The sequence below is a fragment of the Streptomyces sp. NPDC058198 genome (assembly GCF_042882605.1).
In the GTDB taxonomy this organism is placed as follows: domain Bacteria; phylum Actinomycetota; class Actinomycetes; order Streptomycetales; family Streptomycetaceae; genus Streptomyces.
This window is the reverse complement of the sequence record NZ_JBHVVP010000001.1, coordinates 228,983-329,692: the sequence shown is the minus strand read 5'-3', so window position 1 is coordinate 329,692 and position 100,710 is coordinate 228,983. Positions and strand designations below refer to the sequence as shown.

Sequence of the window (100,710 nt, the reverse complement as noted above, 5' to 3'; positions counted from 1 at the left end):
TGGGGGGGCAGTGCGCGTTCCCGGCGGGCCGCATTGCCTTTGTCCGTGGCCGGGGGGCCGGGCCGCCGGGGGGCCGGCCCCACCCGGGCGGGGGCCCCCCGCGCCCGGGGCGCCGACGGCCTCCGAGGGACAACCGGAGAGAGCCATGACGACTGCCCACGCCCCCCACCCGAACCACACCCACCAGCACGGTGAGGGCTGCGGCCATGTGGCCGTCCCGCACGACGGCCATGTGGACTATGTGCACGACGGCCATCTGCACCAGGTCCACGACGACCACGTGGACGAGTGCGAGCCCCGCGACCACGCCCCGCACAGTGGTCATGCGCACCAGCACGGCGCCGCGTGCGGTCATGTGGCGGTGCCCCACGGGGACCATGTGGACTACGTGCACGAAGGCCACCGGCACGCCGAGCACGACGGTCACTGGGACGACCACTGAGCCACTCCGTTCATGCGGATGGCCCCTGGAATCCCAGGGGCCATCCGGCTACGCGGCGTTGTACCGCGCGGTGCGCGCGGACGCGGGTCAGACCACCGGGGCGGGCGGCGCCGCCTTGGCGTCCTCCTGGGACTGCTTGCTCTCCGCCTGCTTGCTCTCCTCGATGAGGCGCTCCATACCGCTCGTCGTCTTGAGCGGCTTCTCCTTGATGAAGATCACCGCGACCAGCGCGAGAGCGGCGAACGGGGCGGCGACCAGGAAGAGTTCCGCCGTGGCCAGCCCGTAGGCGTTCTCCACGATCTCCCGCATCGGCTCGGGCAGCTTGGACATGTCCGGTACGGAGGTCTCCCCGGAACCGCCGGAGGCGGCCTGGCCGGCCGTGCCCAGGCTCTTGGAGATCTCGGCGGTCACCTTGTTGGCCAGCACCGCGCCCAGCACGCTCACCCCGATCGTGCCGCCCATGGAGCGGAAGAACGACAGGACGGAGGTGGCCGCGCCCAGCTCCGACGCGGGGACATCGTTCTGCGCCGCGAGGACCAGGTTCTGCATCAGCAGGCCGACACCGATGCCGAGGACGGCCATGTAGACGCTGAGCAGACCGAAGCCGGTGTCCGTGTCGATGGTGGCCAGCAGCCCGAGGCCCGCCGTCATGATGACGCCGCCGGCGACCAGATAGACCTTCCACTTGCCGGTGGCGCTGATGATCTGGCCGGCGATGGTGGAGGACACCAGCAGACCGAGGATCAGCGGCAGGCTCATCAGCCCCGCGATGGTCGGGGACTTGCCCAGCGCGATCTGGAAGTACTGCGAGAGGAAGACGGTGCCGCCGAACATGGCCACACCGACCAGCAGGCTGGCGATGGTGGTCAGCGAGACGGTGCGGTTACGGAAGATGGTCAGCGGGATGATCGGCTCGGGTACCCGCGCCTCCACGAACACCGCGGCCACCAGCAGCACCGCACCCGTACCGGTCAGGGCTGCCGTCTGCCAGGACGCCCAGTCGAACTGATTGCCCGCCAGCGAGGTCCAGATGAGCAGCGAGCAGACGCCCGCGACGATCAGGAACGCGCCCAGGAAGTCTATCTTCACCTCACGGCGGACCGTGGGCAGCTTCAGCGTGCGCTGCAGCATCAGGATCGCGGCCAGCGCGAAGGGCACGCCGATGAAGAAGCACCAGCGCCAGCCCAGCCACGAGGTGTCCACCAGCACACCGCCGACCAGCGGTCCTGCGACCGTACCGACGGCGAAGACGGCGCCGAAGATGCCGGCGTACTTGCCCAGCCGCCGGGGCGGGATGACCGCGGCCATGACGACCTGGGCGAGGGCGGTCAGACCGCCGGCGCCGATGCCCTGGACGACACGGCTGAAGATGAGCAGGCCGACGCCCTGCGAGAAGCCGGCGAGCAGGGAGCCGACCACGAACATGGCGAGCGACAGCTGCAGCAGCAGCTTCTTGTTGTAGAGATCGGAGAGCTTGCCCCAGAGCGGGACGGTCGCCGTCATGGCGAGCAGCTCGGAGGTGACGACCCAGGTGTACGACGACTGGGTGGCGCCGAGGTCGGCGATGATGCGGGGCAGCGCGTTGGCCACCACCGTGCCGGCCAGGATGGCGACGAACATGCCGGCCATCAGCCCCGACATGGCCTGCAGTATCTGCCGGTTGGACATGGAAGTCGGCGCCTGCTCAGGCGCCTCTGTTGCACTCAAGGTGTCCTTCTTCAAATCCATGGACTCGGATGCTCAGGAAAGAAAACAAGGGATCAGCAGTCGGAGGGTGACACCGGCGGTGACACGGGCCGGGCCGGCGCCGGCGGTTCGGGAAGTCCGGCCTCGAGATGGGCGAAGACGCGCTGGAACACGTCGGGGAAGGCCTCTGCGGGCGCCTGGGCGCACCAGTGCTCGACACAGACCCGTACGGCGGTCCCCGCGACGGCCGCGAGCAGCCGCGGATAGAGTTCGAGAGCCACCGGATCGGGGCCGTCCGTCCCCCCTGAACCGAGCCGTTCCGCGATGGCGCCGGCGAGGTCGAGTTCCTGGGCCATGTGCGCGCCCAGGCCGCGGACCAGCAGATGCGGAGAACGCTTCAGCACCGTGGCCCGCAGCTTCCAGATCTTCTGGCGCTCCTCCACATCGGCCAGTTCGGTGGCGAGCGCCTCACGCACCACATCGAGCGGGGACAGGGCGGCCGGTGCCTCGCGCACCGCGCGCCGTACCCGCTCCCCGATCTCCGGGTCGATCATGACGAACGCGTCGTCGTGGGTGTCGAAGTAGTTGAAGAACGTACGCGGCGAGACCCCGGCGGCCTCGCTGATCGCCTCGACGGTGACGTTCTCCGCGCCGTGCTCGGCGGCGAGCCGCACCGCGGCCTCCGCCAGGGCCGTACGCGTCGCCTGCTTCTTGCGCTCACGGAGTCCCGGCGCGCCACCTTCGGTTTTCACATCTTGCAGAGTATGCAAAAGTGCAGGATCTGCAAAATTATTGGGGCCCGGCGGGGGACGTAGCATGATCCGTATGGAGCAGCGTGTATTGGGCAGGACAGGAAGAGAAGTCTCCGTTGTAGGACTGGGGACATGGCAGCTCGGCGCCGACTGGGGCGATGTGACCGAATCGGACGCGTTCGCCGTCCTGGACGCGGCGGTCGAGTCGGGGGTCACGTTCTTCGACACGGCCGATGTGTACGGCGACGGGCGCAGCGAGCAGCTCATCGGCCGGTATCTCAAGGACCGTCCGGACGCCGGGGTCTTCGTCGCGACGAAGATGGGCCGGCGCGCCGAGCAGCTGCCCGAGAACTACGTCCTGGACAACTTCCGGGCCTGGAACGACCGTTCGCGGGCCAATCTGGGTGTGGACACCCTCGACCTCGTGCAGTTGCACTGCCCGCCCACGAGCGTCTACACCTCCGACGCGGTCTTCGACGCGCTCGACACCCTGGTCGCGGAGCGGCGGGTCGCCGCCTACGCCGTCAGTGTCGAGACCTGCGCCGAGGCGCTCGCCGCCATCGCCCGTCCCGGCGTCGCCAGTGTGCAGATCATCCTCAACCCGTTCCGGCTGAAGCCGTTGGAAGAGGTGCTCCCGGCCGCCCGTGAGGCGGGCGTCGGCGTCATCGCGCGGGTTCCGCTCGCCTCCGGACTGCTGTCCGGCAAGTACACCAAGGACACGGTCTTCGCCGCCGACGACCACCGTACGTACAACCGGCACGGCGAGGCCTTCGACCAGGGCGAGACGTTCTCCGGCATCGAGTACGGGACGGGCGTCGCGGCGGCCGCCGAGTTCGCCGGGCTGGCTCCCGAAGGGGCCACGTCGGCCGGCACCGCGCTGCGCTGGATCATTCAGCAGCCCGGCGTCAGCAGTGTCATCCCCGGCGCCCGCTCCGTCGAGCAGGCCCGCGCCAACGGTGCGGCCGCCGCGCTCCCGGCGCTGGAACAGCCGGTTCTCGACGGAGTGCGGGAGCTCTACGACCGCCGCCTGCGAGCCTCGATCCATCACCGCTGGTAGGAAGCGGGGCACGGGCGGTGCGGCGGAGATATCACGATTGTCGTCGTTCGGGTCGACTGAACAGATTGCCTGAAAATGGGAACAGGCGATGATGAGACAATTGCGGCCCGAGGGGCGGCACAGACGCAAGAGTTGCCGGTTTCTGTGGCTGTATCGCGCCGCGCACTGTAGCGTCTTGATCAGCTGTCGTGGTTCCGAAGTACCGCTCGCCCGTGACGTGCAGTCACGGGCGTTTGTGCTGTTCAGCGTCTCTGCGGACCAGGGCGATCACCTCCGGTTCCCGCGCCGTGCGGGAACCACGCGTCCCTCTAAAACGGAGACTGAACATGGCCAGTGGAACAGTGAAGTGGTTCAACTCGGAAAAGGGCTTCGGCTTCATCGCGCAGGACGGCGGTGGCCCCGACGTGTTCGCGCACTACTCGAACATCGCGACGTCCGGCTTCCGTGAGCTGCAGGAGGGTCAGAAGGTGACCTTCGAGGTCACGCAGGGCCAGAAGGGCCCGCAGGCGGAGAACATCCTCCCCGCGTAACACAGCCGTCCGCCGAGCCTGCGAAGGCATGGACGACAGGGCGCCGGTCCGGTGGAATTCCCTTCCACCGGACCGGCGCCCGCCGCGTTGTCCGGCCGGTGCGGCTGGTGCGGTCAGAGGGCCGAGGAACCCGCCGTGTCCCCGTCCTTGGCCCCACGGGCCGACAGCGGCGTGGCGATGTCCTCGAGCGACTTGCCCTCGGCGGCGACGGCGAAGAACACCGCCACCAGACCCGCGAGCACCATCAGCGACGCGCCGACGCAGAACGCGATGACGGCGTCGGCGACGACTCCGCTCTCGGTCAGACCCGCGAACAGCAGCGGTCCCGAGATACCGCCCGCCGCCGTACCGATGGCGTAGAAGAAGGCGATCGACATGGCCCGGGTCTCCATCGGGAAGATCTCGCTGACCGTGAGGTACGCGGAGCTGGCACCGGCCGAGGCGAAGAAGAGGACCACGCCCCAGCACACGGTCATGGTCGTCGCGGTGAGCCAGCCGTTGCTGAAGAACCACGCGGTGACGAAGAGCAGGAGCCCGGAGAGGATATAGGTGCCCGCGATCATGGGCCTGCGGCCCACCGTGTCGAACAGGCGCCCGAGCAGCAGCGGGCCGAGGAAGTTGCCGAACGCGATGGCGGCGAAGAAGTAGCCGGTCGATCCGCTGGAGACGTCGAAGAAGGTCACCAGGATCGAACCGAAGCCGAAGGTGATGGCGTTGTAGAGGAACGCCTGCCCGACGAAGAGCGAGAAGCCGAGAATCGCGCGCTTGGGGTAGTCGCGGAACAGCGTCCTGGCGATCTCTATGAAGCCGATGGAGCCCCGCTGTTCGATGGTGATGGCGCCCGCGGGCTCGGGCAGCTTCCGGCCGGTCTCCGCCTCGATCTCCCGTTCCGCGCCGGCGACGAGCCGGTCCGCTTCTTCCGCCTGCCCGTGGATGTACATCCACCGCGGGCTCTCCGGTACATGACGGCGGACCAGCAGGATGACCAGCCCCAGGACCACGCCCAGGGCGAAGGTGAGCCGCCAGCCGACGTCCTTGGGGAAGATGTCGGTGTTGAGGGCCAGGACCGACAGCAGCGCGCCACCCATGGCGCCGAGCCAGAAGCTGCCGTTGATGATGAGGTCCACGCGGCCGCGGTACTTACTGGGGATCAGTTCGTCGATGGCCGAGTTGATGGCCGCGTACTCGCCGCCGATACCGAAACCGGTCAGGAAGCGGAAGAGGAAGAACCACCAGACCGAGAAGGACAGGGCCGTCGCCGCGGTCGCCGCGAGATAGACCGCGAGCGTGATGAGGAAGAGCTTCTTGCGGCCGTACCGGTCGGTGAGCCAGCCGAAGAACAGCGCGCCGGAGCAGGAGCCGGCCACATAGAGCGCGGCGGCCACGCCGGTGACCTGCGTGTCCGAGATCGGCAGCCCGCTGCCGTCCTCCGAGAGACGGCTCGCGATATTGCCGACGACCGTCACTTCCAGGCCGTCGAGGATCCATACGGTTCCCAGGCCGATCACGATCATCCAATGCCATCGTGACCAGGGAAGACGGTCGAGTCTGGCGGGGACCTTGGTGGTGACGGTCGCGATCCCCGTACCTCCGGACTGGCTCATGGTGTGCCTCCTGCCTGGCGACGACTCCTACGGCGTCGAAGGTGCTGGCTGCGAGTACCCCATGATCAAACTTCATAAACAGGCGCTTTGCCTCCGCTGCCGGGCGCGCCCCCGTTCCTGACCGAGCCGCACATCGCGCAGCATCTGGATCCTTACCGGACGGCACTTCCGCAAGGGGCCGCGCTCCCGGGCCGGCGCCCGTCGCCGTCGGCGCGGTCAGGCCGCGGTTTCCTTCTCCCGCGGCGTGGCGCGCAGAAGGCTCTCGGGAAGCGCGAGATTCCAGGCCGTGACGACCGGTCGGTCATGCTCCGTGCCGAGGCGCGAGACGGTCCCGGTGGCGAGCGTGAAGAGGGATCCCGCGGCGGGCGCCAGCCCGAGGTAGCGCGCGGTGAGCACGCGCAGGAAGTGGGAGTGCGAGACCAGGGCGACATCGTCGTCACCCGCGCGCAGGGTGTCCAGAGCCTCGGCGAGTACCCGGTCGGCGCGGTGCCCGACCTCCGCGGGGCTCTCCCCGGGATGGCCGTCCGGGCCGGGGACCACGCCGTCCGTCCACAGGTTCCAGTCGGCGCGCGTGCGGTGGATCTCCGTGGTCGCGATGCCCTCGTAGCCGCCGTAGTCCCACTCGCGCAGTTCCTCGGTGACGCGGGCGTCACCGAGGCCGGCCAGCTCGGCCGTACGCCGCGCGCGCGTCATGGGGCTGACCAGCGTGAGCCCGATGGTGCGGTCGGCGAGCAGGGGCGCGAGGGTGCGGGCCTGGCCCTCGCCGCGCTCGGTCATCGGAAGGTCGGTGTAACTGGTGTGCTGCCCGGACCGGGACCAGGTGGTCTCTCCGTGCCGTACCAGGATCAACTCACCCATGACCGCCGCCCACTTCCCGCTCTCCGCGCTCTGTCACCGGAGCGGACCCTATGTGGTCCGCCAAGCCCAGTGTCCCCTGTCCCGGCGTCCCTGACCTGGCGGGAATGCCTCCGGGGGCCGTCGCGTTACACCGACGTACCACTTGATGGGAACGACATCCACCCCCAGTTCGACCAGGGGACGGTGTCGAGGAACAGCGTCTGGAGGACTTCATGGCACGCAGCGATGCCCGCCCGATCGTCACTCTCCGGTCCACGGCCGGCACCGGCCACACGTATGTGACGCGCAAGAGCCGTCGGAACGATCCCGACCGCCTCTACCTGCGCAAGTACGACCCCGCGCTCGGCGAGCACGTCATGTTCCGCGAGGAGCGCTGACCCGGCCCGCCCGTGCGATGAGCATCCGTCCAGCCCCCTCGTACCGAGGAAGGAATCCCGCATGAAGCCTCGTATCCACCCCGAATCCCGTCCGGTCGTCTTCCGGGACCGCGCCGCGGGAACCGCCTTCCTGACACGTTCCACCGCGGACTCGGCGCGGAGCGTGGAGTGGGAGGACGGCCATACGTACCCCGTCGTCGACGTGGAGATCTCCTCCGCGAGCCACCCCTTCTACACCGGAGCCACCCGCGTGGTGGACACCGCAGGACGGGTGGAGCGCTTCGAGCGCCGCTACGGCGCGCGCGGGAAGGCGCCGCGGAGCTGATCCGCGGAGCTGACCCGTACGGCCGTCTCATGCGGCAGAACCGCCGGTCTGTGTGTGAGAGCCGGGCAGGAACCCCGATCAGGGTTCCTGCCCGGCTCTCGCCATGAGCGGCTGACCGGAGCCCGCACTCCCAGGGCAGGCGCGGATAGCGCGCTCCTGCAATAAGGCGCGCTTGCAACTAGTCGGCGCCTGCAAGTATTGTGTTCGCTCGTAAGGCGCACGTGCAATCTCCTGGGAAGGTTCTACCCATGCCACTCGCGCTCCTCGCGCTGGCCATCGGGGCATTCGGTATCGGCACCACCGAGTTCGTGATCATGGGGCTGCTCCCCGAGGTCGCCGCCGAGTACGGGGTCGGGATCCCCACCGCCGGGCTGCTGGTCACCGGCTACGCCCTCGGTGTGGTGCTCGGCGCCCCGGTGATGACCGTCCTCGGTACCCGGATCTCCCGCAAGCGCATGCTGATGCTGCTGATGGGGCTGTTCGTCGCGGGCAATGTGCTCTCCGCGCTCGCCCCCACCTTCGGGGTGATGCTCACCGGGCGTGTCGTCGCCTCGCTCGCCCATGGGGCGTTCTTCGGTATCGGCTCCGTCGTCGCCGCCGGTCTGGTCGCGCCGCAGAAGAAGGCCGGGGCCATCGCCCTGATGTTCACCGGTCTGACGGTCGCCAATGTCGTCGGCGTACCGCTCGGCACCTTCATCGGCCAGTCGGCCGGCTGGCGGGCCACGTTCCTCGTCGTCGCCGGACTCGGTGTCCTGGGCCTTGTGGGCATCGCCAAACTGATACCGGAGCAGCCCCGTCCCGAGGGCGTACGGCTCCGCCACGAGCTGGCCGCCTTCCGCAATGTGCAGGTGCTCCTCGCCATGGCGATGACCGTGCTGGGCTTCGGGGGTGTGTTCGCGGCGATCACCTACATCAGCCCGATGATGACCGGGACCGCCGGTTTCGCGGACTCCTCGGTGACCTGGCTGCTGGTGCTCTTCGGCCTCGGCATGGTCGGCGGCAATCTCATCGGCGGCAGGTTCGCCGACCGGCGTCTGATGCCGATGCTGTATGTGTCCCTCGGCGCTCTCGCCGTGGTCCTGGCGCTGTTCACCGTCACCGCTCACCACAAGGTCGCGGCAGCCGTCACGATCGCGCTGATCGGCGCGCTGGGCTTCGCGACCGTACCGCCGCTGCAGAAGCGGGTCCTCGACCAGGCGTCCGCCGCCCCCACCCTGGCCTCCGCCGTCAACATCGGCGCCTTCAACCTGGGCAACGCGCTGGCCGCCTGGCTCGGCGGCATGGTCATCGCCGCGGGGCTCGGGTACACCGCGCCCAACTGGGTGGGCGCCGCACTGGCCGGCTCCGCACTCGTCCTCGCGGTCGTCTCCGGCGCCCTGGAGCGCCGTACCCGGGCCACCGGACGCCGGGGCGCCGAAGCCCAAGCCGACGGCGAAGCCGGGGTCGCGGCCGAGGCCGTGGACGCTCCCGAGCCGGGCCGGGCCACCGCGGCCCACGGCTGAGGCGCGCACCCCGGCCTGCCACAGCGCGCGTCGTGGATGACGTCGTTACGTTGGTAGTCGGTGTGTCCCTGTCCTCCCCGCGCCGCCCCCTTCCCCCGGCGCACCCGCAAAGAAAAGGAACACCATGACTTCCGTCCCCCATGTCGTACTCAACAACGGCGTCACGATCCCGCAGCTCGGCTTCGGTGTCTTCCAGGTCGACGACGCGCGGTCCACCGACGCGGTCCTGACCGCCCTGGAGGCGGGCTACCGCAGCATCGACACGGCCGCGGCGTACCGCAACGAGACCGGAGTCGGCCGCGCCATCGCCTCCTCGGGCCTGTCCCGGGACGATCTGTTCATCACCACCAAGCTGTGGAACGACGACCAGGGGTACGAGTCGGCCCTCGCCGCCTTCGACGCCAGCCTGGACCGGCTGGGCCTGGACCATGTGGACCTGTATCTCATCCACTGGCCCACTCCCGCGCGTGGCCTCTACCTCGACACCTGGCGCGCGATGGAGAAGCTGCTCGCCGACGGGCGCGCCCGCTCCATCGGCGTGTCCAACTTCCAGCCCGCCCATCTCCAGCGTGTCCTGGACGAGACCGGCGTGGCCCCGGCCGTGAACCAGATCGAGCTGCACCCCGCTCTCCAGCAGGCGGAGCTACGGGACTTCCATGCCCAGCACGGCATCGCGACCGAGGCATGGAGCCCGCTGGCGCAGGGCGCGGTGCTCGAAGAGGAGGCGATCACTGAGATCGCGGGGCGGCACGAGAAGACGCCCGCCCAGGTGGTGCTGCGCTGGCACCTCCAGCTCGGGAACGTCGTGATCCCCAAGTCCGTCACCCCCGCGCGCATCCGCGAGAACATCGACATCTTCGACTTCGAGCTCTCGGCCGGGGACATGGACGCGCTGGCCACGCTCGACCGCGGGCTGCGCACGGGCCCGGACCCCGACGCCTTCAACTGACGGTGGCGCAGTTCACACGGTGCGGTGGCCCGGGGGCGGAACAGCCGACTGTGGTTGAGCGTTCATCCATATGTGATCGCGGGGGGACCGCGCCCCCGGGCCGCGATCACATGTGATCGGCCCCGGCTGGGATCCCCCGAACCAGCCGGGGCTCCCTCCTGTCGGGGCTCCGTTGGTGCCCTACGGTGTGTCGTCCGGGTTCCAGTCCAGCAGGCGCACCTTCGCCACGGTCCGCACATGGCGCCGCATCGCGGCGGCCGCCGCCTTGCCGCGGCGGGTTTCGATCGCTTCGAGAATCGCTCGGTGCTGGGTCAACGACCGCTTGGGGCGGCCGGGTTGACGCAGGGATTCATTGCGGCTCTCGGTGATCTGCTCGGCGATGGAGCGCATGAACTCCGCGAGCAGGGTGCTGTGGGCGGCGGCGGTCACCGCCGCGTGGAAGCGCCGGTCGCCCTCCACGCCGTGCCCGCCCGCGCCAATCTCCTCGGCCATGTGGTGGAGTGCGTCGTGCAGCGCCGCGAGATCCTCCTCCGTGCGCCGCTCCGCGGCGAGTTCGGCGAGCTTGGTCTCCAGCGCCTCGCGCGCCTCCAGCACATCCGGCAGCCGGCGCTTGCGCTCCACCAGCCGTTCGACCGGCTCCGGATCGAGGCTGTCCTTCGCCAGATACGTGCCGCCGCCATGCCGCACCTCGACCAGGCCCTGCACTTCGAGGACGACGATCGCCTGCTTGACCGAGGCGCGGCTGACCCCGAGCCGCTGGGCCAACTCCCGCTCGGGCGGCAGCCGGTCGCCCGCGCCGAGATCTCCTTCGGCGACGTAGCTGCGCAGCCGGTCGAGCACCTGCTCGTACAGCCGTGGCCGGGTCATCGGCCGTAGTGCGTCGGACATCCGGACCCCCCATCCCTGCCCAATATCTCCCGATCCCTGTGCCCTCAGCCTACCTCGGGCGGTCAAGTGGCTGAGCCAATTTCTGCGCAATCCCTTGACGCTCTCCGCGGTTGATGGTCAATGTGGTCCAGCCACTTGGCCAGTTGCCCAATCAGCCAGTTGGCCAGTTGGCCAATTCCCCCTGCACCAGGGAGACCCAGGAACGGGAGCCCCCGCCATGTCCGCCGAACTGATCTCGATCCTCGCTCTGGTGGTGGTCTTCGTGATCGCCACCACGCGCTCCATCAATATGGGCGCGCTCGCCTTCGCGGCCGCCTTCGCCGTCGGTGAGCTGGTCGCCGGCCTCGACGCCGCCGGCATTTTCGCCGGTTTCCCCGGTGACCTGTTCGTGGTACTCGTCGGTGTCACCTATCTGTTCGCGATAGCCCGCGCCAACGGGACGACGGACTGGCTGGTCCATGCCGCGATCCGGCTGGTCCGCGGCCGGCTCGCGCTGATCCCCTGGGTGATGTTCGCGATCACCGCCGCGCTGACCGCCATCGGCGCCGTCTCCCCGGCGGCCGTGGCGATCGTCGCGCCGATCGCGCTGAGCTTCGCCGCGCGGTATGGGATCAGCCCCCTGCTGATGGGCGCCATGGTCGTGCACGGCGCCCAGGGCGGCGGGTTCTCACCCATCAGCATCTACGGTTCGATCGTCAACGGCATCGTGGAGCGCGAGAAGCTCCCCGGAAGCGAACTCACCCTCTTCTTCGCCTCCCTTGTGGCCAACCTCGTCATCGCCGGGATCGTCTTCGTGCTCTTCGGCGGGCTCAAGCTCTCCGGGAAGCAGGAGGAACCGGGGCTGGAGCAGGACCGGTCCGCGGGTAAGGCCGGTGAGCCCGGTGAGGCCGGTGAGAAGGGGCAGCAGGAGCCGGAGCACGCGGCCTCCCGCCTCACCCCCGCCCGTATCGCCACCCTCGCCGCCCTGGTCGCGCTCGTCGTCGCCGTCCTCGCCTTCGACCTCGACGCCGGACTCTCCTCCGTCACCCTCGCCGTACTGCTCAGCGCCTTCTGGCCGGAGACCAGCCGCAGGGCGGTCGGCGAAATAGCCTGGCCGACCGTGCTGCTGATCTGCGGTGTCCTCACCTATGTCGGCGTCCTGGAGGAGATGGGCACGATCGACTACGCGGGCCACGCCGTCGGCGACATCGGCATCCCGCTCCTCGCCGCCGTACTGCTCTGCTACATCGGCGCGATCGTCTCCGCCTTCGCCTCCTCCGTCGGCATCATGGGCGCGCTCATCCCGCTCGCCGTACCGTTCCTCGCCCAGGGCGAGATCGGCGCGATCGGCATGATCACGGCCCTCGCGATCTCCGCGACGGTCGTCGACGTCAGCCCCTTCTCCACCAATGGCGCCCTCGTGCTGGCCGCCGCTCCCGAGGTGGACCGTGAGCGTTTCTTCCGGCAGCTCATGGTGTACGGAGGGATCGTGGTGGCGGTGGTACCCGCCGCCGTCTGGCTTGTGCTGGTGGTGCCAGGCTTCGGATGACCGGTCAGACTCGTCGACAGCAAGGAGAACGACGCGTGTCCCCTCTCTTCCCGGCCCTCGCCGCCCGCTCGGACCGGCCCGCCCTCCGGTTCGGTGACCGGACCCTCACCCACGCCGAACTGGCCGACGCGGCCGGTGCCCTGACCGGCCGGATCGCCGGCGCGCGACGGATCGCGGTCTGGGCCACCCCCACGCTGGGGACGGCGGTGGGCGTCGTGGCCGCACTGCTCGCCGGAGTGCCCGTCGTGCCGGTCAACCCCAAGAGCGGCGAACGGGAACTGGCCCATATCGTCGCGGACAGCGAGCCCGCACTCGTCGTGGCGGAACCGGGCGTCGTGCTCCCGCCGGCGCTGGCCGCGCTGGAGCGCGTGGACGCGGTGGCCGACGGCCCGCCGGCGCGGCCCGCGGCCGGATCAGTGACGGGGGAGTGGCCCGAGCCTGCCCCGGAGTCTCCCGCGCTGATCGTCTACACCTCCGGCACCACCGGGCCGCCGAAGGGCGCCGTCCTGCCGCGCCGCGCCGTCGCCGCCACCCTGGACGCGCTGGAGGACGCCTGGCAGTGGACCGCCGACGACGTACTCGTCCACGCCCTGCCCCTCTTCCATGTCCATGGACTGATCCTCGGCATCCTCGGCCCGCTGCGCCGCGGCGGCTCCGTGCGCCATCTGGGCCGGTTCGACACCGAGGGCGTCGCCCGCGAACTGTCCTCGGGCGCCACGATGCTCTTCGGCGTACCGACGATGTACCACCGCATCGCCGAGGCGCTCTCCGACGACCCCGCTCTGGCGAAGGCCCTGGCCGGGGCGCGGCTGCTGGTGTCCGGGTCCGCCGCGCTGCCCGTCCACGACCATCAGCGGATCGCCGCCGCGACCGGCCGCCGGGTCATCGAGCGCTACGGCATGACGGAAACCCTGATGAACACCAGCGTGCGCGCCGACGGCGAACCGCGCGCCGGGACGGTCGGAGTACCGCTGCGGGGTGTGGAACTGCGCCTCGTAGACGAGGCGGGCGGCGCGATCGAGGCGCACGACGGTGAGACGGTCGGCGAGATCCAGGTCCGCGGCCCGAACCTCTTCACGGAGTATCTGAACCGGCCCGACGCGACCGAGGCGGCCTTCACCGACGGCTGGTTCCGCACGGGGGACATGGCGATCCGCGACCCCGACGGTTATGTACGCATCGTCGGCCGCAAGGCCACCGATCTGATCAAGAGCGGGGGTTACAAGATCGGCGCGGGCGAGATCGAGAACGTACTGCTGGAACATCCAGGGGTACGGGAAGCCGCCGTGACCGGAGAGCCCGACGCCGACCTCGGCGAGCGGATCGTCGCCTGGATCGTCCCGGCACACGCCGAGGACCCGCCGTCCGCCGAGGAGTTGGCGGACCACGTGGCGGCGCAGCTCGCCGCGCACAAGCGGCCGCGCACGGTGCGCTATCTGGACGCGCTGCCCCGCAACGACATGGGCAAGATCATGAAGCGGGCCCTTCATGCCTGAGCGGATGACCGCGCGCGAGGCCGTCGCGGCCGTGGCCGACGCGGGCACGTTCACCGAACTGCCCGCGCCCCGGGGCACATCGGCGCCGGACGGCCCGCTCGCCTGGGAGGGGTACGACGCCGCCCGCGCCCGCGCCCGGGACCGCACCGGTGAGGACGAGTCCGTCGTGTGCGGCACCGGGCGGGTCGGCGCCACCGACGCCGTGCTGATCTCCTTCGAGTTCGGTTTCCTCGGGGGATCGCTGGGCGAGCGTACGGGCGACCGCCTCGAAGCCGCGTACACCCGGGCCCGCGAGCAGGGCCTGCCCGTCGTCTCGTTGATCGCGACCGGCGGCAGCCGTATGCAGGAAGGCATGCGCGCGCTGCTCCAACTCCAGCGGGTGGCACGGCAGTCCGCGCTGACCCGCGCGGCCGGCCTGCCCCAGCTGGCCGTGGTGCGTGACCCGACGACGGGCGGCGGCTGGGCGACCCTGGGCGCGGGCGCGGATGTCGTACTGGCCCTGCCGGGCGCCCAGATCGGCTTCGCGGGCTCGCGGGTGCGCCCCGCGGACGCCGATCCGTACGCCTACACGGCGGAGGCGCAGTTGGCCGCGGGCCATATCGACGCGGTGGTACGCCAGGAGGAGCTGCGCGCCGCCGTCGACCGATGGCTGACGCTGCTCACCGGAGGGGTACGGGACGCCGGGGCCGCCGCGCCGCCCCCCGACGGCCTCGGCCGCGGCGGGCTCCCCGCCACCGGCTGGGACGCGGTGCTCCGGGCCCGTTCCCCGCGCCGCCCGCGCGCCGAGTCCTATCTGGACACGTACTTCACCCGGCGCGAGGCCATCGGCGGCGACCGCTGCGGTGGCACGGACCCCGGGATGCTGTGCGGCTTCGGGCTGCGTGAGGGCCGTACGATCGCGTACGCGGCCCAGCGCGGCACCGCCACCCTCCCGGCGGGTTACCGCACGGCGTCCCGGCTGATCCGCCTCGCCGACCGGCTGGGCATCCCCGTGCTGACCCTCGTCGACACCCCCGGCGCAGCGAGCGACGCCGAGGCCGAACGCGCGGGAGCGGGCAGCGCCATCGCCGACCTCTTCGCGGCCGTGGCCACCGCCCGGGTGCCCCTCACCACGCTGCTGATCGGCGAGGGCGGTTCCGGTGGGGCGCTGGCGCTGTCGGCGCCCGGCAACACCTGGGCCACGAGCGACAGTTACTTCTCCGTCATCGCACCCGAGCTGGCCGCCGCCATCCTCAAGCGCCCCCCGGACGAAGCCCGTTCGACGGCCGGCCAGCTCCGGCTGCGCCCGCAGGACCTGGTTTCCCTCGGAGCCGTACGGGGCATCGTGCCGGACGCGGCCTCGTAGGCCATGCCCGGACGGACGTGCGAACGTACGGACCTACGGACCCCACAGAACAGGCGCCCGCCGCGCGGGCCCGGCCGGCCCGCGCCGTGGATTCTCATGGGCCTCTCACCAGCTTTTCAGACAGTGTGCTTAGAGTGAGAGCCGTGACGTATACGACTCCGCCCGGCTGGTATCCCGATCCAGGGCACACAGGTGACGGTCCCCGCCCGGAACGGTGGTGGGACGGGTCCGCCTGGACCGATGAAGTCCGCGCCACCTCTCCCGCGGCGTGGGGCCCGCCGACCGCGCCGCCCTACCCCGGGACGCCACCGCCCGGGCCACGGAACCGCGGACGGCGGATCGCCGTCGGCGCCACCGCCCTGGTCGTGGTGGCGGCCATCGCGGGCGGCTTCTATCTGCTCGGGCGCGACGGCGGAAGCGGCGGCACGGCGAGCCGCCCCGGTGTGTCCGAGGCCCCCTCGCGGCCAGGACAGCAGAGCCCGGCCCCCGACGAGCAGCGGGAGCGGGGCGGCCCCGGCGGCGGGGAGAGCGGCGCGCCCCGGCAGCCACAGACCGAGGACGGCTACGCCACCGACGCGGCCAGCGGCATCGCCATTCCCGTACCGGACGGCTGGACCGGCGAGTCCGGGCCCATCGGCGCCGGGGTGACGACCGGGAAATATTCCTGTCCCGGGGATTCGTCCGAGACCTGTGTCCGGGGCGGGGTGTTCTCCGCTCCCGCCGTCGCGCTGAAGATCGAGGCCACCACGGCCAAGGCGTCCGCCGAGAAGGACATCGAGACCAACGCCAAGGAGTCCTACGGCGGCGCGATCTACGGTGACATCTCCTCGCACCAGCAGCTGAAGTCCGAGGCGGTCACCGTCGCCGGCCAGAAGGGCTATCTGGTGCGGTGGAAGGTCGTCACGAGCAAGGGCGACGACGGCTACGTGCAGTCGCTCGCCTTCCCCTCGCCCTCCTCCCCGGAGCTGCTCGTCGTCGTGCGCTCCGGGTTCGACATCAACGACAAGGCGCCCGAACTGTCCGTCATGGACGAGATCACCAAGGGCATCAAGGCGGCCGCGGGCTCGGGCTCCGGTTCCGGCCAGGGAGTCTGACGACAGCCGTTCCCACCCCTTCAAGGGCGGGCCGCACCGCGCGGCCCGCCCTTCGCCGCGCCCGGGAGCGCCCCACCGGCCGTACACTCCACTCATGGGTTGTACACGTGCTGTGAGGGAGTGCCTGCGACAGGCCCCCTGCGCGCTGTGCTCGGCCGCCGCGGGCGCCCTCGTCGCGGGCCCGGTATCCGCACCGGAAGCCGGCTGCCGCGCTCTGCACGGTCACGGCTAGCACCCCCTTCGCCGCACGCCCGGCCCGTTCTCCGGCCGCCCGTGGAGTTCTCCCGCGGCCCGCTCCCTCCGGTAGCACCGTAGAAGCCTGCCCGCCGAGCCGTCCCCGGCGTCCGCCCCCCACCACTCACCGCGACGCTACGGCGTGCCGTCGGCGCCTCCTCGGCGACCGCCGGAGACCGCCGCGCGCCGCACCTTCGAGAGGATCCCTGTGAAGTTGAGCGACTTGCTCATCGGGCACGACCACGAGATTCTGCGGGGCGATCCGGAGACGGCGATCACCGCGGGCACCTGCTTCGACGCCCACCGGGTCGTACCCGGTTCGCTGTTCATCGCGGTGCCGGGCCATCGCGAGGGCGGCCCCGGGTCCATCGGCCCCGCCCTCGCGCGCGGCGCGGTGGCGGTGCTGGTCGACGCCGCGGAACCGGACGTTCCCCCCTCGGTGTGGGCGGGCACGGAGGTGTGTGTGATCCGGGTCCGGGACACCCGTACGACCGCCGCGGTCGCCGCCTCCCGCTACTACGGTGAGCCGGGCCGGGGGATGGACATGGTGGCCGTCACCGGCACCAACGGGAAGACCTCGGTGTCGTACATGGTCGAGTCCGTGCTGCGGCTCGCCGAGGGGGCCACGGTCGGGGTCATCGGGACCGCGGGCAGCCGGATCGGCGACGAACTGATCCCCATGCCGAGGTCGGTGCTGACCACACCCGAGTCGCCGGACTTCCAGTATCTGCTGGGACGCATGCGGGACCGCGAGGTGGGCACCGTGGTCCTGGAGGCCACGTCCATGGGCCTGTTGACGCACCGCGTCGACCACTCGTTCATCGACGTCGGGATCTTCACCAACCTGACGCAGGATCATCTGGACGACCACGGCACCATGGAGAACTACCGGGACGCCAAACTCCGGCTCTTCCAGGGCCTGTGCAAGCGCGCGGTGGTCAACGCCGACGATCCGGTGGGCGCCGGGATCGGTGCGCTGATGCCCGGGGCCGTCACGACATACGCTCTCGACGCCGAGGCGGACTACCGGGCGACCGACCTGACCATGGACGCGCACGGGACGCGGTTCACCCTCCACCACGAGGGACGCAAATACCCGGCGGCGATCCCGCTGCCCGGCCGCTTCTCGGTCGCCAACGCCCTGGCCACCGTGGCCGCCTGCCATCTGCTGGGACACGATCTGCGCGGACTGGTCGGCGCGCTCGACCGGATGCCCCCGATCCCGGGCCGGTTCGAGCGCTTCCAGACCCCGCGCGGCACGTCCGTCATCGTCGACTACGCGCACTCTCCCGACTCGCTGGACAAGGTGCTGTCCACCATCCGCGACTTCGCCCGGGGCCGGATCATCACCGTCTTCGGCTGCGGCGGCGACCGGGACATCACCAAGCGCGCCCGGATGGGGGAGATCGCCGGGACGCATTCCGATCTCTGTGTCCTCACCTCGGACAATCCGCGCAACGAGGACCCCGAGACGATCCTGGACCAGATCACCCCCGGGCTCACGGCCACCTCCACCCGGTTCGAGCGGTTCGCCGACCGCCGCCGGGCGATCGGCTTCGCGCTGTCCGAGGCCGGCCCCGACGACATCGTGCTGATCGCGGGGAAGGGCAGCGAGCCGTACCAGATCGTCGGTGAACAGCTGATCCCGTTCAGCGACATGGCGACCGTGCGTGAACTCGCCCAGTAGGACGGCGTGGTGGAGGGCCGACGCGGGCCGCGCCGTCGGCCCGTCGGCCATTCGGCCGTCCATGACTCCATCCTCCGGCCCCTCGCCGGGGGAGTTCTCTGCGATGCTGGCCGGGTGTCGCCCACCCCCAGCTCACCGGAACCGGTCACCCCCGGTCCGCCCCGGCACGAGCCGAAGCCGCTGCTCACCCAGTCATGGCTGGATCTGGCTTTTCTGCACTGGGCGGTCGATCCCGCGGAGGTGGCGCCGCTGCTGCCGTCCGGGACACGCCCGGACACCCTTGACGGGGTGACCTATGTGGGTCTGGTGGCCTTCCGTATGCACCGGATCGGCTGGCTCCGGCTCCCCGGTCTCCCGTATCTGGGCACCTTTCCCGAGACCAATGTCCGGCTCTACTCGGTGGACGGGCAGGGGCGCCGTGGTGTGGTCTTCCGTTCGCTGGACGCCTCCCGCCTCCTTCCGGTGGTGGTCGGCCGCACCGCCTTCCGGCTGCCGTACGTGTGGTCCCGTATGACGATCGACCGCGACGGCGGCTCTCTCACGTACACCAGCCGGCGGCGCTGGCCGGGGCCGCGGGGCGCGTACAGCAGGATCGGGCTGCGGATCGGGGAGCGTGTCGAGGAGCCCAGCGCGCTGGAGCACTTCGTGACCGCGCGCTGGGGGATGCACAGCACGGTTTTCGGCCACCCGACGTACCTTCCGAACACCCACCCGCGCTGGCCGCTGCACCGCGCGGAACTGATCGAGTGCACCGAGGATCTGCTGACGGCGGCGGGGCTGTCCGCCCCGGCCGGGGATCCGGTGAGCGTGCTCTACTCGCCCGGTGTGCCGGTCCGCTTCGGGCGGCCCGCCCGCGCCGGCGGGAACCCGCCCGGCTGACCGCCGGAGACGTCGGTCCGGGTGGATCCCGTGCCGACGGGCAGCGCGCACACTACGGGGGTGGAGAGTATGCCTGAAGAGGGACCGGCCCCGAGGGGGAAAGCGGTCGACGATCTGCTGCCGATGCTGTTCGAACACGCCGCCGCGGGCATGTACGCCGTCGACGGCGCCGGTCTGGTGATCGCCTGTAATCCCTGGGCGGAGCGTGTGCTCGGCTATCAGCCGGGTGGCCTGATAGGACTCGACGCCCATCTCGCGCTGCACCCGGTCCGCGGCGACATGGCGAACGGTCTGTCCGCCCAGCAGCCGGTCCAGAGCGTGGTGGCCGCGGGGCGCAGGGTGAGCGGCGACCAGGGCGTGCTGCTGCGAGCCGACGGCGCTCCGCTCGCCGTCTGGTGGACGGCGGCTCCGCTGCCCCGGGGAGACCATCGGGCCCAGGGCGCGGTGGTGGTCTTCCACGACACCCACGCCGAGCGGGCACGCAGCGAGCGGCGTTCCGACCGCTACGCCCACAGCGAGCTGGCCCGCGAACAGGCCGAATACGATCTCGCAGAAGCCATCTGGCTCAGCGAGCTGACCCTGGCCCTGGTCAGCACGCTGGAAGCCGAAGAAGGTCTGGCGCGGCTGGTCCGGCTCCTGGTACCACGGCTCGCCGACGCCGCGATGATCGATCTGATCGTCGACCGGGGCCGCGTCCGGCGTGCCGCCTGGAGCCATCACGACCCGGACCAGGTTCCCGCCGCGCTGCTGGAGGCCGATCCGCCCGGGTACGGGGAGAGCTCGACCGCCGCCCTGGCGCAGGTCCTGCGGGGCGGCCCCACCCAGCAGCTGACCGGCCCGTTCGACCCCCAGGACGCGCCGCTCACGGCGGCCGCCCCGCCCCCGGCCGCCGTCGACGCGCTCGGGCGAGCCACGACTGCGATGCTGGCCGGTCTGGAGGCCGTCCAGGCGCTGATCGTGCCGCTGCGTCTGCGTTCCAGCACCTTCGGGGCACTCACGCTGACGCGCGGCGCGGCCGGTCCGCCGTTCAACGACGCCGACCGGGTGCTGGCCGAGGAGGTGGCGCGGCGCACCGCGCTCGGGCTCGACAACGCCCGGCTGCACGCCCAGCAGGCCGATATCGCGGCCACCCTGCAGCGTGCCCTGCTCACCGACCTGCCGCCGGTGGAGACGCTGGAGCTGGCGGCCCACTACGAGCCGGCCGAACGTACCGCCGAGGTCGGCGGTGACTGGTACGACGCCTTCCGGCTGCCCGGCGGGGACCTGGCCCTGGTGGTGGGCGACGTCACCGGGCACGACATCCAGGCCGCGGCGCGGATGAGCGAATTGCGCAATATGCTCCGGGCGTTGGCGGTCGACCGCCCCGAGGAGGGTCCTGGCAGCATTCTGCAGCGGCTGGACACCGCACAGGCACATCTCCAACTGGCCGATTCGGCCACCGCCGTCCTGGCCCGGCTGCACGCCAGGGAGGACGGCACGTGGCGGCTCAGCTGGTCCACCGCCGGCCACCCGCCGCCCCTCCTCGTCACCGAGGACGGCGCGGCCCGCTACCTCACCGAGGCACATGCGATGCTGATCGGCCTCCGTCCGCACCTCTCCCGGCCGACGGCCACGATCGAGCTGCCGCCGGGAGCGACCGTCCTGCTGTACACCGACGGGCTGATCGAGTCCCGGACCCAGGACATGGACACGGGCATGACGAGATTGCGCCAGCACACCGCCGCCCAGCGGGCCGAGCCGCTGGACCGGCTGTGCGTCGGCCTCGCCAGGGAGCTCGGCGACACCCGCGATGACATCACCCTCATCGCCGCGCGTATCCCGCCGTCGTCCTGAATCCGGACAGGCGCCCGCGGGCGCCGGCGGACGGCGTGATGATTCGCTTGTCGAAGCAGTGGTACGGCGCGGTGGCGGGAAGCGTTCATCACCTGAAGGTGGGCGAGACTCTTGCATTTCGATGTCGGTACGGTGCGCGGGGTGCTCGGCGAGGGCGGACGGTCCTCACCACGGACCCCGGACGCCTCCTGATGTCACCGGGCTCACCTGGTACGACACCGCTGACCGGTCGCCCGGGCCCACGCCTGCCCACCGGGCGGGGACGCCTCCGCATACGCCTCAATGGGGCGGATATTGCCTCCGCGCCAACAAATTCCTGACGGGCCGTTAGTTCCGGAACTTGACGCGACACCTTGACGCCCCCTGAGGCCAGTTCTAACGTCCGGCACTCAAGGGAGCCCGCTATGGAACTCCCTGACCCCCCACCATCGGAGTCCCGCGCAGCCCGAGCCCCGGCCCCACGCCGGGAGTCGGCCGCGCGCGGAACCCTCAACTCCCTTTGGAGCGCTCATGAGATCACTGCGGTCCAAGAACGGCCGCGGCGTCCGCAGAGGACGCCGGCCGGCCTTTCTCGCCGGCTTAGTGGCGGCCTGTGCCGTCGCCGCTCAGCTCGTCTTCGGCACCACGGGCGCCGTCGCCCAGGTGGACAGCGGCACCACCCGGCAAGCCGCCCCCGCCAAGGCCAAGGCCGGTGCCGATGTCGTACGCGTCGCCGAGTTCCTGGCCGAGTGCAAGTTCAGCCACCGGCTGCCGGACGACCCGATCGTGCTGCCGGGCATGCCCGGTGCCTCGCACTCGCACAGCTTCTTCGGCAGCCACGCCACCGACGCCTACACCAACCTGGGCGATCTGAAGAGCTCCGAGACCACCTGCGACCCCAAGGTCGACCTCTCCTCGTACTGGGTGCCGACCCTGTTCGTGAACGACCAGCCCGTCGAGCCCACCGGCACGACGTTCTACTACCTGGGTGAGGGTGTCTCCGACGAGCTCATCGCCCGTACCCAGCCGCTGCCCGAGGGTCTGAAGATCATCGCGGGTAACGCCAGGGCGACAGGCCCGAACGACGGGGACATACGTGCCCGCTGGTCGTGCCTGCACGCGGGGCAGGTCAACCCGTCGAAGGACTTCGTCAACTGTCCGGCCGGCACGATGCTGGAGTCGTACCTCGACTTCCCGCAGTGCTGGAACGGCAGGGACCTCGACTCGGCCGACCACAAGAGCCACATGTCCTACCCGGTGAACAACGCGTGCCCGGCGACCCACCCGGTCCCGGTGCCCAAGCTGCGTCAGGTCCTGCGGTACCCGGTCAACGGCAACCCGGCCGGCTTCCGGCTCGCCTCGGGGCCCGGATACACGATGCACGGTGACTTCTTCAACGCCTGGCCCGTGGCGGAGATGGAGCGCCGCGTGCGCGACTGCATCAACCCGATCATCAAATGCGGCGCCAACGGGACTCCGTGATGGCGTGGGGCGGCGGCCGGTCGCACGCTGACGGGCCGTCGCCCCGTTCCGGCCGCCGGCCGGACGGGCGGGGCCGGGACCGGGGATTCCGTCCGGGCAGGAGCGTGCTGCCCGCGATGCTGGTGGCGCTGGCCGTGCTCGGGCCGATCGGCTGCGGCAGCGCGGGGACGTCCTCGGGCGACACCCCGCGGCGCACGGCGGCCGCGGACCCGGCGAAGGGCCCGGCGGCGCGTCCCGCGCCGGCCGTCTCCGCGCCCGCCACCGAGGAGGGCGGCTTCAACGCCACCGACCGGGGATGGGCCCAGCTGATGGTGCCCATGAACGAGCGGACGCTGCTGCTGCTCGACCTGATCTCCGACCGCGCGAGCGACTCCGGCCTGTCGGATCTCGCGCGGCGTACGACGGTGACGCACCGGGCCGAGCTGACCCGGCTGCGCGTGGTCCTCAAGGAGGCGGGGGCGGCAGGAACCAACCCGCACGAGGGCCACGACATGAAGGGGATGGTGACCGACCAGGAACTGGGGACGGTCGCCGCGAAGCGGGGCAAGGCCTTCGACGACGCCTCCATGACGTATCTCCGCGAGCACCTGGAGCAGACCATCCTGGTGGCGCGCGGCGAGGAACAGTCGGGGGCCGCTCCGGCCGCCACGGGCCTCGCCGAAGAACTGCGAAAGCGACGCGCCGGGCAGCTGGAAGCACTGGGGCTGCTGGGCGGCTGAGAAAGCGCCGTTCCCGGGCCGGGACCACCCCCAGCCGCCCGGCCCGGGCACGGTCATCTCCGCGGTGCTTCACCTGTTCTGCATGCGCTGTTCGGCTGTCCGACACCCCGCCTGTGCCGGGGCGACCACGCGAGGGTGTGGCGTGAGTCACGGCAACGCAGGACCGGCGTCGGACAGGGACAGGTGTGAACCTTTCACCGCGTGCCCGCATACGAGCCGGAGACCCGGCCGCTTTCGGGCAGCTATTCGAAGATTACGCAGGAGTGGTATACCGCTATGCCCGCCGGGTCGTGGGCGACTGGTCCGCGGCCGAGGACGTGGTGTCGCTGACCTTCCTGGAAGCGTGGCGGCTGCGCGAAAAGGTGCATCCGGACGGTGAGAGCCTGCGCCCGTGGCTGCTGGGAATCGCCACGAACGTCATGCGCAACACGGCACGGACGGCCAAGCGCCACCACCTCGCGCTCGCCCGCCTGCCGGAACCGGAACACGTACCCGACTTCGCGGACAGCCTGGTCGGCCGGCTGGCCGACTCCGAGGAACTGGCCGCCGCGCGCGTGGCGCTGGGCCGGCTCCGCCGCGCGGAGCGGGAGGTCTTCACACTCTGTGTCTGGGAGGACCTCGACCACGCGGCCGCCGCCGAAGCCCTCGGCGTGGCCGTGGGCACCGTGCGCTCCCGGCTGTCCCGCGCCCGGAGCCGGCTGCGGAAACTCACCGAAGCGGAATTGCGCCGCAGCGGAAATAACACGCAACGCTCCGCCCGCCCCGGACAGTTCATGAGTGACCGCACTGCGGCGGTCACGCCGGCTCAGGAAGGAAACCGATGAACGTCTTTTCGCGACGGCTGTCCAGCGCGCGGCACGAGGAACCGACTCCGCTGCCCCCCGCGCCGCGGTACCCGGACCTCTCCTCCGGCCGGCACGGCGTTCTCAAGGAGCGCTTCATGGCGAAGATCACCCAGGAATCCGCCCCCGCGCCGGTGTTCGTTCCCGCGCCGGTCGCGCGTCCTTCCTGGAAGCGGCGTACGGCGCTGGTGGCCCTGCCCGCGCTGCTCGTCGCCGGCGCCGTCACCGTGGCGGGCGTGGGCGGGGTCTTCGGGGAGTCCGCACCGACGGTGAGCGCGGCCGAGCACCGGGAGGCCGTGCGGCTGCTGGACCGTATCGCCCTGGTGGCCGCCGAACGGCCGGCCCTGACGGTCCGCGACGACCAGTACGTCTACACCAAGGTCAAGGGCTCGCGGGAGTTCCTCGGCAAAGGCACGGACGTCTTCGAGCGTGAGGACTGGCAGGCGGTCGACGGCAGGCGGCACGGTCTCGCCCGGGAAGTCTTCGAGCCGGGAAGCCCTTCGATCGACAAGGGGCCCGCGACGCGGAAGACGGTGCTGAACAGGGATCCGAACGCGACCACGTACCGGGAGCTGGCGGCGCTGCCCACCGACCCCGCCGCTCTGCTGGAGAAGATCAAGGCCGATACGAACGGCCAGGGCCCGAGCCGGTACGAGGGGGTCTTCGAGGCCATCGGCGCGATGCTGCCCCAGTCGACCCTGATCCCCGATCTGAACGCCGCCCTGTACCGGGCGACCGCCAGGATCCCCGGTGTCGTCGTGAAGGACGACGCGGTCGACGCCGCCGGACGCGAGGGGGTCGGCCTGACGTTCAGGACCGCGCGGGGCGACAGCGTCACCTGGGTCTTCGACCGGACCGCGCTGACCTACCTCGGTACCGACAAGGTCGCCGCCCTGGGCGTCGGCATCGCCGACAGCACGGACCAGCCGCCCGCGTAGTCGCCCCGCCCGGCGTTTCCCGGGGCACACCCTCGCTGGGGTGAACCTGGCGGGGGCCCGGCCGGTGCGCTTGACTTCGAGCGCGCTCCAATTCGTAGCCTTCGAGGCATGACAACGCCTCAGCACAAGATCGGATCAGGGTTCGGAGCGGACAGCACCGCGGCGGAGGTTCTGCGCGGGATCGACCTCAGCGGAAAACTCGCCATCGTCACCGGTGGCTACTCGGGCCTCGGCCTGGAGACGACACGCGCGCTCGCCGGGGCCGGGGCGCGTGTCGTCGTGCCCGCCCGGCGGCGCGCGACCGCCGAGGAGGCGCTCGACGGCATCGACGGGGCCGAGATCGACGAACTCGACCTCGCCGATCTCGACAGTGTCCGCGGATTCGCCGAGCGCTTCCTCGCCTCGGGCCGGAACGTCGATCTCGTCATCAACAACGCGGGGATCATGGCCTGCCCCGAGACGCGCGTCGGCCCCGGCTGGGAGGCGCAGTTCGCGACCAACCACCTCGGCCACTTCGCGCTCGTGAACCGGCTCTGGCCGGCGATCGTGCCCGGCGGAGCCCGTGTCATCTCGGTGTCCTCGTCCGGCCATCGCCTCTCGGGCATCCGCTGGGACGACATCCAGTTCGAGCACGGTTACGACAAGTGGCAGGCGTACGGCCAGGCGAAGACGGCCAACGCGCTGTTCGCCGTACAGCTCGACGCGCTCGGCCGTGACGCCGGTGTGCGGGCGTTCTCGCTGCACCCCGGCGGCATCCTCACGCCGCTGCAGCGCCACCTCCCGAAGGAGGAGATGGTCGCCGCGGGCTGGATCGACGAGGACGGCAACGCGCTCAACCCCGCGTTCAAGACACCCGAGCAGGGTGCGGCGACCCAGGTGTGGGCGGCGACCTCGCCCCGGCTCGCGGACCTGGGCGGCGTCTTCTGCGAGGACTGCGACATCGCCGAGCCGGCCGCGGCGGAAGGCCCCGCCGGCGGGGTTCGTCCGCACGCGACCGACCCGGAGCAGGCCGCGCGCCTGTGGACGCTCTCGGCCGAGCTGACCGGGGTCAACGCGTTCGCGGCGACCGTCTGACCGGTCCCGGCAGGCCGCCCGCCGCCGGTGATCACGTGGTCCGGCGGTGGACGAGCGTGGTGGGGAGCGTGAGGTGGTGGCGTGCCTGGCCGGGGTCGTTGATCTCGTCCAGGAGGAGCCGGGTGATCGTACGCCCGATGTCCTCGGTCGGCTGGCTGACGCTGGTCAGGGGCGGAACGGTGTGGCGCGCGATGATCGAGTCGTCGAATCCGATGACCGCCACGTCCTCGGGGACGCGCCGCCCGCGCTCACGCAGCTCCGCCATCGCGCCCGCCGCCATGACGTCGGACGCGGCGAAGACGGCGTCGATGTCCGGGCGCCGCTCCAGGAGTTCGCGCATGGCGGCGCGGCCGCCGTCCTCGGTGAAGTCGCCGGGCGCGACCAGCGATTCGTCCGGCTGCCCGCCCCGTTCCGTGTGGGCGTCGCGCCACCCCTGAAGCCGGCTGTGGCCGACGTCCATGTCGAGCGGTCCGGTGATCGTCCCGACGGTGGTACGCCCCTGCCCGAGCAGATACCGCACGGCCTGCGCCGCCCCGCCGGCATTGTCGGAGCGGACATGGCTGAGGGACTCGGCGGGCGTGCGCCGTCCCGCGAGGACGGTCGGAATCTGCAACTTCTCCAGGAGCGCGGGCAGCGGGTCGTCGCGGTGGACCGAGACCAGCAGCACGCCGTCGACCCGGTGCGCCTCCACGAACCGGGTCAGCCGGTCGAGTTCGCGCTCATTGCGTACGAGAATCAAAAGCAACTGCATCTCGGTGTCGGCGAGTTCCGTGCTCACCCCGCGGATGACGGCGGAGAAGTACGGCTCCGAGGCCAGCCGGCTCTCCGACTCGGGGATCACCAGCGCGATGCTGTCGGTCCGGCTGGTGACCAGGCTGCGGGCGGCCGGATTCGGTACGTAGTTGAGTTCCGCGACGGCCGCCTCGACCGCGGCCCTGGCCTTCGCGCTCACACCCGGGGAGCCGTTGACCACCCGGGAAACCGTCCCCCTGCCCACGCCCGCCAGCTGGGCGACGGCTTCAAGGGTTGGCCTCCGGCCTGGGCGTTTACGGCTGCTCATCACGTCTCCTGACTCTCGCTCCCGGTGCTGCCCCGAAGCGCTCACCAGGAGATTGTGCCGCGTGACCGGCATCCAAACGGCAAGGGACCACCGTCCGGACACATTCACGCAACGGAACCGACTTCGGCTCTTGACACGGCCCGGTATCTGCGGAGAGTCTTCCACAACCCGTTGGGAGCGCTCCCAGTTTTGATCGGAACGGGTCTCTCATCCAGTCGACCGTGAGCCGCAGCAGGCGCGCGCCTGAGCGCCGCTGCTAGGAGGAAGCATGGGCACCGCCCGTAATCGCTTCGGTTCCACCCTCGCATCCGTTACCGCGGCTGCAGTGTCCCTCGTCCTCGTCGCCGGCTGCGGAAGCGGCGACGACACGGGCAAGGCGCGCACCAAGGACGGCAAGACCGTCATCAGCATGGGCCTGTTCGGGGTCATGGGCTTCAAGGAGACCGATCTGCTGGACCGCTACATGAAGGAGAACCCCGGCATCCTGATCGAGGCCGATGTGGCCGGTGACGAGCAGACCTACTACACCGCGCTGCAGACCCACCTCGCCGCGGGCAGCGGTCTGAAGGACATTCAGGGCATAGAGATCGGCCGAGCCAAGGAACTGGTGGACACCCGGGCCGACAAGTTCGCCGATCTGTCCAAGACCGGCAACCTCGATCACTTCCTGCCGTGGAAGTCGAACCAGGTCACCACCGGCGACGGCAAGCTGCTGGGCCTGGGCACGGACATCGGTCCGATGGCCGTGTGTTACCGCAAGGACCTCTTCGAGCAGGCCGGTCTGCCGACCGACCGCGCGGAGGTGGCGAAGCTGTGGGAGGGGGACTGGTCGAAGTACGTGGACGTCGGCCGGGACTTCAAGAAGCAGTCCAAGGACACCAAGGTCTCCTTCATGGACAGCTCCAGCGGGCTGTTCAACGCGATGATCTACGGCGATGAGAAGCAGTTCTACGACAAGGACGGCAAGCTCATCTACCAGGACAACCCGGTCGTCAAGGACGCCTGGAGCCTGGCGTCGGACGCCGCGGAGTCCGGACTCACCGCCAAGCTGCGCCAGTTCCAGCCGGGCTGGGATCCGGGACTGTCCAACAGCACCTTCGCCACCACCGTCTGCCCGGCCTGGATGCTCGCCCACATCAGCGAGAAGGCCGGTCCCGCGAACAAGGGCAAGTGGGATGTCGCCAAGGCCCCCAAGGGTGCCAACTGGGGCGGCTCGTTCCTCGGTGTGATGGAGAGCAGCCCGGTCAAGGAAGAGGCCAAGAAGCTCGTCGCCTGGCTGAGCGCGCCCGAGCAGCAGGCGTACATCTTCGAGAAGCTCGGCAACTTCCCGTCCTCGAAGACGGCGCTCGACATGCCCGCCGTCGCCAACGGCACCTCCGCGTACTTCAACAACGCGCCGATCGGCCAGATCTTCGGTGACGCGGCGAAGGAGATCCCGGACGAGCAGATCCTCGGGCGCAAGGACGGCTCGATCAAGGACACCTTCTCGGCGGGCCTGCAGCTGATCGAGGCGCAGGGCAAGAGCCCCGACGAGGCGTGGAAGACCACGGACGAGCGCATCCAGAAGCTGGCGCGCTGACCTGACGTGCGACCGTCCGGCGGCCGGCGTCCCTCAGCCGGCCCGGCCGCCCGGACGGCCACGCGTCCCACTCTCCCGGCCTGCATACGGGTCATCCGCTCACGGATCACGTGCTCACCGCCTCACCGGATCACCGATCACCGCCTCACCGATCACTCCACGGAAGGAAGCCCGCGTGGCCACCTCCACCCCGGCAGCCCCCACGGGCGGGCAGCCGCACCCTGCTTCAGCCGGACTCTCCGGGAAGGGCGGCGCAGGCCGCGGCGGGGATCCCCGGCAGTCGCGGCGCAATATCCTCCACCGCCTGGACCTCGGAGCGGTGCCGTACGCCTTCATCGCCCCGTTCTTCCTCATCTTCGGCGCCTTCGGCTTCTACCCGCTGCTCTACACGTTCTGGATCTCGCTGCACCGCGTCGAACTCTCCTCGATGGACATGATGGAGTGGCGTGGCTTCGCCAACTTCACGGAACTCTTCGAGGACGACCGGTTCTGGAACGCGCTGAGCAACACCTTCACCATCGGCGTCATCTCCACCGTGCCGCAGCTGCTGATGGCCCTCGGGCTGGCGCATCTGCTCAACTACCGGCTTCGCGGTTCGGTCTTCTTCCGGGTTGCCGTCCTGACTCCGTACGCGACCTCCATAGCCGCCGCCGCGCTGGTCTTCACCATGCTCTTCGAGCGCGACTTCGGCATGATCAACTGGGTTCTCGGCTTCTTCGGCGTCGACAGCCTCGACTGGGAGAGCCAGAAGTGGCCCGCCCAGCTCGCCATCTCCTCCATCGTGATCTGGCGCTGGACCGGCTACAACGCCCTGCTCTATCTGGCCGCCATGCAGGCCATCCCGAGGGACCTCTACGAGGCCGCGGCCATCGACGGTGCCTCGCGCTGGCAGCAGTTCCGCACCGTGACCGTCCCCGGTATCAGCGCGACGATCATCTTCACGATCGTGCTGTCCACGATCGGCGCCACCCAGCTCTTCGGTGAGCCGCTGATCTTCGGCCAGGGCCCCAACGGCATCAGCGGCGGCGCCGACAACCAGTACCAGACGCTGGGGCTGCTGCTCTACGAAGAGGGCTGGAAGAACTACCAGATGGGGCGGGCGTCGGCCATCGCCTGGGCCATGTTCCTCATCCTCATCCTCGTCTTCGTCCTGCAGCGCGTCATCGCGCGCTTCACGTCCCGTACGTCCTGACCAGGGAGCAGCAGCCCCATGACCACCGATATCGCACAGGTCCGGGTGGACGCGCGTGACCGGACTCCCCAATCACCGCCGCCCGTCCGGCGCCGCTTCGGCCGCATGCTGCGTCCGGGCGCGGGCCGTCAGCACCACGCGGGCCCCCTCGCCTATCTCCTCCTCGGCTTCGCCGCGCTGGTCTCCCTCTTTCCGCTGTACTGGACGATGGTGGCCGCCTCCACCGACAACACCCGGGTCTCCCAGACCCCGCCGCCGTTCCTGCCGGGCCCGAACCTGTTCAAGAACCTCGCCACGGCGTGGCAGGACGCCGCGATGGGCCGGGCGATGGCCAACAGCCTGATCGTCGCGGGCGTGATCGCACTCTCGACGGTGTTCTTCGCGACCCTCGCCGGCTTCGCCTTCGCCAAACTCCGCTTCAAGGGCCGCAATCTCCTGTTGCTGCTGGTCATCGGCACGATGATGGTGCCGCCGCAGCTCGGGGTGGTCCCGCTGTTCATGATGATGGCCGACCTCGGCTGGGGACAGTCACTGCCCTCCGTCATCTTCCCGACGCTGGTCAGCGCCGTCGGCGTGTTCTTCATGCGCCAGTACCTGAAGGAAGCCCTGCCCGACGAACTCATCGAGGCGGGGCGGCTGGACGGCGCGCACTCCCTGCGGATCTTCTGGAGCATCGTCCTGCCGATAGCCCGGCCCCCGATGGCCGTGCTGTTCATGATCACTTTTGTGCACTCCTGGAACGACTTCTTCTGGCCCTTCATCGCCCTGGACATGACCAACCCGACCGTTCCTGTGGCCCTCACGCAGCTCAGCGCCGGCTATGTACGGGACCAGTCGGTGATCATGGCCGGCGCGCTGCTCGGCACGCTGCCGCTGCTGGCGATGTTCATCGTCTTCGGCCGCCAGATCGTCGGCGGCATCATGCAGGGCGCCGTCAAGGGCTGACGGGCCGACCAGGGCCGACGGGCCGACGGGGCGACGAGAACTGACTCCCCGTCACCATCCCTGCGACACACCGTTGTACGTACACCGTTCGAGATATGCGGAAGGACCCTTGTGGCCACCTCAGCACCCACCACCGGGCGAGCCCTGGACCCTGCGGCACCCCTGAGCTTCCCGCCCGATTTCCTCTGGGGCACCGCGACCGCCGCGTACCAGATCGAAGGCGCCGCCCAGGAGGACGGCCGTACCCCGTCCATCTGGGACGTCTACTCCCACACTCCGGGGCGGGTACGCAACGGCGACACCGGTGACATCGCCACCGACCACTACCACCGCTGGCGCGACGATGTCGAGATCATGTCCGGCCTGGGCGTCGGCGCGTACCGCTTCTCGGTGTCCTGGCCCCGGGTCCAGCCCACCGGGCGCGGTCCCGTCTCCGCCAAGGGCCTGGACTTCTACCGCCGGCTGACGGACGGACTGCTGGAGAAGGGGATCCAGCCGGTCGTCACCCTCTACCACTGGGACCTGCCCCAGCACCTGGAGGACGCCGGGGGCTGGCCCGAGCGCGACACCAGCTACCGCTTCGCCGAGTACGCGGGCCTCGTCGCCGACGCGCTGGGGGACCGGGTGAAGACCTGGACCACCCTCAACGAGCCGTGGTGCAGCGCCTTTCTCGGGTACGGCTCCGGCGTGCACGCGCCCGGCCGTACCGACCCGGCCGACTCCCTGCGGGCGGCCCACCATCTCAACCTCGGCCACGGTCTCGCGGTCCAGGCGCTGCGCGAGCGGCTGCCGGCCACCACGCAGGTCTCCGTCACGCTCAATCTGCATCACGTACGGCCGCTGACCGAGAGCCCGGCGGACGTCGACGCGGCCCGCCGTATCGACGGCACGGCCAACCGGGTCTTCACCGGCCCCATGCTGACCGGCGGCTACCCGGCCGATGTCCTGGAGGACACCGCGGCGATCACCGACTGGTCGTTCGTCCGGGACGGCGACACCGCGCTCATCCACCAGCCGCTCGACTTCCTCGGCGTCAACTACTACTCACCGACGCTCGTCTCCCACCACTCGGGACCGTCCGTCCACGGGTCCGACGGACACGGCGCGAGCGACCACAGCCCCTGGCCGGGGGCGGACCGGGTCGCCTTCCACCAGACGCCCGGCGACCGGACCGCCATGGGCTGGACGATCGACCCGAGCGGGTTCTACGAGCTGCTGATGCGCGTACGGCAGGACCATCCCGACCTGCCCGTGATGATCACCGAGAACGGAGCGGCCTTCGACGACTACGCCGGCCCCGAGGGCGAGGTACGTGACCCGGAGCGGATCGCCTACCTGCGGGAACACCTCGCGGCCGTGCACCGGGCGATCGAGTCGGGGGCGGACATCCGCGGCTACTTCCTGTGGTCGCTGCTGGACAACTTCGAGTGGTCGTACGGCTACGGCAAGCGCTTCGGGACGGTGTACGTGGACTACGCGACCCAGCGCCGCATCCTCAAGTCCAGCGCCCACTGGTACGCGCGCCTGACCCGCAGCGGCAGCCTTCCGCAGGAGTGAGGAACCCCGGGCCGGCGCCCCGGACGCGGTCTCGTTCACGACGGGCGCGTCCGGGGCGCCGGTGCGGTGCGGGGCCGCGGCGGGGGTGGACAGGGGGACGGTGCTGTGCTGTTCTGCTCATGTCAATTACTACCCGGTCAATTCTGCGTTCCGTCCCCCCACCTCCCTCTTCAGCAAGAGGAGTTCGGATGCGAATCACCCACCGGGCCAGACCGGCAGGACGCCGGTCCAGGTCCGCTCTCGTGTGCGCCATGGCCATCGTGGCTTTCGTCCTCACCCTGGTGTCACCCTCGTCCGCCATGGCCGAGTCCAACGGCGGTCTGCGCATCATGCCGCTCGGCGACTCGATCACCGACGGCTTCAACGTTCCCGGCGGCTACCGGACCCGGCTCTGGCAGCGGGCCGCGGCCGATCACCGCGTCGACGACTTCGTCGGATCCCAGTTCAACGGACCGCCCGAGCTGGGCGACCACGACCACGAAGGCCACTCCGGCTGGCGTATCGAGCAGATCGACGCCCAGGCCACCGGCTGGGTCCAGGCCACCAAGCCCCGTACCGTACTGCTGCACATCGGCACCAACGACATCGCCCAGAACTACGACGTGGCGGGGGCGCCCGCGCGGCTGTCCGCGCTGATCGACCACATCACCGCCGCCGCGCCGGACGCCGACCTGTTCGTCACCAACATCATCCCGTTCAGCGACGCCAACCTGGAGGAACGGGCACGGCCGTACAACGCGGCGGTGCCCGGTGTCGTCGCTCAATGGGCGAACCAGGGACGCAAGGTCCACTTCATCGACATGCACAGCGCCCTCGGCGTCGCGGACCTCGCCGACGGCGTCCATCCCAACGCCGGTGGCTACGCCAAGATGGCCGACCGGTGGTACGAGACCCTGCGTACCGGCCCCTGGATCTGACGGCCGGTCCGTGCCCGCGGCGCATTGGACGAGCACGGCGCGCCGCGTGAGCACGGCGCGCCGCCCGAGCCGCGCCCGCCTGACACCATCGCGGAAGGAACCCGTACCGCCCGGCGCACCCAGCGCCGGGCGGTACCGGGCCCACCGCGGGTCGGGAAGCCACTGAGCGAAGGGCTGGGCGCACGTGCCGGACAACCAGGAGCGCGGGGCGGACGTCCTCGTCATCGGAGCCGGCGTGGCGGGCCTGGCCTGTGCCACCGATCTCAGCGGGGCGGGACTGTCGGTACGCGTCCTGGAAGCCTCGGACGCCGTCGGCGGCCGGATGCGGACCGACCGGCACGAAGGCTTCCTGCTGGACCGCGGTTTCCAGGTCTTCAACACCTCCTACCCCCAGGTGAAGCGGCGCCTGAATCTGCGCGCACTGCGCCTGCGGCCCTTCACCCCCGGCGCGCTCGTCCACACCGACCACGGCCGGCTGCGGTTCACGGACCCCACCCGGCGCCCGCGCGCCGCCGCCGCCCTGCTCCCCGGGAAGCTCGCGGGGGGCCGTGATCTGCTGGCGCTCGGGCTGCTGACCGCACGCGACATGCTCGGCCCGGTGGGCGGGCTGAAGCGGCGGGAGGACCGTACGACCCTGACCGCACTCGCCGACGCGGGAATCTCACCCGATCTGGTCGAGACGTTCTTCAGGCCGTTCCTCTCCGGTGTGTTCCTGGAGGACGAGCTGGAGACCTCCTCGCGCTTCTTCCATCTCGTGTGGCGCAGCATGCTGCGCGGCAGCCTCTGTCTGCCCGCGGCCGGCATCGGGGCGGTGCCCGCCCAGCTGGCCGACCGGCTGCCCCCGGGAACGGTCAGCACACGGACGCCCGTTCGCTCGCTCACGGATTCCGGCGTCCTGGCCGTCGACGGTACGCACTGGGAGGCGGGCACCGTCGTGGTGGCGACCGGCCCCCGGGCGGCGGCGGAACTGCTCCCCGGGCTGGACATCCCGGACACCCGCACCGTGACGACGTACTACCACGCGGCCCCCGCCGCGCCGCTGCGCGAGCCGACCATCCTTGTCGACGCCCGCCGCCGGTTCCTGAACACCTGTGTGATCAGCGAGGTCGTGCCCAGCAGCGCGCCGGCCGGCCGGGCTCTTGTCTCCACCTCCGTGCTCGGCCCCGACCGGCCGGGCCGGGAGGCCGCGCTCCGTACCGACCTGGCCGATGCCTACGGCGCCGACACCGGCGGGTGGGAGCCGCTCGCCACGTACACCGTCGAGGACGCCCTGCCCGCCATGCTCCCGCCGTGGCCGCTGTCCAGGCCCACCCGGTTCGCCCCGGGGCGCTATGTGTGCGGCGACCATCGCGCCACCGGCTCCGTGCAGGGAGCGCTCGCTTCGGGGGCCCGCGCCGCCCGCGAGGTCCTGGCGGAGACGGCCCGCCCCGGTGCGGTGTTCTGAGGACCACCGACGGTACGGCTCCCCGGGAGGCAGCCGCGACCGCCTCCCGGGGAACGACGGAACGGTCAGCAGATGCGCGGCAGTTGCTCGCCCAGCGGGACATCCACGACCCGGGTGCCGCCGAGGCCGGTACTCGCCACGACGATGCCGGGATGGTCCGCCGTGCAGGTACCGATCGCCACCGCCCCGATGCCCTGGGGATGCGCGCGCATCGCCGCGAGCACCGCGTCGGCGTGCTGCGGGGGCACGAACGCCACGAGCTTGCCCTCGTTGGCCACGTACAGCGGATCGAGACCGAGCAGGGCGCAGGCGTTGGCGACCGCCTCCGGCACCGGCAGCGCCCGCTCCCGGAGGGTGACGCCGACCCCGGCGGCCGACGCGATCTCGTTCAGCGAGGTCGCCAGGCCGCCGCGGGTCGGATCCCGCAGTACGTGCAGATCGGCGCAGACGCCCAGCATGGCCCGGACGAGCGAGGCCAGCGGCGCCGTGTCGCTCTCGATCTCCACCCCGAACTCCAGGCCCTCGCGGACGCTCATGATGGCCACGCCGTGCACCCCGATCGGGCCGCTCACGATGACCACATCGCCCGGCGCGGCGCGCTGCGGCCGGATGTCGATGCCGTCGGGGATCAGCCCGACGCCCGCGGTGTTGATGAAGATGCCGTCGCCGTGACCGGCGTCCACGACCTTCGTGTCGCCCGTGGCGATGACCACGTCCGCGGCCCTGGCGGCGGCTCCGAGCGCGTCGGCCACCCGGCCGACCGTGGCGAGTTCGATGCCCTCCTCCAGGATGAAACCGCAGGACAGATAGGCGGGACGGGCGCCCATCATCGCCAGGTCGTTCACGGTTCCGTTGACCGCGAGATCGCCGATGCTGCCGCCGGGGAAGAACAGCGGGCGCACGACGTACGAGTCGGTGGAGAAGGCGAGCCGCGCTCCGCCGAGGGTGAAGACCGCGGAGTCGCCGAGCTCCGCCAGGTGCTCGCTGCGGAACGCCGGGGCGAAGAGATGCTCGACGAGTTCGGCGGACAGCTGTCCGCCGCCGCCGTGTCCCATGACGACCCGCTGATGGTCACGGAGCGGGGCGGGACAGGTCCACCCGGAGAAGTCGGGGGCGGCGGGCCGCGTTCCCGGCAGCACGCCGTCCACCTCGCGGATCCCGGTCGACTCAGCCAACGGAGGTCACCTCTTCCTGCGTACCGGCGGTGCCCGCCGTGCCCGGTGTGTCCAGCCTGCGGTACAGGTAGTACGCGGCGCAGGCGCCCTCGCTCGACACCATCGTGGCGCCGAGCGGATTGCGCGGGGTGCAGGACGTGCCGAACGCCTCGCACTCGTGCGGTTTGATCAGCCCCTGGAGCACCTCGCCGCTGCGGCAGACGGTGGACTCCTCCGTACGGATGCCGGTCACCGAGAAGCGGTGCTCCGCGTCGTACCGGCGGTACTTGGGAGACAGCCGCCAGCCGCTGGCCGGGATCATGCCGATGCCGCGCCAGGCCCGGTCGGTGACCTCGAAGACGTCCTCCAGCATGGCCCTGGCCGCCGGGCTTCCCTCCGCCGTGACGGCCCTGGGGTAGGCGTTCTCGACGGTGTGCTCGCCGGCCTCCAGCTGGCGGACGGTGCGACGGATGCCCTCCAGGATGTCCAGCGGTTCGAAGCCGGTCACGACAATGGGCACGCGATGGCGCTCGGCGAGTTCGGGATACTCGCCGATCCCCATCACGGTGCAGACATGGCCGGCGGCAAGGAACGCCTGGACCCGGCAGTCGGGCGCGTTCATGATGGCGTCGATCGCCGGAGGCACGCGTACGTGCGACACCAGCAGGCTGAAGTTCTCGATGCCGAGCTTCCTGGCCTGGTAGACGGTCATCGCGTTGGGCGGGGCCGTCGTCTCGAACCCGATGCCGAAGAAGACCACCTGACGGTCCGGATTCTCCCGGGCGATCTTGAGCGCGTCGAGCGGCGAGTAGACCACCCGTACGTCCGCTCCCTCGCTCTTGACCTTGAACAGATCCCGGCCGCTGCCCGGCACCCGGAGCATGTCGCCGAAGGAGCAGAAGATCACGTCGGGACGGGAGGCGATCTCCAGCGCCTTGTCGATGGTCTCCAGCGGGGTCACGCAGACCGGGCAGCCGGGGCCGTGGATGAGTTCGACGTCGTCAGGGAGCAGTTGGTCGATGCCATGGCGGATGATCGTGTGGGTCTGGCCGCCGCAGACCTCCATCAGGGCCCAAGGACGGGTGACGGTGGCCCGGATGTCGTCGAAGAGCCGCGCGGCCAGATCGGGATCGCTGAATTCGTCGAGATACTTCATCGTCGGTTCTCCTTCGGGATATCGGGCTTCGGGGGCGTGGTGCCGGCGGGACGGTCGGCGCCGGCCTCCTTCGCGGCCCGGCCCCACGCGTCTCCGAACTCCTCCTCCAGGACGCCCAGATTCGCGAACAGCTCCAGCGTCCGCTTCGCGGACTCCTCGTCCAGCCGCTGGAGGGCGAAGCCGACATGCACGATCGCGTAGTCGCCGATCTTCATCTCCGGCACGTACTCCAGACAGACGTCCTTGACGACGCCACCGAAGTCGACGTGTGCCATCCGGGTGCCGTCGCGTTCCTCGATGTCCAGTACTCTGCCGGGCACGGCAAGGCACATGGCTCCTCCTTCACCAGGTCGTTGAGTCGTTGCGTCGTTCAGCGCGTGGTACCGGACGGGGCCGCCGCCCGAGCCGCTAGACCCGGGCGGCCACCATCAACTGGCCCAGCGCCAGGCCGCCGTCGTTCGGTGGCACCCTGCGGTGCCGCAGTACGGTGAACGCGTCGTCCTCCAGCCGCTCCGCGCAGCCGTCGGTCAGCAGGGCGTTGCAGAACACCCCGCCGGTCAGCGCGACCGTGGCCAGGCCCGTACGGTCACGGGCCGCCCGGCACACGTCGTGCACCAGAGCGACTACCGCGCCGTGGAAGCGCGCGGCCACCGTCGCGGCGTCCACGCCCGCCCGTATGTCGTCGACGGCGGCCGCCAGGACCGGCGCCGGGTCGGCCACCAGCGCCGCACGGTCCGCCGGCCCCGCGGGCAGCAGGGCGAACCGGTAGCTCTCCCGCCGCCCGTCGGCCCTTGTCTCCCCGGCCGCCACCGCGGCGCTCTCCAGTTCCATCGCCGCCTGGGCCTCGTACTCCACGCGGTGGCACACGCCGGCGAGCGACGCGACGGCGTCGAACAGCCGCCCCATGCTGGACGTGGGCACGCAGTTGAAGCCCCGCTCGAACTGCCGCTCCAGCAGCCGCCGTTCACCCGGGGCGCAGGCGGCGACGCACGGCAGGTCGTCGGACCAGGGCAGGCCCGCCGCGCGCAGATGGGACAGTGCCATGCGGTAGGGGTTCCGTACGGCGGAGTCGCCACCCGGCAGCGGGACATACGCCAGATGGGCGAACCGCCGGAAACCGTCGTAGTCCGCGAGCAGTACCTCGCCGCCCCAGACCGCGCCGTCGTCGCCGTAGCCGGTGCCGTCGAAAGCCACCCCGATCACGGGGGCCGAGCCGTCCAGGCCGTGCTCGGCCATCGTGGACGCCACATGCGCGTGATGGTGCTGTACGCGGCGCACCGGGCGGCCCGCCGCGTGGCGGCCGGCCCACTGGCCGGAGCGGTAGCCCGGGTGCCGGTCCGCGACCAGCACCCGGGGGGTGACCGAGGCCAGCGCCGACAGATGCGCCACGGCGGTCTCGAAGGCGGTGAGGGTCGCGAGGTCGTCCATGTCGCCGACATGGGCGGACAGCCAGGCGTATCCGCCCTCCGCGACACAGAAGGTGTTCTTGAGGTCCCCGCCGACGGCGAGCGCCGGCTCCACGGGAAGGGGCAGAGCGACCGGCATCGGGGCGTAGCCGCGGGACCGGCGCACCGGAAGCTCCTGCCCGGCACAGATCCGTACCACCGAGTCGTCGCACGGTACGTGCACCGGCCGGTCGTGCGTCAGCCAGGCGTCCGCCAGCCCTTCGAGCCGGCGCAGCGCCTCCTCGTCGTCGGTGACGAGGGGCTCGCCGGAGCGGTTGCCGCTGGTCATCACGAGGACGGGCGGGCCCGCCGGATCGCCGGGCAGGCCCAGCAGCAGGTGATGGACGGGGGTGTACGGCATCAGGACACCGAGATCGGGACTGCCGGGTGCCACGCCGTCCGCGATCAGGGACGCGCCGTGGGACCGGCGCCGCAGCAGTACGACGGGCCGGCGCCGGCCGAGCAGCAGGTCGCGTTCCTCCGGGCCGGTGAAGGCCAGCCGTTCCACCGTCTCCAGCGAGTCGGCCATCACGGCGAACGGCTTCGCGCCACGGTTCTTGCGCGCGCGCAGGGTCCGTACGGCGACGGGGTCGGAGGCGTCACAGGCGAGGTGATAGCCGCCGAGCCCCTTGACCGCGACGACGGCGCCCGCGGCGAGCAGCCGGCGGGCCCCGGTCAGGGCGTCCTCGCCGGTCGGCCGGGCAGCGGCGGCGGGGCCGGACGGGCCGGTGACGAGAGTGAGCCGGGGGCCGCAGGCGTGACAGGCGACCGGCTGGGCATGGAAGCGGCGGTCGGCGGGGTTCTCGTACTCGCGCGCGCAGTCGGCGCAGAGCGGGAAACCGGCCATGGTGGTCCGTGCCCGGTCGTACGGCAGTCCGGTGACGACGGTGAACCGGGGCCCGCAGTGGGTGCAGCTGATGAAGGGATGCCGGTAGCGGCGGTCGGCCGGGTCGGCCAGCTCGTAGAGACAGTCCGCGCAGGTCGCCATGTCGGGGGAGACCAGGGTGCGGCCGGTTCCGCCGGCCGAGGGACGGATGATGAACCCGCTGCCCCCGGTGGCCGGCACCGTGCTGTGGCGGACGGATTCCACGACGGCGAGCGGCGGCGCGCCGGTGGCCAGGCGCGCGCAGAACGCCGCCACGCCGGGGCCAGGTCCCTCCACCTCCGTCTCGACACCGTCGGCGTTGTTGGTGACCCAGCCCGTCAGGCCCAGCTCACGGGCGAGCGTGTAGACGAACGGACGGAAGCCGACGCCCTGGACGACGCCGCGCACCACGACGCGACGGCGCTCGGGCACGGAGCCGGTGACCGGTCGGCTCATGGCGCCTCTGCCGCCCCGCGTACGGCGGACGCGGGGTGTTCGTGGCCGCCGTGGCCCTCTTCGTCGTCGTGATGGTGGTGCAGATACCGCTCGTGCTGACCGGCTAGCACGGGCTGATGGACCGGGACTCCGTCGGCGCACCCGAGGATGAAGGCCAGCAGCTCGTCGACACCGCTGCCGGTGCGCGCCGACGTCTCCAGCACCGGCACCCCCGGATTCACCTGCTGTACGTTCCGGTGGAACGCCTCGCTGTCGAACTCGACGGCCTCCGCGATATCGGTCTTCGTGATGACCACGAGATGGGCGAGGCCGAACGCCGTGGGGTACTTGAGCGGCTTGTCCTCCCCCTCGGTGACCGAGCCCAGCACGATCCGCAGGCTCTCCCCGATGTCGTACGACGCGGGACACACCAGATTGCCGACGTTCTCGACGAAGAGCACCCGGGTGTCCTCGGGGAGCCAGCCGTCCAGATGCCCGCGCAGCATGCCGGCCTCCAGATGGCAGAGCCCGTCGGTGAGCACCTGCTTGACGGGCGCCCCGGCGCGCGCCAGGCGCCGCGCGTCGTTCTCGGTGGCCAGATCGGCGGTCACCGCGGCGACGGACGTTCCCGCCGCGACGAACCGGGCGAGCAGCAGCTCCAGCAGGGCCGTCTTGCCACTGCCAGGACTGGACAGCAGATTCACCTCCGCCGTGCCCCGGGCGGCCAGATGCTCGCGCAGCTGCAGGGCACTGGCGTCGTTCTTGGCCAGGACGGCCTGACGCAGATCAACGACTCGGCACATGGCTTGCCTCCTCGGGCGTACCCCGATCGTCTCCGTTGACCGGACGGGCCGCATCCGAGGGATCCGCGAGGACGACCTCGGCGATCTCCAGTTCCCGTCCCGACAGCAGCTCGTCCAGCGGCCGCGCACAGGCGTCGCACCACAGCAGGGGCGGCATGCCGACGTCACTCTCCCGGCCGCATCCGGCGCAGCGGGCCCGGCCGGGGACGGTGTCCACGTCCAGCCGGGCCCCGGCGAGCACGGTGCCCTCGCTCGCCAGGCCGAAGGAGAACCGGAGCGCTTCGGGTACCACGCCCGCCAGTTCGCCGATCCGCAGCCGCAGGGACGTGACCCGGCCGCCGCCGTTGGTCCGGACGGCTTCCTCCACCTGGGCGACCACAGCGGTGGCGATGGACAGTTCGTGCACGGGACTCACCTCGCTCCGGTGACATACGCGGTACGCGCGCCGCCCCGGCCGCACCCGGCCCGGACGGCGCCCGACGGCTGGCCCGGCCCGGCCGGGGTGGTTAGCGTGGAAAAGGGACGAGCGGCACCGTCGCACGGCCACGTCAGGAGACCGAGGCCATGACGACGAACGACACCGGACCACGCGCGCTGATGACCCCCGTCATCCTGCTGCTGCTCGCCGAGCGGCGAGGACACGGGTACGAGCTGACCCAGCGTCTGGGCGCCTTCGGCTGGGCCGAGGCCGAGTCCGCGCATGTGTACCGGCTGCTGCGCGGTATGGAGAAGTGCGGTCAGATCACCTCCCAGTGGCGGGCTTCGGCGTCCGGACCGGCTCGTCGCGAGTACGAGATCACCCCGGCGGGATCGATGAGTCTCGCGCTGTCGTTCGTCCGGCTGGGTGAGCTGCACAGCACGTTGCATCTGTTCCTGGAGCGCTACATCCAGTTGAACGGCCCTGACCTCGCCGGCAGCGACGCACGACCGCTGTCCGGGCATCCGCCCGCCACGGGATCCGTGTGACCGTGGCGGGTCCTGGCGCGGCGTCATCAGCCGGCCCGTTCCGTATCCGGGTTCGCGTCCGGCGTCGGATCCGTCGTCACATCCGGCGCATCCGCAGATAGCGGCGCAGGTCCGGTACGTTCTTCGCCGACCCGTACGCCACTCCGGCCGCGGCCACTCCGGCGCAGACCCACAGCCATGTCAGGTCCGAGTCCTTCGTGTGGTGGTGGTGCGTTCCCTTCATCAGCGAGTGCATGCGGCTCATCTCCTTCGTCTTCTGTGGTGACCAGGCCGAGGACCAGATCCACCGCCGGTTCGACGGCGGTGGCCACCGGCTCGCTCAGCCCGATGCCCTCCTCCGTGGTGAGCGGCTGGCAGCCCACGACCAGAATGTGTTCGGGGAGAGTGCCGCCCGCCTGGGCGTGCAGTTCCCCGACGAGGCGCAGCACCGCCGCCGGGTCCATGCCGTGCCCGTCCAGCTGGGCGGGCGACACGGGTCCGGTGCCGGCGGCGGGATCGGCGGGGTCGACATCGATCACGTACACGGTGCCGGGGGCGGCGCCGCGGTCGACCGTGTCGACGAGAACGAGCCTGCGGTAGCCGTCGAGCAGCCGGTACGCGAGATGGACGCCCCGGATGCCCGCGTCCATCACGTCGACCCCGGGCGGCAGCGGCCGTCCGGTCAGCCGGCGGACGGCCTCGACGCCGAACCCGTCGTCGCCGAGGAAGATATTGCCGATGCCCGCGACCAGGGTCCTGCCGTACGCGCGGTCCGGTGCGCCGCCGTGGAGCGGGACGGAGTCCATGTCAGGCCCCTCCTTCCGGCTCGGGCGCGGGGGCGTCGGCGGGATCGACCTCGTCGGGGCGGAAGTACAGGAACCGGCCCTGCTGACGGCGGACATCGATGCCCGGATCCCCGTCGACGGTGACCGCGATATGGGTCTCGCCGTCGAAGTCCTGGAGCACCGCCTCGACCGTCGCCGTACGGCCCGCCAGAAAGATGTCCTGGGCGTCGGACCGGCGCAGCCCCGGCCGCAGTACGACCCGGCTGCCCACCCCGAGCAGCTGCCCGTCGACGGACACGGTGTCCTGTCCCGGCGCGCTCATCGCGTCCTGGGCGGGGTCCCACCAGGGCAGCCCGGGACCGGTGGGCAGCCGCAGGCCGGCGGACGGCGCCGCTGCGCCCCGGTCAGGATCCGGGTCCGGCACCGGCTGCCGCCACGGCTCGCCCGTGCTGTCGCTCCCGACGTCGCCGCCGACGCCGCCGCCGGCCTCGCCGGTCACCTCGCGCAGACCGCGGATCGCGCCGTGCAGGCGCTCCATGACCTCGGCCGGCATGCCGTCGACCAGATCGATCACTTCGGCGGCGCGTGCGTCCGTCCCGCGCGCTTCGCGCTTCTCCCGATCGGTGAGCGCGGCGGTCCGCAGCGAGAGGATCTCGTCGATCTCGGTGGCGTCGTAGAGCGGACCCGGGCTCTCCGCGGCGACCGAGGGGTGGTCTTCGAGAATGATCGGGGAGGACAGCAGTACGTCGTCGCGGCCCTCGCCACAGGCCAGCACCGGCCAGGTGTGTTCATTGCGGCAGGTACGCGCGGCGGGCTTCGCCCACTCCGGCGGGTCCGTCATCGACAGGAACCGTCCGCCGGGCAGTCCCAGCAGCAGGTGCGCCCCGATCAGGCTGTGGGGCAGGGCCGCTTCGCGGTCGGCGCTCTCCCGCCGGTCCGGCGCCCAGCCCGACACGTTCCGTACCGTTGCGGTCAGCCGCAGCGCCCCGTACGGTCCCGGCAGCGGCTCGGTGGCCAGCAGGATCTCGCCCGCCAGCGGCCGGGAGCGCCGCACCAGACGTCCGACGACATGTCCCGCGCCGTCGTGGACCGGCTCGTGCTCCACCCCGCCCGGCCGGTCGAACCGTACCGTGTGCCCTTCCCCGGCGAGCCGGTCGAGCGGCACCTCGCACTCGATCCGCTCCTCTCCGCCCTCGTCCCAGGGCACCAGCACCCGGTCGGCGAGTTCGAGTTCCGGTACCTCGCTCCAGCCCTCGCCGTCCCGCGAGGGGCACTCGACCGTACGGCGCCGCACCTGCAGGAAGCGCAGTTCGGCCAGGAGCCGGTCGGCCCGACGGGGTTCCAGGAGGCATTCGGTGCGCTGCTCGGTGTGCTCGCCCTGCGCGTCCTGCCAGGAGGGCGGCACCAACACCCCGAACTGCCAGCGCAGTTGGTTCTTCCGTGCGGAGGCACGGTACGGATACAGCACATAGCCCTCGAAGAGCAGGGCGTCGGCGACCCGGCGGGCCTCGTTGAAGCCCCCCGTCACCCGGTCCGCGGTGTCCTCCGTCATGACCGCCCTCCCTGTCCGGTGCCGCCCGGCGCCGGCACACTGGCGGTACGCAGCAGTTCGTCGAAGGCCCGCTCCCACGAGGGCAGCGCCCGCTCCGAGCGGAAACGGCGCAGGGACTCCAGGGTGTCGTCACGGATCCGCAGCCATCCCGAACCGGGGAAGTACTGCTCGATCAGGTCCTGCCAGACCTTCACGGGCATGCGGAAATTGGCCTCCTTGTGCCAGGCGACGGGCTCCGCCGTGAAGCCACGGTCACCGGAGAAGACCGTGCCGGAGAACAGCAGCAGAAGCGGGATCTCGCCGTCCGCGAGAGCGCGGAAGTACTTGGCCGAGGCCACCTCCATGTCGTACGTGCAGGCCACCGGCAGCTCGATCTCGGTCGAGCCCGTGAACCCCGGTACGGTCACCGAGGCATGGGCGAACTGGAGCGGCTTGAGGGTGGTGCTCCAGCGCTCGGGCTCGCCGAAGAGGTCACCGAGCATCTCCACCTCGGCCGGTGCGTAGCGCCGCTGGACGGGCTCGATCCGGATCTGGCAGCGCAGCGCGACCGCGTGGATCCTCGCGTCGTCGGCCGCCTCGATGCGCAGCCGGAAGAGCAGGGTCGGCCCCGTGCCGAACGGCTCGGGCCGTGCGCCGACGCAGGAGAACGTCAGATCGGTCATCGCCCGCCCTCCTCGCCGCTCTCCCGGGCCTCGTCCCCGGTTTCGTTCCCGGTTTCGTCCCGGGTCTCGTCCCCGGACCGATCCGTCGCCTGCTGATCCGCGGCGGCTTCCCGGAGGTCCGCGTCCTTCGGCGGCCTGGCCTTCGCCCGGACCCGGGCGAAGAAGTCCGCCAGATCCGCACGGGCCTCGGCGCCGCCGTCGAACCCCTGCCAGTGCAGCCGCATCCGGCCCACCAGCTCGTAACAGGTGTCGACCGGCACCAGATAGCATTCACCGCTGCCCTCGCCGGTCCCGCCCGAGGCGCCGTCGGCGCCGCGTTCCCGCCGTACGAGCAGCGCCTCGGTGTCGGGTCGCAGCAGGCCGGCCAGGAGGCTGTGGCCGAGCACGTCCCGCCAGGTGTCCGGGTCCAGCTCGCTCTCCGTGGCACCCGCCGGGCTGGGGTAGAACGCGGCCAGCCGGTCCAGCTCGGAGTTACGGAAGAAGAACGCGAGCCCGACGGGGATCTGCAGCCGGTTCCAGCTCTCCTCGTCCAGGGTGAAGTCCGGGTCGGCCAGGTACCGGTCGGGCACCGCCCTGAAGTGGCCAGCGCCCGCGCCGGGACGGGTGAAGAGCAGATAGCAGCCGGTGCAGGCGCACATCAGCGACCGCTTCCGGGTGTCCACCAGATGCCGGTGTTCCTCGGTCAGGGGCTCCGCGCACAGCTCGCACCGCTCCTGAGCGGGCGGCGGGCGGCGGGTGAATCCGCGCAGCCCCGCCGGCGCGGACACGGCGGCCGGGCCCCCGGCGCCGGAGGCGCCCGCGATGCGGGCGGGCCGGGCGGTCATGGACCCGCCGCCAGCAGGATGCCGGGCAGCGCGACCCGTACGGATCCGTTCTCCTCCAGCAGCGGTACGGGCTCCAGATGGCCGCGCTCGCCCTGTCCGGCCCGGCGGATGTCGTACTCCGCCGCGCAGGACGGACAGCGCAGCTGTTCGCCGTCCACCGCGCCTTCGCCCAGCCGGCCCGCACACACCGGACAGTGGTCGCGGTACGCGTAGAGATTGCCGGGCAGCCGGACCAGCAGCAGCGAGGCGCCCGCCACGTCGCACACCACGCTCCGACCGTCGGCCGACGGCGGCGGACCCGGCAGCGGATGCCACTCGGCCGGAGCGTCCCCGGCCGGTACGGAGGCCGGAGCGGCCCCTGCGGGCGACGCACCGGTGGCGCCGTCCGGCGGCCCCGACATGATCTGGAGGAGCTTCGGCTGCGGAGTCTCCTCCACCACACCCTCGACCTCCACGAGCGAGATCTCGGGGGCGCGGCGGGCCACCGCCTCCTCGATCGTCCAGCGCACGGTCTGGGCGGAGGACGGGCACCCGTCGCAGCTGCCGCGCAGCCGCAGTCGCAGCGTCAGCCCGTCGGGCTCGCCGGCCGCGTCCGCGACTCCCGGCTCGATCCCGGCGATCTCCACATCGCCCGCGTGCGAGCCCAGGTACGGGCGGACCTCGTCCAGCGCCCGCCCCACCCTGGTCATCGTGGACTCGGGATGCAGATCGTGCAGGATCAGCAGTCCGCCGACGAGTTCGTCGCCGCCGAGCAGATCCAGCGGATCGGTGCCGTCCGGTGCGTCGCCCAGCAGCTCGACGACACGGGCCAGGCCGGTTCCGTAGAACTCGACGATGCTGCGCACGAGTTCGTCCGCGAGATCGCGTCCCGAGGGCCCCATCGACCTGCCGAGTTCGTCGAGCAGCGCGGCGATGTGCTCGCCGGCCTGCTGCTCCTTGGCCGTTGCTGCCATGTCACGGTGCCTTTCCTCCGGTGGGGACGGCCCCGGCATGGCGGCCGTCCCCTGGATTCCGTGGAACCTGCGGCGTGCGGTCAGCCCGCCAGCCCGCTCAGCCCGGTGGGCAGATGGGTCTGCTGGACCGTCCGGCCGCCGCCGACGTACATATGGACGCCGCAGGGCAGACACGGGTCGAAGCTGCGCACGGCCCGCATGATGTCGATGCCCTTGAACGTGTCCGGGGGGTTCTCCTCGAAGATCGGCGTGTTCTGCACCGCGTCCTCGTACGGGCCCGGCGTGCCGTAGGAGTCACGCACGCTGGCGTTCCACGGCGTCGGCGGGTACGGGTGGTAGTTGGCGATCTTGCCGTCCCTGATCACCATGTGGTGGGACAGCACCCCACGGACCGCCTCGGTGAACCCGACGCCGAGGCCCTCGTCGGGCACCTCGAAGCTCTCCCAGGTCTGGGTGTGGCCGGTGCGCACCTCCTCCATCGCCTGTTCGGCGAAGTGCAGGGCGGCGGCGGCCACGTACGCCTGGAAGTAGGTCCGCGCGCGGTTGCGCTCCAGGGTGTTGCTCCACCGGGGGATCCGCCACTCCAGGCTGACCTCGGGCTTGGTCATCGTGCGCGGCAGATTGATCTTGACGCTGTGCCCGGTCGCCTGCACATAGCCGCCGATGTCGACCAGCCCCGACAGGGCGGTGGACCACAGCCGGGCGAGGGGGCCGCCGCCGGTGTCCAGCGCGAGATGGTCCGTACCGTCGAACCAGCGCGGCGACATCACCCAGCTGTACTTGTCCGCGAAGTCACGCTTCTGCGGGGCGGGGATGGTGTGCTGGTTCCACGGGTGGCGGGGGTCGATCGGGTTGCCCAGCGGGTCGCGCTCGACGAACAGCTCCTGGCCAGCCCAGTCGTCGTAGTACGAGCTGCCGAGCAGGATCCGGATGCCGAGGTTGATGTCGACGAGATCGTTGGTGATCAGCTTGCCGTCGACGATGATGCCGGGCGTGACGAACATGCGCCGGCCCCACTCGGACATGTTCCGGTACGTGAAGTCGCAGTACTCCGGGTCGTTGAGGGCGCCCCAGCAGCCGAGCAGCACCCGGCGCCGGCCGACCTCCTCGTACCCGGGCAGCGCCTCGTAGAAGAAGTCGAACAGGTCGTCGTGGAGCGGGACGACGCGCTTCATGAACTCCACGTAGCGCATCAGCCGGGTCAGGTAGTCCGTGAACAGCTGGATGGTCGCCACGGTCCCGACGCCGCCCGGGTAGAGCGTGGAGGGGTGCACGTGCCGCCCCTCCATCAGGCAGAACATCTCCCGTGTGCTGCGGCTGACCTGGAGCGCCTCACGGTAGAACTCGCCCTCCAGCGGGTTCAGCGAGCGCATGATGTCGGCGATGGTGCGGTAGCCGTGGTCGGCCGCGTGGGGTGCCTCGGTGCGCTCGGCCAGCTCCAGGACACCGGGGTTGGTCTCGCGGACCATCTTCTCGCAGTAGTCCACCCCCACCAGGTTCTCCTGGAAGATGTTGTGGTCGAACATGAACTCCGCGGCCTCGCCGAGGTTGATGATCCACTCGCCGAGGTGCGGGGGCTTCACGCCGTACGCCATGTTCTGCGCGTACACCGAACACGTCGCGTGGTTGTCACCGCAGATACCGCAGATGCGGCTGGTGATGAAGTGCGCGTCCCGCGGGTCCTTGCCCCGCATGAAGACGCTGTAGCCGCGGAAGACGGACGACGTGCTGTAGCACTCGGCCACCCGCTTCTGCTTGAAGTCGATCTTCGTGTGGATGCCGAGGCTGCCCACGATCCGGGTGATCGGATCCCAGGACATCTCCATCAGGCCGTTGCCGTCCTCGGCTCGCTTCGTCGTCGGCGCCATGGGCTGCGCACCTTCCTCAACGGTGGGGGGACTCGTTCTGCTGCGACGACCCGTGGATCACCACGGGGGGTGGTAGCCGGTCAGCACCTTCTCGCTCTTGCGGCGCCACTTCGGTTCCTTGTCGACCGTCCTGGCCGTGACACCGCGCAGTCTGCGGATGACCTTTCCGTACGCGCCGCTGGCCGCCGCCGAGACATGACCGCCCGGGGGCTCGTCCATGAACGGCATGAACTTGTCGGGGAAGCCGGGCATCGTGCAGGCGATACAGATGCCGCCGACGTTGGGGCAGCCGCCGACTCCGTTGATCCAGCCGCGTTTGGGGACGTTGCACTTGACCACGGGGCCCCAGCAGCCGAGTTTCACCAGACACTGCGGCGAGTCGTACGCGGTCGCGAACTGGCCCTGCTCGTAGTAGCCGGCCCGGTCACATCCCTCGTGGACGGTCGCGCCGAACAGCCAGGTCGGGCGCAGCTGTTCGTCGAGCGGAATCATCGGCGCGGAGCCGGCGGCCTGGTAGAGCAGATACAGCAGGGTCTCCGACGCGTTGTCCGGGTGGACCGGGCAGCCGGGGATACAGACGATCGGGATGCCCGCGGTGGACTTCCAGTCCCAGCCCAGATAGTCGGGCACGCCCATCGCTCCGGTGGGATTGCCCTCCATGGCGTGGATCCCGCCGTAGGTGGCGCAGGTACCGATGGCCACCACGGCCAGTGCCTTGGGCGCGAGCCGGTCGATCCACTCGCTGGTGGTGATCGGCTGTCCGGTCTCGGGGTCGTCCCCGAATCCGCACCAGTAGCCTTCGCTCTTGATCGCCTCGTTCGGAATGGATCCCTCGATGACCAGGACGAAGGGTTCTATCTCCCCGCGCTCGGCCTTGAAGAACCATTCGATGAAGTTGTCGGCGCCCTGCACGGGGCCGCACTCGAAATCGATCAGGGGCCAGTGCACGGCCACCTTGGGCAGTCCTGGCAGAGCGCCGAGCGCGATTTCCTCGATGCTCGGCTGGGTGGCCGCGGTGAGCGACACGGAGTCGCCGTCGCAGCTCAGGCCCGCGTTGATCCAGAGAATATGGACCGTGGGGGTTTCTTCCGCGGTATCCATCATCCCCTCCTCGTTGGGGATTCCGGCGAGGCCCCGGAGAGGAGCGCGCGCACGATGTGAGGAGCTTCCCTACCTGGATATCCGACGCGGACGCGCCAGGTAAGTGCGAGATGGTCCTATGAACGCGGTGCGGGGGTGGCCACGCTCCGTGGTCCAGCGGCTCAGCGGCTCAGCGGAATTGCGGAATGATCAGATACAGCCCGTAGCCGACCGCTGCCGCACAGACGAGAAAACACAGTCCGGCGCCGGCCTTCGACAGCGTGGACGGCCGGTCGGTGTCCGCGGCGCTCCCCTCCCTCGACGCCAGGGCGCGGACGCCCAGCGAGAATACGATCACGACGCCCACGGTCGCCCCGAGGCTGATGACGACCACTTCCCCCAAGGAACTCCAGTTCAGATCCATGCGGCCCGCTCCCTTCAGGCATTCGCCTTGGCCGTGTGAGGCCGGACGGTCACGGTGTGGTCGTCGTTGACATTGCGCGCGGTGACCGGATTGCGGCGGGAGACGATCACAATGAAGGTCGCCACCGCGGCGGCGACCAGGGCGATGAGGATCGTGCCGATGGTGCCGCCGTGCACGATCACGAGGGCCGCGAGCGCGCCGACGGACGCGGCGGCGGGGAGGGTGACGCACCAGGCGACAGCCATCCGCCCCGCGGTGCGCCAGCGCACATGCGCCGGCTTCTTGCCGAGACCCGCACCGATGATGCTGCCGGAGCAGACCTGGGTGGTGGACAGGGCGAAGCCCAGGTGGGCGGAGGTCAGAATGACGGTCGCCGCGGAGGATTCCGCGGCGAAGCCCTGCGGGGCGCGGATATCGGTGAGGCCCCTGCCCATGGTCCTGATGATCCGCCAGCCGCCCAGATACGTACCCAGACCGATGGCCAGGCCGGAGGCGCCGATGACCCACAGCGGCGGCCCCGCCCCCTGGGCGAGCCCGCCCACGGAGATCAGGGTGAGCGTGATGACGCCCATGGTCTTCTGGGCGTCGTTGGTCCCGTGCGCCACGGAGACCAGCGAGGCGGAGGCGACCTGCCCGAGCCGGAAGCCCCGGTTGACCGAGGACTCCCGGCCCCGGGCGGTCAGCCGGTAGGCGAGATACGTGGCCAGCAGCGCGGCGACCCCCGCCACCAGGGGGGACGCGACCGCCGGGATGATGATCTTCTCGATCACCTTGTCGAAATGCACCCCGTGCTGCCCCGCACCGACCCATACGGCGCCGATCAGCCCGCCGAACAGGGCATGGGAGGAGCTGGACGGCAGCCCCACCAGCCACGTCGTCAGATTCCACAGGATGGCACCGATCAGACCGGCGAAGACCATGCCCGGCGTGACGAGGTTGTCGTCCACGATGCCGCCGGAAATCGTCCTGGCGACCTCGGTGGACAGGAACGCCCCCGCGATGTTGAGTACGCCGCTGATGAGGACCGCGACCCTGGGGCGCAGCGCACCGGTGGCGATCGACGTCGCCATCGCGTTCGCGGTGTCATGGAATCCGTTGGTGAAGTCGAACGCCAGAGCGGTCACGATCACCACTCCCACAAGAATCGTCATGTGGTCCATTCGCCTCATACAAGCGCAGCCGCCCCTACCTCAGGGAAAGGCTGTGGACAGACACCAGGTGCTTCCTCCCAAAGGCTTAGTGGATCAGCCGCGCAACGCGTCGGTGATGCGCTCGGACACCGCCTCGGCAGCGGCCTTCGCGTCCTTGCCGTTGAGCACCGCTGTCATGTACGGCTTGATGGGGTTGTCGACATCGACGTTCGCCCACTGCGGTGAGTTGGGTGTCGCCCGGCCCTGTGCGGCGCCCGCGGCCATCGCCGTAATGCCCGCGCCGCCACCGAGGGAGGCGGCGAGCTTCGCCTTGTTGGGCACGAAGCTCATGGTTTTCGCGTGCTCTATCTGCCACTTCTCGTCAGCCAGCGCCGCGACGACCTGGACCGCCAGGTACTGGTGCGAGCTGTTCTTGGGGACGATCAGATCGGAACCGCCGGTGAGGACGTGTCCCGGCTTGTCGCCTGTTTTTCCCGGAACGGGGAAGAAGCCGAGTTTGCCCTTGAGCTTCGGGTTCTTCTCCACTATTTGCGCTGCCGCGCCAGGAGTGGAGATGATTTGGGCGACATTTCCCTTGGCGAAGACATCGGCCTGATCCGGATCGGTGTGGTCCTTGTCCTTGGGGGCGTCGCCCAGGGCCTGCAATTCCTTGTAGAAGGCCATTCCCCGGAGAGCGGCCGGTGTGTCGATCGTGCCCTCCCACTCACCTCCGGACTCGACGGCCAGCTCGCCGCCCTCGTCCCAGATGAAGCCGCACAGGGTGTACCAGTCCTGCCCGCTGAGGTAAATACCCTGGTTTCCGCCCTGGTTCAGCTGCGCGGTGTCCTCGAGCCACTCCGCCTGGGTGGTGGCCGGCTGCCCGATTCCGGCCTGCTTGAAGAGCTCCTTGTTGTAAATCACCACGACATTGGCCGCGTACCACGGGATTCCGTACTGTGCGCCGTTGATGATGCCGGGGGCGGCGAGACCGGGGAGCCATTCGTTGCCGCCGAGGTCCCGGACCGACTCCAGCGTGAGGTCGCGCAGATTGCCGCTGTCCGCGTAGGCCGCGACCTGGGTGTTGCCGACCTCGATGACATCCGGAGCGTCCTGGCTCTCCAGCGCGTCCGTCACCTTCTTGCCTATCCCGTCCCAGGGCAGGATCTTGATGTCCAGATTGACTGAAGGGTTCTTGTTTTCGTAGTTGGCGGTGAAATCCTCGACGAAGCCGTCGGAGACACTGCCCTCCATCATCCAGATGGTGATGTCGGTCGAGTCCGCACTGCCCGGGAGTAAGCCACATCCGCTGCTCAATATGAGACAGGACGCGATCATCAGGGATCGGCCGGGCAAGCGGTTGTTCACGTGGATCACCTTCTGGGGGGAAAGTCGGCAAGGCTGATCGGCTTTGCGGTAAAGCACGGGGTGCCGTTCTCCGCCAGCCGGCCGTGGGGTTGTTCGAGTTCACCATAAAAGCCTTGCCGCGGGTGGCTTTCCTGTGCCACTTCGATCAATGCGCACAGATGCTTCACCGTTGTGCTACTGAAATAACCGAAGTCTCGCCTGAGCCGAAGGACCCGGCCGCCATCCATGACAACGCCGCTTTACGCGGTGCGGCCGCCGAGCAACCGCTCCACGGCGGCCTGGGCGTTGACCCGGCCGGAACCGTACGTGATCACCAGGTTCCGGACCTGCGGCGGAACGGTGTGCGGCCAGCCGGTCAGCACGACGACGGCGTCGGGGCGCCGGTCCACCAGCTCGGCCAGCAGCTTCTCCTGTTCCGGGTCGCGGTGCGGCTCGCGTACGACGACAACGAGAGGCCGCCCCTCCGCCCCGTGCAGCGCGAGGCCGGCCCGCTCCGTGACCGTGCCCCCGGGCGGCACCCCGGTGGCCGTCAGCCCGGGCAGCGCCTCGGTGAGGAGCCGTCGCAGATGGGGCGCGCGGCTGCCCGACGCGTGATTGACCTGCTGCCGGAGGTCGACGAGGTGCGGCGCGGAGGCGAGGCGTACGTCGCCCCGCACCCGGAGCGCGGCGCGGGCCACGGAGAGCGGCAGATCGCTCTGCGCCGCAGGGAGTTGGGTGGCGCGCGCTTCGCCGATCCAGTGGGCGAGCTCCTGGGCCCTGCGGCCCGCTTCCGCCAACCGCCGCTCGGACAGCCGGCCGGTGGCGAGCGCGTCCAGCAGCGCGTCCCGGGCCGTGGCGTACGCGCTCTCGTCCGCCGAGGCGGCCGGGTTTCCCAGGCACAGCAGATCGGCGCCCGCGCGTACCGCCGCCACGCAGGCGGCGCCGAACCCGGGATCGCGGGCCACGGCCCGCATGTCCAGCGCGTCCGTGATGATCACTCCGGTGAAGCCCAGCTCTTCCCTGGCCAGCCGGGTGACCTCGGGGTTCAGCGTGGCCGGTGCCGGACCGAAGGGCCGCGCCCTGATGTGCCCGGTCATCAGGCACCGGGTGCCCGCCTCGATCGCCGCGGCGAACGGCACCAGGTCCCGCCGCCTGAGCAGGCCGAGGTCCGCGTCGAGCTCGGGCAGGTCGAGGTGCGAGTCGACGGAGGTGTCGCCGTGCCCCGGGAAATGCTTGGCGCACGCCGCGACACCGGCCGACTGCAGGCCCGTGACGTAGGCGGCGGAGTGCCTGGCCACCAGCGCGGCATCGGCGCCGAAGGACCGTACCCCGATCACCGGATTGTCCGGATCCACGTTGACGTCGGTGTCCGGTGCGAGATCCAGGCCGATGCCGGCCCGCCGCAGGTCGCGGCCGATCAGCCGGGCCACCCGTTCGGTGACGGCCGGGTCGTCGACCCTGCCGAGCGCCCCGTTGCCGGGATACGAGGAGCCGGTCGCGGCCTCGATACGGGTGACGTCCCCGCCCTCCTCGTCGGCGGCCACGATCAGGTCGCCGCGCCGGGCGTACAGCGCCGCCGAGAGCGCGGCGGCCGTCGCCGGGTCGGGTACGTTGTGCGCGAAGTACACGACACCGGCGAGGCCCTCATCGATCGCGTCCAGCAGCCATCCCGGCGGCTCGGTGCCCTGGAAGCCGGGCATGATGACGCCGTTGACCAGACGCAGCGCCTCGGGTGAGGGGCCGGTCATCCCTTGACCGCCCCGGCGGCGAGTCCTGAGGCCAGACGGCGCTGGACGATGATGAAGAAGACCAGCACCGGCAGGGCGATGAGGGTCGAGCCCGCCATGACCGGTCCCCAGGATGTCGAGTTCTCGCCGAAGAACTGGAACAGGCCCACCGCCGCGGTGTACTTGGAGCCGTCCTTCATGAAGGTGTAGGCGAAGACGAACTCGTTCCACGCGGTGATGAACGCGAACACGCTGGTGGCCACGAGGCCGGGTGCGGTGAGCGGCAGCAGGACCGACCAGAACATCCGTGGCCAGGAGCAGCCGTCGAGATAGGCGGCCTCCTCGACCTCCTTCGGAACCGTCGCGACGAAGCCCCGCAGGGTCCAGATCGCGAACGGCAGCGACAGCGCGATGTAGACGATGGTGAGTCCGACCAGGCTGTTGAGCAGCTCGTAGTCACGCATCTGCAGGAACAGCGGGATGACCAGTGCCTCCAGGGGCACCATCTGCACGATCAGCACCATGATCAGCACCGAGGTGCGGAACCGGAACCGGAACCGGGCGACGGCCACCGCGGCGAACAGCGCGAGCAGCCCGGACACGATGATGGTGCCCATGCCGACCAGGAACGAGTTCAGCAGGAATCCGCCGAAGTTCCCGTGATCGAAGATGAAACGGAAGTGCTCGGTGCTGACACCGCTCGGCAGCAGATCGGCGCCACGGGTGATGGCGTTCGGATCCAGCGCGGTGCTGACCATCCAGTACACCGGGAACAGGGTGAAGACCAGCAGCGCGAACACCGCGGCGCAGAGACCGATCCGCCCCGCGGTCGTCGTGCGGTTCACAGCTCGTCACTTTCCTTGAAGAGGGTACGGATATAGACGAACGTGATCATCAGGAGCAGCAGGGTGAGCAGCACGGCGGTCGCCGCTCCGGCGCCGTAGTCGTTCTGTGCGAAGGCCCGTTGGTAGGACCAGACACCGAGGTTGAACACCTCTTCGTTGCTGCCGCTGCCGCCGGGCATCAGATAGATCTGGGTGAAGACCTTGAAGTCCCAGATGGTCGACAGGATGGTGACCACGAAGAAGATCGGCTTGATGGTCGGCACGGTGATCTTCCAGAAGCGCTGCCAGGCGTTGGCCCCGTCGATCATCGCCGCTTCGTACAGCTCCCTCGGGATGGTCAGCAGACCCGCGAGGACGGTGATGGCGACGAACGGGAAGCCGTGGTGCACCACATTGAGGGTGGCGATGGCATAGAAGCTCAGGCGGTCGGTGAACCAGTTGGTCGTCGCGGGGTCGATCAGGCCGAGTGAGCCCGCGAGCCTGCTCATCAGACCGTCCTCGGCCGCGAACAGCCACACCCATACGTAGGTGCCGGTGACGGCGGGCATGGCCCAGGCGGCCATGATCGCGGTCGAGCAGATGATCCGCCAGACGGGACCGAGCCGCTGTAGCAGCAGGGCGGCGAGAGTACCGAGAGCCACCGTCAGCGCCACACACGCCACCGCGAACACCACGGTGTTGGGCAGGACGGTCTCCCAGAGCCGCCCGTCGCCGAGCAGGTCGCGGTAGTGGTCGAAGCCGGTGTACGTCCCGATGCCGCCGCCGAACTTGACCTCGTAGTCCTGGAAGGACAGGAGTACGACCTTGATCATCGGCCAGAGCAGCAGCCCGGCCAGCACCACGATGGAGGGGACGAGCAGCATCCAGGGACGCGCCGTGGCGATGAGTCGCTTGCGGCGCAGCGTCGGGCCGGGCCGCGGGCCGCGGGGCCGCGACGACTCCGTGGTGGAGGTCGTCGCGGCCCGCACGGCGTGCTCTGTGGTCTCAGGAGGCAAAGATCTTGTCCATCTCCCGCGCCGCCTGATCAGCGGCATCCTGCACGCTCTTCTTGCCGGTCAGGATGGACTGCACCATCTTCTGCACGACCTGGGAAGCCTGGATCTCGCCGTAGGCCGGGGTCTTCGGCACGGTCGCGCCGGCTTCGGTCATCTGCTGGGCGAACGGCGCGACGAGCGGGTCGTTCTTCTCCTGGACCTTCTTCAGCAGGGAGTTCTGTCCGGGGAAGTAGTTCGACTGGTCGGACCACTTGGTGGCGAACTCGCCCGTGGTGACCAGCTTGACGAACTCCCAGGCCAGGGCCTGGTTCTCGCCCTTGAAGGTGCTCAGGTAGGAACCGCCGAGGAAGGACTTGCTCAGTCCGCCGTCCTGGCCCGGGATGGGCGCCGCGGCGAGCTTGCCCTCAAGGTCGGGAGCAGCCTCGACGAAGGCCTTCGGGGTCCAGCTGCCGGAGATGGACATGGCGATCTTCCCCTTCTGGAAGTCCGTCGCCACCTCCTTCTCGGTCCAGGTGGTGACCTTCGCGGGGGACAGGCCGTCCTTCTTGGCGAGGTCCGTGTAGAACTGGATGCCCTTCACCGACTCGGGGGAGTTGATGGCGGACTTCCAGGTGCCGCCCTCCTCCTTGGCCAGCTCGCCGCCCGCGCCCCAGACGAACGGAGCGGCGAACATCTCCGCGCCGCCCGCCACCGGGAACGGGATCATGTCCGGCTCCTTCTCCTTGAGCACCAGCGCGGTGTCACGGAGTTCCTTCCAGGTGGTCGGCGCCTTGAGGTGGTGCTTGTCGAAGATGTCCTTGCGGTAGACAAGGGCGCGGACACCGGCGTACCACGGCATACCGAACTGCTTGCCGTCCAGGGTGCCGGCGTCGGCCAGGCCCTCGACGAGGTCCGTGCCCAGGCCGGACTTCTTCACCTCGTCCGTCACATCCACCAGGCCGCCGGTGTCGGCGAACTGCGGGATCCAGGTCGTACCGACCTCGGCGACGTCGGGAACCTGGCTCGGGCCGCCCTCGATCGCGGTGGTGAACTTCTTCTGGGCGGTGGCCCATTGCTGGTACTCCACCTTGACGGTGGCGCCTGTTTTCTTCTTGAAGGCGGCGGACACCTCGTTGAAGAAGGGCCTGGCGTCCGGGTTGGTCCCTTCCATGATCCATACCGTCAGGGTCTTGCCCTTGCCCGACGAGGCGTCATCGCCCGAGTCCCCGCCGCCACAGGCGGCGAGACTGAGTGTCATGGCCATGACTGTGGCACCGATGGCATATTTCCGCATGGTTGCTCCCGAGCGAATCGTAGGACCAGAGGTAAGCGCGACGAGTGGATGGGTCTCAGGACAGGGGCACTCATCGCGAAGATGAAAACCGTGCCTTCGGTGCGGGCGGCCCGTGGGGCCGACCACCGGGACTGCCGTCTCGCGTTCGAGGACAAATCGGCCGGGCGGGCGGGTTGTTCATCCAGCTATGCGAAACGCGCACAGAGCATAGAACGATTCTTCAGTTCTCACCAGCAACCCGCGAACCGGCGGCCCGGTGTGACGTGCGCGTTCCCCCGGCGTAACGCACCCTTGATCGCGAGTGGTTGAGGATGAGGGAAATGCCTGACTTCGGGCGGCCTGGGGGGTGCGGTCGATTCGCCGGATCCGTCGGTGAGGCGGCTTCTCTTCCGTAGGTGTGCGCCGGTCCTCCGCAAGTGATCGGCGGTCTCCGGCCGGAGGGAAGGTCGATTCTTTTGTGTGCAGTCGCAATGGCCTGCGACCCCGCCGTCCCGCGTCCCACCAGCGACGACATGGGTGGCTCATGCATCAGTCGGGACACGGTGTCGGCAATTTTGACACGCCCTTGACAAATTAACGCGGCGTTGCCAACATGCAAAACTCTCGCGAGATTCTGCAAATACCTTGATGCCGCATCGGAACCACTCCGTCAGATCGGTACGGCTGCTTCCCGGGTGACGGGACATCACCCGGGCGCAGGCTCTTCCCCCAAGTGACACGGCAGCGTGGTCGACGCGCGCCCATGCCTGACTCACCCCCGCCAGGTCAGGAAGGAAGCTCCATGTCAGGAATATCAGGACAGAGACAGACGTGGTTGAGATGGCTCACCGTGGTGGTGCTGGTCATCGCCGGAGGTGTGGTCGTCGGACCCGCCGCCGGAGCCCCGGCGGTCATTCCGACCGCCGATTACCAGCAGGTTCAACTCGCCGTGGGCGGCGCCGAGCTGGGAGAGGCGATGTCACTCGCGGTCCTTCCGGACCGCGCGGTCGTCCACACGGCCCGGGACGGCACGGTCCGGTTCACCGACGCCGCCGGCAACACCAAGACGGCCGGCAAGCTGGACGTCTACACGCATGACGAGGAAGGGCTCCAGGGCGTGGCCGCGGACCCGGCCTTCGCCACGAACCGCTATCTCTACCTCTACTACTCGCCCAAGCTGACCACCCCGGGCGGGGACGCGCCGGTGACCGGCAACGCCGCCGCCTTCGAGCCGTGGAAGGGTCACCTCAACCTCTCGCGGTTCACCCTGAAGACCGACGGCACCCTCGACATGGCCAGCGAGAAGGTCGTCCTCGAAGTGCCCAACGACCGGGGCCAGTGCTGCCACGTCGGCGGCGACATCGACTTCGACGCCGCCGGGAATCTCTACCTGACCACCGGTGACGACACCAACCCGTTCGACTCGAGCGGCTACGCGCCGATCGACGAACGGGCCGACCGCAACCCGCAGTTCGACGCCCAGCGCTCCTCGGGTAACACCAACGACCTGCGCGGCAAGGTCCTGCGGATCAAGCCGACGGCCGCCGGCGGCTACACCGTCCCGGCCGGGAACCTCTTCGCCGCCGGTACGGCCAAGACCCGTCCCGAGATCTACGCGATGGGCTTCCGCAACCCCTTCCGGATGTCGGTCGACAAGGCCACCGGCATCGTCTACCTCGGCGACTACGGCCCCGACGCGGGTGTCACCGACGGCGGTCGCGGCCCCAGCGGCCAGGTCGAGTTCAACCGGATCACCGCGCCCGGCAACTACGGCTGGCCGTACTGCACCGGTACGAACACCGCGGCGGAGACGTACGGCGAGTACACCTTCCCGAGCGGTCCCGCCGGGGCGAAGTACAACTGCGGCGCGGGCCCGGCCAACAACTCGTTCCGCAACACGGGTCTGCCCACGCTGCCCGCGGTGAAGGCCAGCTGGATCAAGTACGGCGGCGACGCGGGCTCCCCGCCCGAGTTCGGCGGCGGCTCCGAGTCGCCCATGGGCGGCCCCGTCTACCGCTACGACGCCAATCTGAACTCGAACGTCAAGTTCCCGCAGTCCCTCAGCGGCCGCTTCTTCGCCGCCGAGTACGGCCGCAAGTGGATCAAGGCGATCGAGGTGAAGGCCGACGGCACCCCCGGCGTCATCGAGAGCTTCCCGTGGACCGGCACCCAGGTCATGGACCAGGCGTTCGGCCCCGACGGCGCGCTGTACGTCCTCGACTACGGCACCGGCGCCAACAACCAGGCGCTCTACCGCGTCGAGTACATCGGCGGCAGCAACCGCAACCCGATCGCCAAGGCGGCAGCCGACAAGGTGTCAGGGCCCACCCCGCTCACGGTCGCGTTCTCCTCGGCGGGCAGCTCCGATCCCGAGGGCAAGGCCCTCACGTACGCCTGGGACTTCGGTGACGGCACCAGCTCCACCGCCGCCAACCCGAGCCACACCTACTCCGCCAAGGGCACCTTCAGGCCCACGCTCACGGTCAGGGATCCGGAGGGACTGACCGGCAGCGCCAGTCTCGTCGTGACGGCCGGCAACACCGCGCCCTCCGTCAATCTCACGGCGCCGAAGGACGGCGAGCTGTTCTCGTTCGGCGACACCGTGCCGTTCTCGGTCACCGTCAGTGACCCCGAGGACGGGGCGATCGACTGCTCCAAGGTCAAGGTCGCCTATCTCCTCGGCCATGACGAGCACCGCCACCAGATCACCCAGGCCAACGGCTGCTCGGGCAATCTGTCCGTCCCGGCCGACGGTGAGCACGACAGCGCCGCCAACATCTACGGTGTCTTCGACGCCGAGTACACCGACGCCGCCGGGCTGACCACGCACAGCGCGCGCATCCTCCAGCCCCGCCACCGCCAGGGCGAGCACTTCTCGGCCCAGAACGGCATCCAGGTGGCCGCGCACGGCACCGCGGAGGGCGGCAACACGGTCGGCTTCACCGACAACAACGACTGGATCTCCTTCAAGCCGTACGCGCTCGGCAATGCCAACAAGATCACCGCCAGGGTCTCCTCCGGAGGCGTCGGCGGCACGATCGAGGTACGGGCGGGCTCGGCCACCGGCACCCTGCTCGGCACCGCGACCGTGGCACCGACCGGCGGCTGGGAGAACTTCGTCGACGTATCGGCCAACCTGACCAACGCACCGTCCGCGAGCACCGAGCTGTTCCTCGTCTTCAAGGGACCGACGGGCCAGGGCAACCTGTTCGACCTCGACGCCTTCACCTTCGCCACCGGCAGCGGAGTCACCAGCCAGACGGTGGAGGGTGAGTCGTTCAGCTCGTTCCTGGGCGTCCAGGCCGCCGATCACGCCGCGGCCAGCGGCGGCAAGACGCTCGGCTACATCGAGAACGGCGACTGGGCGGGGTACGCCTCCGTCCCCACGGCCGGGACCAAGACCTTCAGCGCGAAGGTTTCCTCGGCCGGAGCCGGCGGCACCATCACGATCCGCTCCGGATCCGCGACGGGCGCCGTGCTCGGCACCGTCGCCGTCCAGCCCACCGGCGGCTGGGAGACCTTCGCGAATGTCTCCACCGCCCTGACCGGCACGGCATCCTCCGGGGCGCTGTTCCTCACCTTCACCGGCGGCGCCGGCTCCCTGTTCGACATCGACACGCTCACTCTCACCAAGTGACGTACGGGAAAGGGACAGTGATGCGCACACAGCTCCGGCGAATACCGTCGGCCGCTGCCTCGGCCTTCGTCGTCGCCCTCGCCCTCGTCGGGGCGTTCGTGACACCGGCCGCGACCGCACAGGCCGCCGACCCCGCCTACAAGGTGCTCGTCTTCTCCAAGACCGCCGGCTTCCGCCACGACTCCATCCCGGCCGGCACGCAAGCCATCCGTGACCTCGGCGGGGCCAACAACTTCACGGTCACCGCCACCGAGGACGGCGCCGCCTTCACCCCGGCCAACCTGGCCGGCTTCAAGGCGGTGGTGTTCCTCAGCACCACCGGCGATGTCCTCAACGACACCCAGCAGTCGGCTCTCCAGGGGTACATCGACGGTGGCGGCGGCTACCTCGGCGTCCACGCGGCCGCCGACACCGAGTACGGGTGGCCGCAGTACGAAGGGCTCGTCGGCGCCTGGTTCAAGAGCCACCCGGCGATCCAGCAGGCCACCGTGAAGACCGAGGACCGGGCGAACCCGGCCACCTCGCACCTCGGCCAGACCTGGTCCAGGTCCGACGAGTGGTACAACTACCGCACCAACCCGCGGGCCAATGTCCGGGTGCTGCAGAGCCTCGACGAAGGCAGCTACAGCGGCGGGGAGATGAGCGGCGACCACCCCATCACCTGGTGCCATCCGCAGGGCAACGGCCGGTCCTTCTACACCGGGCTCGGCCACACCGCGGAGTCGTACGCCGACCCCGCGTTCCGCTCACTGCTGCTCGGCGGTATCCGCTACGCGGCCGGCTTCGCCAAGGCCGACTGCCGCGCCGAGACCGGCTACACGAGCCTGTACAACGGCTCGACCACCGGCTGGTCGCAGGCGGGCCCCGGCAGCTTCACCAACACCGACGCCACCCTGACCTCTCAGGGCGGCATGGGCCTGCTCTGGTACCGGTCCAAGGAGTACTCCTCGTACTCCCTGAAGCTGGACTGGAAGATGCCCGGAGACGACAACTCCGGTGTCTTCGTGGGCTTCCCGACCTCCGACGACCCCAACTCGGCGGTGAACCAGGGGTACGAGATCCAGATCGACGCCACCGACACGGCCGACAAGACCACCGGCTCCATCTATGGCTTCAAGTCGGCCGACATCGCCGCGCGGGACGGCGCGCTCAACCCGCCGGGGGCATGGAACACGTACGAGATCCGGGTGGAGGGGGAGCGGCTCCAGGTCTTCCTCAACGGCGTGAAGATCAACGACTTCACGAACACCGACCCGGTCCGGTCCCTCAAGCAGGGATACATCGGGATCCAGAACCACGGCGCGGGCGACGACGTGTCCTTCCGCAACGTCCGGATCAAGGAGCTCGGCGCCACCACCACCCCGTCCACCTTCGAGGGTGAGTCCTACACCTCGTCCCAGGGCGTCCAGGCCGCCGACCACGCCCCCGCCAGCGGCGGCAAGACCCTCGGCTACATCGAGAGCGGAGACTGGGCCGGCTACTCCCAGAGCTCCCTCGCGGGGGTCAAGACCTTCAGCGCGAAGGTCTCCTCGGCCGGAGCCGGCGGCACCATCCAGGTGCGCTCCGGCTCGGCCACCGGACCGGTGCTCGGTTCGGCCACGGTCCGCAACACCGGCGGCTGGGAGACCTTCCAGACCGTCTCCACCCCGCTGACCGGCACACCGACCGGGCCGGTCTTCCTCACCTTCACCGGCGGGGCGGGCTCCCTGTTCGACATCGACACCTTCACCCTGGAGAAGTAGGGGGCGTCAGCTCCTGTCCCAGGTGGGCCCCGGATCCGATCCGGGGCCCACCTGGCTTAAGGCGGCGGATACGTGTCTGCCACCGGAGCGTGGTGGCGACGTCGTCTTCCGGCCACCCCCTCCTGCGAGCCTCCACAGATGCTCGCCCTGAACGCTGATGTGGACCCGTACCGCTGCAGGACACTGGGGCTCGCGGGGTCCGTCGCGCTCATGGCCGGCGGGCTGACCGCGGGCGCGCTGCCGGTAGGGGAAGCGCTCCTTCCCTCGTCGGGACGCGCCGCACTGGGCCTGGTCCTCGCGTACTTCGGACTCGTGCTGCTGATCGCGGCCTGGTGGTGGCTGGGCCGCGCGGTGCGCCGCCCCCGGCCGCCGGCTCCGCGCGAGCTGCTGACCACCCTCGCGGTATGGGCGGCGCCGCTGCTGATCGGACCGCCGCTGTTCAGCCGGGACGTATACAGCTATCTCGCGCAGGGGGCGATGGTCGACGCGCGGATCGACGTGTACGCCCATGGCCCGGCGCATCTGGGCGGGCCGCTCGCGACCGAGGTGGCGCCGGTATGGCAGCACACCCCGGCCCCGTACGGCCCGGTGTTCCTCGCCGTCGCCGCGAAGGTCGCCGCTCTCGCCCGCGTCGACGTGCCATCCGGAGTACTCGGCATGCGGCTCGTCGCGCTGCTCGGTGTCGCGCTGATGATCGCCTTTCTGCCCGCGCTCGCCCGCCGCTGCGGCGTCGAACCGTCCGCCGCTCTCTGGCTGGGCGCGCTCAACCCGCTCGTGCTGCTGCACCTTGTCGCGGGAGCCCACAACGACGCCCTCATGCTGGGGCTGCTCGGGGCCGGACTCGTGGCGGCGCTCGGCGGATGGCCGGCCAGGGCGGCGGTCCTCATCACGCTCGCCGCACTGGTGAAGGCGCCCGCGGCGCTGGGCCTGCTGGCGGTGACCGCGCTGTGGTCGGCCCGGTTCACGGGCCGGGGCCGTACGGTCGGAGCCGCCGCGCTGACCTGCGCCGTCGCCCTGGCCACCACCGCCGTGGTGACGGCGGCGGCCGGCACGGGCTACGGCTGGCTCGGAGCCCTCTCCACCCCCGTCTCGCCCGACAACTGGTCGCTCACCAGCGGGCTCGGCCGGCTCAGCGGCGCGCTGCTGGACGCCGCCGGGAGCGGGCTCGCCGACCTGGCCGTACCGGCGTGGCGCCGGCTCGGCCTGCTGGCCACCGCCGTCGCCGTCGCCCTGCTCTGGCTGCGCCGGGCGGGCCCGGGCGCTGTCCGGCCGCTCATCGCCGGGGCGGGAGCCTCAGGGAAGGGCCTCGGCCCGGTCTACGCGCTGGCGCTCTCCCTGCTCGCGGTCTTCGTACTGGGACCGGCGTTCCGGCCGTGGTACGCGCTGTGGGGGCTGTTCCTGATCGCCGCGGCCGCGCCCGACGGTCGCGTACGGCGCTGGGCCGCGGCCGGCAGCGGGATCCTCGCACTGGGCCTGCTGCCCAGCGGATCCCCGCCGGACGGGACGCAGTTGACGCTCGCGGTGACCGGCGGCGCGCTCGCCCTGCCGGCCCTGTGGTGGATGCTCCGGATGCCGGAACCGGGAACCCTCCCCGCCCGGACGGGGGCCCTTTCATGAGGTGGCCGCGCCGCGTCCTGGCGACGCCCGCTAGGCGTGTGAGCGTGGCGGTGTGCCTGGTGGTGGCCACCGCCGTCTTCCTTGCCACCGTCCCCCTGCACCGGGACTTCTTCGACGTCGGTGTCTACTACGGCACGGTCGGTGACTGGGTTCACCACGACGGCGGGATCTACGACTATCTCCGCCCCGGCACGACGTACGGTTTCACCTACCCGCCCTTCGCGGCGGTGTCCATGCTGCCGATGGCCCTGGTCTCCTGGCCCGTGGCCGTCGGGATCAGCATCGCGCTGAGCGTCGTCGCCTCCGCGCTGCTGCTGCACTGGCTGGCCGGCCCGGTCATCCGGCGTGAAGGCTGGTGCCGGTGGTTCGCCTTCGTCGTGGCGGGCTGCCTGTTCGCCCTGCTCGAACCGGTCCGCGACACCTTCAGCTTCGGCCAGGTGAACCTGCTGCTCGTCGCGCTCGTCTTCGCCGACGCACGGCTGCTGGCCACCGGGCGCGGCCGCTACGCGGGCATCGGCATCGGCCTCGCGACCGCGATCAAGCTCACGCCCGCGCTGTTCATCGGCTATCTGCTGATCACCGGGCGCAGACGGCAGGCCGGCGTGGCGGCGGGCACGGCCGGCGCCGCCACGCTGCTCGCCGCCCTGGCCGACCCCAAGGCCTCCCGGACCTTCTGGACCGACGCCCTGTGGAACACCGACCGCGTCGGCTCGCTCAGCTATGTCTCCAACCAGTCGCTGCAAGGCGTACTGGCCCGCCTCCAGCCCGACCATCCCGGCCGGGCGCTGTGGCTGGTGTGTGTCCTGGCGGTCCTCGCGCTTTGGGCGTACCGCGCCCGCGCGGCCGTCCGCGACGGCGACGAGCGGGCCGGGTTCGCCCTGACCGGCCTGGCCGCCTGCCTGGTCTCGCCGGTGACCTGGGTCCATCATCTGGTCTGGCTCATCCCCGCCCTTGTCGTACTGACGGACACCGGGCTGCGCCGCGGCCACCGGGAGCGCCGGCTGCCGCTCGCGCTGTGCGCCGCGGTGTACGTGGTCCTGTGCAGCAGCGTCGTCTGGCTGTGGCGGTGGGACTCGACCGGCGCCGATGCCGTGCTCGGCGCGAACACCTACGTCTGGATTACCCTCGGACTGCTGCTCGTACGACCGGGACGGTACGGCCGGCGGTCAGTTCCGTTCCCCGGCACGGGTCGGCGCCGGCCCGGCGGGCGGGGAGGGGCGTTGACCGAACGGCTCTTCGGTCAGACATTCGGCCTGTATCCTCCTCAACATGCCAGCTGCCCCTTCCTCGCAGTCGGGCCGTGTCGCACCCCCCGCCCAGCGCGGGCTCCTGACCGAGCGCATCGCGCGTCAGATGGAGCACGACATCCGGTCCGGAGAGATCGCCGTGGGGGCCAAGCTGCCTTCGGAGCGCGAGCTCGCCGTCCAGTTCCACGCCAGCCGGAATGTGGTGCGTGAGGTGCTGCGGCGGCTGGAGGCCCAGCACCTGATCCAGGTCGCGCCGGGCCGGGGGTCGTTCGTGTGCGAACAGACGTCCCAGCAGGCGCGCAACTATGACGCGCTGTACCGCGCCGGGCGGCCCACGGTCCGCCAGCTCATCGAGGCGCGTGTCCCGCTCGAGGTGGAGACCGTCAGGCTGGCGACGGCGCGTGCGACGGCGGAGGACATCTCCGCGATCCGGGCGGCCAGGGACGCGCTGGAAACGGCGACCGACTTTGTCCGCAAGGCCCAGGCGGACGTCGACTTTCATGACGCCATCGCGGCGGCGAGCGGCAATCCCGTACTCCGGATCATGCTGTCGTCGATCAGCGGGATGATGTTCGAGATGATGCTCCGCTCGAACTCCGATCCGTCGATCGGTGAGCCGGGCACTCCGCACCACCCCGAGATCTTCGAGGCGATCGTGGCGCGCGATGTCGAGTTGGCCTGCGCGCGCATGCGTGAGCATCTCACCCTTGGCCTGCGTACCTACGGTCCGGATCTCGATCTCAACGTGAACGTGATGGCGCGTCAGCACATCGAGACGTTGCTCGGTGAGCCGCACGGCCGCGGTCAGAACTGACCGCAATGCCCTAATTTATCCCTTTGTTGAACCGACCTGGCTCTCCGTGGCGTGCCCGTTTACGTCGGGTAATGCCGGACGTTCGAGGCTGGTCAGGGCGTGATGTCTGCTGTTACGGTCCATCTGGTCCTACCAGTTGGACCAGTTAAATCGGTACGCATCACATCAGAAAGACGAGGACAACGATGTCCACGAGCAGCCAGTTTCTCAGCCGGCGCTCTTTCGGCAAGCTGGCCGCCGGTGTCGCGGCCGCGGCGGGCGTGGCGTCGCTCAGCGCCTGCTCGACCCGCGGTCGCACCGCCTCCCCGGACGCACCGCTCAGGATCATGGCGATCAACCACGTCTGGTCGCAGGCGATCAAAGGTCGTATGAGCGAGTTCGAGGACCGGATCGGACGCAAGGTCTCCATGGCCCTGCTCACCGCGGACCAGCTCGCCAGCAGCTACAACGTCAAACTCAACGCCTCCGCCACCGACGTCGACGTCATGATGGTCCGGGCGCTCCAGGAGCAGCTGGTCTTCGGGCACAACGGCTGGCTCACCGATCTCACCGACCGGGTCGAGAGCGACACGGCGTACGACTGGTCCGACTTCCAGCAGGCCCCGCGCGAGGCGTCGGTCACCGCGGGCAAGGTCCTGAGTGTGCCGGTGGTGACCGAACGCCCGGCCCTCTACTACCGCAAGGACCTGGTCGAAGGTCTCGGCGGTCCGCCCCGCACGCTCGACGACCTGATGGCGATGTCGCTGGACCTCACCAAGCGTGACAAGGGATTCTTCGGCTACGTCGGGCGGGGACAGCGCAGCGGCGCCGTCACCCAGTGGTCGAGCTTTCTCTACTCCTTCGGCGGTGACTTCGTCGTCGACGGAAAGTCCGGCATCGGCACGCCGGAAGCGCTCGCCGCGTACAAGTACTACGGCAAGCTGCTCGAACGGGCCGGTCCGCCCGGTGCCACCAACATGAGCCTCGAACAGGCCCTGCCGGTCTTCGCCCAGGGCAAGGCGGCGTTCTTCATCGACGCCGACGCCGTCTACAGCAACTTCCTCGACCCGAAGATCTCGACCGTGGGCAAGACCGTGGGCTTTGCCCCGTTCCCGGCCGGTCCGGCCGGCTCCCGGCCGCACAACATTCCGTCGTGGAGTCTGGGAATCAATGAGTTCTCCCTGCTGCGTGACGACGCCTGGGAGTTCATCCAGTGGGCGTCCAGCCCCGAGATGGCGGCCGAACTCCAGGCGGCGGGAATCCCGAGCGCCCGCCAGTCCGCGTGGTCGGACGCCAAGACGCTCGCCACGTTCCCGCCGGAGCTGGCGGAGGCCATGCGGCTCAACGCGGAGCGGGGCGTCGGCCGTGACCGGCCCTCGGTCCTCCAGGTCGGCCGGGCGCGGGACATCATCGGCCGTCCGCTGGTAGCCGGGATCCTCGGCGACGCCGTGGAGCCGGTCGTCCGCGACGCCGACGCAGAGTTCGCCGATTTCCTTGTCCGCGACAACCGCCACCGGGAGTCCTGATGTCCACCACCGAGGTCTCCACGACGGCACCCGGCCGACCGGCCGGCGCGGCCCCGGGCGTACGGGGCCCCCGCGCCCGGACACCGCGGACGTTCGAGCAGGCCAACCGGCGTCTGAAGTGGGCGATGCTCGCACCGGCGCTGATCTTCGTGGGTCTGATGATCATCTTTCCGCTGGTCTTCACCCTCAACCTCAGCTTCACCGACGCCTTCGGCGCGGTGAACGCCGAGAAGGGCTATGTCGGCCTGCGGAACTTCGCCGACGCGCTGGGCGACTCGCGCCGTTTCTGGCCCGCCGTCCAGCGCACGGTGATCTTCACCGTCGGCGCCGTGGTGGTGGAGACGGTGCTCGGCCTCGCCCTGGCGATGCTCATGCGCAAGCCGTTCCGCGGCATGCGCTGGGTGCGCACGGTCCTCATCATTCCGCTGCTCACCACACCGGTCGCGATCGGCATCCTCTGGCTGCTCATCCTCGACCCCACCAACGGCATCGCCAACCACCTGCTCGGCTCCCTCGGACTGCCCCCGCAGGAGTTCCTCGGCTCGGTGAGCCAGTCGCTGCCCACCCTGATGTTCATCGACGTCTGGCAGTGGACACCGATGATGACCTTGCTCCTGCTCGCCGGCCTGACCACCCTCCCGGAGGAGCCAGAAGAGGCGTCCCTCGTCGACGGGGCCAACAGCTGGCAGCGGTTCCGTTACGTCATCCTGCCGATGCTCGGCCCCACGCTGGCCACCGCTCTCGTGCTGCGCTCCGTCGACGCTCTCAAGACCTTCGACATCCTGTACGCCACGAAGGGCCCCGGCGGAGGTTCGGACTTCGAGGCGGAGACCCTCAACGTCTACGCCTACGGCCTCACCTTCGACTACCAGGAATACGGGCTCGCCTCCGCCGTCCTGGTCCTGTTCACGCTCTTCATCATCGGCGTCGTGGTCCTGCTCCGCCGCCGCGCCGGAAGGAAGTCCGCATGAGCGTCACCGTCTCTTCCTCCCCGCAGGGGAGCACCACCGGTCCGCGCCCGCCCGCGTCCGTCCATGGCCGCAGGCGCAGGCGCAGGAACTGGTCCTGGCTGCGGGGGATCGCCATCACCGTGGTGGCGCTCATCTTCGCGCTGCCGGTCATCTGGATGTTCGCCGCGGCGTTCAAGACGAACGTCCAGGTGACCGATCCGAGCGTCGGGCTGTGGTTCTCTCCCACGCTGGAGAATTTCCGCAGCGTCCTGGAGGCCGGCCAGATCCTCCGGTCGATGGGCAACTCCCTGATCGTCGGCTTCGCGTCCACCGTGCTCTCCGCGATCATCGCCGTACCGGCCGCCTGGGCGGTGGGACGGTTCCGGATGCGCCGCGCCGGCTCCCTCATCCTGGTGGCCCGCATCATTCCCGCGATCTCGCTGCTCGTCCCCTGGTACTACGTGTTCGCGCAGGCGGGCCTGGTCGGCTCCTACACCGTGCTGGTCCTCAGTCATATGTTCGTCTCGGTCCCGCTGATCCTGTGGATCATGATCAGCTTCTTCGAGGGCCTGCCGGTCGAGCTGGAGGAGGCCGCGCGTACGGACGGACTGTCCGCGTTCGGCGCCTTCTGGCGCATCTCGCTTCCGCTCGCGGCGCCGGGCACCGCCACCGCGTCCCTGCTGGCGTTCGTCTTCAGCTGGAACAACTTCATGTTCGCGCTGATCTTCGCGGACGAGCACACCCAGACCGTGCCCGTGACGCTGTTCAACTTCATCTCCTACGCGAGCACGGACTGGGGTGGCCTGATGGCCGCCGCCACCCTCATCACGCTGCCGGTCCTCCTCGCCGCACTCCTCGGACAGAAGTACCTCGTGGCCGGGCTGACCTCAGGTGCTTCCAAGGGCTGAACCACCGCCCACGACAGCCGGGCCGCCCGTCCGCCCCGTTGTCCTCTCCCCACCGCCGTCCACTGTTCGCACCGCAAGCCAGGAAGAGCGTATTCATGAAGATCGTCGACGCGAAGGTCGTCGTCACCAGCCCCGGCCGTAACTTCGTCACCCTCAAGATAACGACCGACGAAGGCATTTCCGGTCTCGGCGACGCCACGCTCAACGGGCGGGAACTCGCCGTCGCCAGCTACCTCCAGGACCACGTGGCACCCCTGCTCGTCGGCATCGATCCGCACCGCATCGAAGACACCTGGCAGTCGCTGTACCGGGGCGCGTACTGGCGCCGCGGCCCCGTGACGATGGCCGCCATCGCCGCCGTTGACGTCGCCCTGTGGGACATCAAGGCCAAGGCCGCCGGCCTTCCGCTCTACCAGCTGCTCGGCGGCGCGAGCCGCGAGCGCGTCGGAACCTACGGACACGCGAACGGGCAGGACATCCCCGAGCTGTTCGACTCGATCCGTGCCCGGCTGGCCGAGGGCTACCCGGCCATCCGGATACAGACGGGCATCCCGGGCCTGAAGACCGTATACGGCGTCCATCACAGCGCCGGCCCCGCCGGGGCCGCCGCCGTGCCCCACCAGCAGGCCCGTCCGGTGGTGGAGGACTGGGACACCGCGGCCTACCTGCGGCACATACCCACGGTCTTCGAGGCGGTCCGCAACGAATTCGGGCCCGAGCTGCCCCTGTTGCACGACGCCCATCACCGTCTTACGCCGATCCAGGCGGCGCAGCTGGGCAAAGACCTCGAGCCGTACCGGCTCTTCTGGCTGGAGGACTGCACGCCCGCCGAGGACCAGGACGGTCTGCGCCTGGTCCGCCGGCACACGACCACGCCCCTCGCGATCGGTGAGGTCTTCAACTCCGTATACGACTATCAGACGCTCGTGAGCGAGAAGCTGATCGACTACGTGCGCTCCGCGGTCACCCACTTCGGTGGCGTCTCGCCGCTCAAGAAGCTCTTCGACTTCGCCGCGCAGCACCAGATCAAGAGCGCCATCCACGGGCCGGAGGACATCTCACCGGTCGGTATGGCCGCCGCCATCCACCTCGATCTGGCGATCCACAACTTCGGCATACAGGAATACGCGGGGTACACGCCGCTGACCGACGAGGTGTTCCCGCACGCGTACACCTTCACCGACGGCTATCTGCACCCCGGCGAGGCGCCGGGCATCGGCGTGGAACTCGACGAGGACCTCGCCGCCGCTCACGGATACGAGGCCGCCTACCTGCCGGTCAACCGCCTCCTGGACGGCACCGTCCACGACTGGTGACCCCGTGCGGATGAGGACGGGGAGCGTCAGGACCGGCCGAAGAGCTGGGTCCAGTACGTGCCCGCCGGGCCGCCGCCCGCGAAGCCGATTCCCAGGTGGGTGAAGTCCGCTTTGAGGATGTTCGCCCGGTGGCCGGGGCTGTCCATCCAGCCCTGGACCACCTCGCGGGGGGTGCGCTGGCCGCAGGCGATGTTCTCGCCGATGGACCGGTGCCCCGACCCGGCGGCGGCCGCCCGGTCCCAGGGCGCGCTGCCCTCGGGCGAGGTGTGCGCGTAGAAGGCACGCTCGGCCATGTCCGTGCTGTGGGCCTGCGCCGCTGCCGCCAGCCGCGCGTCGCCGGCCAACGGGCGCAGTCCGGCGGCGGCGCGTGCGGCGTTGGTGAGGGCGAGCACCTCGGCGGTGGTGCGCAGCAGGCCGTCCGCGGTGAAGGGGCGGGCCCACAGCGCCGTCCAGTAGAAGCCGCCGGAGCGGGCGTCGACGGCATGGGCGATTCCCGCGTCGGACAGCGCCGCGTCGTACAGCGGGCCCCGGGTCGCTTCGGCGGTCAGGCAGTAGTCCATGAACTCACCCGGTGTACGGGGGCCGGAGACCAGCTGCTGTTCGATACGGAGGTAGCGGTAGCCGCCGGCGGTGATCCGCTGGAAGACGGAGATGCCGTCGGGGCTCTCCGAGCTGAGCCGCCGCTGCCCCGCCATGACCGCCGCGTGTGCCCGCGCCGCGGCCGAGAGCCGGCTCTCCATGGCCACGGGAGGCAGGCCGGCCCTGAGCCGTTCGGCCCGGACGAGTGCGGCGAATCCGGCCTCCGTACCGCTCGCGGGGGCGGCCGGCGGTGGAAGGGGCGCGGGGAGAGACGGTGGGGGAGCGGTGGCTTCCTCCGTGACATCGACGCCGAAGTCGCGGGCGACGCCGGCCAGCCCGTCCGCGTACCCCTGACCGAGGGCCCGCAGCTTCCACGCGGCGCCGCGGCGGTAGATCTCCGCCAGCAGCAGGACCGTCTCGTGCGTCGGCCGCGCGGGCGTGAACCGGGCGAGGACGCCCACGCCCTCGCCCGTGACGGTCAGCGTCGGGACCGGCAGGCGGCCGAGGGGAGTGCCGGGGTCGCCGGGGCTGATGGCCACGGTGACCCGGCTCGCGCCGGCCCGCAGCCGCCGCGGGTCGATGCCGGCGCCGCCGGCGTGCAGCCGGGCGCCCGGAGCGGAGCGCTGGTTGTAGAAGACGAAAACGCCGTCAGCGGCGACCTTCCCGCTGTCGCCGGTGATGAGTACGGAGAGATCGAACGGCCCCGGCACCTGGAGCGACAGCGCCACGTCCGGCAGGGGCAGATTCCCGCCGGGAACCAACTCGCGCATCGCCACCGCCCGTCCGGCCCGGGAACAGCACCAGCCGTGTGCGGTGCTGCCCTGTGAACGTCGCGGGAGGGCGCGGCGGTTCCGCACGGCGGTCGCCCCCGGCGATTCCGGCGGCTCCCGGCGGCGTCCGCCCCGCGCCGGGGCCGCTTCCCGTGGAGTACGTCACACCGAGCCGATAGACTCGGACGGGCATGAAGCCAAGACCGCCAGGACAGTGAGCGGTCCCGAGGAGTGCGGCAAGGAGCCCGCCGGGCCGGGCACGAGACCTCGCGTCATCGCCCCGGTCGCGGAGTGTGGGGCTCCGGTGACGCCGACTGCGCCGGCAGCGTCGCAAGAACGCGCGACGGAACGAACCGCCCGGTCATCGCGCTGCCTCCTCAGCAAACTGAACGCACAGTTCGCTTAGGAGCATGATCATGCCCGTAACCCTGCAGCCCGCCCGCGCGTCCGGCACCTTCGTTCTCGGCGGCGATCTGCCCGTCACCCGGCTCGGCTACGGCGCCATGCAGCTGACCGGCCCCGGCATCTGGGGAGACCCCAGGGATCCGGCGGAAGCCGTACAGGTCCTGCGCCGCGCCGTCGAGCTGGGTATCACCTTCATCGACACCGCCGACTCGTACGGCCCCTTCACGGCCGATCTCCTGCTGAAGAAGGCGCTCCACCCGTACCCCGACGAGCTGGTGATCGCCACCAAGGTCGGCTTGACCCGCGCCGGGCCGGACATCTGGCAGCCGGTCGGGCGCCCGGAGTATCTGCGTCAGCAGGTCGAGCTGAACCTGCGCCACCTCGCCCTGGAGCGCATCGACCTGCTCCAGCTGCACCGCGTCGACCCGAAGGTGCCGCTCGCGGAGCAGGTCGGCGAGCTCGCCGCGCTGCAGAGCGAGGGCAAGATCCGGCACATCGGGCTGAGCGAGGTCTCCGTCCCCGAGGTGGTGGAGGCCGGGAAGACCGCGCGGATCGTCTCCGTACAGAACCGCTTCAATCTCGCCGACCGGGCCGCCGAGGACGTGCTGGAGCACGCGCAGGCGCACGACATGGCGTTCATCCCGTGGTTCCCGCTGGCCACCGGCGCCCTGGCCGGTGCGGACAGCCCGCTGACGAAGATGGCGGCCGGCCGGGGTGTGGCCCCCTCGCAGCTCGCGCTGGCCTGGCTGCTGCGGCGCTCGCCGGTCGTCCTCCCGATCCCCGGCACCTCGTCGGTGGCCCACCTGGAGGAGAACATCAAGGGCGCGACCCTGGAACTGACCGACGACGAGTACGCGGCGCTCTCCCGCGCGGCCGACTGACCAGCAGGAATCAGCAGCACACCTCAGGAGACGGCAGGACCCAGCAAGGAGGTAGCCGCCATGAGCACATGGCTGATCACCGGAGCCTCGCGCGGATTCGGTCTGGAGATCACCAGAGAGGCGCTCGTCCAGGGACACCAGGTCGCCGCCACCGCGCGCGACACCGCCGCGCTGCACGCCGCGTTCCCCGACGTGGGCGACGCGCTGCTCAGTGTCCCGCTCGACGTGACGGACCAGCGGCAGGCACACGCGGCGGTGCGGGCGGCCGTCGACCGCTTCGGCGGGATCGACGTCCTGGTCAACAACGCGGGCCGGGGCGTACTGGGCGCCGTGGAAGAGATCTCCGACGGGGCGGCGCGCTCGGTGTTCGACACCAATGTGTTCGGCTCGCTCAACGTCCTGCGCGCCGTTCTGCCGGTGATGCGCCCCCGGCGCTCCGGGCATGTCATCAACATCAGCTCGGTCGGCGGGTTCACCGCGGGGTCCGGCTGGGGCGTCTACGCCGCGACGAAGTTCGCCATGGAGGGCTTCTCCGAGGCCCTCCAGCAGGAACTGGCCCCTCTCGGCATCCAGGTGACGATCGTCGAACCGGGCCGTTTCCGTACCGACTTCCTCGACGCGTCGAGTCTGCACACCGAGGAGACCGCCCTCCCCGACTACGCGGCGAGCGCGGGAGCCACTCGCGAAGCCTCCGCCGAGGGCAACCACGCCCAGCCCGGCGACCCGGTCAAGGCCGCCCGCATCATCGTCGGGCTCGGACAGGACCCGGCCGCGCCGCTGCGCGTGCAGCTCGGGGCGGACGCGGTGGCCCGGGTGGAGGCCAAACTCGACTTCGTACGGGACGAGTTGGCGGCCTGGCGGGGGCTCTCCCTCTCCACGGACCACGACGCGACCGCCGCCTGAGCACGGCCGCCCCCCGTTCCCGGCTCAGTCGTGATTGTGGGTCGATGACGTGTCGGCGGGCGGAACCGAGCGGCCGCCGTCGTTCCCGCTGAGGACGACGGCGAGAATCGCGACGACGATCCCGGCCGCGGCGAGCCGCCCGCCGAGGCGCAGGCCCCAGCCCGTGCCCGAGCCGGTGTGGGCGCTGGGCCTGGACAGCCGCTCGGAGCGGCGTGCCGGGCGCAGCAGCCGTACGAGCAGGAGCGCGGCGATGGGCAGTTGCAGCAGCCAGACGCTGGTGCGGAACCAGCCGTCGTACCAGACGTTCGTTCCGTACAGGAGGGTGTGCCACACGCTCAGGACGTAGACGACGATGACGAAGCGGTGCAGGACGCGCCAGGTCTTGGGGCCGATGCGGTGCCTGATGTAGAAGAGCAGTCCGAGCGGGACGGCCAGATAGAGGGCGGCCTGCCCGAGCGGCATGGCGATCTGGCCGGTACCCGAGTCGTAGCCGCCCGGTACGAACGCCTCGACGAAGGCGGTGTACAGCCGGGAATTCCAGCGCGCGGTGTCATGGCGCACCAACTCCGCGGCGAACAGCAGGGCATGGGCGGCGATGAGAGCGATCGTGTTGAGGCTCGTGGTGCGGTGCAGCCGCTCCAGGCGCGGGCCGGACAGCGGCAGCCACGCCGGGCGGGGCCCGGAGAGCAGCAGCCCGAGCAGGACCGTGGTCCAGGCCCACAGGAGGGCCGCCCAGCCGAACGCCTGGCTGAGGAAGTACATCCAGAAGCCCCCCGCGTCCGCCATGAACGGCATGACGGACACGGTTGATGACGTCTTCGCGCGAATACGGGCGTAGAGAAGGGCGAATACGGCGGCGGTCACCACCAGCGCGATGAGACCGTCGGGTATGGATGCCTTCAGATCCGACCTGAGCGTGGGCCGGGGCTGCTGCCGGCCGGTGGCGGAATCGGGGAGGCTGGCCGGTTCGGGGGCGGCGGGCGCGGGGGACGGCTTCATCTGAAGGGCCTTCTCGATGGCGTCGGCGGGTCGGCGGGTCTGCGGGTGCGCGGGCATGCGGGTCGGCGAGTGTGTGGGCGTGTGGATCCAACGAGGCGCGTTATCCGAGGAGTCGGGCCCCGTACCGGGAAAGTTCCCCGCGTCTCCATGTGACATGGATCACATCATCTGGCTGTCGTCCTATAGCGGGCGAACCGTCGATGTATCCGGATCGGCAGCTCTTTTCCGATGCTCCGTCACGGGTGACACGATGACGCCCATGAGAGCCGGGCCCGCATTCCGTCTCACACGAGCCGTGGTCTTCGCGGCCGTGTGCGTAGCGGTGTCCGGACTCGGGCACGCGCTTCAGTCAGGGGCTCCGCTGCCCTGGCCGGCCCTGGCCCTCGCGCTGGTCGCGGCGGGCGGCGCCGGATGGTGGCTGGCGGGGCGGCGGCGCGGCGCCCTGGTGGTCGCCGGCGTGAGCGCGGCGGGACAGGTGTTCCTGCACGCCCTGTTCAGCTGGATCCACCTGTGTCTGCCGCACAGCGGTGGCTCCAAGGCGATCTCCATGCCGGGCGAGGGCCACTCCGGTATGGCGGCGGCGCACACCGGCCCGGGCATGGGCGAGGGTCCTGCCGATCTCATGGCCCTCGCGATGGCCTACGACGGCCACTCCCTGACGTCCGGCATGGCCGTGGCCCATATGGTCGCGGGACTGCTGTGCGGATGGTGGCTGTGGCGTGGGGAGACGGCCGTCCTCCAACTCGGCCGCTCGCTCGCGCTGTTCGTCTGCGCCCCGCTGCGGCTGGCCCGGCGGATGCTGTCCCACACCGGATCGCCGCCGCCACAGCCGCGGATCCGCGCGCCGCGCCGGCCTCGTCGCCGTCTGCGCCATCGCGTCGTGGCGCACGGCACCTCTCGCCGCGGTCCGCCCCTTCTGCCGTCCTGTCCCTGACCTTCCGCACCGTCCCGTCTCCGGCGCTCCGCCCGGGCCCGGCCGTGGCCGAAGGTCCGCTCAGGCACGTGCGCGTGCCTGTTCACAGGCCTACCGGTGGCCCGCGGCGGCGCCGCGGGAGCCGGTCACGGAGGGGCTCGCGCCACGACGGCGCGGCTCCGCGAGGACGCGAAGGACCGTGTGCGATGTCCCCTGCTCCGACAACGAACTTACGCAGAGTCAGATCCGACGGCCACGATACGCAGATCACCGCGTGGGCCCTGGCCGCGGGCGGCGGTGACCGGGAGGCCGCCGAGCGTTTCGTCCGCGCGACCTACGACGACGTACGGCGGTTCGTCGCCCATCTGAGCGCCGATGTGCCCGGGGCCGACGACCTGGCGCAGGAAACCTATCTGCGGGCTCTGACCAGCCTGGCGAAGTTCGCCGGCCGGTCCTGCGCCCGTACCTGGCTCCTGTCGATCGCCCGGTGCGTCGTCATCGACCGCTACCGCAGCGCCGCCGCCCGGCCCCGGGTCGCCGACACCGCGGACTGGCAGCTGGCGGCCGAACGCGCCCAGCCGCGCCATCTGCCCGGCTTCGACGAGACCGTCGCGGTGTTCGACGCGCTGGACACGATGGACCCGCCGCGCCGGCAGGCGTTCGTGCTGACCCAGCTGCTGGGCCTGTCCTACGTGGAAGCCGCCCGCGTCGCCGACTGCCCGGTCGGTACGGTCCGCTCCCGCGTCGCGCGGGCCAGACGCGACCTCGCCGCGGTGTGGCAGGCGGACACGGACCCCCGGTTCGTGCCCGGCCCGGCGCTGTCCTTACCGCCAGGTCCTGTCCGGCCGATCGTCGCGGGCCCGCGACGCCCGGCACGGCACCTCGCCGCGTTGTCGGAGTCGTCCAAGTACGTCCAGTACGAGGACGATCCTCCGCCTTGCGATGTACCGCACCAGACGCCGCGGGCTGATCCACGAAGATCGACCGGACAGGACCTGGTCCGCACCCCGTCGGCGTAACGCCGCGCGCCGGTGCGTGCCCCGGTTCGCGCGCCGGTCCACGCGCTGGTCCGTGCCGTCATCGAGGACGGCGCGGACCGGCGGGCCCGGCCGGGAGCCCGTCCCCGGACCGGGTACGGAAGCCGGCGTACCCGCGCCGCGCCAACGGGATCAGCAGGACGGGCAGCACCAGACACTGGAGGGACACCGCCAGCCAGAAGCCCCGCTCCATTCCGGCCCCTTCGGCCGCCCCGTACAGCTGACCCCCGATCACTCCGCTGGCGAACGCGCCGATTCCCGCGGCCAGCCGCTGCCGGCCGAAGACCACGGCCGGCGCGGCGGACGACCGGGCCAGCGCCTCCAGATCGTTCTTCAGGAAGAGGACGATCTCGCCCAGGCAGATCAGCGCGGCGCCCGCGCCGATGCCCGCGTGCCCTCCGAGGCCGGTGACCGCCGTCCCCGCGGCCATCGCGCCGAATCCCACCCGCATCGCCCGCCGGTAGGAGAGCCCGGCGATCCACCGGGACAGCGCCGGCTGCACGATCACCAGGAGGCACGCGTAGGCCATCAGTACGACGCCGTAGAACGACGCCGACGTACGGGGGACGGCATAGAGCGCGAGATAGTGCTGGAAGAACATGAAGACGTACACGCTCACGACGGTGACCGTGAAGGGCAGCACCCCCTCGCCGGGACGCGCGGCAGGCGCGTCGGGGCCGCCGGCCGGGGCGGGGCCCGTGACCGGGACGGCGGGCAGCAGCACGGCGTGCCCGAGCCCGACGACGGCGAACAGCACGGTCACACCGGCGAACAGGACCCCCGGCGAACCCAGCACGAACGGCGCCGCCGCAGGAGGCCCCAGCGCGATGCCCGCGTTGAACGCCGAACCGCTCGCGGACAGCAGCCGGGGCCGCTCCGCCTCGTCGGCCCCCGCCACCAGATACGCCTTGTTCGCGGGGAGATACAGCGCCGCCCCGCACGAGACCAGAAACAGCGCGCCGACCGCCACCGCCGGACGGTCCAGCCCCGGTAGGAACGCCGCGAACCCCGCCGTACGCACGGCCAGCGCCACCAGCATCGTGGACCGCAGCCCGATCCGCTGAGCCAGCGCCGCGCCCACCACGCCGCCGGAGAACTGCACCAGCGAGGCGATGGCGAGCACGGCGCCGACCGTGCCGAGGCCGAGCCCGAGACGCTGGTGCAGAAGCACCGACATGTACGGCAGGACGGCGAAGCTGCCCAGGGTGATCAGGAACGAGCCGGCCAGCAGGAACAGCCGCGGACCGGCCGGCCGCCGGCCGCCGGCCCCGGTCCCGCGCTCACGGCCCACCGTCGGCCACGAGGACGGGACGCACACTCCCCGCCGCGCTCGCCGCCCGGTGCAGAGCGATCTCCGCCGTCGCCGCCTGGGCCAGCACGATCCCGGTGCAGCCACGCTGATCGTCCACGCTGCGTATCTCGTCGCCCGGCGCCTTGGTCGGGTACCAGCGCACCGCGCCCGGGTACGCCCCGAGTCCGTCCAGTCCGTGCCAGCCCGCGAGGACGCCCGGACGGTCCGGGTGGACGAGCACGAATCCGCTGGCGGGACCGGTGTGGTCGAGCGCGGCGTCCATGAGCCGGGGACGGCGTCCGAGCGCGGTGTCGATCATGGCCTCGTACACATTGGTCTCCAGGGAGCGGCACAGCGCCTCCCCGACCAGCGCCCCGCCGATCCTGCGGTTGATCTCCACCAGTTGCGGGCCCTCGGCGGTGAGAATGAACTCCACGTGGGCGAAACCGCTGTCGTGACCGGCCGTGCGCAGGACGGCGCCGGCCCACTGCTCGATCTCGCTCAGCTCACCGCGGGGCAGCGCGACGGGGAACGCGGCGGCTTCCTCCCGTACGGCCGGTTCACGCGAGGTCTGCCGGCTCAGCACGCCCAGCAGCCGGGTGTCCCCGTCCCAGCTGAGTGTCTCCGCGCTGTAGAGCGGCCCGGCGAGGAAGGGCTCCGCGAACAGCTCGCCGGCGAAGACGCACCGCCCTGCCTCGGTGAGCGCGGCGCGCAACGCCCGCTCGTCCCTGACCACCCAGACATTGCGGGACGAGGTGCCCGCCGAGTCCTTGAGGACGGCCGGCAGACCGATCGTACGGAGTACCTCGGCCGCGCCGTCCAGGTCCTGGCCGGCCGGCACGACCGGCACGGCGGGGCCCTTGCTCAGTCCGCGGCGGTACAGCAGATCGCGGACGCGTGCCTTGTCGCGCAGTAGCCGTACCGCGTCCGGATCCGGCCCCGGCAGCCCGAACTCGGCCGCGAGATCGGCGGCCGGGAGACTCCAGGTGTCCGTGGTGTTGATGAGTCCGGCCAGATCCGGCAGGGCGGCCAGCGCGCGCCGGGTCGCGGCCGTGTCGAAGGTGTCGACATCGATCACGGACAGCGCGCCGTCCGGCAGGGTGTCCAGTTCGTGCCGGTACACGGACCGGTCGCAGGTGAGCAGAGACAGCCGGTGCCCGGCGTCGGACGCGGCGGCGGCCATCCGGGCCAGCCCGAAGGACAGCGATTCCAGCGCGGCGATGGTCACGACGACTCCTCGGCCGGCACGACGGATTGCGGATGGGAGCGCCGGGCCCACTCCATCACCGACCACGGGGGACGCAGATCGTCGAGGGTGTGGATCCGCTCCGGGCGTACGGTGCGGGGGTCCAGGGCCTCGGCGTGCCGGGCGAACACCCGCTCCGCGTACCGGTGTCCGGTGTCCGCGCCGATGACGAGATGCAGCCGGCCGGGGTCGCGCTCCGCCTCCCACGAGCCGACCAGATGCGCGGCCCCCGTGGAGAGCCCGGCGAAGACGGCGTGCTCCCGCAGAAGGCCGACCGCGCCGGCCATGGCGTGGCGGAAGTCCACCCAGTGAAGGGTGTCGTACAGATCGTGCCGGACATTGCCGAAGGGGATGGAGCTGCCGATGCCGGCGATGATCGCCTCGGGATCGCTGAAGCGCTCGCTGCCGAACGTGACACTCCCGAACGGCTGGATCCCCACCAGCCGCACGGCGCGCCCCGATCCGCGCAGCGCCCGCACCAGACCGCCGGTCGACGCGCCCGTGCCCACGGCGCCGACGACGGTCAGCTCACTGCCCGGCAGCGCCTCGGTGACCAGATCGGCGAACTCCCGGTAGCCCGCGTAGTGCACCACGTCGTGGTATTGCCGCATCCAGTGGAAGTCCGGCCGCCGGGCCAGCAGTTGCCGTACGTGCCGCACCCGCCGTTCCTGGTCGAGCCGCAGGCTCTGGGACGGCGGCATCTGATCGACCGTCGCGCCCAGCACCTCCAGCTGGGCACGCATCACCGCGTCGACCGTCGTGGACGCCACGATGTGACAGCGCAGCCCGTAACGGTGGCAGGCCATCGCGAGCGCCAGCGCGTAGATGCCGCTCGAACTGTCGATGAGCGTCTGGCCGGGAACGATGCGGCCGCGCCGCAGCAGCGTACGGACGGCGCCGAGCGCCGCGTACACCTTCATCGTCTCGAAGCGGGCGAGCACCACATTGCCGCTCAGCCGGATCAGATCCGGGGCCTTCATCGCGTCGGTGATGTGTTCGTGTACCCGGGCCGGGGCGACGGCCGGGGTGGTCGGGGCGGTCATCGCAGGGCACCCCGCGTCCCGGGCGGCAGGCTGCTGAACTCGTGATGCGGCGACATGACTGACCGATCCTCCTGAGCTCCGGTTACCGAGTCACACTTCTTCGTCCCCCGGACGATCAGCCGACGGGAGTGCTGGTCGTACGCGGCGCCGTCGAAGCCCCCGAAGCACTCCACGTCGGTGAACCCGGCCGCCACGAACAGATCGTGCAGTTCGGCGGCGCTGTAGAGGAAGGACGTGAGGGAGGCGGTACGCGCGCTCGCGCCGCGCACCAGCGTCCAGTCGGTCCGCAGCCGCCGCCAGCTGTCGAAGACGACATCACGCTGGACGACATACGAACCGTCGGGGAGATCCACGGCCTGCGGGCGTCCGATCCAGCCCGCGAGGACCTCCTTGCCCATCACATCCACCAGGAGCCGCCCGCCGGGGGCGAGGGACTCGTGCGCGTTGCGCAGCACCCGCAGATTGTCGTCCGGATCGTCGAAGTAGCCGAACGACGTGAACACGTTGAGCACGACGTCGAAGGAGCCGGGCTCGGCGTATTCGAGCATGTCCGCCCGGACGAGCCGCACGTCGGCGCCGGCCTCCGCGCACGCGGTCCGCGCCCGGTCGAGCATGGAAGGACTGAGGTCGACACCGGTGACGGCGTACCCACGGCGGGCCAGCGGGAGAAGGAAGAGGCCGGGGCCGCAGCACAGATCGAGCACCCGGGCACCGGGCGGGAAGTCCAGCAGGGGTGACGTCGCCACGAGGCCGGCGACCGCCTCGCCCCGGTCGGCGGAGAACATCGTGGGTGCGAAGTCGGACCAGAGGGAGTCGTCCTCGTACCACCGCACACCGGCTGCCCTCCATCTGAGCCCCAACGGCCCCTGGGACGCGCTCCGTCACTTGCCTCGTGTCAGTAGTCGGCTGTCAACCGCCCTGGGTTCCCGGCGAGTTGGACGCGAGTTCCGCGCCGGAGAAGCACGAGGAGGACGAAGCCCCGCCGCCCGGACCACGGTGGATCCGGACGGCGGGGCAGCGGTCGTACGGCGGCTCAGCCGGCGGGACGGGTGGCCGCGGCCAGGGCGGCACGCACCGACGCGGCGCCGGCGCTCGCTCCCGGGTCGTTCATGTCGATGCCCGGCCCCTGCTGGTTGCGCGCATACGGAACGACATAGGCCGGGGTGTCGCGCTGGAAGCGCCAGCTGTCGGCGAGGGTGCCCGCGTCGACCGCGTCGTAGCCGAGGAGATCGAGCAGCCGGGTGGCGGCGGCCTTCGCCGCGGGGTCGTCGCCCGAGATCGGGAGAGCCGACCGGTCGGATGCCCCGGCCGGCCGTGCCAGCGCGGCCAGGTGCTTGAAGAAGATGTTGTTGAACGCCTTGACGACCCGGGAGTCCGGCAGATGGTGCTGGAGCAGCCCGCTGGTGGTGGTCTCCTCCGCGTCCAGCTCGGGGATCCGCCCGTCACGCTCGGGGTAGTAGTTGTTCGTGTCGAGGACGACTTTTCCTGCCAGCGGCGCGACCGGCACCTGGCGGTAGTTCTTCAGCGGGACGGTGACCACGACCCAGTCCCCGGCGGCCGCCGCCTCCGCCGGGGTCGCGGCGCGCGCCTGCGGCCCCAGCTCCGCCACCAGGCCGGCCAGGGTCTCGGGCCCCCGGGAGTTGCTGAGGACCACCTCCAGCCCGGCGGCTGTGCCGAGCCGCGCGAGCGTGCTGCCGATGTTGCCACTGCCGATCAGTCCGAGAGTGCTCATACGGGTGGCAGCCCGGCACGCGGCGGAGGTATTCCCGCCGTCCGGCGTGGTCCGCCGGGTTCCCGACGGGTCGGGCCGGACGGTCAGGCGGGTATCTCCCGGTCCGTCCAGGCGGGGCTCAGCCGCAGGTGCTTGATCGTGCGGCGGTGGTGGGTGAAGGCGATGTGCAGCGTTCCGTCGCCGGACCGGGTGACGGACGGATAGGACAGTTCGCGGTTGAGCCCGTCGCGGGAGTTGTTCGTGAGGCAGTAGCCGTCGCCGGTCTCCAGATCGCGCCGCACCGGCCAGGTCCGGCCGCCGTCCGACGACACGGAGAGAGTGAGCGGGGCGCGGGGAGCGCCCCAGAAGGCGGCGCCGGCCGGGCCAGCGGTGTCCGCGCCGCCGCCGCTCAGCCCTGCGTCGTCGATCTCGTCGTACAGCGAGGCGCGGCGCTCGGTGGCGTCGGCGGCGCTGCTGGGATTGTGGACCAGAGCGAGACGGCCGTCGTCCAGCGGGACGAACTGGAGCGAGGAGTTGTTGTTCGGGACGGAGAGCGGCTCCGGCGCCGTCCAGGTCTGCCCGTCGTCGTGCGACGTACAGCGGTGGACGGCATCCGCCCAGCGGCTGCGGAACAGCGCGAGCAGCGAACCGTCGGCCAGCGCGTGGACGTTCATGTGTACGAGGCCGGTGGAGACGGGCACCGGCCGCTCCTCCCAGGTCCGTCCTGCGTCGTCGCTGACCATGACCGAACTGGTGTCGTGGCCGCCCGACCACCGCTCACCCGGCACGGTGACGCAGCGGAACACCGGCAGCAGCCAGCGCCCCGACGGCAGTACGGTGACCGGCTGGCGGACGAAGATCCCGCCCTCGGCCGTGGCCGGGAACAGGACCCGGGAGGGGCCCCAGGTCGCGCCGTTGTCACCGCTGACGCGCAGCCGCACCTCGGCCGTGTCCTGGTGGCCGGCTCGCTGCGCGGTGTGCAGCAGCCACAACTCGCCCGACGGCGCGGGGAACAGGACGGGGTTCTGCTCGGAGCGGCCGGTGTCGTCGGACAGCCGGACCGGCGCGGACCAGGCGCCGGCGCCTGGGGCGAGCCGGGCGGACCACACGGAGATGTCCGCGACGCCTTCCTGCGTTCCGGCGAACCAGACGCAGCCCAGGTCCCCGCCGGGCAGTACCGCGAGATTCGCGGCGTGGTTCTGCGGGGCGGGCGCGGCCAGCCGGGCTTCGGCGCGACCCGGTTCGGCGGGATGCGGGCGCAGGACGCCGTCGGCGGTGGCAGGAGCCGTGGTCACCGCGCCTCCCCGGAGCGGCGGGCGGCCGCGAGGTGGCTCCCCGCGGCCTGCTCCAGATGGACCAGGTCACTCGAGACGGTGGCGAAGGTGAAGCCCTCGGCCAGGCGCCGGCCGGCGCTCGCCCCGTCCGGGTTGTGGATGCCCGCGGCGATGCCGGCGGCGGCCGCCGCCTCGCGCACCGTGACCAGCGCGGCCTCGAAGCGGTCGGCGACCGCCGGATCGCTTGCCGTGGCGCCGCCGATGGCGATCCGCAGGTCGGAGGGGCCGATGTAGACGCCGTCGAGACCTTCCGTGGCGCAGATCGCGGCGACATTGGCGAGGCCGTCCGCGGTCTCGATCATCGCGAGGACGACGGTCTGCGCGTGCGCGTCGGCCGGGTCGGGCCCGATCCGCAGGCCCGAGCGCATCGGGCCGTACGAGCGGCGCCCGAGCGGCGGGTAGCGGACGGCGGCCACCGCGTCGGCCGCGTCCTGGGCGGTGTCGATGAGCGGGACGATGACACCGGCGGCCCCCGCGTCCAGCGCCCGGCCGATCGGTGCCGCGTCGTTCGCCTCGACGCGCACCAGGCCCACGGCGGTGCTCCCCTTGGTGTCGATGGCGGTGAGGGAGGCGAGCAGACCCGCGTAGTCGATCAGGCCGTGCTGGGCGTCCAGTGCCACATAGTCGTAGCCGAGGCGAGCGAGGCGTTCGGTGGAGACCGGGGAGTCCAGGACGGACCAGTAGCCGATGAGCTGTTCGCGGGCGCGCAGTGCGGTGGCGAAGGCGGCGGGCGTACCGGACGGGACTCGGGGCATGAGGGCTCCTTCGAGGCGGAAGTGGGCGGGTGGGGCGGGGCGGGGGCGCGGTCAGCGGTTGTACGCGGGCATCGGGCCGCGCAGCCGGGCACCGACCTCGTCGCAGGCCGCCGTCACCTCGGCGGGCAGCGGACCGGCCTGCGCGGCCACGATATTCGCCCGCAGATGCTCGGTCCGTGAGCCGCCGAGCAGCAGCGCGTCGGTCGAGGCGCGGTCCAGCAGCCAGCGCAGCGCGAGGTCCGTGAGGGGGATGCCCGCCTCGCCGGCGATCCGGGTGAGCTCCCCGACGGCGGCGAACAGCCGCTCGTCCCAGTACCGCTCCCGGTACATCGCGGCCAGCTTGGAGTCGCCGAACCGGCCCGACCCGGGGGTCTGCCCAAAGGTGTGACGGCCGGTGAGGAGACCGCCGCCGAGCGGGTTGTAGACCATCGTGCGCAGCCCGGTGACGGCCGCGTACTCGACGTACTCCTCCTCGATACGGCGCGCGAGGAGATTGTGCAGCTGCTGGGCGACGACGGGGCGGTCCGCCCCGACCTCGTCGGCGGTGCGTACGAGTTCGGCGATCTGCCAGGCCGCGTGGTTCGAGACGCCGAGGGCGAGGATCTTGCCCTCGGCGATGAACTCGGCCACGGCGGAAAGGGTTTCGGCGAGCGGTGTGGCCCGGTCCGGCTGGTGCAGATAGAAGAGATCGACGTGGTCGGAGCCGAGGCGCCGGAGGCTGCCCTCCAACGCGGCCCGCATTCCGGCGGCAGACAGCGGGGCGTGCGCGCCCTGGTCGGGGTGCGGGATACCGGCCTTGGTCGCCAGGACGATCCGGTCGCGGCGGCCCGGCAGCAGCGCGGCGAGGATGCGCTCGCTCTCGCCGCCCGCGTAGCCGTTCGCCGTGTCGACGCCGGTGATACCCGCGTCCAGCGCCGCGTCGAGCATGGCGGCGGCGCCCGCGCGGTCGACCGTGTCGCCGAAGGTCATGGTGCCGAGGACAAGACGGGACAGCGGGACGGGAAGGTGCGGCAGATTGATGCCGATGGTCACGGGCGAGTGCTTTCCGGTGCGGTGGTGAGCAGGTGCCGGGGCTTCACGCCACGGACCGCGGTGGGATCGAGGGCGGCGCGGCGCAGCGCCCGGGTGTAGGACTCGGCGGGTGAGGCGAGGACATCGGCGGTCGGCCCGCTCTCGACGATCCGGCCGGCGTGCATCACGACGACATCTGTACTGATCGCACGGACCACCGCGAGGTTGTGGGCGATGACGAGATAGGCGATACCGGTCTCGGCCTGGAGCTCCCGCAGCAGTTCGAGGACTTGGGCCTGTACGGAGACGTCGAGGGCGGAGGTCGCCTCGTCGCACACCAGCAGGTCCGGCCGGGAGGCGAGCGCGCGGGCTATCCCGATCCGCTGGCGCTGGCCGCCGGAGAACTCGGGCGGGCGGCGGTGCAGGGCCGAGGACGGCAGTCCGACCCGGTCGATCAGCTCGGCCGCGCGCCGCGCGCGTTCCGCCTTGTCGCCGACGCCCGAAAGGCGCAGCGGCTCCGCCACGATCTGCTGGGCGGTCAGATGCGGGTCGAGTGAGCCGTACGGATCCTGGAAGACCATCTGCACGCGCCTGCGCAGCGGGCGCAGCCGTCGCTCCGGCAGCGTGGCGATGTCTGTACCGTCGAGGACGATCCGGCCGGAGGTGGGCTTGAGAAGCCGCACGAGGGCGCGGGCCAGGGTGGACTTGCCGCACCCCGACTCGCCGACGACGGCGAGCGTGCCACCGCGCTCCAGCTGGAAGCTGACCTGGTCGACGGCGCGGAACGGGCCGTGCGCGGTGGGGTACTCGACGACGAGGTTCTCGACGGCGAGCAACGGGCGGCCGACGGCCCGGCCGCTCTCTGCGACGCTGTTCACGGGGGCGCTCCCTGCGAGGGCGTTCACCGGGCCACTCCCTGCGGGGCGGCCTCGGACCGCGGGTCCTCGTCCCACGGACCGAGCCGCGGTACGGCGGCGAGCAGGTCGCGGGTGTACGGCTCGGCCGGCCGGTCCACGATCTGCTGAGCGGGTCCTGACTCCACGAATCTGCCCTCCTTCATGACATGGATACGGTCGGAGACGACCCGGGCCACTCCCAGGTCATGGGTGATCATCAGCATCCCGATGCCCTCCTGTTCCTGGAGCTCCATCAGCAGGTCGAGGACGCTCGCCTGGACGGTGGCGTCCAGCGCGGAGGTCGGCTCGTCGGCGATCAGCAGCCGCGGTTCGCCGGCGAGCGCCATGGCGATCAGCATGCGCTGGAGCATGCCGCCGGAGAACTGGTGCGGATACGCCTTCCAGCGGGTCGCCGGCTGGGGGATACGCACCTGGGTGAGGAGATCGATCCCTCGCTCCCTGGCCTCGGTGCGGGACAGTTCCGGGTGGCGCAGCCGCAGCGCGTCGCCGAGCTGGCGGCCGATCGTGTGGACCGGGCTGAGGGCCGTCATCGGGTCCTGCGGGATCAGCGACACGGCGCGCCCGCGCACCTCCCGGGCCGCGCCGGGGTCGGCCACGACGTCCCGGCCGGCGATGCGCACGGTGCCCGAGAGCACCGCGAGGCCTTCCGGGAGCAGCCGCAGCACGCCCATGGCGGTGGTGGACTTGCCGGATCCGGACTCGCCGATGAGCGTCACGGTCTCGCCCCGGCCCACGGTGAAGCTCACGCCGTCCACGGCGCGTACCACGCCGTGCGCGGTGATGAGTTCGATCTGCAGGTCCTCGACGTCCAGCAGGGGGATGTCCGTGGTCATGGCTCAGGCTCCCTTCTTGGCACGTGTGATGCGCGTTCCGCGCGGCACGCGCGCGCCGCGCGGTGCCTTCACCGTGCGGGTACGGTCGCGCAGCCCGTCGCCGACGAGGTTGACGCCGACCACGAGGAGGGCGATGACCAGTCCCGGCAGGGTGACCAGCCACCACGAGGTGGTGATGTAGTCCTGGCCGTCGGAGATGATCCGGCCCCAGGTGGCGAACGGCCGCTGCGGGCCCGCCCCGAGGAAGCTGAGCGCGCTCTCCAGCAGGACGGCCTGCGCGAGCAGCAGCAGGACGACGAGGCTCGCCGGACGGATGACGTTGGGAATGACGTGCCGGCCGAGGACCGTCCAGCCGCGCAGGCCGAGGACCCGGGCGGCCGCCACGTACGGTTTCTCGCGTTCCACGAGGACGAGCGAGCGGGTGAGCCGCGCGACCTCCGGCCACTGGGCGACCGCGATCACGCAGGTGATGACGGTGACGGAAGGCCCGAAGAGGGCGACCACGAGCAGCAGCATCATCAGCAGGGGCAGCGCGAGCTGGGCCTCCAGCAGCCGGGAGATGACCGCGTCGACCCAGCCGCCGAAGAATCCGGCCGCCGAGCCCGCCGCGATACCGATCAGGCCGGAGACGAGGACCGCGAGGATGCCGACGGTCAGGGAGACCTGGCCGCCGTGCAGGATGCGGGAGAGCAGATCGCGGCCGAGCTGGTCGGTGCCGAACAGGTGTCCGTCGCTGAGCGGCGGCAGCCGCCGGCGGGACAGGTCCTGCGCGTTGGCGCCGGGCAGGGGCAGCAGGCCCGCCAGCGCGACGGGCAGGACGACCAGTGCGGTGCAGACCGTGCCGGCCCACAGCTTGAAGCGGGCGCCACGCCGTTGCCGGGTGGCGATGGCGCGGGCGAGATCGCGCGCGGTGACGGCGCTCGGCCTGGCGCCGGAGGAAGAGGCGGGACGCAGGGCGGTGGTCATGTCTCAGGCCGCCTTTCCGAGGCGCACCCGCGGGTCGAGCAGCGGGTAGGCGAGGTCGACGAGGAGTTGGACGAGGATGGCGAGGGTCGCGGTGACCAGGACGGTGGCCTGGATGAGCGGATAGTCGCGGGTCTCCAGGGCGCGGACGACGAGCGAGCCGACGCCGGGCCAGCCGAAGACGACCTCGACCACGACGACACCGTTGAGCAGGGCCGCGAAGCGGGTACCGATGGCGGTGAGCAGCGGCACCCCCGAGTTGGCGAGGGCGTAGCGCCAGGTGAGGGCGCGCTCGGAGAAGCCGCGTGAGCGGGCGACGGTGAGGTAGGGGGAGCTGAGTGCGGTGGTCATCTCGCGCCGAACCAGCCGGGAGATGAGCGCCAGTTGCAGGACGGCGACGGTGGCCGTCGGCAGGACGAGACCGCTCCAGGAGGTGAAGCCGGAGGCGGGCAGCACCGGCAGCAGCACCGCGAAGACGGTCAGGAGCATCACGCCGGTCCAGAAGTCCGGCATGGACTGCCCGGTGATGGTGAGCACGTTGGCGCCCAGTTCGCGCTTGGTGTCGGCGCGGCGCGCCATCCACACGCCGAGCGGTACGGCGACGACGGCGGTGACGGTGATCGCGGAGACGGCGAGCGTGATCGTGTACGGCATCCGGTCCAGGACCACGTCGAGGGCCGGTGCGTGGAAGGAGTAGCTGGTGCCGAGGTTTCCGGTGAGCAGGTCGCGCAGGAAGATGCCGTACTGCGTGAACAGCGGCTGGTCAAGGCCGAACTGGCTGCGGATACGGGCGAGGTCGGCGGTGGTCGCGGTGGGGCCGGCGTACGCGGCGGCGGGATCGCCGGGGGCGAGACGTACCAGCAGGAAGACGGTGGTCAGGGTGAGGAAGACGGTCAGCAGGCTCTGGCCGAGCCGGCGGGCGAGATACTTCGGCACGGCTCAGCCCTCCAGCCGCACGGCGGACAGGTCGTAGGAGTTGATCGGCAGGAGCGACATGCCCCGGACGCGGCTCCGGCGCGCGAGCAGGGTCTTGGGCGCGAAGGCCCAGAGGCTGGGCCAGGTGTCCCAGATGGCGTGCTGCACCGCGGCGAGCCGCTTGGTGCGCTCGGCGTCGTCCACCTCGGTGGCGGCGTCCGAGAGCTGTCGTTCGACCCGCGGCACGACATATCCCATGAAGGCGTCGCGGGTACGTTCCTTCGCGGCCGTCCCTCCGTACATGCCCTGGAGCGTGGTGAGGGCCTGGCCGGTGGGGCTGCCGTAGCCGTTGCCGATGACATCCCAGTCGCCGGCCCGGCCCTGGCGCCAGGTGAGGATGTCGCCGCCGGGCTCGAACTGCTGGAGTGAGGCGCGCACCCCGACGTCCTGGAACATGCTCTGCACGGCCTCCATGACCGAGGCGTCGGCGGCGAACTCCCCGGACTCCCAGATGATGTTGATACGGAGGTCCGCGGCGCCCAGCGACCTCAGGAGCGAGCGCGCCTTGCCGGGGTCGTACGCGTACGAGCCCGTCCGCACCGCGCCTTCGAGGGCGAGCGGCACCACGCCGCCGGCCTCCTCCGCCGCGCCGTTCAGCACATCGTCCACGAGGGCCCTGCCGTCGATCGCGTAGGCCAGCGCCTGCCGTACCCGGGAGTCGGCGAGCGGATGCCCGGCCGGCTTGCGGAAGTTGTAGAAGAGCTGGCACATGCGGACGCCCGCGGTCTCCTCGACCTCGACGCCGGGCAGCCCGGTGAGCTGCTCGGCGGAGTCCGGGGTCAGGGTGTCGACGACATCGAGTTCGCCGCTGCGCAGCGCGACGACCCGGCTGGACTCCTCGGGGACGAACCGGACGCGCACCGTGTCGATCGTCGGCCGTGTCCCCCAGTACTCCGGATTGCGGGCGAGGGTGTACTCGCCGGCGCCGGCGTTCGCCCTGAGGACGCGGTACGGACCGGAACCGAGACCGCTCCGCAGCTCCTCGGGCCGGTTGGCGGCGGCCGGGGTGATGTGGATGTTGGCCATCAGCCGGTCGAGTACCGGCACGGGCTTGTCGGTGTGCAGCAGGAAGGTGCGGGGCCCCGTCTTCTCGACGGTGGGCAGCTCGGGGAAGAGGCCGAGCAGGAAGGAGCCGTTGACCTTCCCGTACATCCGCAGGGCGGTGGCGACGTCCTCGACGGTGACGGGGCTGCCGTCGGAGTAGCGGACGCCCTCGCGCAGCCGCACCGTCCAGGCGGTGGGCCGGGCCATCTCGAACCGGTCGGCGAGGATGAGCTGCGGTTTCATGCCGGGACCGATACGGGTGAGCGCCTGCCGCACCGCGCGCTGCACGGTGACCGCGGCGTCGAACTGGTTGAGCTTGTTGTCGAGGCTCACCAGGGAGCGGTTCAGACCGAGGGTGAGCGTGCCGGGGCCGGGAGCCCCGGTGGGGCCCGCGCAGGCGGCCAGGGGGCCGAGAGCCATGCCCGCGCCGCCCGCGGCACCCCAGCGCAGCAGGGTGCGGCGGCTGAACGGTTCACGCGGGGGAGTGTCGGGGGGAGCGCTCTGAGGAGTAGGGGTCATCGTCGACCTTCTCGGGGTTCTGGGAGGCGACCGGCTCGAGCCGCGGGTGTCCGGTCCGTCGGGCACCCACAGGGGTCGCGCCGCAAAAGCTGCCACGGTTGCGTGTTTCGCGCAAGAGGTCTCGCGCATTTCGCGCAGCATGTGTCATCATCGAGCACCGAGGCAGCCCGCCCCGGGCCGCCCGAGGAGGTATCCGTGTTCCTCACGCCCCCCAGTGAGCACGCACCGCGCCGGGTGCTCGCTCTCGCGGACGATCTGTCCGGCGCGGCCGAGACGGCGGCCGCGCTGCGCCTGCCGGGCCGGATCGTCCTGGGCCCGGCGGTGGCGGCGCCGCCCGCCGAGGGTGAGGCGCTCGTCCTCGATCTCGACACCCGGCAGCTGGACGCCGACGCGGCCGCCCGTATCGTCCGCGCGAGCGTGCGGGACGCCGTGGACGGCGCCGTGCTGATGAAGAAGACGGACTCCCTGCTGCGCGGCAATCTCGCCGCCGAGACCGCCGCCTACGCGGAGGGAGCCGGCGGACTCGTCGTCGCTCCCGCCCTGCCGGTGGCCGGCCGGACCGTCCGTGACGGCATCGTTCACCTGCACGGCGTCCCGCTGCACGCCACGGACGCCTGGCGCGCGGAGAGCCGTCCCGCACCGCGTTCGGTGGCGGCCGCGCTCGGCGCCGCCGGTACGGAGGTGGTGCCCCTCAGGGCCGTACGCTCGCCCCTCGGGGAGCTCGCCGACCGGCTCCACACCCTCGCCGAGGCGGGGCTGATACCCGTGTGCGACGCCGAGACGGACGCCGACCTCGACGCCATCGCCGCGGCGGCCCTCCATCTGGGGGCCGGTGTACGGCTCATGGGGACGGGCGGGCTCGCCGCCGCCCTCGGCCGCGTGCTCGGCGCGGCGGGCGCCCCGCCGGCCGGGCCCCGGGCATCGCCCGACGGAGCGGACGCGGCGGCGGGAGCTCTCGCGGCGGACGGCCCGTCAGCCGGCCCCGGACCCGCGGCGACCCGGCCGCTGCTCGTTGTCGTCGGCACCGCGGAACCCACCGCCGTTGCGCAGATCGCGCAACTGACCGCCGCCGGCGCCCGGCATATCGTCCTGCCGGCCGACCTCCTCGCCCGGCCCGGCGCGCGGCTCCCGCTCGCCGTCGACCCGGACGGCATCACGGTCGTCAGCATCGGCGCCACCCAGGGCATCAGGCTCGATACCGCCCGCCGCATGGCGGCCGGTCTGGGCCGGGCCGTCGCCGCGCTGCCGTACCCCACCGACCTCGTTCTCACCGGCGGTGAGACCGCACGGCGCGTCCTGGACGCGCTCGGTGTCACCCAGCTGATCCCCGTCGGGGAGATCCACCACGGAGCCGTGCACTGCCGCACGCCCGACGGCCGCCGCGTCGTCACCCGTCCCGGAAGCCACGGCGACACCGGCTCCCTGCTGCGGATCGCCCGCGCCCTCCGGCCGCGGCACCCCTTCGTACCGGCAGAACCCCCCACGCCGGGCGCCGAGTTCAGCGCGTCCGCGCACCCGCAGCCCGTGTCCTACGTACCGCAAGGAGAAGCCCTGTGAACGCAGCCCCTACGACCGCCTCCGTGGAGCAGACCGATACGGCCGGCCGGCCGCTCCCGGTGATCGCGGTCACCATGGGCGACGGCGCCGGCATCGGCCCGGAGGTGATCGTCCCCGCGCTGCTCCACGCCGACACCGTACGGCGCTGCCGCCCCGTCGTCGTCGGCGACGCGGAACGTCTGCGCCAGGCCGCCCGCATCCTCGGCGCCACCTGCGAGATCGTGGCCGTGGAGAGCCCCGCGGAGGCGGAGTTCAGCCCCGGCCGCATCAATGTCATCGACCTCGGGCTGCTCCCCGCGGACCTGCCCTGGGGCAAGCTGTCCGCCGTCGCGGGCGACGCGGCGTACCAGTATGTGCGGGTCGCCGCCGAACTCGCCGTACGCGGAGACGTGCAGGGCATCTGCACCGCCCCGCTCAACAAGGAGGCGCTGCACGCGGGCGGTCATCTCTACCCCGGCCACACCGAACTCCTCGCCCATCTCACCGGTGTCGAGGAGGTGTCGATGATGCTCTCCACGCCCACGGTGAAGGTCATCCATGTCACGACGCACATCGGTCTGATCGACGCGGTCAACCGGATCGAACCCGGCCTGGTCGAGCGGACCGTGCGGCGCGGCCATGAGGCGATGCTGCGGGCCGGCGTCGAGCGGCCGGTCATCGGCGTGTGTGGGATCAATCCGCACGCGGGCGAGAACGGCCTGTTCGGCTACGGCGAGGAGGAGGAGAAGATCGTCCCGGCGGTGGAGGTCCTGCGTGCCGACGGCATCGACGCCCGCGGACCGCTCCCCGCCGACACCGCCTTCTTCCTCGCCGCACGCGGCGACTACGACCTGATCGTCGCCATGTACCACGACCAGGGCCACGGCCCCGTCAAGGTCATGGGCATCGAGGCGGGCGTCAACCTCACGGTCGGGCTGCCCGTGATCCGCACCTCCGTCGACCACGGCACCGCCTTCGACATCGCCGGTACGGGGCGGGCCGAGGCCGGTAGCATGGTCGAGGCCCTGCGGCAGGCCGCCGAGATGTCGTCCGCTCCTGCCCGTTGACCACCGGTTCGTCTGCACCAGAGGACAGAAGACTGATGTCTGCGATCGGATCCCAGGCCCGGCGCGACCGAATCGTCCATCTCGCCACGACCACCGGGCTCGCCAGTGTCGAGGAACTCTCCCAGCTGTTCGGAGTCACGGCGTCCACCATCCGCCGTGACCTCGCGAAGCTGACCACCGACGGCCAACTGGCCCGCACCTACGGCGGAGCCATGGCGCTGGCGGCCCATCCCGAGGCGTCGCTGCGGCAGCGTACGGGTGACGCCTTCGAGTCCAAACAGGCCATCGCCCGGTGGGCGGCGGCGCAGGTCCGCCCCGGGGAGACGCTGCTGCTGGACGCGGGCTCGACCGTCGGGGCACTCGCCCATGAGCTGCGCACGGCGAAGGACGTGACCGTGGCGACGACGGGGCTGACCGCTCTGCAGGAGCTGTCGGACGTCGAATCCGTCCATGTCGAGTGTCTCGGCGGCACCCTGCGCCCGCTCAGCCAGGGCTTTGTGGGGCCGCTGACCGAAGCGGCCCTGGAACGGCTGACGTTCGACCGGCTGTTCCTGGGCACGGACGGTGTCTCGCCCGAACACGGCATCTGCGAGGCCGACCTGCGGCAGACCCGGCTCAAGGAGCTGATGGCACGCCGCGCCGACGAGGTGTACGTCCTGGCGCACGCGGCGAAGCTGGGCCGCCGGCCCTTCCACACCTGGACGCGGCTCCAGCCGGAGTGGACCCTCGTGACCGACGACGGGGCGGACCCCCGCATCGTCGACGAGCTGCGCTCGCGCGGTATCACCGTCGTCCTGACGAGCCCGGAGCCGCACACGGCGACGGCGTCATAAGGCGGTACGACCGGAGGGCCCGCGGAGCACATGCTCCGCGGGCCCTCCGGTCGTTCGCGCCCGCGCCGCGGGGCTCGGTGAGGGCGTCCGCGAGGGGTGTGCAAGCGACGCAGTGGGTGGCAACTACGGGCAGAGCGGCGCAGCCCGTCACGGGCCGGGCTATTCCTGCTTAATCAAGCGTCTTTTCCGGTTGTCCAGTATCGGTGGAGAATGCTCTCCGACCGAAGGGTCGACTTTCCCGTACCGAGTTACTAGGATGCCCAACAAGTTCTTGGTCCTTGCATTGTTGAAGCTCGTCGACGGCGTATCCATTGCGGCGCTGACGTGCCGGTATCTCCTATTTACTCGGGTGCCCGTAAAGGGCGTTAATTCTTTGCGGCTACCTTCTGAAGTGCTGAGGGACCGTCATATCCAAAAACTGACCGGTCGGTTCGGCCGTGTGTGTACGGGGGAGTAAGAAATTAGTGCGGCCTGCAAGAAGAGGTCTATACCGCAGAAGAATGTCAGCCCTTTCCGTCCGTGGATCTCGTGACGCCATGTCGTGCCCGATATTCGGCACTTTCATGCGTCGTGGGTCCGAGTTCTGATTCGGGGGGCGGGAGCCGCGTGCGTTTCCAGCTTTTGGGTCCTTTGAGCATTGCCGAGGGCCATGACGCTGTCGTCCTCAAACCTTCCAAACCGTCCAGCCTGCTGGCAGCTCTGCTCATTCATCCCGATTCCGTCGTTTCGACCGGCTATCTTCTGCGCGCCCTGTGGGACGAGGACCAGCCGGCCACGGCCAGGGCCGCGCTCCAGAGCTGTGTGCTCAGGCTGCGCCGTCTGTTCACCAAGTACGGGGTCACCGGCAATGCCATCGAGGCGGTGCCCGGTGGCTACCGCATGAACGCCGACGCCGACACGCTCGACCTGGTGCGCTTCCGCGTCCTGGTGCGAGAGGCGCACGCGGCGGGAGACGCCGAGGGTGAGCTGTACCGCCTCAAGGAAGCCCTCACGCTGTGGCAGGGGCCCCTGCTGGCGAACGTGCCGTCCCAGATGCTGCATCGCGACGAGGTGCCCGGCCTGACCGAGGAGCGGCTGCGCACCCTCGAACGGGCCTGCGACATCGAGCTCGCGCTCGGGCGATGTCGTCAGGTACTGGTCGACCTCTGGGAAGCCGCGCGTCAGCATCCCGGCCGTGAGCGGTTCGCGGAGCAGCTCATCGAGGCGCTCTACCGCACCGGCCGGCAGGCGGAGGCGCTCTCCGAGTACCGCGCCGTGAAAGGCCGGTTGAAGGAAGAGCTGGGAATCGATCCCGGCCCGTCCCTGCAACGGCTCGAACTCTCGATCCTCCGCGGCGACGACCTCGGCCCCTCCGCGGTCGACAGGACCGCCCCGCCGGCCGGCCGAGCGGCCCCGGCCCTCATGCCGCCGCCCGGGCCGCAGGGCCCCGCCGCCCCCGCTCCGGTGCCGTCCGTGCCGTCGTTCACCGGCCGCTCGGCCGAGCGGGCGGCGATCACCGCCCGCCTCACCTCAGGACCTCCCGGCCCCACCGTCGTCGTCCTCTCCGGAGCCCCGGGCATCGGCAAGACGGCGCTGGCGCTGCAGACCGCCCATGACGCCCAGGACAGCTTCCCCGGCGGTGTGTTCGTCGTCTCCCTGACCCGTCAGGACGGGTCGTCCGTCACCCCGGCCGAGGCGCTGGAGGGCCTGCCCCTGCCGGCAGCCGACGGCCCCAGGACGCTGCTCGTCCTCGACGATGTGACCAGCGCCGACCAGGTCCGTCCGCTGCTCCCGTCCGTGGCCGGCAGCGCCGCGATCGTCACCAGCAGACGCGGTCTCGCCGGCCTGGTGGCCACCCACGGAGGCAGCGTCTACCGGCTCGGCACCCTGGAGCCGGCGGAATCCCATCAGCTGCTGACCGCCGCTCTCGGTTCCGAGCGGGTGGACGCCGAGCCGGCCGCGGCCCAGGAACTGGCCCGTATCTGCGGCCACTTCCCCCTCACGCTGCGGATCGCCGCCGCCCGTCTGCTCACCCGCCCCGGGCTGCGGATCGAGGACTGTGTGGCGTGGCTGGCCGACGACCTGCCGGCCAGGCTCTCCCTCGCCGACGACCCGCGGATGTCCGTACCGCATGTGTTCGGCCGCGCCCTGCACCGCCTGGACCCGCGCTGCCAGCAGGCCTTCCGCCAACTCGGCGAGCACGAAGGACTGCTGCTCCCCTCCCACGCACTCGGCGACTCCGCCGACGCCGAGGAGGCGCTGGAGCAGCTCGCCGACGCGGGGCTGCTCGAAGAAGGGCCTCCCGGCCCCTACCGCATCCATCACCTGCTCAAAATCTACGCGCGTCGGCAAGCACGCGAATGGAACCAGAGCCAGGCGGCGACCGCGCCCCACTGACGGGCCATGCCCGAACTCGAACGATCCGGCCACCTTGTCCAAAGCATCCAGGGGTGTCATTCACATGGGCTCAGCAACCTACGAAGCCGTTGCCGCGACCTGTCCGCGCATTCGCCGGGACGTGCTCTTCACCGAAACGCCGGAAGGAGTGCTGTTCCACAACGCGGACGGCGGGTTCCAGCTGACCGCCAGGTCCGCGTACCGTTTCGCCACGTTGATCGTGCCGCATCTCACCGGCGCGCACACGGTCTCCGACATCTGCCAGGGCCTCGGCGAGCAGCAGCGCGCCATGGTCGGCGAGCTGGTCAGGAACCTGTACGAGCGGGACTTCGCCCGCGCGGTCCCGCCGGCCGTGACCGACGCGCGGGAGACCCCGCCCGACGTGGCCCGGCGCTTCGCCCCGCAGATCGCCTACGTGGACCACTACGCCGACGACGCCGAGAGCCGCTTCCGGCGCTTCAGCACCGCACGCGTGGCCGTCCTCGGTGACGACCTCGTCGCCCGCTGGTGCGTACTCAGCCTGATCCGCAACGGCTGCTCCACCATCGGTGTGCAGCCGGGGCTCGACACGGAAGGCATCGAGGCCGAGGCGCGGGAAGCGGCGTCCGACGGCTGCCCGGTGGAGCTTCTGCCGCTCGGCGCCGACGACCCCCAGCAGCCCCTGGGCTGGGCGGACCTCCAGGCGTACGACATCGTCGTGGCGACCGGCGGACCGGCGGCGCCCCGGCGCCTGTTCCCGCTCCTGAAGGCCGGCGTGCCCGAGGGCCGCACCCTCCTGCCGGCCTGGTCCTACGGACACCACGCCGTCGTAGGACCGCTGATGACCGCCGGCGCCACCGGCTGCTGGGCCTGCGCGGTGCTGCGCATCGGATCCCACGACGAGGCGGCGGCGGCCGCCGACATCTGGAACAGCCTGGCGCTGCCCGGCGCCACCCCGGCCGGTGACCTCCCGAGCCGTCCCCTCGCCGCCATGATCGGCAACCTGCTCGGATACGAGATCTTCCGCATCACCACGGGCGCGCTGCCCGCCGAGACCGCGGGCCAGCTGGTCATCCAGGACATGAAGTCCCTCGACGTCACCTCGGAACCCCTGCTGCCGCACCCCCGCTGCCCGTTCTGCGCGAAGGCCGACGACAGCGACGTACAGGCCGCCACCGTGGACCTCACCACGGCCGGCAGCGACACGCTGCCGATGCCGACCGTGGCCACGGCCCGGGAGGCCGACGCCCTGGTGGAGGAGCTGAACCGCAAGACGGTCCTGGTCCGGCCGCGGGCCGGCGTCTTCACCCGGTTCGCCGACGAGCCGCTCACCCAGATACCGCTCAAGGCCAGCATCGTCGAGTTCGGCACCGGGCACACCGCACAGCGCCGTATCGCCGCCTTCGACGTGCACCATGTCGCGGGTGCCCGGCTGCGCGCGCTGAACGCGGCCGCCAAGGTGTACGCCGAGCATGTCGTGCCCGCCACCGAGGCCCTGACGGGCGATCAGCTCAGCGCCGTACGCACGGGCGTGCGCACCCTGGAGCCCGGCGCGCTGACCACCACCGGAGCCGGCGCCACCGGCGAGCAGGTGACCGCGTGGACCCCGGCCACCTCACTCCTCACCAAGGAACAGATCCTGGTGCCGTCCGCGGCGGTGCGGACCTTCGGACCGCACAACGCCGAGCGGCTGTTCGAGCCGTCCAGCGCCGGGACCGGCGCGGGAGCGACGATGACGGACGCGGCCGCCGACGGCCTGCTCTCCGCTCTCGCCCATGACGCGCTGAACAGGGTGCTGCGCGGGGGCACGGCGAGCCGGATCCCGCTCGACGCGCTGACGGACGGCGCGGCGGCCGACGCCGAACTCACCTTCCTCATCCGCTCCGCCGCCGTCCTCGACGTCGACCTCGAACTGCTCGACCTGGGCGAGAGCGGCCGCTCCGGCGTCCATGTGCTGCTCGCCAGGGGCGCCGGCGGCTGGGCCATCGGCAGCCGGACAGGACGGCAGAGCGCCGCCGCCGACGCCGTACGCGATCTGCTCGGGAAGGTGCAGCTCGACCGCGAGGAGACGGCCGCGCTGTTCGACACCGGAGACCCGCTCCTGCGCGACCTCGACGCGACGACGATCGACGCGTCAGCTCCCGTGGACACGGCGAGCGCCGGGGACGACGGGACGACGCCCTGGTCCGAGGTCCTCGACCGGCTCCAGGCGGCGGGCCGCGACGCCCTCGTGGTGCCCACCGGCTCCGCGGACCTGGCCGTCGCCGGCATCAGAACCGCCCGCGTGCTCCTCACCACGGAGGCATCTCGTGGCGCTTAGCACGCCCGACGCATGCCCGGACGACCTCGCGGTCCTCCCCCTGGAGGACCTGCTGGGACGCGCCCTGGGCGAGCTCGGCGGCCCAGGGGTGAGCGTCACCGCACTCGGCACGCGCGACGCGTTCGCCCCCGGGGACCACACCCGTCCGCCGGAGCCGGAGATCCCGGTGCACCTGTACGGACAGCACGCCGTCATCGGTCCGCTGCCCGGCGCCGACGGCGGATCGGCGGGCTGCTCCCACTGTCTGGCCCGCCGCTGGCAGGCCGTACGGTCCGTGGCGCTGCGCGACGCCCTCGAACTGGGCGGCGAGACCCGGGCGGCGGGGGAGTGGCCCTACGCCACACCGTTCGCGGCCGACGCCATCGCCGCGCTCGTCACCGCCCTGCGGCAGCGGCCCCCCACCGCCGACGGGCCGTTCCCCGAGATCCGGCTCATGGACCTGCGCACCCTGTCGGTGCGCCACTACCCCCTCGTACCCGACCCCGAATGCCCGCGCTGCGCCGCGCCACGGACCGACACCTCCGAGGCCGCCCGCATCACCCTGCGGCCGGCCCCCAAGCACAAGCCAGGCGCGTTCCGGCTGCGCCCCATCGAGTCGTACGACATCGACGTCGCGGCCTTCGCCAACCCGGTGTGCGGCGCGCTGGGGCCCTCCGTGGTCCACGACGTCTCCTCCACCTCCACCTCCGCGACCATCGGCTGCTTCTCGATGCGCTCCGGCGAGTATCTGCGCGAGACCTTCTGGGGCGGCCACGCGGACTCCTTCGCCACCAGCAACCGCATCGGCGTCCTTGAGGGAATGGAGCGGTACGCCGGAATGCGGGCGCGCTCCCGGATCACCAGCGTCACCGGAACGCTGGACCAGTTCGGCGCCGACGCGGTCGACCCCCGCGAAGTGGGCCTCTACTCCGCGGCCTTCTACCGCGACAACCCCCGGGTGCGCCCGTTCGCCCCCGACCGTGAGATCCCCTGGGTCTGGGGCCACTCCCTGCGCGACGACACGCCGCGTCTGGTGCCGGAAGTGCTGACGTACTATCACGCACCCGGTCTGGAGAACCGGTTCGTGCAGGAGAGCTCCAACGGCTGCGCCTCCGGCGGATGCCTGGAAGAGGCCATCTACTTCGGCCTGATGGAAGTCATCGAGCGCGACGCCTTCCTGCTCACCTGGTACGGACAGCAGCCCCTGCCCGAGATCGACCCGGCCACCAGCACCCGGGCGAGCACCCGGCACATGGTCGACCGGCTGGCGATGTACGGCTACCGGGCCCGGTTCTTCGACACCCGCGTCACCTTCCCGATCCCGGTGGTCACCGCCGTGGCGGAACGCTTCGACGGCGGCCCCGGCCGGATGTGCTTCGGCGCCGGCGCCGGACTCGACCCCGAATCGGCACTGGACTCGGCGCTCTGCGAGATCGCGACCGACGCCGTGAACCTTCAGGGCCGCACCGAGCGCGACGAACCCCGGCTGCGCGCCATGGCCGCGGACTTCGACCAGGTGACAGCGCTGCACGATCACCCGCTGGTCTACGGCGTACCGGAGATGGGCGAGCACGCCGCCTTCCTCCTCGACGGACGCGGCCCGCTCGGGGACGGCGCCCCGCCCGCCCCGCGCGCCGTCCGTGATCTGCGCTGGCCGGACGCTTCGGGAGCCGCCGCCTCCCAGGACCTCCGCGAGGACCTGCGGCGCTGCGTCGAG

The 100,710-nt window shown here is 71.0% G+C and carries 84 protein-coding genes and 3 pseudogenes (1 of these 87 running past the window's edge); 45 read left to right on the top strand and 42 right to left on the bottom strand.

The genetic code is table 11. The features are described 5' to 3' along the window. The first annotated feature begins 145 nt into the window (after nucleotides 1–145). Complete coding sequence (locus tag ACFVWW_RS01425) at nucleotides 146–442, top strand: hypothetical protein (protein ID WP_384188476.1); 297 nt, start codon at nucleotides 146–148, stop codon at nucleotides 440–442. An 87-nt stretch (nucleotides 443–529) separates the two neighbouring features. Here ACFVWW_RS01425 and ACFVWW_RS01420 read toward each other — a convergent pair whose 3' ends face one another. Further along, entirely contained in the window at nucleotides 530–2,110 is a 1,581-nt protein-coding gene (locus tag ACFVWW_RS01420; RefSeq protein WP_386876694.1) for an MDR family MFS transporter, read from the bottom strand. 92 nt (nucleotides 2,111–2,202) lie between these two features. Beyond that, nucleotides 2,203–2,898 (bottom strand): TetR/AcrR family transcriptional regulator, encoded by a 696-nt coding sequence (locus tag ACFVWW_RS01415; RefSeq protein WP_384188478.1) that lies wholly within the window; start codon nucleotides 2,896–2,898, stop codon nucleotides 2,203–2,205. 46 nt (nucleotides 2,899–2,944) lie between these two features. Between ACFVWW_RS01415 and ACFVWW_RS01410 the strand changes: the two genes are divergently transcribed. After that, entirely contained in the window at nucleotides 2,945–3,937 is a 993-nt protein-coding gene (locus ACFVWW_RS01410; RefSeq protein WP_386875203.1) for an aldo/keto reductase, read from the top strand. A gap of 326 nt (nucleotides 3,938–4,263) precedes the next feature. Then, entirely contained in the window at nucleotides 4,264–4,467 is a 204-nt protein-coding gene (locus ACFVWW_RS01405) for a cold-shock protein (RefSeq protein ID WP_327232769.1), read from the top strand. A gap of 113 nt (nucleotides 4,468–4,580) precedes the next feature. Here the strand turns inward: ACFVWW_RS01405 and ACFVWW_RS01400 are convergent, their stop codons facing one another. Both ACFVWW_RS01400 and ACFVWW_RS01395 read right to left on the bottom strand, forming a co-directional pair. Then, the gene (locus ACFVWW_RS01400; protein WP_384188481.1) at nucleotides 4,581–6,071 is read right to left on the bottom strand and encodes an MFS transporter; all 1,491 of its coding nucleotides are present in this window, start codon (nucleotides 6,069–6,071) and stop codon (nucleotides 4,581–4,583) included. Between the two features lie 216 nt (nucleotides 6,072–6,287). Beyond that, entirely contained in the window at nucleotides 6,288–6,929 is a 642-nt protein-coding gene (locus tag ACFVWW_RS01395) for a histidine phosphatase family protein (RefSeq protein ID WP_384188482.1), read from the bottom strand. 212 nt (nucleotides 6,930–7,141) lie between these two features. Between ACFVWW_RS01395 and rpmG the strand changes: the two genes are divergently transcribed. The 4 genes from rpmG (at nucleotide 7,142) to ACFVWW_RS01375 (ending at nucleotide 10,082) form a co-directional block, all read left to right on the top strand. Further along, complete coding sequence (gene rpmG, locus ACFVWW_RS01390) at nucleotides 7,142–7,306, top strand: 50S ribosomal protein L33 (protein WP_384188483.1); 165 nt, start codon at nucleotides 7,142–7,144, stop codon at nucleotides 7,304–7,306. Nucleotides 7,307–7,367: 61 nt separating this feature from the next. Further along, entirely contained in the window at nucleotides 7,368–7,631 is a 264-nt protein-coding gene (locus ACFVWW_RS01385; protein WP_384188484.1) for a type B 50S ribosomal protein L31, read from the top strand. A gap of 248 nt (nucleotides 7,632–7,879) precedes the next feature. Beyond that, nucleotides 7,880–9,133, top strand: coding sequence for an MFS transporter (locus tag ACFVWW_RS01380; protein WP_384188486.1), 1,254 nt, complete (start codon nucleotides 7,880–7,882; stop codon nucleotides 9,131–9,133). Between the two features lie 124 nt (nucleotides 9,134–9,257). Next, the gene (locus ACFVWW_RS01375) at nucleotides 9,258–10,082 is read left to right on the top strand and encodes an aldo/keto reductase (RefSeq protein ID WP_384188488.1); all 825 of its coding nucleotides are present in this window, start codon (nucleotides 9,258–9,260) and stop codon (nucleotides 10,080–10,082) included. Between the two features lie 180 nt (nucleotides 10,083–10,262). Here the strand turns inward: ACFVWW_RS01375 and ACFVWW_RS01370 are convergent, their stop codons facing one another. Then, nucleotides 10,263–10,970, bottom strand: a complete 708-nt coding sequence (locus tag ACFVWW_RS01370) for a FadR/GntR family transcriptional regulator (protein WP_384188489.1) — start codon at nucleotides 10,968–10,970, stop codon at nucleotides 10,263–10,265. 217 nt (nucleotides 10,971–11,187) lie between these two features. Here ACFVWW_RS01370 and ACFVWW_RS01365 point away from each other — a divergent pair, with 217 nt between their 5' ends. From ACFVWW_RS01365 to ACFVWW_RS01310, 12 genes are all read left to right on the top strand, one after another. Beyond that, the gene (locus ACFVWW_RS01365; protein ID WP_384188490.1) at nucleotides 11,188–12,498 is read left to right on the top strand and encodes an SLC13 family permease; all 1,311 of its coding nucleotides are present in this window, start codon (nucleotides 11,188–11,190) and stop codon (nucleotides 12,496–12,498) included. Nucleotides 12,499–12,533: 35 nt separating this feature from the next. Next, on the top strand, nucleotides 12,534–13,994 hold the full coding sequence (locus ACFVWW_RS01360) for an acyl-CoA synthetase (protein WP_386875198.1): 1,461 nt from the start codon (nucleotides 12,534–12,536) through the stop codon (nucleotides 13,992–13,994). Continuing rightward, nucleotides 13,987–15,339, top strand: coding sequence for a carboxyl transferase domain-containing protein (locus tag ACFVWW_RS01355; protein ID WP_386875196.1), 1,353 nt, complete (start codon nucleotides 13,987–13,989; stop codon nucleotides 15,337–15,339). Before ACFVWW_RS01360 ends, ACFVWW_RS01355 begins: the two co-directional genes overlap by 8 nt. 143 nt (nucleotides 15,340–15,482) lie before the next feature. Next, nucleotides 15,483–16,433, top strand: a complete 951-nt coding sequence (locus ACFVWW_RS01350; RefSeq protein ID WP_384188496.1) for a DUF2510 domain-containing protein — start codon at nucleotides 15,483–15,485, stop codon at nucleotides 16,431–16,433. Nucleotides 16,434–16,875: 442 nt separating this feature from the next. Continuing rightward, entirely contained in the window at nucleotides 16,876–18,354 is a 1,479-nt protein-coding gene (locus tag ACFVWW_RS01345) for a UDP-N-acetylmuramoyl-L-alanyl-D-glutamate--2,6-diaminopimelate ligase (RefSeq protein WP_384188498.1), read from the top strand. Between the two features lie 114 nt (nucleotides 18,355–18,468). Continuing rightward, entirely contained in the window at nucleotides 18,469–19,233 is a 765-nt protein-coding gene (locus tag ACFVWW_RS01340) for a YqjF family protein (protein ID WP_386875193.1), read from the top strand. Between the two features lie 69 nt (nucleotides 19,234–19,302). Continuing rightward, nucleotides 19,303–21,066, top strand: a complete 1,764-nt coding sequence (locus ACFVWW_RS01335; RefSeq protein ID WP_384188555.1) for a SpoIIE family protein phosphatase — start codon at nucleotides 19,303–19,305, stop codon at nucleotides 21,064–21,066. A gap of 510 nt (nucleotides 21,067–21,576) precedes the next feature. After that, a complete protein-coding gene (locus ACFVWW_RS01330; RefSeq protein ID WP_384188502.1) occupies nucleotides 21,577–22,527 on the top strand; it encodes a DUF1996 domain-containing protein in 951 nt (316 codons plus the stop codon). Between the two features lie 104 nt (nucleotides 22,528–22,631). After that, entirely contained in the window at nucleotides 22,632–23,246 is a 615-nt protein-coding gene (locus tag ACFVWW_RS01325) for a DUF305 domain-containing protein (RefSeq protein WP_384327649.1), read from the top strand. Nucleotides 23,247–23,431: 185 nt separating this feature from the next. Next, complete coding sequence (locus ACFVWW_RS01320; protein ID WP_384327646.1) at nucleotides 23,432–24,070, top strand: RNA polymerase sigma factor; 639 nt, start codon at nucleotides 23,432–23,434, stop codon at nucleotides 24,068–24,070. Further along, complete coding sequence (locus ACFVWW_RS01315; RefSeq protein WP_384188508.1) at nucleotides 24,067–25,026, top strand: CU044_5270 family protein; 960 nt, start codon at nucleotides 24,067–24,069, stop codon at nucleotides 25,024–25,026. Before ACFVWW_RS01320 ends, ACFVWW_RS01315 begins: the two co-directional genes overlap by 4 nt. A gap of 108 nt (nucleotides 25,027–25,134) precedes the next feature. Beyond that, nucleotides 25,135–26,100: an SDR family NAD(P)-dependent oxidoreductase gene (locus ACFVWW_RS01310; RefSeq protein ID WP_384188510.1), complete on the top strand. Its 966-nt coding sequence runs from the start codon at nucleotides 25,135–25,137 to the stop codon at nucleotides 26,098–26,100. A gap of 31 nt (nucleotides 26,101–26,131) precedes the next feature. Here ACFVWW_RS01310 and ACFVWW_RS01305 read toward each other — a convergent pair whose 3' ends face one another. Further along, nucleotides 26,132–27,160: a LacI family DNA-binding transcriptional regulator gene (locus ACFVWW_RS01305; protein ID WP_386875189.1), complete on the bottom strand. Its 1,029-nt coding sequence runs from the start codon at nucleotides 27,158–27,160 to the stop codon at nucleotides 26,132–26,134. A gap of 268 nt (nucleotides 27,161–27,428) precedes the next feature. Here ACFVWW_RS01305 and ACFVWW_RS01300 point away from each other — a divergent pair, with 268 nt between their 5' ends. The 6 genes from ACFVWW_RS01300 to ACFVWW_RS01275 all read left to right on the top strand — a co-directional run bounded on the left by ACFVWW_RS01300 (nucleotide 27,429) and on the right by ACFVWW_RS01275 (nucleotide 34,794). Further along, nucleotides 27,429–28,739, top strand: a complete 1,311-nt coding sequence (locus ACFVWW_RS01300; RefSeq protein WP_384188513.1) for an extracellular solute-binding protein — start codon at nucleotides 27,429–27,431, stop codon at nucleotides 28,737–28,739. Nucleotides 28,740–28,914: 175 nt separating this feature from the next. Further along, nucleotides 28,915–29,931: a carbohydrate ABC transporter permease gene (locus ACFVWW_RS01295; RefSeq protein ID WP_384327639.1), complete on the top strand. Its 1,017-nt coding sequence runs from the start codon at nucleotides 28,915–28,917 to the stop codon at nucleotides 29,929–29,931. 18 nt (nucleotides 29,932–29,949) lie between these two features. Next, nucleotides 29,950–30,876, top strand: a complete 927-nt coding sequence (locus tag ACFVWW_RS01290) for a carbohydrate ABC transporter permease (RefSeq protein WP_384188515.1) — start codon at nucleotides 29,950–29,952, stop codon at nucleotides 30,874–30,876. A 111-nt stretch (nucleotides 30,877–30,987) separates the two neighbouring features. Further along, nucleotides 30,988–32,433: a GH1 family beta-glucosidase gene (locus ACFVWW_RS01285; RefSeq protein WP_386875186.1), complete on the top strand. Its 1,446-nt coding sequence runs from the start codon at nucleotides 30,988–30,990 to the stop codon at nucleotides 32,431–32,433. Between the two features lie 251 nt (nucleotides 32,434–32,684). Beyond that, a complete protein-coding gene (locus ACFVWW_RS01280; RefSeq protein ID WP_386875184.1) occupies nucleotides 32,685–33,350 on the top strand; it encodes an SGNH/GDSL hydrolase family protein in 666 nt (221 codons plus the stop codon). A 184-nt stretch (nucleotides 33,351–33,534) separates the two neighbouring features. Further along, complete coding sequence (locus ACFVWW_RS01275) at nucleotides 33,535–34,794, top strand: NAD(P)/FAD-dependent oxidoreductase (protein WP_386875182.1); 1,260 nt, start codon at nucleotides 33,535–33,537, stop codon at nucleotides 34,792–34,794. 65 nt (nucleotides 34,795–34,859) lie between these two features. On the opposite strand, the gene hypE is transcribed toward ACFVWW_RS01275, so the two are convergent. From hypE to ACFVWW_RS01245, 6 genes are all read right to left on the bottom strand, one after another. After that, nucleotides 34,860–35,849: a hydrogenase expression/formation protein HypE gene (hypE, locus tag ACFVWW_RS01270; RefSeq protein ID WP_384188557.1), complete on the bottom strand. Its 990-nt coding sequence runs from the start codon at nucleotides 35,847–35,849 to the stop codon at nucleotides 34,860–34,862. Nucleotides 35,850–35,961: 112 nt separating this feature from the next. Continuing rightward, the gene (gene hypD, locus ACFVWW_RS01265; RefSeq protein WP_384188522.1) at nucleotides 35,962–37,104 is read right to left on the bottom strand and encodes a hydrogenase formation protein HypD; all 1,143 of its coding nucleotides are present in this window, start codon (nucleotides 37,102–37,104) and stop codon (nucleotides 35,962–35,964) included. Further along, nucleotides 37,101–37,436 (bottom strand): HypC/HybG/HupF family hydrogenase formation chaperone, encoded by a 336-nt coding sequence (locus tag ACFVWW_RS01260; protein ID WP_384188524.1) that lies wholly within the window; start codon nucleotides 37,434–37,436, stop codon nucleotides 37,101–37,103. Before ACFVWW_RS01260 ends, hypD begins: the two co-directional genes overlap by 4 nt. 76 nt (nucleotides 37,437–37,512) lie before the next feature. Continuing rightward, nucleotides 37,513–39,870, bottom strand: a complete 2,358-nt coding sequence (gene hypF / locus ACFVWW_RS01255; RefSeq protein ID WP_386875179.1) for a carbamoyltransferase HypF — start codon at nucleotides 39,868–39,870, stop codon at nucleotides 37,513–37,515. Next, complete coding sequence (gene hypB, locus ACFVWW_RS01250; protein ID WP_386875177.1) at nucleotides 39,867–40,652, bottom strand: hydrogenase nickel incorporation protein HypB; 786 nt, start codon at nucleotides 40,650–40,652, stop codon at nucleotides 39,867–39,869. The genes hypF and hypB overlap by 4 nt, the downstream gene beginning before the upstream one ends. Continuing rightward, nucleotides 40,636–41,058: a hydrogenase maturation nickel metallochaperone HypA gene (locus tag ACFVWW_RS01245; RefSeq protein WP_386875175.1), complete on the bottom strand. Its 423-nt coding sequence runs from the start codon at nucleotides 41,056–41,058 to the stop codon at nucleotides 40,636–40,638. The genes hypB and ACFVWW_RS01245 overlap by 17 nt, the downstream gene beginning before the upstream one ends. A gap of 158 nt (nucleotides 41,059–41,216) precedes the next feature. Here ACFVWW_RS01245 and ACFVWW_RS01240 point away from each other — a divergent pair, with 158 nt between their 5' ends. Continuing rightward, nucleotides 41,217–41,618 carry a helix-turn-helix transcriptional regulator gene (locus ACFVWW_RS01240; RefSeq protein ID WP_386875173.1) on the top strand — a complete coding sequence of 134 codons (402 nt, stop codon included), beginning with the start codon at nucleotides 41,217–41,219 and terminating at the stop codon, nucleotides 41,616–41,618. A gap of 76 nt (nucleotides 41,619–41,694) precedes the next feature. On the opposite strand, the gene ACFVWW_RS01235 is transcribed toward ACFVWW_RS01240, so the two are convergent. The 15 genes and pseudogenes from ACFVWW_RS01235 to ACFVWW_RS01165 all read right to left on the bottom strand — a co-directional run bounded on the left by ACFVWW_RS01235 (nucleotide 41,695) and on the right by ACFVWW_RS01165 (nucleotide 57,023). After that, on the bottom strand, nucleotides 41,695–41,841 hold the full coding sequence (locus tag ACFVWW_RS01235; protein ID WP_384328221.1) for a DUF6893 family small protein: 147 nt from the start codon (nucleotides 41,839–41,841) through the stop codon (nucleotides 41,695–41,697). A gap of 61 nt (nucleotides 41,842–41,902) precedes the next feature. Next, nucleotides 41,903–42,403, bottom strand: a pseudogene (locus ACFVWW_RS01230) (hydrogenase maturation protease); the annotation flags it as partial. 1 nt (nucleotide 42,404) lies between these two features. Further along, nucleotides 42,405–43,934 carry a hypothetical protein gene (locus ACFVWW_RS01225; protein WP_384188533.1) on the bottom strand — a complete coding sequence of 510 codons (1,530 nt, stop codon included), beginning with the start codon at nucleotides 43,932–43,934 and terminating at the stop codon, nucleotides 42,405–42,407. Beyond that, the gene (locus tag ACFVWW_RS01220) at nucleotides 43,931–44,596 is read right to left on the bottom strand and encodes a DUF6084 family protein (RefSeq protein WP_386875171.1); all 666 of its coding nucleotides are present in this window, start codon (nucleotides 44,594–44,596) and stop codon (nucleotides 43,931–43,933) included. The genes ACFVWW_RS01225 and ACFVWW_RS01220 overlap by 4 nt, the downstream gene beginning before the upstream one ends. Nucleotides 44,597–44,727: 131 nt before the next feature. Further along, nucleotides 44,728–45,420 (bottom strand): annotated as a pseudogene (locus ACFVWW_RS01215) (DUF5947 family protein); the annotation flags it as partial. After that, complete coding sequence (locus ACFVWW_RS01210; protein ID WP_386875169.1) at nucleotides 45,417–46,373, bottom strand: NifU family protein; 957 nt, start codon at nucleotides 46,371–46,373, stop codon at nucleotides 45,417–45,419. The gene ACFVWW_RS01210 and the pseudogene ACFVWW_RS01215, both read right to left, overlap by 4 nt. An 80-nt stretch (nucleotides 46,374–46,453) precedes the next feature. Next, nucleotides 46,454–48,241, bottom strand: coding sequence for a nickel-dependent hydrogenase large subunit (locus ACFVWW_RS01205; protein WP_384188538.1), 1,788 nt, complete (start codon nucleotides 48,239–48,241; stop codon nucleotides 46,454–46,456). A gap of 57 nt (nucleotides 48,242–48,298) precedes the next feature. Further along, entirely contained in the window at nucleotides 48,299–49,345 is a 1,047-nt protein-coding gene (locus ACFVWW_RS01200; protein WP_384188539.1) for a hydrogenase expression protein HypE, read from the bottom strand. Nucleotides 49,346–49,511: 166 nt separating this feature from the next. Next, nucleotides 49,512–49,745, bottom strand: a complete 234-nt coding sequence (locus tag ACFVWW_RS01195) for a hypothetical protein (protein ID WP_384188541.1) — start codon at nucleotides 49,743–49,745, stop codon at nucleotides 49,512–49,514. A gap of 14 nt (nucleotides 49,746–49,759) precedes the next feature. After that, nucleotides 49,760–50,905 carry an anion permease gene (locus ACFVWW_RS01190; RefSeq protein ID WP_384188542.1) on the bottom strand — a complete coding sequence of 382 codons (1,146 nt, stop codon included), beginning with the start codon at nucleotides 50,903–50,905 and terminating at the stop codon, nucleotides 49,760–49,762. Nucleotides 50,906–50,989: 84 nt separating this feature from the next. After that, nucleotides 50,990–52,240, bottom strand: a complete 1,251-nt coding sequence (locus tag ACFVWW_RS01185; RefSeq protein ID WP_386875166.1) for an extracellular solute-binding protein — start codon at nucleotides 52,238–52,240, stop codon at nucleotides 50,990–50,992. Nucleotides 52,241–52,479: 239 nt separating this feature from the next. Beyond that, nucleotides 52,480–53,967, bottom strand: coding sequence for a glycoside hydrolase family 3 protein (locus ACFVWW_RS01180; RefSeq protein ID WP_386875164.1), 1,488 nt, complete (start codon nucleotides 53,965–53,967; stop codon nucleotides 52,480–52,482). Beyond that, complete coding sequence (locus ACFVWW_RS01175; RefSeq protein WP_384188547.1) at nucleotides 53,964–54,791, bottom strand: carbohydrate ABC transporter permease; 828 nt, start codon at nucleotides 54,789–54,791, stop codon at nucleotides 53,964–53,966. The genes ACFVWW_RS01180 and ACFVWW_RS01175 overlap by 4 nt, the downstream gene beginning before the upstream one ends. Continuing rightward, a complete protein-coding gene (locus tag ACFVWW_RS01170; protein ID WP_386875162.1) occupies nucleotides 54,788–55,759 on the bottom strand; it encodes a carbohydrate ABC transporter permease in 972 nt (323 codons plus the stop codon). Before ACFVWW_RS01170 ends, ACFVWW_RS01175 begins: the two co-directional genes overlap by 4 nt. Nucleotides 55,760–55,775: 16 nt before the next feature. Beyond that, a complete protein-coding gene (locus ACFVWW_RS01165) occupies nucleotides 55,776–57,023 on the bottom strand; it encodes a sugar ABC transporter substrate-binding protein (protein ID WP_384188551.1) in 1,248 nt (415 codons plus the stop codon). A gap of 817 nt (nucleotides 57,024–57,840) precedes the next feature. Here ACFVWW_RS01165 and ACFVWW_RS01160 point away from each other — a divergent pair. From ACFVWW_RS01160 to manD, 9 genes are all read left to right on the top strand, one after another. Beyond that, the gene (locus ACFVWW_RS01160) at nucleotides 57,841–60,675 is read left to right on the top strand and encodes a carbohydrate-binding protein (protein WP_386875160.1); all 2,835 of its coding nucleotides are present in this window, start codon (nucleotides 57,841–57,843) and stop codon (nucleotides 60,673–60,675) included. 20 nt (nucleotides 60,676–60,695) lie between these two features. Further along, complete coding sequence (locus ACFVWW_RS01155) at nucleotides 60,696–62,417, top strand: ThuA domain-containing protein (RefSeq protein WP_386875158.1); 1,722 nt, start codon at nucleotides 60,696–60,698, stop codon at nucleotides 62,415–62,417. Nucleotides 62,418–62,555: 138 nt separating this feature from the next. After that, complete coding sequence (mptB, locus tag ACFVWW_RS01150) at nucleotides 62,556–64,034, top strand: polyprenol phosphomannose-dependent alpha 1,6 mannosyltransferase MptB (protein WP_386875156.1); 1,479 nt, start codon at nucleotides 62,556–62,558, stop codon at nucleotides 64,032–64,034. Beyond that, nucleotides 64,031–65,491, top strand: a complete 1,461-nt coding sequence (locus ACFVWW_RS01145) for a glycosyltransferase 87 family protein (protein ID WP_386875154.1) — start codon at nucleotides 64,031–64,033, stop codon at nucleotides 65,489–65,491. Before mptB ends, ACFVWW_RS01145 begins: the two co-directional genes overlap by 4 nt. After that, on the top strand, nucleotides 65,388–66,095 hold the full coding sequence (locus tag ACFVWW_RS01140) for a FadR/GntR family transcriptional regulator (RefSeq protein ID WP_386875152.1): 708 nt from the start codon (nucleotides 65,388–65,390) through the stop codon (nucleotides 66,093–66,095). Before ACFVWW_RS01145 ends, ACFVWW_RS01140 begins: the two co-directional genes overlap by 104 nt. A 185-nt stretch (nucleotides 66,096–66,280) precedes the next feature. Further along, entirely contained in the window at nucleotides 66,281–67,600 is a 1,320-nt protein-coding gene (locus ACFVWW_RS01135) for an ABC transporter substrate-binding protein (RefSeq protein WP_386875150.1), read from the top strand. Continuing rightward, nucleotides 67,600–68,571: a carbohydrate ABC transporter permease gene (locus ACFVWW_RS01130; RefSeq protein WP_384193153.1), complete on the top strand. Its 972-nt coding sequence runs from the start codon at nucleotides 67,600–67,602 to the stop codon at nucleotides 68,569–68,571. Before ACFVWW_RS01135 ends, ACFVWW_RS01130 begins: the two co-directional genes overlap by 1 nt. Beyond that, nucleotides 68,568–69,458, top strand: coding sequence for a carbohydrate ABC transporter permease (locus tag ACFVWW_RS01125; RefSeq protein WP_386875147.1), 891 nt, complete (start codon nucleotides 68,568–68,570; stop codon nucleotides 69,456–69,458). The genes ACFVWW_RS01130 and ACFVWW_RS01125 overlap by 4 nt, the downstream gene beginning before the upstream one ends. A 95-nt stretch (nucleotides 69,459–69,553) precedes the next feature. Next, nucleotides 69,554–70,774: a D-mannonate dehydratase ManD gene (gene manD / locus ACFVWW_RS01120; protein ID WP_384327594.1), complete on the top strand. Its 1,221-nt coding sequence runs from the start codon at nucleotides 69,554–69,556 to the stop codon at nucleotides 70,772–70,774. A 26-nt stretch (nucleotides 70,775–70,800) separates the two neighbouring features. On the opposite strand, the gene ACFVWW_RS01115 is transcribed toward manD, so the two are convergent. Next, the gene (locus ACFVWW_RS01115) at nucleotides 70,801–72,123 is read right to left on the bottom strand and encodes a CAP domain-containing protein (protein ID WP_386875145.1); all 1,323 of its coding nucleotides are present in this window, start codon (nucleotides 72,121–72,123) and stop codon (nucleotides 70,801–70,803) included. A gap of 416 nt (nucleotides 72,124–72,539) precedes the next feature. Between ACFVWW_RS01115 and ACFVWW_RS01110 the strand changes: the two genes are divergently transcribed. Both ACFVWW_RS01110 and ACFVWW_RS01105 read left to right on the top strand, forming a co-directional pair. Further along, on the top strand, nucleotides 72,540–73,409 hold the full coding sequence (locus ACFVWW_RS01110) for an aldo/keto reductase (RefSeq protein ID WP_384193144.1): 870 nt from the start codon (nucleotides 72,540–72,542) through the stop codon (nucleotides 73,407–73,409). A 60-nt stretch (nucleotides 73,410–73,469) separates the two neighbouring features. Then, a complete protein-coding gene (locus tag ACFVWW_RS01105) occupies nucleotides 73,470–74,312 on the top strand; it encodes an oxidoreductase (protein WP_384193142.1) in 843 nt (280 codons plus the stop codon). 24 nt (nucleotides 74,313–74,336) lie between these two features. On the opposite strand, the gene ACFVWW_RS01100 is transcribed toward ACFVWW_RS01105, so the two are convergent. Then, on the bottom strand, nucleotides 74,337–75,368 hold the full coding sequence (locus ACFVWW_RS01100; protein WP_384193139.1) for a ferric reductase-like transmembrane domain-containing protein: 1,032 nt from the start codon (nucleotides 75,366–75,368) through the stop codon (nucleotides 74,337–74,339). Between the two features lie 202 nt (nucleotides 75,369–75,570). Between ACFVWW_RS01100 and ACFVWW_RS01095 the strand changes: the two genes are divergently transcribed. Together ACFVWW_RS01095 and ACFVWW_RS01090 are read left to right on the top strand one after the other, a co-directional pair. Then, a complete protein-coding gene (locus ACFVWW_RS01095; RefSeq protein ID WP_384193138.1) occupies nucleotides 75,571–76,245 on the top strand; it encodes a hypothetical protein in 675 nt (224 codons plus the stop codon). Between the two features lie 185 nt (nucleotides 76,246–76,430). Further along, nucleotides 76,431–77,012: pseudogene (locus tag ACFVWW_RS01090) on the top strand (sigma-70 family RNA polymerase sigma factor); the annotation flags it as partial. Between the two features lie 289 nt (nucleotides 77,013–77,301). On the opposite strand, the gene ACFVWW_RS01085 reads toward ACFVWW_RS01090, so the two are convergent. From ACFVWW_RS01085 to ACFVWW_RS01025, 13 genes are all read right to left on the bottom strand, one after another. Next, nucleotides 77,302–78,552: an MFS transporter gene (locus ACFVWW_RS01085; RefSeq protein WP_386875142.1), complete on the bottom strand. Its 1,251-nt coding sequence runs from the start codon at nucleotides 78,550–78,552 to the stop codon at nucleotides 77,302–77,304. Then, nucleotides 78,542–79,780: an ATP-grasp domain-containing protein gene (locus tag ACFVWW_RS01080; protein WP_386875140.1), complete on the bottom strand. Its 1,239-nt coding sequence runs from the start codon at nucleotides 79,778–79,780 to the stop codon at nucleotides 78,542–78,544. The genes ACFVWW_RS01085 and ACFVWW_RS01080 overlap by 11 nt, the downstream gene beginning before the upstream one ends. Next, nucleotides 79,777–80,841, bottom strand: a complete 1,065-nt coding sequence (locus ACFVWW_RS01075) for a pyridoxal-phosphate dependent enzyme (protein ID WP_386875138.1) — start codon at nucleotides 80,839–80,841, stop codon at nucleotides 79,777–79,779. The genes ACFVWW_RS01080 and ACFVWW_RS01075 overlap by 4 nt, the downstream gene beginning before the upstream one ends. Further along, nucleotides 80,838–81,674, bottom strand: coding sequence for a class I SAM-dependent methyltransferase (locus tag ACFVWW_RS01070; protein ID WP_384327573.1), 837 nt, complete (start codon nucleotides 81,672–81,674; stop codon nucleotides 80,838–80,840). The genes ACFVWW_RS01075 and ACFVWW_RS01070 overlap by 4 nt, the downstream gene beginning before the upstream one ends. A gap of 200 nt (nucleotides 81,675–81,874) precedes the next feature. Then, nucleotides 81,875–82,573: an NADPH-dependent F420 reductase gene (locus tag ACFVWW_RS01065; RefSeq protein WP_386875135.1), complete on the bottom strand. Its 699-nt coding sequence runs from the start codon at nucleotides 82,571–82,573 to the stop codon at nucleotides 81,875–81,877. An 83-nt stretch (nucleotides 82,574–82,656) separates the two neighbouring features. Beyond that, nucleotides 82,657–83,847, bottom strand: coding sequence for an exo-alpha-sialidase (locus tag ACFVWW_RS01060; protein ID WP_386875133.1), 1,191 nt, complete (start codon nucleotides 83,845–83,847; stop codon nucleotides 82,657–82,659). Then, nucleotides 83,844–84,641: an HpcH/HpaI aldolase/citrate lyase family protein gene (locus ACFVWW_RS01055; protein ID WP_386875131.1), complete on the bottom strand. Its 798-nt coding sequence runs from the start codon at nucleotides 84,639–84,641 to the stop codon at nucleotides 83,844–83,846. Before ACFVWW_RS01055 ends, ACFVWW_RS01060 begins: the two co-directional genes overlap by 4 nt. A 51-nt stretch (nucleotides 84,642–84,692) precedes the next feature. Beyond that, entirely contained in the window at nucleotides 84,693–85,673 is a 981-nt protein-coding gene (locus ACFVWW_RS01050) for an aldo/keto reductase (protein WP_384327564.1), read from the bottom strand. Further along, on the bottom strand, nucleotides 85,670–86,530 hold the full coding sequence (locus ACFVWW_RS01045) for an ATP-binding cassette domain-containing protein (protein ID WP_386875129.1): 861 nt from the start codon (nucleotides 86,528–86,530) through the stop codon (nucleotides 85,670–85,672). The genes ACFVWW_RS01050 and ACFVWW_RS01045 overlap by 4 nt, the downstream gene beginning before the upstream one ends. A 23-nt stretch (nucleotides 86,531–86,553) precedes the next feature. Next, complete coding sequence (locus ACFVWW_RS01040; RefSeq protein ID WP_384193310.1) at nucleotides 86,554–87,402, bottom strand: ABC transporter ATP-binding protein; 849 nt, start codon at nucleotides 87,400–87,402, stop codon at nucleotides 86,554–86,556. A gap of 3 nt (nucleotides 87,403–87,405) precedes the next feature. Further along, on the bottom strand, nucleotides 87,406–88,368 hold the full coding sequence (locus ACFVWW_RS01035) for an ABC transporter permease (protein ID WP_384193308.1): 963 nt from the start codon (nucleotides 88,366–88,368) through the stop codon (nucleotides 87,406–87,408). 3 nt (nucleotides 88,369–88,371) lie between these two features. Beyond that, complete coding sequence (locus ACFVWW_RS01030) at nucleotides 88,372–89,301, bottom strand: ABC transporter permease (protein ID WP_384327552.1); 930 nt, start codon at nucleotides 89,299–89,301, stop codon at nucleotides 88,372–88,374. Between the two features lie 3 nt (nucleotides 89,302–89,304). Continuing rightward, on the bottom strand, nucleotides 89,305–90,903 hold the full coding sequence (locus ACFVWW_RS01025) for an ABC transporter substrate-binding protein (protein ID WP_384327549.1): 1,599 nt from the start codon (nucleotides 90,901–90,903) through the stop codon (nucleotides 89,305–89,307). 195 nt (nucleotides 90,904–91,098) lie between these two features. Between ACFVWW_RS01025 and ACFVWW_RS01020 the strand changes: the two genes are divergently transcribed. From ACFVWW_RS01020 to ACFVWW_RS00995, 6 genes are all read left to right on the top strand, one after another. Further along, the gene (locus ACFVWW_RS01020) at nucleotides 91,099–92,460 is read left to right on the top strand and encodes a four-carbon acid sugar kinase family protein (RefSeq protein WP_386875126.1); all 1,362 of its coding nucleotides are present in this window, start codon (nucleotides 91,099–91,101) and stop codon (nucleotides 92,458–92,460) included. Beyond that, nucleotides 92,457–93,506 carry a 4-hydroxythreonine-4-phosphate dehydrogenase PdxA gene (gene pdxA, locus ACFVWW_RS01015; RefSeq protein WP_384193299.1) on the top strand — a complete coding sequence of 350 codons (1,050 nt, stop codon included), beginning with the start codon at nucleotides 92,457–92,459 and terminating at the stop codon, nucleotides 93,504–93,506. The genes ACFVWW_RS01020 and pdxA overlap by 4 nt, the downstream gene beginning before the upstream one ends. A 35-nt stretch (nucleotides 93,507–93,541) precedes the next feature. Continuing rightward, nucleotides 93,542–94,339 (top strand): DeoR/GlpR family DNA-binding transcription regulator, encoded by a 798-nt coding sequence (locus ACFVWW_RS01010; RefSeq protein WP_386875124.1) that lies wholly within the window; start codon nucleotides 93,542–93,544, stop codon nucleotides 94,337–94,339. A gap of 606 nt (nucleotides 94,340–94,945) precedes the next feature. After that, nucleotides 94,946–96,715 carry a BTAD domain-containing putative transcriptional regulator gene (locus tag ACFVWW_RS01005; RefSeq protein WP_386875122.1) on the top strand — a complete coding sequence of 590 codons (1,770 nt, stop codon included), beginning with the start codon at nucleotides 94,946–94,948 and terminating at the stop codon, nucleotides 96,713–96,715. Between the two features lie 64 nt (nucleotides 96,716–96,779). Next, nucleotides 96,780–99,014 (top strand): TOMM precursor leader peptide-binding protein, encoded by a 2,235-nt coding sequence (locus ACFVWW_RS01000; RefSeq protein WP_386875120.1) that lies wholly within the window; start codon nucleotides 96,780–96,782, stop codon nucleotides 99,012–99,014. Next, nucleotides 99,004–100,710, top strand: partial view of a TOMM precursor leader peptide-binding protein gene (locus ACFVWW_RS00995; protein WP_386875118.1) — the 5' portion only. The gene runs 240 nt beyond the window's last position; only the first 1,707 of its 1,947 coding nucleotides appear in the window; its start codon is at nucleotides 99,004–99,006; the stop codon falls past the right edge of the window. Before ACFVWW_RS01000 ends, ACFVWW_RS00995 begins: the two co-directional genes overlap by 11 nt.

Bases quoted from the DNA above. Each gene is read 5' to 3' on its own strand.
- ACFVWW_RS01425 (WP_384188476.1), top strand. From the start codon at position 146: ATGACGACTGCCCACGCCCCCCACCCGAACCACACCCACCAGCACGGT.
- ACFVWW_RS01420 (WP_386876694.1), bottom strand. From the start codon at position 2,110: ATGTCCAACCGGCAGATACTGCAGGCCATGTCGGGGCTGATGGCCGGC.
- ACFVWW_RS01410 (WP_386875203.1), top strand. From the start codon at position 2,945: ATGATCCGTATGGAGCAGCGTGTATTGGGCAGGACAGGAAGAGAAGTC.
- ACFVWW_RS01405 (WP_327232769.1), top strand. From the start codon at position 4,264: ATGGCCAGTGGAACAGTGAAGTGGTTCAACTCGGAAAAGGGCTTCGGC.
- ACFVWW_RS01400 (WP_384188481.1), bottom strand. From the start codon at position 6,071: ATGAGCCAGTCCGGAGGTACGGGGATCGCGACCGTCACCACCAAGGTC.
- ACFVWW_RS01395 (WP_384188482.1), bottom strand. From the start codon at position 6,929: ATGGGTGAGTTGATCCTGGTACGGCACGGAGAGACCACCTGGTCCCGG.
- rpmG (WP_384188483.1), top strand. From the start codon at position 7,142: ATGGCACGCAGCGATGCCCGCCCGATCGTCACTCTCCGGTCCACGGCC.
- ACFVWW_RS01385 (WP_384188484.1), top strand. From the start codon at position 7,368: ATGAAGCCTCGTATCCACCCCGAATCCCGTCCGGTCGTCTTCCGGGAC.
- ACFVWW_RS01380 (WP_384188486.1), top strand. From the start codon at position 7,880: ATGCCACTCGCGCTCCTCGCGCTGGCCATCGGGGCATTCGGTATCGGC.
- ACFVWW_RS01375 (WP_384188488.1), top strand. From the start codon at position 9,258: ATGACTTCCGTCCCCCATGTCGTACTCAACAACGGCGTCACGATCCCG.
- ACFVWW_RS01370 (WP_384188489.1), bottom strand. From the start codon at position 10,970: ATGTCCGACGCACTACGGCCGATGACCCGGCCACGGCTGTACGAGCAG.
- ACFVWW_RS01365 (WP_384188490.1), top strand. From the start codon at position 11,188: ATGTCCGCCGAACTGATCTCGATCCTCGCTCTGGTGGTGGTCTTCGTG.
- ACFVWW_RS01355 (WP_386875196.1), top strand. From the start codon at position 13,987: ATGCCTGAGCGGATGACCGCGCGCGAGGCCGTCGCGGCCGTGGCCGAC.
- ACFVWW_RS01335 (WP_384188555.1), top strand. From the start codon at position 19,303: ATGCCTGAAGAGGGACCGGCCCCGAGGGGGAAAGCGGTCGACGATCTG.
- ACFVWW_RS01330 (WP_384188502.1), top strand. From the start codon at position 21,577: ATGAGATCACTGCGGTCCAAGAACGGCCGCGGCGTCCGCAGAGGACGC.
- ACFVWW_RS01315 (WP_384188508.1), top strand. From the start codon at position 24,067: ATGAACGTCTTTTCGCGACGGCTGTCCAGCGCGCGGCACGAGGAACCG.
- ACFVWW_RS01310 (WP_384188510.1), top strand. From the start codon at position 25,135: ATGACAACGCCTCAGCACAAGATCGGATCAGGGTTCGGAGCGGACAGC.
- ACFVWW_RS01305 (WP_386875189.1), bottom strand. From the start codon at position 27,160: ATGAGCAGCCGTAAACGCCCAGGCCGGAGGCCAACCCTTGAAGCCGTC.
- ACFVWW_RS01300 (WP_384188513.1), top strand. From the start codon at position 27,429: ATGGGCACCGCCCGTAATCGCTTCGGTTCCACCCTCGCATCCGTTACC.
- ACFVWW_RS01290 (WP_384188515.1), top strand. From the start codon at position 29,950: ATGACCACCGATATCGCACAGGTCCGGGTGGACGCGCGTGACCGGACT.
- ACFVWW_RS01280 (WP_386875184.1), top strand. From the start codon at position 32,685: ATGGCCATCGTGGCTTTCGTCCTCACCCTGGTGTCACCCTCGTCCGCC.
- hypE (WP_384188557.1), bottom strand. From the start codon at position 35,849: ATGGGACACGGCGGCGGCGGACAGCTGTCCGCCGAACTCGTCGAGCAT.
- hypD (WP_384188522.1), bottom strand. From the start codon at position 37,104: ATGAAGTATCTCGACGAATTCAGCGATCCCGATCTGGCCGCGCGGCTC.
- ACFVWW_RS01260 (WP_384188524.1), bottom strand. From the start codon at position 37,436: ATGTGCCTTGCCGTGCCCGGCAGAGTACTGGACATCGAGGAACGCGAC.
- hypF (WP_386875179.1), bottom strand. From the start codon at position 39,870: ATGAGCCGACCGGTCACCGGCTCCGTGCCCGAGCGCCGTCGCGTCGTG.
- hypB (WP_386875177.1), bottom strand. From the start codon at position 40,652: ATGTGCCGAGTCGTTGATCTGCGTCAGGCCGTCCTGGCCAAGAACGAC.
- ACFVWW_RS01240 (WP_386875173.1), top strand. From the start codon at position 41,217: ATGACGACGAACGACACCGGACCACGCGCGCTGATGACCCCCGTCATC.
- ACFVWW_RS01235 (WP_384328221.1), bottom strand. From the start codon at position 41,841: ATGAAGGGAACGCACCACCACCACACGAAGGACTCGGACCTGACATGG.
- ACFVWW_RS01225 (WP_384188533.1), bottom strand. From the start codon at position 43,934: ATGACGGAGGACACCGCGGACCGGGTGACGGGGGGCTTCAACGAGGCC.
- ACFVWW_RS01220 (WP_386875171.1), bottom strand. From the start codon at position 44,596: ATGACCGATCTGACGTTCTCCTGCGTCGGCGCACGGCCCGAGCCGTTC.
- ACFVWW_RS01210 (WP_386875169.1), bottom strand. From the start codon at position 46,373: ATGGCAGCAACGGCCAAGGAGCAGCAGGCCGGCGAGCACATCGCCGCG.
- ACFVWW_RS01205 (WP_384188538.1), bottom strand. From the start codon at position 48,241: ATGGCGCCGACGACGAAGCGAGCCGAGGACGGCAACGGCCTGATGGAG.
- ACFVWW_RS01200 (WP_384188539.1), bottom strand. From the start codon at position 49,345: ATGATGGATACCGCGGAAGAAACCCCCACGGTCCATATTCTCTGGATC.
- ACFVWW_RS01195 (WP_384188541.1), bottom strand. From the start codon at position 49,745: ATGGATCTGAACTGGAGTTCCTTGGGGGAAGTGGTCGTCATCAGCCTC.
- ACFVWW_RS01190 (WP_384188542.1), bottom strand. From the start codon at position 50,905: ATGGACCACATGACGATTCTTGTGGGAGTGGTGATCGTGACCGCTCTG.
- ACFVWW_RS01180 (WP_386875164.1), bottom strand. From the start codon at position 53,967: ATGACCGGCCCCTCACCCGAGGCGCTGCGTCTGGTCAACGGCGTCATC.
- ACFVWW_RS01165 (WP_384188551.1), bottom strand. From the start codon at position 57,023: ATGACACTCAGTCTCGCCGCCTGTGGCGGCGGGGACTCGGGCGATGAC.
- ACFVWW_RS01160 (WP_386875160.1), top strand. From the start codon at position 57,841: ATGTCAGGAATATCAGGACAGAGACAGACGTGGTTGAGATGGCTCACC.
- ACFVWW_RS01155 (WP_386875158.1), top strand. From the start codon at position 60,696: ATGCGCACACAGCTCCGGCGAATACCGTCGGCCGCTGCCTCGGCCTTC.
- mptB (WP_386875156.1), top strand. From the start codon at position 62,556: ATGCTCGCCCTGAACGCTGATGTGGACCCGTACCGCTGCAGGACACTG.
- ACFVWW_RS01145 (WP_386875154.1), top strand. From the start codon at position 64,031: ATGAGGTGGCCGCGCCGCGTCCTGGCGACGCCCGCTAGGCGTGTGAGC.
- ACFVWW_RS01140 (WP_386875152.1), top strand. From the start codon at position 65,388: ATGGAGCACGACATCCGGTCCGGAGAGATCGCCGTGGGGGCCAAGCTG.
- ACFVWW_RS01135 (WP_386875150.1), top strand. From the start codon at position 66,281: ATGTCCACGAGCAGCCAGTTTCTCAGCCGGCGCTCTTTCGGCAAGCTG.
- ACFVWW_RS01130 (WP_384193153.1), top strand. From the start codon at position 67,600: ATGTCCACCACCGAGGTCTCCACGACGGCACCCGGCCGACCGGCCGGC.
- ACFVWW_RS01125 (WP_386875147.1), top strand. From the start codon at position 68,568: ATGAGCGTCACCGTCTCTTCCTCCCCGCAGGGGAGCACCACCGGTCCG.
- manD (WP_384327594.1), top strand. From the start codon at position 69,554: ATGAAGATCGTCGACGCGAAGGTCGTCGTCACCAGCCCCGGCCGTAAC.
- ACFVWW_RS01115 (WP_386875145.1), bottom strand. From the start codon at position 72,123: ATGCGCGAGTTGGTTCCCGGCGGGAATCTGCCCCTGCCGGACGTGGCG.
- ACFVWW_RS01110 (WP_384193144.1), top strand. From the start codon at position 72,540: ATGCCCGTAACCCTGCAGCCCGCCCGCGCGTCCGGCACCTTCGTTCTC.
- ACFVWW_RS01105 (WP_384193142.1), top strand. From the start codon at position 73,470: ATGAGCACATGGCTGATCACCGGAGCCTCGCGCGGATTCGGTCTGGAG.
- ACFVWW_RS01100 (WP_384193139.1), bottom strand. From the start codon at position 75,368: ATGCCCGCGCACCCGCAGACCCGCCGACCCGCCGACGCCATCGAGAAG.
- ACFVWW_RS01095 (WP_384193138.1), top strand. From the start codon at position 75,571: ATGAGAGCCGGGCCCGCATTCCGTCTCACACGAGCCGTGGTCTTCGCG.
- ACFVWW_RS01075 (WP_386875138.1), bottom strand. From the start codon at position 80,841: ATGACCGCCCCGACCACCCCGGCCGTCGCCCCGGCCCGGGTACACGAA.
- ACFVWW_RS01065 (WP_386875135.1), bottom strand. From the start codon at position 82,573: ATGAGCACTCTCGGACTGATCGGCAGTGGCAACATCGGCAGCACGCTC.
- ACFVWW_RS01055 (WP_386875131.1), bottom strand. From the start codon at position 84,641: ATGCCCCGAGTCCCGTCCGGTACGCCCGCCGCCTTCGCCACCGCACTG.
- ACFVWW_RS01040 (WP_384193310.1), bottom strand. From the start codon at position 87,402: ATGACCACGGACATCCCCCTGCTGGACGTCGAGGACCTGCAGATCGAA.
- ACFVWW_RS01035 (WP_384193308.1), bottom strand. From the start codon at position 88,368: ATGACCACCGCCCTGCGTCCCGCCTCTTCCTCCGGCGCCAGGCCGAGC.
- ACFVWW_RS01025 (WP_384327549.1), bottom strand. From the start codon at position 90,903: ATGACCCCTACTCCTCAGAGCGCTCCCCCCGACACTCCCCCGCGTGAA.
- ACFVWW_RS01010 (WP_386875124.1), top strand. From the start codon at position 93,542: ATGTCTGCGATCGGATCCCAGGCCCGGCGCGACCGAATCGTCCATCTC.
- ACFVWW_RS01000 (WP_386875120.1), top strand. From the start codon at position 96,780: ATGGGCTCAGCAACCTACGAAGCCGTTGCCGCGACCTGTCCGCGCATT.